We start from the raw sequence: 115,343 nt of genomic DNA, 5'->3' as shown, positions 1-115,343 counted from the left end.
ATGCCATCAATAGTGGAAATATTATCAACGATACCCTGTGCTCCTGAATCAATATCATAGCTCATCATATCGTCAAGTTTAAAATAAACTAAACGAACTTCTGATAACTGACATACTGGTTTGGCTTGATAAACTAACATCTGTGATGTGACATCTTGGACATGATCAGGTAATAATTGAAAATAGTGTTCTGTATCATCTCTATTTAATGAGAATGAAGTTGGATACGCGATATTAAACCCCGACATAGTACGTACAGGATAATTTATTATCTCTTCACTCTTATTGTGAGTTGATTCGTTATCACATGCTGTAAGTAATAAACTACCGATTAAAATAAAAACGCTTTTATAATTTAGAATGGTTGATGTCATTTTTTCTTACTATTAATAATAATGAAGATAATAATTATCATTAAAATTTAAACTTAAATAAAGATAATTTTTTCACATGACCTCATTTCAATAAATAAAAAACGCCTAAAGTGAAATAATAACCTTAGGCGTTTATTATTGATTAACGAATTAAACAATAACCGCAGTTGTTAAACGTGAAATACAGACTTTACGGTCAGCGTCATCAAAAATTTCTATTGACCATACTTGATGTGTACGACCTAAATGAATAGGTTTACAGACACCTTTTACAACCCCTTCTTTTACTGCTCGCATATGGTTGGCATTAATTTCTAAACCCACCACTTTTTGTTCACCTTCTGTGCATAAATAGCCAGCAATTGACCCTAAGGTTTCAGCTAATACCACAGAGGCGCCACCATGTAATAAACCAAAAGGCTGTTTAGTACGCTGATCTACTGGCATGGTGCCTTCAAGATAGTCCTCACCCAGTGCGGTGAGTTCTATACCAAGGTGCCCCACCATATTATTTGGGCTAATATGATTAAGTTGTCCTAATGTTGTTTTTCGTTTCCATATCATTGCATAATCTCCAAAAGCGCCTGTAGTGGATGTTTTAACTCAATATTATCAATACGTTTTACTTGGCTACGACAAGAATATCCGGTACACAAGCAACGTGCTGTAGGGAGTGTTTTCAATGCATTTCCCCATGACAGTTGATAAATTCCCAATGAATTTTTATAGTTATTCACTTCATGCCCATAAGTGCCCGCCATACCACAGCACCCCGTAGTTACCACTTCAAGTGGTTGACCATAACGTTGGAATATCGCTTGCCACTGTTGCATACTTTGCGGTAATGCCGTTGACTCAGTACAATGACTAAAAAGATACCATTTTTCAGCATCTTCGCAGATCTCAATCGGCTCACTGACTAACTGATTTAGCCACTCATGAACCAGTTGAACCTTAAAGTTACCGCGTTTATCCCCTAATATCTCCCGATATTCATCGCGGTAGCAAAGGACTAAAGCGGGGTCGACTCCTACCATTGGAATGGACAACTGTGCAACTCGATTAAGCATCGTTGCTGTTTTTTGTGCAGTTTTACTAAATTGCTGTAAAAATCCCTTAATATGCTGTGCTTTTCCGTTAGGTGAAAAAGGCAATAGCACAGGTTTAAAACCAATTTTTTCAATCAATTTAATAAAGTCAGCAACTACTTTAGCATCGTAATAACTGGTAAATGGATCTTGTACCACGATAACATAATGGCTTCGTTGCTTTTCTGATAACTGCTCTAACTCTTCCAAGGTCATCGTTAACGCGCTATGTCCAGCTAACTGCTGCTTTAATGTCGGAGATGACAATAGAGGCAGATCTACCATACCAATAGTACGTTTACTCAACGATTGCACCAATGGTTGCTTAATAAAGAAATTAAACAGACTTGGTACTTTTGCCATTAACGGTGTGGTGAGTTCGACATTTGCCACAATATGATCTTTTAACGGACGTAAATAGCGTTGATGATATAACTGAGTAAATTTGGCTCTAAATGATGGTACATCAATTTTAATCGGGCATTGTGTAGAGCACGCTTTACAAGCTAAACAACCATTCATTGCTATTTTTACCTCATGAGAGAAATCATATTCTCCACGTTTAGCTTTCCATGTATTGCGTGTTTTTTCAATCAGTCCCCGTAAGCTAGGTTTGTTATTTGTAAGACTTGTTTCTAACTGCTGAGGGCTTACTCCTTGCTCTGTAAGTAGACGTAACCACTCTCTGACTAATGTCGCTCTGCCTTTAGGTGAATGAATACGTTGTCCAGTTATTTTCATAGAAGGACACATTGGACTTTTAACATCAAAGTTAAAACATAATCCATTACCATTACACTCTAATGCACCGCGAAAATCTTCGCGAACCGATACAGGAATGGTGCGATCAAATGTGCCGCGTTTAATAGCATCGACCTGTTTCATTGGCGCCTCAACCTCGAGAGGAGGACATATTTTCCCTGGGTTAAGTCTATTTCGAGGATCGAACACCGTTTTTATTTGACGTAATTCGTGATAAAGGGTTTCGCCAAAGAATTCTGGACTATATTGCGCTCTAAAGCCTTTTCCATGCTCCCCCCATAGTAAGCCACCATATTTCGCCGTTAATGCAACAATTTCATCAGAAATGGTTTTCATGAGTTGTTCTTGTTGCGGATCACACATATCTAAAGCAGGTCTCACATGCAATACGCCAGCATCAACATGACCAAACATACCGTAATTGAGCTGATAACTATCAAGTAATGCCCTAAATTCAGTAATATAATCCGCTAAATGCTCTGGTGGCACACAAGTATCTTCAACAAAAGGAATGGGTTTAGCATGCCCTTTAGCATTACCTAATAGCCCTACTGCTTTTTTACGCATGGCATAAATACGGTTAATATCGGCGAGATTATCACATACCTGATAACCGATAACGCCCCCTTCGCCATTATTCATCAGCTTATCTAAGCGCTGACATAAATCCTCCACTTGTGAGGCAATCAGTGTTTTATCATCACCGGCAAACTCAACAATATTTAGCCCTTGCATATCTTTATCGGGCACATCCGTAATCAATGCATTAACGGAATGCCAGACAATATCTTCTCGAGCAAGGTTTAATACTTTGGAGTCAACAGTTTCAACAGAAAGCGCCTTTGCTTTTACTAAAAACGGCGCGTTACGCAATGCGGAATCAAATGAGTCATACTTCACATTCACTAAACTGCGCTGCTTTGGAATGGGGGTAATATCGAGTGTTGCCTCGGTAATAAAGGCCAAAGTCCCTTCTGAGCCGGTTAGAATACGCGTAAGATCAAAATGCTTCATGTCATCGCTAAACACATGGCGTAAATCATAGCCCGTTAAAAAGCGATTCAGTTTAGGGAATTTTTCGAGAATAAGCTGACGTTGTGCTTTGCAACGGGATAATACCGTTTGATATATCCGACCAACAGCAGAATCTTCTTTCGCAATAGTTTCAGCTAAAGCGCTGTCCATCGCGCGAGTTTCAAGCAATTCTCCGCCTAGCAAAACGGCTCTGACGCCTAATACATGATCGGAGGTTTTGCCATATACCATAGAGCCTTGCCCTGAAGCATCGGTATTGATCATTCCCCCTAATGTCGCACGATTACTGGTAGACAGTTCTGGCGCAAAAAAGAAACCATAGGGTTTTAAAAACAGATTAAGTTCATCTTTTATCACACCGGCTTCTACCTTTACCCATCGCTGTTCTGGGTTTATCTCAATAATACGTTTCATATAACGAGATAAATCCACCACGATACCCTCGGTTAACGCTTGACCATTAGTGCCGGTTCCGCCACCTCTTGGTGTAAGAGAGAGGGAATGAAAACGAGGTTCATCCACTAAACGTGCTACAATAGTCACATCCGCTGTAGAACGAGGAAAAATAACCGCCTGTGGTAGCAACTGATAAATACTGTTATCTGTTGCCATAGTGAGTCTATCGGCATAAGTGCTCGATATATCACCTGTAAAACCATTTTGTCGGAGTGTATTTAAAAATTCGGTTGTGAGTTCACTGACTTGCGGTGCTTGCGATATACGTGGGATCATTTGTTATAGCTCTTTAATCTAATTTATCCACATTGCTTTATTAAAACTATCTCAATGTATGCCAAGAGGTGCAATAATTTGAATTTGCACTTTCAGACCGATACCTGTTCACCTTATCATACAATTCTGGCAAATTGCGTAGTGACATAAACAACATGATATTTGCCATGTTTATTCATCTGCTTTTAGCATTTTATTCGTGTAGGGATTTAAAATCATGGAAAAACCGCAGATCCATACAGATATACCCAAAATTTTATTCACCGTTCTTTTTATTTCTTTTTTTATTATCGGTAGTTTTTGGATCCTGAATCCTTTTATCGTTGGTTTTATTTGGGCTGGCATGATAGTGGTTGCCACTTGGCCTTTACTCATTATTTTAGAAAAACGAGTAAAATATCGCTGGCTATCAACCATGATCATGATGATTTTAATATTACTGATTTTCGTCATTCCGATTATTTTGTTAATTAGTAGTGTTATTGACAACAGTGCTCCATTGATTGAACTAGCAAAATCACCTTCAGATATTCAACCACCACAACTGCTATGGTTGAAAGAGATCCCCATGGTTGGTAATACGCTCTATGAAACTTGGCACTCTATTCTCGTTTCTGGTGGTAATGCCTTAATGGCGAAGATCCAACCCTATATTGGACAAGCAGCAAATTGGTTCTTTGCACAAGCCTTAAATATTGGCCGTTTTGCGCTTCACTTAGTTGTCATGTTACTTTTTTCAGGATTACTCTTTTTACAAGGTGAAAATGTTGTTGCTTGGTTACGCCATTTTGCCGTGCGTCTTGCCGGACAACGGGGTGATGCAGCCATTTTATTAGCCTCCATGTCAATTCGCGCGGTGGCGCTGGGTGTGGTGTTAACTGCGCTGATCCAAGCCGTTATTGGTGGTATTGGCTTAGGTATTTCGGGTGTGCCTTATGCCACAGTATTAACGGTATTGATGTTTATTTGCTGCCTTGCGCAATTAGGACCTTTGTTCGTTCTGGTTCCTTCTATTCTATGGCTATTTTGGACCGGTGATACTACATGGGGTATCGTCATGATCATTTGGGGTGGGATTGTGGCGACGATGGATGGTGTACTACGTCCATTCCTCATCAAAATGGGAGCTGACCTACCTATGGTACTGATTTTGACCGGTGTTATCGGTGGTATTTTAACACTCGGTATGATTGGTCTGTTTATTGGCCCTGTTGTATTAGCCGTAGCACACAGTTTATTGAATGCGTGGATCAATGAAGTTCCTAAACCCGATCCAGATTTAACAGAAACTGTAGAATTTATGAATAAAAACTTTATAGAAAAAGAGTAAATAATATAAAAGCATGTAAGTATCAACACTTACATGCTTTATAAGTATTACTTAAAACTTTAATAAAGATTATCAATTTATGAGTATTTTATTATTTTTATATCTTGAAATTTACAATTTGAAACAATTCTTATTTTTTTAAACCTGTTTGCTACCAGCGAGTTATATTCACTTCTTAATATCCTAATATTTTTTTGATTGAGATAATTCTTAGAGAATAATTAACTCATTTCTCTTAATATAAATCTCATCGAAACGAATGTTTCATTTAATTAATGGTTTTGCCTATTTTATTAATAGATTAAAAGGCGAGACCAAAGTATATAAAATATTGCTGTGTGTAGTCTTTGCCTGTCAGCCCATGATAGGCTTTTTTTTTATCTATTATTTATAAATAGTATAAAAAAAGCTCACATTATTTTGTGAGCTTTTAATTATTCAATAATAATATAATTATTGTTGTGCTAATTTCACCCAGGTTTTAATAACGGTATCTGGGTTTAAAGATAAGCTATCAATACCCTCTTCCATTAACCATTGTGCAAAATCTTCATGGTCAGAAGGGCCCTGTCCGCAGATCCCGACATATTTACCTTGACGTTTCGCTGATTGAATTGCCATAGATAATAGCGCTTTTACCGCATCATTACGTTCATCAAACAGTGATGAGACGACACCAGAATCACGATCTAAGCCCAATGTTAACTGAGTCATATCATTAGAGCCGATAGAGAAACCATCAAAATGAGCCAAGAATTGATCGGCTAATAAAGCATTGGATGGAATTTCACACATCATAATCACTTTTAAGCCATTCTCACCACGTTTTAAACCATTACGTGCTAACTCATCTATCACTTCTTCTGCTTGGCGCACCGTACGTACAAATGGGATCATCACTTCCACGTTAGTTAATCCCATCTCATTACGCACACGTTTCACTGCTTCACACTCGAGTGCAAAACAACGACGGAAATCATCCGATACGTAACGACCCGCACCACGGAAACCTAACATAGGGTTTTCTTCATCAGGCTCATAGCGATCGCCACCGACTAAGTTTGCATACTCATTTGATTTAAAATCAGACAAGCGAACAATGACACGTTTTGGCCAGAATGCTGCAGCGAGTGTTGCGATACCTTCGGTTAATTTACCAATATAATATTCAACAGGTGATGCATAACCCGCCATCATTTCATCAATTTCAGCTTTTAGTGCATCTGTTTGATCTTCGTATTCGAGTAAAGCGCGAGGATGCACACCAATCATACGGTTGATAATAAACTCTAAACGCGCAAGGCCTACCCCATCATTTGGTAACCCAGCAAAGTCAAAGGCGCGATCAGGATTACCGACGTTCATCATGATTTTTAAGCCAAGTTCTGGCATGTTATCGATTGCGGAGCTTTGAATAGAAAAATCGAGTTTCCCATCATAAACAAATCCGGTATCCCCTTCAGCACAAGAGACGGTGACCACTTGCCCTTCGCTAATACACTCCGTCGCATCGCCACAACCTACCACTGCTGGAATACCTAATTCACGAGCAATAATTGCCGCATGACATGTTCTTCCACCACGATTAGTCACAATCGCAGAGGCTTTTTTCATGATAGGCTCCCAATCAGGATCTGTCATATCGGTGACCAACACATCACCCGCCTCTATTCTATCCATCTCACTTAAGTTATGGATAACCTTAACCGTACCACTACCAATACGATGACCAATTGCACGACCTTCTACAATCACAGTGCCTGTTTCATTTAACTGATAGCGTTCCATAACTTGTTGGTTAGAACGAACTGTTTCTGGACGCGCTTGAACAATATATAGACGACCATTATGACCATCTTTAGCCCACTCGATATCCATTGGACGTCCATAATGTTGTTCAATCAATACCGCTTGTTTTGCTAGCTCTTGCACTTCATCATCAGTTAAAGAGAAACGATTGCGCAATGCTTCTGGCGTATCTTCAATACGGACTTGTTTACCATGCTCAATGCTATCGGCATAAACCATTTGGATCTTTTTAGAGCCTAGGTTACGGCGCACAATTGCCGGTAAACCTTTCGCCAAAGTTGGTTTATGAACATAGAATTCATCTGGGTTAACCGCCCCCTGAACCACCATTTCCCCTAAACCATAAGCAGAGGTAATAAAGACTACTTGATCAAAGCCTGATTCAGTATCAATAGTAAACATCACCCCTGATGAAGCTAAATCAGAGCGAACCATACGTTGGACACCTGCAGATAAAGCAACACCGCGGTGATCATAGCCTTGGTGAACACGATAAGAGATTGCGCGATCATTAAACAGTGAAGCAAACACGTGTTTAATCGCAACTAAAATTGCATCGATACCTTGAACGTTTAAAAATGTCTCTTGTTGGCCGGCAAAAGAAGCATCAGGCATATCTTCAGCGGTTGCTGATGATCGTACTGCAAATGAGGCTTCAGATTCACCTTCACTTAAGGTCTGATAAGCATCACGAATATCTTTCTCAAACTGAGGGGTAAAAGGTGTATCAATCACCCATTGGCGAATTTGGTTACCCGCTTGTGCTAATTGATTAACATCATCAACATCAATACTATCGAGCAGCTCATAAATACGCTGATTAATACCACTTTGTTCCAGAAAATCATTAAACGCTTGCGCTGTGGTGGCAAATCCATTAGGAACAGACACACCCAGTTCCGCAAGATTAGTGATCATTTCACCGAGGGAAGCATTTTTCCCACCAACACGATCAACGTCATTCATACCCAATTGGTTATACCAAAGTACATTGCACGGGGTGAGGCTATTGCTGGACATTGAGAACAATCCTTTTTTAAACAAATGAGAGAGAGAAAAAAAAGAAAAACCCGCTGTCAAAACGACAACATAAATAAGCCTATCACAATGTTATGGAGAATATAGAAAGGTGAATCGATCAACCAGAAAACTTTATTTTTTTATCCTTTATAATCACTAAAAATACTATAGATAATATTGTCTGAATTGCTAATTCAGCTAAAAAAAAGGTGAGAGGAATGATATTAAGTTTGAATTCAATTAACTGTGATAATAATGAACTTGTTGATAGAACTGTTTTTTTTATCTCTGACGGCACCGCTATTACCGCAGAAGTCTTAGGCCATGCGGTACTCTCACAATTCCCATTAAAAATGAAAAGCTATACCTTACCTTTTGTATCTTCTGTAGAAAGAGCGGAAGAAATAAAAAATAAGATTAATGAAATTTATAAAAAAAGTGGCGCCAAGCCTCTGGTTTTCTACTCTATTATTAGTCCTGACGTAAAACGAATAATAAATAGTAGTGAAGGATTCTGTCAGGATATTGTGCAGTCATTAGTTCTCCCCTTAGAAAAAGAAATTGGCGTTCAAGCGCTACCTCAATTAAATAAAACGCACGGTTTAACAGAAAAAAATCTCAGCAAATATGATGCTCGAATTGCTGCTATTGAATACACTTTATCTCATGATGATGGGATCTCTTTACGCAATCTCGACCAAGCGCAAGTGATCTTAATCGGTGTCTCACGCTGCGGTAAAACCCCTACCAGTTTATATTTAGCGATGCAATTTGGCATTCAAGCGGCTAATTACCCTTTTACTGCTGATGATATGGATTTTTTAAAATTGCCTCCTGAATTAAAAGAGTATCAACATAAATTGTTTGGCTTAACCATTGCTCCAGAACGCCTTGCTGCTATCCGTAGCGAACGTCGTGAAAACAGTCGTTATGCATCTATTCGTCAATGTCGTATTGAATTAGCGGAAGTTGAAGCGCTATTTAGGAAAAATAACATTCCTTACCTAAATACGACAAACTACTCTGTTGAAGAAATTTCCACTAAGGTAATTGATTCTATGGGATTAGCCAGAAGAATGTTCTAGAGACAGTAAGTCATTTTTTATTTATTTTTCACCAATAACAGTGTTGAAATTAGCTGAATTTCGTTTATTGTGATCTTAATCACTGGGTAGACTTACCCTGTATTTTTATTGAGATAAATTATGTTAAAAACAGACGAATTACGGACAAAGGCTTTAGCCAGCCTAGTAACGCCGAAAACGTTAGCTAATGAGTTACCCATCTCACAAGAGATTATCAGTAATATCACTTCTGCCCGTCAACGCATTGAAGCTATTCTCACTGGTGAAGATAAACGACTATTAGTTATTATTGGCCCTTGCTCTATACATGATCCCAAGGCGGCTAAAGAGTACGCAACAAAACTAAATCAACAAAAAGCGCGTTTTCATGACCGTCTAGAAATCGTGATGAGAACCTATTTTGAAAAACCGCGTACCGTTATTGGTTGGAAAGGCCTTATTTCTGATCCTTTCCTTGATAACTCTTGTAATGTTAATGAAGGCATTCGTATTGCAAGGAAACTGCTAATTGAGATCAACGCATTAGGACTCCCCACAGCCACTGAATTTCTTGATATGGTCACGGGGCAATATATTGCAGATTTAATCAGTTGGGGGGCTATCGGGGCAAGAACAACAGAGAGTCAAGTTCACCGTGAAATGGCCTCCGCCCTCTCTTGCCCTGTAGGATTTAAAAATGGCACTGACGGTAATATACGCATTGCGATAGATGCCATTCGTGCCGCTCGTGCTAGTCACACCTTTTTATCACCTGATAAAACGGGACGTATGACAATTTACCAAACCAGCGGGAATCCCTACGGTCATATTATTATGCGTGGCGGTAAAAAGCCTAATTATCATGCCAGTGATGTAGCAGATGCTGTTGATGCACTGAAACAACTTGATTTACCTGAACACTTGGTCATCGATTTTAGCCATGGTAATTGTGAAAAAATTCATCGTCGCCAACTTGAAGTTGCACGCAATGTCGCTCAACAAATTACGGATGGTTCACAAGCTATTGTCGGTGTTATGGCAGAAAGCTTTTTACAAGAGGGATCACAGAAAGTCACAGCAGATAAGGGGCTGACCTATGGACAATCGATCACTGATCCTTGTCTCAGTTGGGAAGATACCGAACAATTACTGGAATTATTAGCTCAAGCGGTTGAAAGTCGATTTAAATAATATCGCCAAAAAGGAGAGTTTTACCTCTCCTTTTTAACTTACACAAAAAGTCGTTATCCATCTTCATTAAGATTAAGCTTTATCTTCTCCCACGCTAATCAACTGTATGATTTTTATTCTAACACCCTATTTTTGTTGTTCTTTTGTTACTAATCATCTTAAATTTAGACGTTTACGTTAAAAAAAGCTTGTCTAAAATATTCTGATAACGATAATGATTATCATAATCATAACCTCTATCAGTATTGCTATTGAAATGAATAAAAATGTTCATAATTTAAACGATTCATCGATAACACGTGAAACAAGCTCCCCAGTCATTCAATCTATAAATAGCATAGAATTACTGGGTAAATCGGGCGTGGTTTATATTCAACATAACGGAGAGTTGTATCAGTTACGCCAAACAAAAACAGGAAAACTTATCCTAACAAAATAATTATTTAATCCCTTTTCGCAAGCCACCTATTTTGCTAGGCAGCCAGCTAATTCACTCCATATACAAGGACTTTTATGGATATTAATGGTATGTCTATGCTGAAAAGAAATTTCAAATACTCCACATTAGCTACAGCAATTTGTCTGTTATACGCGCCGACTACTTTTGCTCATATTGAAAAAGTAGAGACAGATACATTGACTGTTATCGGGCAACAAGACAATCAAATAACGGATTTTCAATCTGTCGTCGATACCCGTTCAGCACAAGCTCAAACCGCATCTACCACGGGGCAATTGTTAAAACAAATCCCGGGGATCACCGTATCAGGAACGGGGATCGCCAATGGTGGCAATATTATGATGCGTGGTTACGATCAAAGAGGTGTCAAAATCTTTGTGGATGGTATTCATCAACCTATTGATAATACTATGAACAAGCTTGGTGGCCTTTTTATTGAACCCTCGCTTATTTCGCGCGTTAAAGTCAAACATGGTGGCTCTTCGGTTAAACATGGAAGTGGCGCGCTAGGTGGCGTTGTTTCGTTCTCAACTCTCCATCCAAATGAATTATTAGACGCCAATAAAAATCTTGGTGCTAAATTATTTAGCTCATTCTCTTCTGCGGATAAACATTTTTCTTATGGTGGTGTGATCGCAGGTAGACATCAGTTAGTGGAAGGGTTATTGGCTTATAGCCAAAGAGAGCGTGGCCCGATACGTATTGCTGATGACTCAATATTAAATAACCACGAACGTATCAAAAATTATTTTGCAAAAGCCTATGTTTACCCTACAGAGGAACAAACCGTTATTTTTTCTGCCCGTCAATATAATAATGCAGGAGAGCAAAGAGAAGTTTTAAATCGAATGGGAGGGTTTGGAAAAAGAGACAGTAATAATATGTATCGAGCCACCAAACAAAATGATATCTCACTCACCTATCATTTAAATCCAAATAATTATGATTGGCTCGATCTGAGCACTCAACTTTATTATTCTCAGTTTAAAATTGCGCATACGTTTCTGACGGATACACGCAAAGAAATATATCCAGACATAGAAAGTGTGCTAGGTAATTCTGAAAAACGTACCCAATATACCTATGGTATGAAAGTAGAAAACGCCTTTAATTTAAATTACTTTCAAGATAGGTTGACTCAATCTGTGATTATCGGCATTGATGCTGAAAAACAGAAGATGGTATCGAATAATAAGGCTAAAAATTTCCCTTTATCACATATGGATAATGCCTCAGGTTGGGTTCATAACACGTTCGATACACCTCTATTACCCATTACTTTAATTGCGGGTCTTCGTTACAACTATTATCAAAATGTCCCTGATAACAGTAAAACTTTAGATTACTACAAAGACTTAAATAAAAAAGGAGACATGACCTCCGCCGACAAATATCAAGAAACATATCAAAATATTTCTAAAAATATTGCGTTACGTCTCACACTGACCAAATGGTTACAGATCTATTCTTCTTATTCTGTTGCCTTTAGGGCGCCGACTTTAAGCGAAATGTATAATGACTCAGTACATTTCACTATAATTTCCCCTTTTAATAAGAAAAGCTATGATGCTCGTTGGGTTCCAAATTCCACATTAGAACCAGAGACGAATAGAACATGGGAACATGGTATCAATTTACAAAAAAATGCGTTGCTTTTTACCAATGACCAGCTAAACATTAAAGCTTCATATTACAGCACTGAATCGATTGACCACATTACTTATCAACAATGGTATCATAGTCGTAAGCCTATCCAATTAAAAAATAGTCATATTGCGTTATCTCCCATTAAAGATGCTCGTGAACCTTTATTATTTCAATCAGTTAACTTGCCTAAAGCGCTTATTCACGGCTTTGATTTAAGATTGCTATATTCTCATCCATACATCGCTATGGGGGTAAATTACAATCAAACTAAAACCTTGGAACTGTCGTCTCTAGAGACTATTTCAATGGTGCGTCCTGAAACATTAACCGCTTTTATAAATGTACCCATTATCAAAACACCATTTTCTGTTGCTTGGTCAGGAAAATTTGCCGGTCCAACGGCCAAAAAAGGCACACATAAATACCCTGGTTCAGAGGAAGTGACTACTCGATTAAAAGAAGATCTTCAGCAATACCCTGGCTATGGTGTGCATAGTTTTGCAGTCAACTATCAATCCAATAATAAAGATATACAAGCCTCATTGGTACTCGATAATGCATTCAACAAAGTGTATTACTCAACGGTAGGCGTACCTCAAGAAGCTAGAAATATCAAAATGTCTGTCAGTTATCGCTGGTAAACAATAAAAAGAGCAATGATTTTTATCATAACGGGCTGTTGAGTTTAGCAGCCCATTTTAATAACGGAGATCAACCTGTATGTCTCAATCATCGCGATGCATAAAGGTGAGTGTTTTAGTTGTTGCAACAGCGATTAGCAGTGCATTCGCTGAAAATAAAAATCAAATCTATGGAGAAAAAAATAGCGGGGAGAGAAACACACAAATAATAACGGTTTATGCAACAGGTAACGAGCGAGATAGCTTTACATTACCAATGATGTCGACCGTCATAAAAAATAACAGTGCTTTGACAGAAACGGCTGGAAGTGCCACGGAGTTGTTGCGTCATATACCGGGCATTTCAATATCAGGAGCTGGCCGCACAAACGGTGAAACTATTAGTATGCGTGGCTACAGTAGTAACGGTGTTTTGACACTAGTAGATGGCATACGCCAAGGTACTGATACAGGTCATATTGACAGTATTTTTGTCGATCCTCTACTCATTAAACAAGTTGAAGTGGTTCGTGGCCCTTCAGCACTTTTATATGGAAGCGGCGCCCTCGGTGGGGTTGTGGCATATGATACCGTTGATGCCAGCGACTTGCTTGCAAAAAATGAACATGGTGGTGTGCGTGTTACAGCCCTTGGTAATACGGCACAACAGAGCCAAGGATTTGGCATTACCGCTTTTGGTCAACAAGACAATTTCGATGGATTACTCGCCCTCTCCGCTCGTGATAAAGGTACAACTCGCTATGGAGGCGGTTATCGTGCGCAAAACGATGAAACAATCATTAACTTATTATCTAAAGGACGTTGGTTTATTGATGATAGCAATACGTTAAGTGGCCAATTACGCTATTATCATAACAACGCACAACAGCCTAAGGATCCACAACTCGCCAATAACCCAACACCGGCTAATGTAGCGACAAATCGTACTACAACACAAAAAGATGCACAGTTAACCTATCAATATCATCCTAGTGATATGTCATGGATTAACCTAAAAACACAAGCCTATTACAGCGAGGTAGATATTAATGCGAAAACACAACAAAAAGGATTTGAAGGTAGAGAGCAAAAAACCTATGGCATTAAACTTGAAAATCGCACTCAATTAGCCACCTACCCCTTTGCTGCTCACGCTTTAACTTATGGCGGTGAGATCTATAAGCAAAAGCAATCACCCAGTGCAAATGCCGAAAGCTTCCCTAAAGCAGATATTCGTTTTATGTCAGGCTGGTTACAAGATGAAATGACTTTACGTGATGTACCCATTTCATTCATCGTCGGTACAAGGTTTGATAAATATAGCAGTCAAAATGATCGTTATGATGACATCAGCGCTGATAAATGGTCATCAAAAGGAGCCGTTAGTATTACACCCACAGATTGGTTAATGCTTTATACCTCTTATGCTCAAGCTTTTAGAGCACCAACAATTGGCGAGATGTATAACGATGCTAAACATTTTGATGCCCCATTCCCCGGAGCACCAACCAATTACTGGCGCCCTAACCCTAATTTAAAGCCCGAAACCAATTCAACAACTGAATACGGGTTCGGTTTTCAATTCGACGACTTATTATCTAATAATGATAATCTGAAAATTAAAGCTGCCCATTTCAATACGCGTGCAAAAGATTATATTGATACAGATGTCGCTATTTTTCAGGGATATACACAATCGACGAATATTCCAAGAGCAACTATTTGGGGTTGGGATATCGAGATGAATTATCAATCGAAGTTCTTTAGTTGGGATTTGGCTTATAACCATACAAAAGGAAAAGATAATGCCAGTAATGCCTCTATTACCTCTATTGAGCCAGATACATTAACCAGTCGCCTCGATATTCCCGTACCCAATAGTGATTTTTCCGTAGGTTGGGTGGGACAATTTACTAAAAAAACAGATTTTACAAAACATGATCGCTTTAATCGCCCGACCAATCGCCAACAAGCGGGTTATGGTGTCAATGATTTCTACCTCCGTTATGAAGGTAGTGCTTCATTAACAGGGCTAACAACCTCACTGGTACTGGGTAATGCATTTGATAAAAAATACTACTCTTCTGCGGGTATTCCTCAAGAGGGGCGCAATGCAAAAGTACTGGTGAGTTATCAATGGTAATTAACAATAAAATAAACGAAACAATAGGAGTTTCCGTGACTAAACCTCTTTATGAGAGCTACCTGCAAGCAAAAAATGAAAAAAAAGCATCTTATGCGCGTGATTTAGCAACTTACCTTAATGTAAGTGAAGCTGAGCTTACTCACGCGCGTGTTGGGCACGATGCTAAACGCTTACATGGTGATGTTCGTGATATTTTAACCGCTCTCGCAACCGTAGGCGAAGTGAAAGCCATTACTCGTAATGAAATTGCGGTTCATGAACATCTTGGTGAATATACCAATGCTCGTTTTAACGATCATGCAGGATTGATCTTAAACCCTCGAGCCCTCGATTTACGCTTTTTCTTCTCTCATTGGGCAAGTATCTTTGCATTAACCGAAGAGACGGCTCGTGGTATTCGTCATAGTATTCAATTCTTTGATCTTCATGGTGATTCTCTCCATAAAGTGTATACCACTGATAATACTAATATGGATGCATGGAATACCTTAATCGATACTTATTTATCACCAGAAAATCCCGTATTAGAGATTACCCCCGCTAAACCTTTTACTGATGCACCGGTAACAACGGCATTAGCACAACAGTTAGAACAGCAATGGCGCTCGATGACTGACGTTCATCAATTCTTTAAAATCCTGCAAGAAAATAATCTCAGTCGCCAGCAAGCGTTCAAAGCGGTCAGTGATGATTTAGCTTATCAAGTAGATAATAGTGCCTTAAAAACATTATTAGCACTGGCGAAAGAAGTACAAAATGAAATTATGATTTTCGTGGGAAATCGAGGTTGTGTACAGATCTTTACCGGTAAAATTGATCGTTTAGTACCTCATCAATTTGAAAATAGTGAACAAGTATGGATTAACATTTTTAATCCTGCATTTACACTGCATTTAATTGAGAGCGAAATTGTGGAAAGCTGGATCACTCGTAAGCCAACCCAAGATGGTTTTGTCACAAGTCTTGAACTATTTGATAGCAAAGGTCAACAGATTGCTCAGCTCTATGGACAACGCACTGAGGGAACAAAAGAACAACAACAATGGCGTGAGCAACTCAACGCTCTTGCTAAAATAGCTTAATAGAAGGATAGCTCAATGAAAAAATGGCTTCTTTTGATCCTGTGTAGTTTGATGACATTCACCAGCCTCGCTAAACAACGTATTGTCACTATTGGTGGTGATATTACTGAAATTGTTTTTGCATTAGGTGCAGGCGATCAGGTCATTGCTAGAGATAGTACGAGTTTAGTACCAGAGCAAGTTAAATCATTACCCGATGTGGGTTATATGCGCATGCTCAATCCTGAAGGTATTCTTTCGGTTAAACCGACGCTGATTATTGCTAGCGAATTAGCTCGCCCTTCTTTTGCATTACGTCGTATCGAAAAAGCAGGTGTACCTGTTGAAACTATTACGGGTACACGTTCATTAGAAGCCATTAATGAAAAAATCGATGCCATTGCAACCCTCTTACAAAAAGAAACAGAGAGTCAGCAATTAAAAGAAAAGCTCACTCAATCTATTAATCAAATTGCCACGACGCCTATTGATAAAAAAATTATTTATATCATGAGCCATGGTGGTGTTGCCCCTATGGCTGCCGGTCAAAATACTGCTGCAGATACGATTATCACACTGGTAGGCGGAAAAAATGCTATGCAAGGTTTTAGTAGTTACCGCTTACTGTCACAAGAAGGGGTTATTGCCAGCCAGCCTGATATTTTGTTGGTCACTAAAGAGGGAATAAAAGGTATTGGAGGTATCGAAAAACTGTGGGACTTGCCCGGCATAAAGTACACCCCCGCAGGTAAAAATAAGCGCTATATCGTTGTTGATGATATGGGTTTATTAGGCTTTACCTTATCAACCCCCAAAGTTATGCAACAAATTCGTCAAGCATTGGAGCAATAATGTCTCGTTTTCGCTCACCGTGGATGAGTATTGCCATTTTACTCATCTTATTTACCATCATTACGCTTATTTCTGTTAATAGCGGCCCGCTAGCACTCTCATTTAGTACTTTATGGGATCGCTCTTTTGATGATATAGAGTGGCAAATTTGGCTTGATATTCGTTTACCTCGAGTACTATTAGCTATTCTCGTCGGTGGCGCTTTAGCCATATCAGGCACCATCATGCAAGGACTATTTAGAAACTCACTTGCCGATCCTGGATTACTAGGTATTAGCAGTGGTGCTGCGCTAATGGTCGCTATTGTGATTATTTTGCCCTTCTCTTTTTTATCCGTATTTTCTTTCTACAGTCATATTATTGCCGCCTTTATTGGCGGCTTAATAGTGGCAATGATTATTTTTTCATTGCATCAATTAAGTGATGGTAACTTGGCAAGATTGCTCCTAGCGGGAATTGCCATTAATGCACTTTGTATGTCTTTTATTGGTGTATTGAGCTATATCAGCACAGATCAGCAACTGCGCCAATTTTCACTATGGATGATGGGCTCTTTAAGTAAAATAGACTGGAACACCTTGGCGATTGCAACTCTCGTGATTATTCCCATTAGTGCATTAGCCTGTTGGCAAGGTCATAAACTTAACCTATTACAACTCGGTGATGAAGAAGCACATTATTTAGGGTTAAATGTAAGAAAAACAAAATTTATTTTACTACTACTCAGTGCCATTTTAATCGGTTGTGCCGTTGCATTAAGTGGTGTTATTGGGTTTGTTGGTCTTGTGGTGCCCCACCTTATTCGTATGCGATTAGGCAGTAACCATATTTGGTTATTACCGGCCACCCTATTAGGGGGAGCAATGCTCTTATTAGCCGCAGATACCCTGTCAAGAACCTTGGTATCCCCTGCGGAAATTCCTGTAGGACTTATTACCGGACTTCTTGGTGGACCTTATTTTCTTTGGCTTATTTTACGACAACCAGCAGGACGCATGTCATGATGGAAAATCAACACACTCCATTATTATATGGCAATAACTTGAGCTATAAAATCGGCAATAAAACTATTCTTGAGGATGTTTCTATTGCACTTAATACCGGTGAGCTTGTCACAATCATTGGTCCGAATGGTGCTGGGAAATCATCATTATTACGTTTATTGACCGGCTATACTCCCCCGACACAAGGAGAATGTTTTTTTAAAGGGAAAACTTACTCACAGTGGAATAGTCAATTATTAGCGCAAAACCGTGCTGTTATGCGACAAAACAGCCAGCTATCATTCTCTTTTTCTGTAGAAGAAGTCGTCGCTATGGGAAGAGCGCCACATGGGCAAAAACATAAACAAATCGCAATAGAAACCGCGCTATTACAAACCAATTGTTTAAAGCTTAAAACAAGAGATTACCGTCAATTATCAGGTGGAGAGCAACAAAGAGTGCAACTTGCTAGAGTGCTTGCTCAACTTTGGCAACCGACACCTGAGAATGTTGCGCTATTTCTTGATGAACCCACATCGGCACTTGACCTCTACCACCAGCAACAAAGTTTGCGTTTATTAAAGCAACTGGTCAAAACGCAAAATTTGATGGTGTGTTGTGTTCTGCACGATCTCAACCTCGCCTCCCTTTATGCTGATCGTATTTTATTACTGCATCAGGGAAAATTAGTTTGCGAAGGTACACCTCAAGATGTACTCACCGCTGAGAATATTGAAAAATGGTATGGCGCCGAGGTCAGTGTTAATACTCATCCTGAGTTATCTCAACCTCAAGTTTTTTTACGCCCATAAATAATAAAAGAAAAAGGACTGAGTCCTGTTGAATGCAGAGCTCAGTCCTTAAAAGACGCTTAATAACATAATTTCTATTGGATGATTATTACCTTCACCAAATAGAGTATTACTGCAATGGTAAAGCAAAACTCACTTTTACCGTCTCCATGGGTACTTCTGTTTTTATGCTTTGAATGCTAGGAATTTGTGTTAAATAATCAGCGTGAAAACGGCGATAAGTGGCGAGATCTTTTGTCACAATGCGAATAAGTGCATCACATTCTCCCGCCATTAGATGGCATTCAACCACTTCGGGTAATACTTTTATCGCCTTTACAAATTCTTCAATAGTTTCAGCATCTTGTGCTCTGAACCAAATTCGCGCAAATAAAGATAATCCTGCATCAACTTTACTACCATCTAATACGGCAACATAACGCGTGATCACACCTGACTCTTCAAGTAAACGTACACGACGTAAACAAGGAGATGGTGAGAGTCCCACTTCTTTTGCCAGTTCGATGTTTTGAATTTTGCCATCGCGCTGTAACACTTGCAAAATATGCTTGTCTATCTTATCCAATTTTATTGACATCAAAGATTAACCTTAGTTCTATTTGTGGAATTTTATTGCCAATTAATTATTTTTGTTAGCAACAAAGCAACCCGATTTTTACGAAAATATCATATAATTTTTCAGCTAAATTGCACAGCAAAAACGATATTTTCTTCAATTGCTCAATCAGGTGAAAAAGATGGAATTTAACACTTTGTTATTCTTTGCCCTTACAGTACTGCCTTTAATTTGCACACCTGGCCCCGATATTCTTTTTATCTCCTCACAAGGATTAGCGGGAGGAATAAAATCAGCGTGGTTTGCCAATATCGGTGTCATTTCAGGTTATATCACACATGCTATTCTTAGTGCTTTGGGTCTTGCAACGATAATGGCAACTTCTCCCATTTTCTTTTATCTACTAAAGTGGCTAGGTGTGATTTATATTACCTACTTAGCAATCAAAATGCTGATATCTGCATGCCAAAAAGGCCAACTCGCACTACATGCAGATAAAAAAACACATCTCTTTCGCAAGGGCTTTTTAACGAGTTTTCTTAATCCCAAAGGCTTACTCGTCTATCTGGCTATTTTACCAAATTTTATCAATAACCAGAATGATATCGCTATGCAATCTCTGCTTTTATCTGGGATATTTATCACTATTTGTCTATTTATCTATGGCTTTTTAGGTACGATTTTCGCTTATATTGGTTTAAAAGGCGGATTAAGTGATAAAGGACGCCGTTATAATGATGGCATTGCCGGCAGTTTACTTACCTTTGCAGCCGTTAATTTAGCCCTTAATTAGAGGGCTAGCATCACTTTATAGTGATATTTGCTCAATGCCGTGCAATATGACCATTTAACTGATGAATACGTACGCTAATGTGCTATTTACGACGTAATTTTCGACACCCTTCACCAATAATTTGCATTCCTTTTTCAGTCTGACTATTCCATTGAAAAGAAGAGTTTAAACGAAAAGCATGATTAAACTGTGAACTGGTCGAAAACATAGCACCTGGTGCAATACTCACCCCTCTTTCGAGAGCAAAATGGTACAATGTATTAGCATCAAAGCTTGGCTCGAATTCTAACCATAGGAAATAGCCTCCGACAGGAATATTCACTTTAACATCTTTAGGTAAATGCGTTTGTATGGCCTGTAACATACGATAACGTCTCTGCTCTAATAATAATCTTAAGCGACGTAGATGCCCGTCATAACCCCCTTGTGATAAATAGTCAGCAATAGCTTGTTGTGTTGGCATACTCGCTGATACAGTACTCATCATTTGTAACTGCTGTATTTTAGTCGCATGTTTTCCGGCTGCGACCCACCCGACTCGAAATCCTGGCGCTAAACATTTAGAAAAAGAAGCGCAGTGCAATACGCTATTGGATTTATCAAAGCCTTTCACAGGCATTGGCGCTTTTGGACTATTATACAGTTCACCATAGACATCATCTTCAATTAAGGTTATCTGTTTTGCCGCTAAAATTTCTACTAGTCTGATTTTATTTTCATCAGGCATAGTGCCACCTAATGGATTTTGGCAATGACTCATCAACCAACACGCTTTAATGTCGTATTGTTCTACCACCTTCTCTAACTCATCTAAACAAATGCCTGTCACCGGATCGGTTTTGATGGCAATCGCTTTTAATCGTAAACGCTCTATCGCCTGTAATGCGCCATAAAAAGCAGGAGATTCTATGACAACCCAATCTCCTGGCTCAGTAACAGCTTGTAAACTAAAACTTAATGATTCCATCGCACCTGCGGTGATCACAATATCGTCAGGCGATACATGAATACCTTGCAGTGCATAGCGTTGGGCTATATTACGACGTAGTTTTTCATTACCAGGAGGTAAATTAATCACTGAACTTTGAGGGGCTAAATGTCTAGCGGCAGAGGCTAATGCTCGGCTTAATTTAGGTTGAATGAATAAACTGGGATCTGGAAAGGCGGAACCGAACGGAATGATATTGGGATCTTTACAGGCTTGAAGAACATTGAATATAGAGGCGCTTATCTCAACATTTTCACTCATATGTAGCCCTTTGCTGGCAGTTACTTGAGCAAAACCTGTATTGCGATGTGCAACATAATAACCTGATTGCGGACGAGCGGTGATCCACCCTTGACTTTCTAACAGTTGATAAGATTGTAAAACGGTCATTAAACTTAAACCTGATTGTTTAACCGTATCCCGTAATGAGGGTAAACGATCGCCTGATTGCCAAATATTATCTTCAATTTGTTGGCGTATCTGTGCCGCAAGCTGTTCATATCGAGTCATATTTACCTATTCACCCTCAAACTGTTATAGTCATTTTTAAACTTATTGTCACTATTATAGTTTACTGTCATATGGTCTACTTATCCACACGATTTACCTGCTATTTACAGATCAGCGCGATTTGTATATCAAAATAATGAGGTTGTTTATGTTTGGGTTAAGTGCCTTTGATTTGGCGCGTATCCAATTTGCGTTTACCGTTTCTTTCCATATTATCTTCCCCGCAATTACTATAGGGCTAGCCAGCTTCTTAGCTGTCTTGGAAGGCTTATGGCTAAAAACTCGCAATAAGGATTATTTAGCGCTATTCCATTTTTGGTCAAAAATATTCGCTGTTAACTTTGCTATGGGCGTCGTCTCTGGTCTCGTTATGGCATATCAGTTCGGTACTAATTGGAGCTTTTTCTCCGATTTTGCCGGCTCTATCACCGGCCCTCTATTGACTTATGAAGTACTTACAGCATTCTTCTTAGAAGCTGGATTTCTAGGTGTGATGTTATTTGGCTGGAACAAAGTAGGTGAAAAATTACACTTTTTCGCCACTTGCATGGTGGCATTGGGTACATTAATGTCAACATTTTGGATTTTAGCCTCCAACAGTTGGATGCAAACACCACAGGGATTCGAAATCGTCAACAATCAAGTGGTTCCCGTTGATTGGCTAGCGGTTATTTTTAATCCTTCCTTCCCTTATCGTCTTGCTCATATGGGCGTTGCTGCATTTCTTGCTTCGGCATTCTTTATTGCCGCCTCGGCTTCATGGCATTTATTAAAAGGCAACAAAACCTCTGCAATGAAGAAGATGCTCTCGATGTCTATATGGATTATCTTAATCTTAGCGCCTATTCAAGCACTTATTGGTGATATGCATGGTTTAAATACGTTAAAACATCAACCCGCCAAAATTGCCGCGATTGAAGGGCATTGGCAAAATAATCCTGGTGAGGCTACACCGTTAATTCTATTTGGTATACCGGATATGGATGAAGAAAAAACCAAATATGCTCTTCAAATTCCTTATTTGGGTAGCCTGATATTAACTCATAGTTTAGATAAACAAGTACCAGCACTAAAAGAATTTCCTAAAGATGATAGGCCAAATTCACTGATTGTTTTTTGGTCATTTCGTATTATGGTCGGCCTTGGCATACTGATGATTTTAGTGGGTGTATGGGGCACATGGTTACGTTACAAGAAAAAATTATATCAATCTAACCTCTTCTTGCGATTCACTTTTCTAATGGCACCTTCAGGATTAATTGCCATTTTAGCGGGTTGGTTTACTACAGAAGTAGGTCGACAACCTTGGGTTGTGTATGGGATACAACGAACACGAGATGCGGTATCTGCTCATGGTGAAATGCATATGAGCATTAGCCTACTGATTTTCTTAATCGTTTATGGATCTGTATTCGGAATTGGATATGCCTATATGTTAAAACTTATCCGCAAAGGTGCGCCGGAGGTTCAAGATGGGAATTGATTTACCCGTTATTTGGTTCATCATCATCGTATTTAGCACATTAATGTATATTGTGATGGATGGCTTCGATCTCGGCATTGGCATGCTCTATCCTTTTATAAAAGAGAGAGAAGATCGCGATTTAATGATGAATACTGTCGCCCCGGTATGGGACGGCAATGAAACATGGCTAGTTTTAGGTGGTGCAGCGCTCTTTGGTGCGTTTCCTTTAGCGTATTCAGTGATCCTTGATGCTTTAGCCATGCCTTTAACTATCATGCTAGTTGCGCTTATTTTCAGGGGCGTTGCTTTTGAATTTCGCTTTAAAGCCGATGATACTCATAAAGTTTTTTGGGATAACGCCTTTATTGTCGGCTCTCTATTAACCACCTTTATGCAAGGTATAGTCGTCGGTAGTGTTGTTCAAGGTTTACCCATCATTGACCGCACTTTTGCAGGAAGCTATTTTGATTGGCTATCACCCTTTGCCCTGTTTTGTGGCTTTGGTCTAGTCATTGCCTACTCACTGTTAGGGTGTGGCTGGCTCATTATGAAAACTCAAGGCCATTTACAACAGAGTTTGTATAAAGTGATCTTGCCATTAACGTTCGTTATGCTAGCAGTGATAGCCGTAGTCAGTTTATGGACACCATTAGCACAACCGGCGATTGCTGAACGTTGGTTTTCACTACCCAATATTTTCTTTTTCTTACCTGTACCACTGCTAGTGTTATATAGCGCTTGGTTGATTATTCGCGCAGTAAAGAAAAAAGGTCATTACTTACCTTTCTTTGCTTCTCTAGCGATTATATTTCTTGGTTTTACTGGGCTAGGGATTAGTATCTGGCCAAATATTATACCGCCGGCAATTAGTTTTATCGATGCGTCAGCACCACCGGAAAGCCAAGGTTTTATGCTCGTTGGTGCGCTATTTATCATTCCCATTATTCTCGTTTATACATTCTGGAGTTATTACGTATTCAGAGGAAAAACCAATTATGAAGAAGGCTACCACTGATCCGACCCCTGAAACAAAACCCTCATTACTGAAGAAATGGGGTTGGTTAATTACCATTTGGTTTTGTAGTGTTTTAGCGCTATTTGCCGTTTCTTCGCTATTTCGTTTTTTAATGACGGCAGCGGGAATGAAAGTAAAGTAAAAAATCAATCAGGTAATACAAAAATAAAGCGGGATAAATTCCCGCTTTATATTAGTTAAAAAAATTCCTCTTTTTAACTCGCGTTACGGTTAGTGACTCTTCCCTCATAAAAATACAAGCGCTTTAATTTGTTGATTTTTAATTTCTTTATTTACATCTTATTTGAACTACATCACGCTTCGACAAGTCAATCTTATTCATGGCTTTACTAAATTAGAGTTAATAGTGATAATGACTATCATTATTGATTGTAAATGATAATATATAACAAGTAATAAATAGCTTAGATGGGTTGGATAAACGTGAGTAATCAAGACAGCACACAACAAAAGAATATTTATCGTCCTGCACCACCTCGTTTGGTGCAAGTAAAACGTATAGTAGATATCACGCCGGGCATGCGCTCTATTACCTTTACTAGCGATGACTTGGACAATTATCCAAGTCACACAGGGGGTGCCCATTTAAAAATATTTTTACCTGTAGAAGGTCAAACTAAACCAACAATTCCAACACTCACTGACAAAGGCCCTAGTTGGCCTGAAAACCAACCAAGAGCGATAGTGCGAACTTACAGTGTGCGAGCTATTCGTCCTGAATTAAAAGAGCTTGATATTGAATTTGCGGTTCATGAAGATGCAGGTCCAGCCATTAATTTTGCTTTAAATGCCAAGGTAGGTGATTATATTGGCATTACTAATCCCGGAGGGCCTGATCCCCTATTGGCTCCCGCTTCTCATTACTATATGGCAGCCGATCCCAGCTCATTACCCGCTTTAATGGCATTAATTGAAACAATGTCACCCGATGTACAGGGTAAAGCGGTGATCCGCATAGAAAATGAATCAGATCGCCAAATTATTGATGCTCCTCAGGGACTAGAAATTGTTTGGTTAGTCGGCTCTGTTGAAACACAAACTCAGCCTCTGATTGATGAATTTATCTCTTGGTCGTTACCAAAGGAAGATGTGGCATTTTGGATCGCCGGAGAAGATAAAATTATCCGTGCACTAAGACGTTATATTCGTCGTGATAAAGGCTATGAGCGCGGACAGATTTATGCTATCCCTTATTGGCGTTTTGGCTTTAATGAAGAAGGTTATCATGCAGAGCGTCATCATGTTATGGATAATGAAGATGTAAGCTAAGCGTATTTTAGATAAAACGAGTTGGCTGTACCGGCAGCATATTAAGACCCTCATTTAATATGCTGCCTTTTTATAGGAATGATAATAGCGAAGAAATCTTTAATATTTAACTTATATAAACAATAATTCACCTAATACAACTCCTGACAAAACAAACAAAAAAACTATCAACTCATCAAAATTAAATAAATAACAGAAATAAAACCCAATTTACACAGTCAATTCAAACAAAAAAATATAAACCATTAAGCCAATCAAAAGTTTTCACTAAAATAATATTTAATTATTATTGAAACAGAACAGTAATTTAATTATTATACCGCCGCTTGACGTTACTCTTTATTATCTAGAAATAACATATTAAACTTAATTTATTTGTCTTTTTAGAGTGAAGAATTCAAAAACCAATAGCGAATAATAGACTTGTTATTTTAAATTGCTTATTTTGATTATTAGAATTTGACTGAGCAAAAAAAATAATAAAGATTAACCTAAATCTATGTATTTCTACTATTGAATTAAGGATGAAAAATGAATTGGTACCTAGAGGTTATTAAAAATAATTACGCTAATTTTTCAGGCCGTGCGCGCCGAAAAGAATATTGGATGTTTATAGTGGTAAATACCATTATTTTAGCCGTGTTATATGGGATCATGTTTTCTTCTATCGACAGTTATACTGGTGAAATGAGTGGCACAGGCTTTGCTGCTTTGATTATTATCGGTATCTACTCTTTAGCAACTATTATTCCTAATATTGCAGTCACAGTGCGCCGTTTTCATGATCAAGATAGATCTGGTTGGATGGTTTTATTATCATTTATTCCTTTCGTTGGCGGACTGATCCTGTTTATTTTTATGTGTTTAGATGGTACTAGAGGTGAAAATAGATTTGGTCTTGATCCTAAAGCCTAATAGCTAATTAATTTCTATCTTAATACAGTGAGTAAACTATTTATATAATTTACTTACTGTGTTGATTCTCCTTTTTCTTACAGTCGCTTCTCTTACCCCCTATTAGCATAGGATTTTATACCTAATTATTTTAAGTAATATTATCCACATACTATTATGCTCATGTATGCCATATAGTAATTTAAATAACATGAATGTTTTTTATCGGCAGCATATTAATACTCTTATTTAATATGCTGCCTTTTTTATTGCTATGCTAAAGAAATATTTTAATCACTATATGCTGCTAATACATGCTGACATAGACTGGAACGCACACAATCTTCTTCATTAAATTTAATGACACCAACACGATCATTAGCTTGAAAACGACTTAGTGCATCAGCTAATCCTGAGTTTACATTGGCAGGTAAATCGCATTGCGTAATATCACCGTTAACAATCACTGTCACATTTTCTCCCATTCGCGTTAAAAATAATTTCATTTGATTAATGGTGACATTTTGCGCTTCATCCAATATGACAAATGCATTTTCAAAAGTACGTCCTCGCATATAGGCAAATGGGGCTATTTCAACTTTGCCGATTTCAGGCCGTAAACAATATTGTAAAAAAGAGGCACCTAAACGTTTAACTAATACATCATAGACAGGACGAAAATAAGGCGCGAATTTTTCTGCTATATCGCCAGGAAGAAAACCTAAATCTTCATCAGCTTGTAATACAGGCCGAGTAACAATAATTCGCTCTATCTCTTTATTAATAAGGGCATCAGCAGCCATTGCTGCACTTAAAAACGTTTTACCACACCCCGCTTCCCCTGTCGCAAAAACTAAATTTTGATGTTTAATAGCGTTCATATATTGGCGCTGTACTTCATTACGAGGAGAGAGTGTTCGTTGATCACGTTTCTCTCTCGCCATACCAATTGTTTCTAGATCCCCAAATCCTGGTAAAACCATAACATTATCTCGATGGGCGGCATTACGTTGCTCTTTACGTAATGTACGTTTATTTTCTCTACGTAAACGTGTTGCTGCTTTTTGTCTACTCATAATGGTATTTACCTTTGTTAGTCTCAAAAAGTCATCAGATCAATCATTGTTTGACTAGAAAATAAGGTGAGCCTCCCTCAGACTCTATTGCGCTGTAGAAAACAAAAAAGCTGGTCACAAACTTGAGCATTAAACATCAATGCACAGTTGCTACCAGCTTTGTCTTGGTGATTTAAAATTTTGATTGCTTCTGTCATTCATATTCCCCATCATGGAGTTAGAGTGAAAATTAACGAAGCTTTATGACAGTATAATGACAGAACAAAAATTTTTTCAATATTTAAGTCATTAATAACGCGATTAAGTTAACATTTTGCTAACAAAGAGCGCTATTGAGGGGAATAAAATGCGTTTTTTAAAATTACCTTTTATTTATTGGCTGCTACTCAATTGCATCCCATTTATTGGCTTTGAACTACACTCAGGCAATATAAAACCCGGTGTTTTTTTCTATTTAGGTGCCCTAACGATCATCACTTCAGGGATTTGGCTATTTTTCTGCCTTTACTTTTTTATCAAACATAATACATCTCCTAACCCTCACCAGACACCGCGCCAGTTAGTCACCACAGGTCCATATAAAATAAGTAGAAATCCTATGTACCTTGGCTTTCTCGATATTAGTATTGGGCTGTTTTTTATTTTTGGTAACTGGGGATTTTTAGGGGCTGCGCTTGCCTTCTACTTTATTACCGATCGCTATACTATTGTGCAAGAAGAGAAAATATTAAGTGAGCGGTTTCCACAAGCGTGGCGACAATATTGCCGCCACGTTCGACGCTGGATATAACAGATCTAGACTAAAGCGCTTTACAGTTATTCGCTAATCGGTAACCCGCTTTAGTTGCTTCATTTTCGGTTTTAAAATATACCGCATTTTTATCTGACATGGTTCTATAACCAGTACAGTGTGAAAAATGATAAATTTTACTATTTAGATTACCTTTGATCTGCTCATCTTGGGGGACTGTGGGCGCTTTAGGCATTTCTATTTTGTCAGTTGTAGGACGATATGTTGCAGTTAATCCTGCACCACTATTTTTATGTCCTAACTGCCACTTCATTTGTCCCGTAACAAAGGGATTATGATGCCCAACAATGTTAGCAATTCGATTATCTCGCTCTCTTTCCCACGGTGTTGGTGGGTAAGCTTTATCCCATGCCATAAAAAGCTGTTGTTGTTGACGTGACATTGAGAGGTTATAACGATCATGTAAGTAGAAATAGACACGTGCAACTTGACCTTTCACCTCATTACGAGGCTCAAAGGTGCGAGAAGCAAAATCGACCCGACTGCGACACTGGCCATATTGATAAGGCGCTTGAGATGATAATTGACCAAAGCTAAAATTACTGCGATCACCATTCACCTCTCCAATCGAAGGTGCTAGATTATGTAAATCAGCCTCAATTTTGCCAAAAATAGGATCGTTTTTAACACAGTTAGCTCGCCCACCATTTTGCCAGCATTGACGTTGATGACCAAAAACCCAAGCAGGGACGATATGTTCCCATTCAATACGTGAAGCTCGGGTGGCTTGTGCCCTCACTTGATAACCACAACTGGCTAAATTAACACGTCCCCCTGATTTTCCTACCCACTCCCAATGACAACCACAATACAGCGTACCTTGGTTGTTTTGATTTTGATCATAATAAATGCGTTCTCTGGCTAGCTGTTTTGCTTTAGTGAAATTTTCCGGTGCCTGTGCGGATACATTTAGCGTAATAATAAATAAACCTAACGCTAAAACAATATAGTGTAATATTTTTCTCAAAGTGCTATCTACCTTATACTCTCTTTTATTAAACCTAATAAGATTTATTATTAAATAACCAACTAATAATCTTATTTTTATTTGCGCTTACCATACCTTTTTTATTTATTTGAAGATATCTTTTTAATTCATTTTTTGATGGATTTACTAAAACAATACAAATGAAAAGTGCTAGAAAAAGGCGCTATTCATGTCATTGTGTAAAAACATCTTTGCTATGGTTTAAAGATTGGTATTTTAATGGAATAGATAAAATGAATGAGAATATGCTGAATTTAATGAATGAGCTCGTGGAAATAACCAAAAAGCATGCGAACAATGAAGATGTTAAAGCGCATGCTAATTTAGAGTCAGAAAATAAATTAAGAATTCAAATTATTATTTCTGGTAAAAACGAACTGGATATTACATTAAATTCGCTACAACATGCGGTATAAAGCATTTATACACTGGGACGTTTACGATATAACCACAATCCCGGTAAAGATAGCCCAATAGAAAGAGCACCCACAATAAATGAAGCTTTAAGAAAATTAGTCACTAAAGCTTCAAAAATTTCTTCGCTATAGCCTATTTGAGTTAACTTCACCACTGAGATCATCGCAACATAAGCATTGATCCCAGGAAACATAGGAATAATTGCTGCAACAGTGAAAACTTTTGGATGAGCTAGCCACCAGCGTGACCATTGAATACCTATACAACCGACTAGAATAGCGGCACAAAAGCTTGCCCACTCAATATTCATACCACTTATCATTAATACCGTACGAGAGCCATGCCCTATTGCACCTAACAACGCACAATATTTTAATGCACGTAACGGTACATTAAATACCATTGCAAACCCCACCGCAGGTATTGCCGCTAAAATCATATCTTCAATTAGCGTTAGAATAATGTTGATTATGCCCAATCTCTTAACTCCCATACTGCCATCGCTAAAATAACCCCTAAGCAGGTAGCAAGTGTCAACATCGTTGCCATCGCCCAGCGTGCGAGTCCTGTATTAACATGACCTTTAAACATATCAGCAACAGCATTAATTAAAGGAAATCCAGGAACTAATAATAGAACGCTCGCGGCCATTGATATAGTGGCAGTAACTTGAAAATAAGGGAGTTTTAGCAATAAACCTGAGACTGATGTCGCAACAAATGCCGTAATACAAAAGTTGATTAAAGGATTTACTTGACGATGAGTGAGGAGCTGACGAACCCACATTCCCATTCCTCCCCCCAAAGCAGAGACTAAAAAGCCATCCCAATCACCGCCATTCAATTTGGAAAAACATCCACAAGAAAGTGCAACCATAACAATAATTATCCAACGTGGATAACGTAGTGGTTTGATATGTTCAAAACGTTTCCTTGCTTCATCAATATCCGCGAGATGATGCTCAACTAAAATAACAATGTGCTGAACTTCGGTAACAACATGCATATTGATACCACGATCAACAATTTTTCGTGTTGAGGTTTGGCAATGACCATTAACTATTGTCGTTAATACCACCGCATTGGCTGAAATGGCCGTTTCAACTTGATGAACGCCTAAAGCCAGCCCAAGTCGCGTTGAGAGCTGTTCAACCAACATACTTTCAGCACCATGTTGTAACAACAATAGCGCCGTTTGAATACATAATTTCGTAATTTCACGCTGTTTATCTTGTGAAATGGCATATTCTTCAGCCATTATCTGATTATCCATACTACGCCTTAGTATTTATCAAAAAACGCGCCATAACCAATTGAAAGCTTATCAGTATAGTTCAATCATGACGCTATCGTCTTTCTATACTATTATGAATAATTAAAATATTTAAGGCTGAAAGTAGATCAAAGTTTTCTCTTACTATCATATGATTGTAATAAATATAAAATATAGTGATTATATTTCTCAAATAGTATTGATATTAGTCATCATATGTTGCCAAAGGAAATCAAGATCTTCCGGAATAGGTTGTGAATTAAATAACTGTTTTTTAAGTTCTTTTTCTTTTATATTACCAATATGAGAAATAAGCACAGGATAAACTACATTTTTAAAAAAATGTTTCCCGTGTATATATTGTTTTAATTGTTGATCTACTGTGCATGCATTTATTTCTTGCTTTTTATGCTTGAGTTTTTCTAATAATTGAGAAGGCTCAAGATATTGATGCCACTTTTGTAAAATTTGTTCAATTTTTACTGTATCATTGCTTGTATTAAGTTCTAATAACGATTCTTTAAATCCCAAACTTCTTAATCCTTCCCATAAAGGATTAATGATTGCCCATACCGCAGCATGATTTCGCCAATTTTCAAGCTGAGTCTCGATATCTTTCCTTAATGTTTCACATCCATTTTCTATGCTATTTTTCTTATTTTCAGGTAATGCAGACCAAATTTCATCAGGAAGAACAAGATAGTTCTCAATACAAAAACGAGGAAGAATGAATAAATTGGGTAATTGTTCTTGTTTTTCCTCAATTTTAGCATTATCCCATTCATCTCTATCGACAATACCAAGCCAATCTTGTTCTTGGGCTAAAATATCCAACACATTTTGTTTCTTGCCCGTGCTAGCAATAACCCAATACTGTTCCCAACTAGGAAACTTTTTTCTTAAAAAAGCGCCAAAAGCTAACTCATCATCACTGCCTTCAACTAATAATACTTTTTTAGTTGAGCTACCTACTTGTTGATCTTTTATTCGATTAATTGTTCCATCAATTTTCGACATTCACCGATCCTTTTAGCAAAGTAAGATCAATACGTGAACCAAAATTTTCATAGCGTTGCCAAACTTCTGTTGAGTGTGACGTTAAAATTAACTGCCCTTTCTTATTAGTCACAATATTTTCGATAGCCGCTAAGAGAGGTGCGATAACAGAAGGATGTAGATGTAGATCAGGTTCATCTATTAATACAATTCCTCCTGGTTTTAGCCAACGTTGGATTGTAAATAACATAATAAGTATTTGATGTTCGCCAGAACTTAACTCATCAAACGTATGTTGCCTTCCATTTGATAAAATAATCTGTTGACGTGTACCTGGAAGAATTTCACTATCAATTTTTTTATCTGAAAAAAAGTAATTTAAACTCTTTATCATGTTAGGGTATTCATTAGGCAGTGTCGCTTTTAAATTAAACAGTGAAGTTTCTATTTGCCCATTCCAATCATTAGTCACCGTATAAGTCGCGAGCCATGCTTGGTTAAGATCGTCTGGGTATAATGATTTTCTCGTTGCTGTTGGATTTACCCATTTACGCGCTTCTGCATCTAAATAGACAATATTAGGAATAGATAATTCTGGATCCAATTCATTATAAAGTGATTGAATACGTCTTTTCCCTAAATATTTATAGGTCTCAATCAGATTATCATTATGTTTATTTTCACTAGATGGAAAATATAATTTATTTTTCTTTTTATTATTTGAAATTTCACCTATCCACATTACATCTAAATAGTTTGTTACTACTTGGGTAAAAAAATCATCTGAACCATAAAAAAGTCCAATTTTAATCTTATCATCAGAAGAAAGATTAAAATCTTCAAAAATAATAGCGATCCCTCCCCAACGTTCTAACCATTTTCGTGTATTGCTCGCTGGAGCTAACGGTTGTTCAGTACTTAGCCAAATACCTAATGCTTCCCATAAAATAGCTATGCCCCGTAATAAAGTCGATTTACCACAACCATTATTACCGGTAAATAAAACTTGAGCTTCAATCTCATTAGACCAATCATCTTCTAACTTAATAACACCATCAGCTAATGGTCCTACAGATTGTGTATAAATTGAACTAATTCTCATTGGAATGCCCTGAAATGTTTACTTTAATAGCTAAAATACCATCTCTTTATTCTCGCGTCTTTACCTCTTTCACACAACGATAAAATATTCTCTTTCTGTTGTTAACTTACATCATCAATATGACTATTACGCTTTCAAATTAGTATAAAAGCACCCTAGGATGCTTTTATACCTAACTTAGATTATTCATAATCCTTTATTTATATTCATTGCCCAGCAGTTTATTAGCTTGAGCATAAGCCCCATCAAGGGTCTCTTCAACAAAGATAGGTACACCGTACACCGCAGAAACAACGGGAGATAACTGTATCAGTTGCTCTTTATCATTTGTTTGTTGATTGACGGTCATGATCATTCCAGCACAATATTGACTTAATGGCATTTTCCCTGTTTTCAGCCAGCGTCTAACGGCTTTCATGCCCTCCATATCCTCTTGTTCATTTTTCTTGTTGATAGGTGGGTAAACCAATACAAAGTTTTGTTTTTGAGCAAGCACTAAGTCCATTTCAGCAATCCAGTTATTAGCATGCTCTAACGTTTCTGGGAAAACCTGCATGGTAATAATGGGAAATTGATCAACAGACATTATTGTAAAATTGTTATTATTCAACATATTGTTATCTCTCAGTCATTATCTTTACTTTAGATTAGAATAATTATCATTTACATTCAATAAAAAGGCTCTTTATTAGTGCACTGATCGCATTAATAGACAATTTTTGTCAGCAATAAATTTCTATCGACTTATATTATATTTATTCTTTTAATATATAAAACACTATAATTATTTTATATATTCTTTATAATTATTTTATTTTTAATAAATAAGCCATTCATAAAATGACCACTTTATAAATTTGAAAATATATTTAAAGTCATTTAAAGATTATCATGACAGAATTCATTAATTTATAACTAAGAGAAAAATTAATATGGTAAGTTTCTTGAGAACAAAGTCCGCTGTCTTATTATCAATAGTTATTTTTCCTATTTTCTTTTTATTATCAGGCTGTTTTTCATTCGGGTTAATGTTATCAACTGAAAATGATAATGGTTATCATCGTTCTCATTGAAAAGGCGATTCAATTACCGCACTCTCTCTAGCAAAAGATAGTAACGGTACTAGCGGATGGGTATTTATTGGTGATCATTTTGATTATTTATTAATAAGAGGTGGAGATAACGCAGTAAATATTTTAAGAGATCCGCTTATCCACCATGATAAATTGAGCGTAGAAAATCCAGTTGAATTTATTATTGATAATGAAAAGAAGCAATTTAATGGGAAAATTAAAATAAATTATAACTGGGTAGCTCAAACCGATAAAGAAGCAGCACTAACTTACGGTTTTATATGTAAAAAAGATATAAACACCTGTTCACTAAAAATAGATAATTTACTTGGAACAGTTCATCAAAAAAATAAAGAACAAAAAAATGAGTATTTACTACCTTTTAACCATCCCTTTCATGTTGAATTCTACCAATACAAAGAAAATCTTATTGGTGCCAGCACACCAAGAATATTATTACCCGTTACTTTGGCGCTAGATATAGTTACATCTCCTTTACAATTGCTGATGATCCCAATACTAAGCAAGTAGTATCGATAAAATAATTGATTATCAAACACTAAATATTCTAGTTTGATTAATAAGGAGATAGTGTTACCTCTATCTCCTTTTATACCATATTATACTATGATGTTAGCCTATTTCATCGCTTATAGGATTAACGCACAACCAACACAGATTGTTTGGCGTAAGCCACAATTCCTGATGCATTAGAGCCTAATAAATGAGTTGAAATGCTAGGACGACGAGAGCCAACGACAATTAAATCCGCTTTAATTTTTTCTGCCAGCTCTAACACTTTATCTCTTGCTGAGCCAAATGCGGCAGAGAAATCAACTTGCTCTTTAGGTAAATCTACAGAATTAGCTAATTCTTGCAGTTGTTCTTGAACTCGTTCAATCGCTTTATTAGCAAAAGAGCTTAACATATCATAATGGTAGCTATAACTAATTGAAAAACGTGAAACATCAGGAATAGCATGAAACAAATGGATCTTAGCCCCTTCAAGCTTTGCAATATAAACAGCGTGTTGTAAAGCCTTTTCGGTTAATTCATCTTCTGAAATATCCACGGGCACTAGAATTGTCTTATACATAGCAACTCCTCATTATTAATTATCGTCTGTTTGTTATTTTGATTTTTTCAACCAACAGTATGATTGCTAATCCTTTTCAAGATGCCATTTATGTAATTGTCGATGAATAAAAGGGGTCACCACTAATCCAATCGATAAAATAAAAACACACTGAAGAAACAAACCATAAATCGCAATAAAAAAACGCCCTGTTGGTGTTGCAGGCGCAGGCTCTACCGGTTGACCACTTAACATTGATATTGCGTTTAATGAGGACTCCATAAAAGTATGTCCTTCAATAAAATAGAACCCTAGCACGCCCGGTAATAATCCTAAAAAAAAGAATACAGTACCTATTATATAGTAGCGTAGAATACGTAGAATAAAATGGTCGAGCCTTAAAAGTTCTTGTGTAAATTTTTCCATCCCATTGACTCTATTAATGCGCAACCCAATGAAAATAATTTAATAATGGTAAAATAGATAATTTAAAACAAAAAAATAGGTTATGAAACCTCATAACCTATTAGCATGTGTCAATTAACGAACCACTAACACAGAAATATCTGCATAACGAACAACGCCTGCGGCCGTAGAGCCTAATAAATGTGTGCTAATGTTGGGTCTGCGAGAGCCGATAACAATTAAATCTGCTTGAATATCTTTTGCTGTCGTTAAAATTTCATCACGGGGAGAACCAAAAGTGACAGTGTAAGCCACTTTTTCAGCAGGCAGATCCACCGAATCCACCAGCATTTGCATATCATTTTCGGCTTTTACTGTCGCTTTGTCTTTAATTTCGGGATAACCCAGTGAATAAGCATTAATAATGGCTGAAGAGATAGGAAGCACATGAATAAGATGTAAATTAGCTCCTGTTTCTTTGGCTAAATAAACAGCATGGCGTACTGCTTTACTGGTTAACTCTTCTTCTACAATATCGATAGGCACTAAAATTGTTTTATACATAATAACTCCTCTCAACTCTCCATTTGCCTTAATAGTATCGCAATAACCTCAAGATTACTGTGAGTCAATTAACTAAAACCAACCTAATATCAATTATCAATCGGCTTTAAGTATTAATGAGTTACTACAAAAAATAAACTACTCAGTTAAAATAAATCAGCGCTGTGCTGTTGGTGGGTTGCCCACATTTGGTTGCGAACCGCACGGATGGTATCAATAAGCTCTGATGCGGTTAATCCTATTGGCCCTATTCCTTGTTTTATTAATTGGTCTGCGGCTATACCATGTATCCATACGGCACTCGGCACAGCCTCTGCGATTGGCATACCTTGTGCTAAAAAACTTGCCATGACACCGGTTAATACATCACCGCTCCCTGCTGTCGATAATCCACTGTTCCCTGTTGTATTTACTGTGATATCTCCTTGAGGTGAAGCAATCACCGTTCCTTGTCCTTTCACTATGGCCCAGCAATGATATTGGCGTGTAATTTCTATTGCAGCTTGTTGACGGTTATTTTGAATATCAGCAACATCACAATGAAGTAAAGTTGCGGCCTCTTTCGGATGGGGCGTTAATACACAATTAGCGGTTAAATTCGTGTTAATATGCGATAAGTTTAATTGAGCCAATAACACCAGCGCATCGGCATCAAAAACATAAGGTATTTTCTCGTTACGTTGTGCTAGTACTGTAGTCAGCAATTGTTCCGAATCAGATGAGAGTCCTAAACCGCAGCCAATCGCCCATGCTGATATTTGTGGTTGCTCTAATAATGTTATGGCTGTTTGTAGCATCAGTTCGGGTGCACTATCAATAAAAGGCAGTGGCAATTGTGGTTGTGCAAAGCCCAAAAAGACTTTACCACACCCTGCTTTAAGCGCACTTTTTCCCGCCAAAACAATCGCACCACTCATGCCTTCTGAGCTGCCGATAATGGCTAATGTACCAAAAGTGCCTTTATGTGTATTTCCCATATTTCGCTGAGCGAGTGCAGGATAGTGAGATATTGCTTGTAATAGTTGCTCTCTGTTCATCTATTATTCCTCATATTCCTCACCTTTTATTGCTGAGTGTTTATTTTTATATCAAACCGCATTAAACGGTAATGGGTAATTTAAAGTATAGCGTGATATCGATGACATAATCATAATAAGAGTGTGCTAGCGGAAATGATTTCTTATCTACTATTTGTTTATTCGTTTTATTCATTTATTTCTTTTATGGGCGATAAGAAAAGCTATTCATACCAGATGAATACAATGTTATTCTGTTACTAGGCATTATTTTTAGGTTAATAAACAAACGATATAAAGGGAAATTCACCATGAATGAGAAGTTTAAAACACAAGCAGATGTTGAAACATTAGCGCAAGAAGTTGCATGCCTAAAAACGCTTGTGACTTATATGTTAAAAGCATTAGGTCAAGCAGATGCTGGACGCGTTATCTTAAATATTGAGCGAGCTATTTCCGAAGTTGCTGATGAACAACAAGCAGAAACCTTCCGCAACACATTAAGCCAAATTAAAACAGCTTATCGTCAATAATGATATTGACGTCATCAAAGTGCAATTGCGCATGATTTTAATTTATTGTCGCTTCTTTTTGTGCTGCACAAATAAGCAAAAAGTAAATCTGAAAAGTCTATATACTTAATTCCGAAATAAACCATTCTTTATTCATTTAACTGCCCCTCTATTGTTATAGAGGGGATTTTTTTATCTGTAATAAATAACTAATGTTAATCCTATTCTGATTTAACGCTATATGGGTTTATATGTTACACTTACAGTGTACGCACCAAAAATAAACCATGAGGCTTATAATGAAACCACTTCTGTTATCCCTGCTTTTACTTCCTGCTGTTGCATTTGCTAACCCAAGTAAAATGGCTGAAGATTATTGCAATACATTCAAAGATATCTCAGTAAAAGCTTATGATACTAATGAAGCGCCTGAGAAAATCGCCAAAGACGCATTAGCAACATTGAAATCTCAAAACTTTGATTTTGCAAAACTAGATGCAACGGAAGCTGATTTTTCTAATGGCACCGTTGAAGTTGTTAAATCTTTACGTGATGCAAAAGCAGAAATTGGTTCACGTGAAGAGTTCCAAGAAGGCTTAACGCAAATTGTTGCGGCATGTAAAATTCAAATGGATTCTGTTTTACAAGAGCAGAAAAAATAATCCATTGACTGCCTTAAATGATTAAGCGCAGAGTCCAAGGAGCAGAAATAATCCTGCTCTTTTTTTATTAAAACTCCCCTATTTCATTTCTTACGTTTAACCCTGCTAACTTTTCCCTGCCGCTATTTATTGTGCATGATAGTATCCATCTATTGCGATTAAGGTTTATAATACTTTAGTAAATAATCATTAGAACTGGCCATAACAAGGAGATATTGTGAGCAACGAACAATCCATCCAGCGATTAAGAAGACTACGCCAGTCAGAGAACCTGCGTGCGCTGTTTCAAGAAACGACACTCAGCAAAAATGATCTAGCCCTACCTATTTTCGTTGAAGAAGGCTTAGATGATTATCAGCCGATCAAAAGTATGCCAGGTGTGGTACGTATTCCTGAAAAACGCCTTGCTTATGAAATTGAGCGTATCGCTAAAGCGGGTATCAAAACGGTCATGACCTTTGGTGTCTCACACCATCTTGATGAAACAGGTAGCGACGCTTGGAAAAGCGACGGTCTAGTTTCTCGCATGTCTCGTATTTGTAAAGATGCTGTACCAGAAATGATTGTTATGTCAGATACTTGTTTCTGTGAATATACTTCACACGGACACTGTGGCGTTTTACATGGTGAACATGTCGATAATGATGAAACTATCCATAATTTAGGTCTACAGGCGGTTGCCGCCGCACAAGCTGGTGCTGATTTTATTGCTCCCTCTGCCGCAATGGATGGTCAAGTTGCCGCTATTCGTGCTGCATTAGATCAAGCAGGATTTACCGATACAGGTATTGTTTCCTACTCAACTAAATTTGCTTCTGCATTATATGGTCCATTCCGTGATGCTGCTGGCTCTCGCTTAATTGGTGATCGTAAAACATATCAAATGAATCCGATGAATCGTCGGGAAGCTATCCGCGAATCATTGATTGATGAGCAAGAAGGTGCGGATATGTTAATGGTTAAGCCTGCTGGTGCTTATTTAGATATTATTCGTGATGTTCGTGAACGTACACTATTACCGTTAGCTGCCTACCAAATTAGTGGGGAGTATGCGCAAATCAAATTTGCTGCATTAGCGGGTGCTATCGATGAAGATCGCGTGGTAATGGAAACACTAGGCTCCATTAAACGCGCAGGCGCTGATTTAATTCTCTCTTACTTTGCGCTTGATTTAGCAGAAAGAAATCTACTTTAATCACCCTTGTATCTAGATGACAAGTGAATAGATCACTAGGAATCTTCAGTATATGACTAACCCCACCACTAAAAACATGGCGGTTAGATACACTAAATACTTCAAGTTATAACGATAATTTGAAGTATTTTTCACCCTATATTATGAGGCGACTATGGATAACTGTATTTTCTGTCAAATTGTAGCGGGAAAAGCACCTTGCCATAAAATTTGGGAGGACGAACATCATCTTGCGTTTCTTTCAATCTTCCCTAATACCAAGGGTTTTACGGTTGTTATTCCGAAAAAACACTATCCAAGTTATGCTTTTGATTTAAGCGATGAAGCCTTAGCGTTATTGATCATCGCCACTAAAAAAGTGGCAAAAATCCTAGATAAAACATTCCCAGATGTGTCACGCACGGGGATGTTTTTTGAAGGTTTTGGCGTTGATCATGTTCATAGCAAACTCAGCCCAATGCACGGCACGGGTGATATGACAAAATGGGCGCCCATTGAAAACAAACAAAAGGTTTTCTTTGATAACTACCCCGGTTATCTTTCATCTCATGATTTTGAGCGCGCAAATGATGAGGAATTAGCGCAATTAGCTGCGCTTATTCGCCAAAATAGTCAGTAATTAATCCAGCCATAATAAACTAATAGCAATAACGGATAAGCATTTATTACTTATCCGTTATTAGTTAATATTGCACAATTATTCTTTATTTATACGTAATTGGTGTTGGCTTAGCTAACATAATTTCTGTCTTAGCCGGCTCGGTTTGTGCAATCACTTTACCGTGACGAATAGAGTAACGTACAGGGACTTGACGACGTAACGCATCAAAACCATTTTCAGCAGGAAGAATAATAAAGTTAGCACTATTACCGACTTCCACACCATAATCCGTTAATGCCAATGTTTTTGCACTATTATGACTGATAAGTTGTAATCCATTATCAATTTGCCCATAGCCCATTAACTGACAAACATGTAACCCCATATGCAGCACTTGTAGCATATTTGCTGTACCTAATGGATACCATGGATCAAAGACATCGTCATGACCAAAGCAAACATTAATACCACTCGCTAACATCTCTTTGACACGGGTGATCCCCCGACGTTTTGGATAACTATCAAAACGCCCTTGCAAATGGATATTCACTAATGGATTGGCTACAAAATTAATGCCTGACATTTTTAATAAACGAAATAAACGCGAAGTATAAGCGCCATTATAAGAGTGCATAGCGGTTGTATGACTTGCTGTCACCCGTGAGCCGATATTTTCTTTATGTGCTAATGCAGCAACGGTTTCAACAAAACGCGATTGTTCATCATCAATTTCATCACAATGCACATCAATAAGTCGATCGTATTTCAGCGCTAATGCGAAGGTTTTATGTAGTGACTCCACGCCATACTCACGGGTAAATTCAAAGTGCGGGATTGCCCCCACAACATCCGCACCTAATTTCAAGGCCTCTTCTAATAATGCTTCGCCATTAGGGTAAGATAATATCCCTTCTTGGGGAAATGCCACAATTTGTAAATCAACCCAAGGTTTGACTTCTTGTTTGACTTCTAACATGGCTTTTAAAGCCGTTAACGATGCATCAGAAACATCAACATGGGTTCTTACATGCTGAATACCATTGGCGATTTGCCATTGTAATGTTTGCCACGCCCGTTGTTTAACATCATCATGGGTGAGTAATGCTTTTCTTTCTGCCCAACGCTCAATACCTTCAAATAAGGTTCCTGATTGATTCCAGTTTGGCTGTCCTGCTGTCTGCGTGGTGTCTAAATGTATATGAGGTTCAACAAAAGGAGCGTGAACCAATCCACCTTGTGCATCTAACCCTTGGGGATGAAAATCGCTTTGTGGTTGTGGCTCAATGGCTGCAATCTGGTTATTTTTAACTGTAATGCGCCATAAACCTTCTTTTCCAGCTAAACGAGCATGATTAATTTGTTCTATATTTTTACCCAGCATGACTTATCTCCGCTTGTCGAGCTGTACGACGATTTAATATTGGATTTAATACCGCGAAACTGATTGCGCCACCTAATACGGCATTAACAGGTACGATCCCTGGTAACCAGTGACCGGCAGCAATACCGATAGCCACAGCAAGTAAGGCTACCCAGTTCACATTTTGCATCTTGTCAGCGTTGAATTGATTATACCGCGCTCTATTCATCAGATAATCTGCAATAATAACGCCACCTACAGGGGGGATCGCCGCGGATAGAAAGGTTAACCAACCAACAAAATTATTATAAAGCCATAGCGCACACAATGTGCCGATAATGCCATTAACCACAGATAATTTTTTACTGGATAACCCTGTGATATTGGCAAAACCTAACCCTGATGCATATAACGCATTATCATTGGTCGTCCAGATATTTAAACCTAATACAATGATCGCCGGCAGTAATAAACCTTGCGCTATCATCACATCGGAAATATCCGCCATGCCTAATGATGCCGCTCCCGCAGCACCAAATACAAACATCAAAGTATTTCCTAAGAAAAAAGCCACAATAGCGACAATCACGGCAATTTTAGGGTTACGTCCAAAACGAACAAAATCCGCCGTTAATGTACCGGCACTGATAAAAGAGCCTACCACCATGGCAAGGGCTAAATTAAAATCGAGTTGTTCGGCAGGCTTCACTGCCATTAGTGTATTAAGCCCACCCATATCATGTACCGCAAGATATACAGAGTAACTTCCTAGGATAGCAATAGCAGGAACCGCAATAATGGAGAGAATAGTTAATGCAGAGATACCAAAAAACACAGTGATAGTCATTAAAATTCCTGATATCGCAATCAGGAGATTAATATCAATCCCCGTGGCTTTACCAACGGGAATAGCAAACATCGCAACACCGACACCAAACCAACCGACTTGTGTACCACCGAGTAAAAATGAGGGAAGCCAAGAGCCTTTAATACCAAAAGAGTAACGAGCAAGAAGATGAGTGGTGAGACCTGTTTTAGAACCAATAAAACCAAGAAATGCGGTGTAAATACCAAGGAGAAGATTACCGATAAGAACTGCGAGGAAGAAATCATTAAAGGAGAGACCAGTACCAAGAGCGCCGCCAGTCCACATACTGGCTGAAAAAAACGTTAATCCCAACATCACAAAGGTTAACGCTAATCCACCCTTTCTTGCGGATATGGGCACCGGGCCCTGACTATAATTGTTGTCCTGAGACACTTTAACCCCCTATTCATTTCACCAGGCCAAAAAATCTGACGCATTCTATCGGCATAAAAATTTTATGCAAACGTTTTCGTACTCTGTTTATGATAATTAATGGGATCGGTGATAGAAAAAAAATTGATATATCTCACATCAATCCTGATGTTATGGTTGTTTTACTTGAGTCACTCGACTTATTTAAAATGATTGTAAAAAGGAGATTGCTTTAGAAATATTTATGATAACAATGGAAAGTTCATAATCATTTAATTATGAAAAGATACATAAATAATATTTAATAAAACTTAAAAAAATAAAATAATAACGAAAAAAGAAGCTTTACTTTCAGTCACAAAAAAGAGGAATTTTCATTCCTCTTGACTATTGTTTTGATAAGTTAATTAATTTCTTCTGGCAGGTGAATGACCAGCAACATAGTAATCTGCTTGGCTTGCTGGCAATGGTTTAATGCCTTTAATTTTGTCTGCCATTTTTTCAGCAATCATAATGGTTGTCGCATTTAAATTGCCAGTAATTATATTGGGCATAATGGAAGCATCAATAACTCTTAAGCTTTCTATACCATGAACGCGTCCGGCACCATCTACGACGGCCATTTCATCATTTCCCATTTTACAACTACCACAAGGGTGAAATGCTGTTTCTGCCCGTTCACGTACAAAAGCATCCAGCTGTTCATCCGTTTGAATATCTTTCCCCGGACTAATTTCTTCACCACGATAGGGATCTAATGCAGGTTGCGCCATAATTTCTCTCGTGATACGAATAGCAGCCCTAAACTCTTGCCAATCTTGCTCTGTTGACATGTAATTAAACAAGATGCTTGGATGCTGATGTGGATCTCGTGAGGTTATTTTTATACGTCCGCGACTGGGTGAACGCATCGACCCCACATGAGCTTGAAAACCATGCACTTCCACTGCATTACTGCCATTATAATTAATCGCCACTGGTAAAAAGTGAAACTGAATATTTGGCCAAGCAAACTTTTCACTTGAGCGAATAAAACCCCCTGCTTCAAATTGATTACTCGCCCCAATACCCGTTCCTTTAAATAACCACTCGGCACCAATTTTAGGTTGGTTATACCATTTTAACGCTGGATAAAGTGAAACGGGTTGTTTGCATTCATATTGCAGATACATCTCTAGATGATCTTGCAAATTCTGCCCCACGCCCGGTAAAACATGTACTGGCGAAATATCAAACTCGTTGAGAACATCTTCAGGGCCGACACCTGAGCGTTGTAAGATTTGTGGTGATGCAATCGCCCCGGCACAAAGCAGTATTTCTTTACGTGCTTTCACATGCTGTGGCGTGGTATTCGTTCCTTTAAAATAGCGCACACCACTTGCTTTTTTACCCTCAAATTCAATAATATCGGTTGTAGCATGTGTCTCAATAGTTAAGTTTTTGCGCGATTTAGCTTGGTCAAGATAACCCCGTGCCGTACTGGCTCGACGCCCATGGGGGGTTACCGTTCTATCCATAGGGCCAAATCCTTCTTGCTGATAACCATTGAGATCGTCAGTTCTAGGATATCCAGCTTGTACACCGGCTTCGACCATCGCATGGAATAAAACATTATTCCCCTTTTTCGGTGTAGTCACACTAACAGGCCCACTATCACCATGATAATCATTAGCCCCAATATCTCGGGTTTCTGCTTTACGAAAATAGGGTAAGCAATTTAAATAATTCCAATCTTCAAGACCGGGTAATTTGGCCCACTCATCAAAATCCATCGCGTTACCACGAATGTAACACATACCATTAATGAGTGATGATCCTCCTAATCCTTTACCTCGCCCGCACTCCATGCGGCGGTTATTCATATGTGGCTCAGGCTCTGTTTCATAAGCCCAATTATAGCGTCTACCCTGTAACGGATAAGCTAATGCTGCTGGCATTTGTGTGCGAAAATCGAACCTGTAGTCCGGTCCTCCAGCTTCAAGGAGCAGCACAGTAACATCAGGATCTTCTGTCAAGCGGGTAGCAAGAACGTTACCGGCTGAACCAGCACCGATAATAATGTAGTCATAGACCATTGTTATCTCCTCTGTTTCAGTCATTAAAATTAAAAATAGAATGGATTAAAAAACGGATGAAAACTCCCCAAGTTCAACTTGAATAGATTTGATTTGAGTGTAATTTTGTAGTGTGACAAGCCCATTTTCACGGCCAACACCGGAATGTTTATAACCACCAACAGGCATTTCTGCTGCAGATTCACCCCAAGTATTGATCCAGCAAATTCCGGCTTCTAATTGATGTATAACGCGATGTGCCGTTGTCAGATCTCGAGTCACCAAGCCTGCGGCTAATCCATAGACACTATTATTGGCGCGTAAAATAACTTCATCTTCTGTTTGATAACTTAAAATGCTCATTACAGGGCCGAAGATTTCGTCCTGCGTGATTTTCATATCATCAGTACAATCGGTAAATACCGTTGGCGCCACATAAGCCCCTTTCGCTAATGCACCAGCGAATAAACGTTCACCTCCACAAAGTAGTTTTGCACCCTGAGCTTTACCTAACTCGATATAGCTTAAAACTTTTTCAAGATGAGGGAAGCTGACTAATGGTCCAAAGTTGGTATCCATTTCCAGTGGTGAACCAACGCGAATACGAGAGACACGCTCAATGATTTTAGCTTCAAAAGCTTGTTTTAACTTTTCTGGCACAAATACGCGTGTTCCATTGGTACATACTTGTCCTGAACTATAGAAATTAGCCATCATGGCGATATCAGCTGCGGTATCAAGATCGGCATCATCAAAAATAATTAACGGTGACTTACCACCTAGCTCCATAGTGACATCTTTTAAGCTTGATGAAGAAGCGCTCGCCATCACTTTTTTCCCAGTATCGATCCCCCCCGTAAATGAGACTTTAGCGATATCAGGGTGCTGCGTTAGCCATTGCCCTACAGTGGCATCACCCGTTACCACATTAAATACCCCTTGAGGCAAGCCCGCTTCGGTATATATTTCAGCCAATTTTAATGCCGTTAATGATGTCATTTCACTCGGTTTAAAAATCATCGCATTACCTGCTGCTAATGCAGGTGCTGATTTCCATAACGCAATTTGAATTGGATAATTCCATGCACCAATGCCGGCAACAACACCTAATGGCTCACGACGGGTGTAAACAAAAGCGCTGTCACGTAGTGGGATCTGCTCCCCTTCTAGGGCAGGAATAAGACCCGCATAGTATTCCAATACATCAGCACCGGTGACAATATCGACATAACGTGTTTCAGACAGGGGTTTACCGGTGTCTAACGTTTCTAAATGTGCTAACTCATCATTACGTTCACGTAAAATATCCACGGCACGTCGAAGAATACGGGAGCGCGCCATCGCAGGCATGGCAGCCCATATTTTTTGTCCTTGCTTTGCACTTTCTACCGCCCAATTAATATCTTCTTCACAGGCTGATTGTAAATGTGCAATCACCTCACCTGTAGCAGGATTAATTGCGGCAAATTGTTCACATTCAGGTTGTGCGCAATCAACATATCCACCATGAATATAAAGCTTGTGTAACGGTGGGTTTTGCATATTTTCTCCTTTATAGTGAGTAAGTTAAGTCTGTTTATCCTGGCAAAGATTAAGTTGCATATCGATATACTCATCAGTAATTTTTTTTGCTTCTGCTAACGAAAATGGCTCCTCGCTAAGGGCACTACGTAGCCATAAACCATCGATTAAAGCGGCTAAGCCTTTGGCGGCTAAGCGTGCTTTATCTTTTGTTAACGCACGTCCAAATTCATAACAGAGATTAGAGTACAAACGTCTATCATTAACTTTTTGTAAACGATGCAAATTAGGCTGATGCATGCTACTTGCCCAAAAAGCCAGCCAAGTTTTCATTGCGGTTTCACTGGTTTGTGACGTATCAAAGTTACCATCGACAATGGCTTGAATACGCAATTTAGGCTCAGCATCGCTTAAAATACGTAATCGCATTGCGACGGCAAAACCTAACTGATATTGGATATGGCGCATTGCCGCTTCCAATAAACCATTTTTATCACGAAAGTAGTGGCTTATAATGCCATTAGATACCCCGGCCTTTCGTGCAATTAATGCAATGCTGGCATCTTGCATTCCGACCTCATTAATCACCGCTAATGTCGCCTGAATTAATTGCTGTTTACGTATCGACTGCATCCCTATCTTCGGCATGTTTTCAAGACCTAAAAAATACATTGAACACTTTTATTAAACGTTTTTTTAATTGAACATTCAATCAATATTAACTATTGTTTATCACAATTAATTCACAAATGACATAAGGAGCAGATCGTGAAAATTTGAATCTTTGCATATAAATCAATTGATTAGCAAAGAATGCAACTTTTAACTTTTAGATGAATAAATTTTTGGAATTTCTGATGACAACTCTTAATAGCTCAAAAAAACCACAGAAAGACAAGCTCAATTCTGTTGTTTTTTTCGCTTCCGCAACGCTGATTTTAGCGTTCTCTTTTTTCACTATTTTAATGACAGATACCGCCAATGCGTGGATCATTAAAACACTAGGTTGGGTATCAAAAACCTTTGGTTGGTACTATTTATTAGCGGCAACTTTGTACATTGTTTTCGTTATTTTCGTTGCCACATCTCGCTTTGGTAATATTAAATTAGGCCCAGAACAATCAAAGCCTGAATTTAGTGTATTAAGCTGGTCTGCTATGTTGTTTGCCGCGGGGATCGGGATTGACTTAATGTTTTTCTCAGTCGCTGAGCCTATTACCCAATATATGCTACCGCCTACTGGCGAAGGTGAAACAATAGAAGCAGCCCGTCAGTCGATGGTGTGGACATTATTCCACTATGGCCTGACGGGCTGGTCTATGTATGCACTGATTGGTATTGCACTCGGGTATTTTAGTTATCGTTATAATTTACCCTTGACCATCCGCTCTGCACTTTATCCTATCTTTGGCAATCGTATTTATGGCCCCATCGGTCATACTGTCGATATTGCTGCCGTATTGGGTACTATTTTTGGTATTGCCACTACCTTAGGTATTGGCGTAGTACAACTTAATTATGGGTTGAAAGTTCTCTTCGATTTACCGCAAGGGTTAGGTGTACAAGGTGGTTTAATTCTACTTTCCGTAATTATGGCGGTGATCTCAGCCACATCAGGTGTCAATAAAGGCATACGTATTCTTTCAGAATTAAATGTATTACTCGCTTTAGGGTTAATTTTATTTATCCTATTTGCTGGTGATACTGAATTTTTATTAAATGCGTTAGTACTTAATGTCGGTGATTATGTAAATCGATTCTTAGGAATGACACTAAATAGCTTTGCTTTTGATAGACCAACGGATTGGATGAATAGCTGGACACTTTTCTTCTGGGCTTGGTGGGTTGCTTGGTCACCTTTTGTGGGCTTATTTTTAGCACGTATCTCAAGGGGGAGAACTATCCGTCAATTCGTTATAGGCACCTTGATCATCCCTTTTGTATTCACGCTATTATGGTTGTCTATCTTTGGTAATAGTGCACTTTATGAAGTGATCCACGGTAATCAAACCTTTGCTGAAACAGTATTAGCCTCACCAGAAAAAGGCTTTTATTCTCTACTTGAACTCTATCCGGGATTTGGTTTAACCGCTTCCGTAGCGACTATTACAGGATTACTTTTCTATGTAACCTCGGCAGACTCCGGTTCATTAGTTTTAGGTAATTTCACTTCTCAACTGAGTGATATAAATAATGATGCCCCAAATTGGCTGCGCATATTCTGGTCTATCGCTATTGGTCTATTAACATTAGGTATGTTAATGGCAGACGGGGTTTCTGCTTTGCAAAATACCACGGTTATTATGGGATTACCTTTTAGCTTTGTTATTTTCTTTATTATGGCAGGACTATATAAGTCATTAAAAGTAGAAGATTTTAGACGCGTCAGTTCATTAAACACCAATGCGCCAGCACCTCTTTATGGTAACACCACCATGAACTGGAAACAGCGTCTAGGTCGAGTGATGAATTTCCCAGGTACTACCTATACCCAACGGATGTTAGATTTAGTTTGTACCCCAGCGATGCAAGATGTGGCTAATGAGCTGTCATTACGTGGTGCAAATGTCTCGTTTAATCTTTACCCGTTGGAAGAAGAGCCTCGTTTAAACCATTTAGAATTAGTGGTTGATTTAGGCCAAGAACAGCATTTTATTTATCAAATATGGCCACAAAAATATTCAGTACCTGCATTTACTTATCGTGCTCGTCGAGGAAAATCCCATTATTACCGGCTAGAAACCTATTTATGGGAAGGTTCACAGGGTAACGATTTAATGGACTACACCAAGGAGCAAGTGATCAGTGATATTCTCGACCAATATGAAAAACACTTAAACTTTATTCACTTAAGTCGTGAAGCGCCCGGTGCAACATTAACATTTCCAGAATCAAATTAATTAGCGACTGAGCTATCTTATCTCTCAAGGGAACCCGTTTTATCGGTTCCCTTTTTTATTAGCCTGCACCACACACCTTATGCAATACATCGCTATTTTCTGACTTTATTTCATGTTGACATGCTTAAGCTAATTCCTAAAAACTGGCTTAGTAGTGAATAAATAATCAAAATTAAAACATATTTATTTACTTATTGTGTTTTTTTAGTAATCTACATAAACAATAAAAATGTAGAATAATTTACTTGGGAAACATCACATGAATCGTCGTTCATTTTTAACATCATCAAGCTTAGTGATCGGGGGACTTTCATTAAGTTCGTTTGTTAGCGCTGCCTATGCCACAGAAACTTCAAACCCTAAGCAGCTATTTAATGCAGAAAATCCTTTACTGTTAAACTTTAATGAAAACTCGCTAGGCATGTCATCCAATGCCAAACAGGCGATTATTGATGCACTTCCCCATGCTTTTCGCTATCCAGATGATGCGCGAAGCGCACTTATCAGTGCATTAGGTGAAGAATTTAAGCTATCAGACAAACACATCACTCTAGGTAATGGCTCCTCTGAAACCATACAAGCAGCCGTACAATATGTGGCGAATAAAGCGCAAAAAGCAGGTAAAACAGTACAACTGATTGTGCCTGATCCAACGTTTAATTATGCCGAACTTTATGCTGAACCTTTAGGTGTTAATATCGTAAAAGTGCCGGTTGATAACACATTGGCTTTTGATTTAACCGCCATGCAGAAAAAAGCACAAGCATTTGATGGTATTAGCATGGTATATCTGTGCAATCCTAATAACCCAACCGCAATGCTGACACCAACAGCGGCATTAACAAATTGGATCACCTCAGCAAAAGAAAATGTCTTTTTTATTATTGATGAAGCTTACGCTGAATTTGTGACAACACCTGAATTTACCAGTGCGATAGCATTAGTTGCTCAAGGTTATAAAAACTTGATTGTTACCCGTACATTTTCAAAAATTTATGCATTAGCTGGATTAAGGGTAGGCTATGGTGTGGCAGTCCCTGAGGTAATTAGTGAAGTAGATAGTTTCGTTTCTATTGATAATACCAATACTGCCGGTGCTGTTAGCGCATTAGCCTCGTTAAAAGATCACGCTTTTGTGGCATATAGTCGCAAGTCAATTGATGTATCACGACAAATGGTGGTTGATACTTTAAACGCCTTAAATATCGAGTATGCACCTTCTCACGCCAACTTTATTTTTCATAAAGTCAAAGGTGATGTGAAAACTTATCAAGAGAGAATGAAAGCGGCAAATATTATGGTAGGACGTGAGTTTCCTCCCGCATTAGGTTGGAGCCGTTTGACCTTAGGAACCCCTGAGGAGATGAGTTATTTTGTCGCGACGTTAAAAGAGTTTAGAACTAAAGGATGGATATAATCCTCTACAGCCAATAGTTATAAATGTATTTAAAAGGGAACGACACAGTTCCCTTGTTATTTACAGATATTCTAAAGAAAATAATACTTCACCATTTGCACTTCCCCCAACTACGTCCTTATTAGTTGCGATATATTGCGCATAAAAATCGAGAGAAATATTATTAGTTGTCTCTACAGGGTAAATCATACTACTTTTTCCCGGTAATATTTTATTCTGATTTTTATCTAAAATAGCAATACCTATATTTTGAGCCGCATTTTTTTCTGCCAACTTAAACAAGGTACTATCCTTACTGTCAGTATCACCACTAAACATTACTTTTACACCGCTAGTAACAATACTGCAATCAGTTAAGTTAAGTGTAAACTTTACTGGCTCTGTTGTATTTTTTTGCTGAAAATCTTTTGTTCCCCAAACCCCTAAGTCAACAAATTTATTTAGCGAATCAGGGCTGACTCTACAAGTATTTGCCACAATGTTCGCTTTTATAACAATATTTGTATTAGCTAATTCTGCTGTTGCATCTTTAGTAAAAAATACTGTATATCCGCTAAAAAGTAGCATTCCCCATAATAGAAAGCGCATTATTTTTCTAGTATGTAATAACTCATTCATGATATTAGCCTATTAAAATTAAGGGAAATCAACTCTTAGAAAGCCACTTGATGTGACAGCGCCTTCAGTTGGTGTTTTTCCATCAATACTTACGGGATAAACATTAATCGTGACATTAGCATCAGCATTTTGGTTGAGTCTGAAAGGAATAAAACTTGATAAATCATTAGGTGTTAATTCAGATCCACTTGAATTAGCAACCACAAAGCCAACACTTTTATTATTAGAAACAATAGCATTACCTTGAACTGAATCTGCTTGTAATCGCATTGTTAAATCAGCACTGGCATCTATATTGTCACATTGAATACTTAAGTTTCTAGAAACCGTATTAACTCCTTCGGCTTTTTTCCCTGCTACTTTAAAACTTGATGCAGGAATATTGTCAAAATCAATATTCAACACTTGCCCTGAATTAATAACGCAAGATTGTGGAACTGTCATTGAAAGATTTAAAAATAGCTTTGTAATGATAGTTTGTTTAGTCGCACAATTCTGTGGTTGGCAAAAACCAAATTCGCCTACAAAAATATTTTTTACATAGGTACCAGAAATAATAGCCTTGTCAATTTTTATTCTGGTTTGATACTTTCTTACAGAAACGACGCTTTCTTCGTTTTCAGTATAAGTACGGGAACCACAAGTAGAGCTTAGCGTAGGTACATTATAAGGGACATAAATTGTTCTACAATTATTAGTCATTCTTAACGCAACAGAAATATAGTCATCTATCTTAGAATAAATCCAGTCATTATTGCTGGTATTTGCACTAGGAATATTACCATTGGAATATGTCGCCCATGTTTGCGCTTGTCCCGCATTCCATCTTAATGTAATTCGATTGGACAAAGTAATATCAGAAGCATCTTTAGTAACACCGACTTTATTTTCCGTCTTTGATAGTTGTCCACTAAGCGTGGAATATTCATTCGCATTACAACCACTGACACAGCTCACAGCGACTGCATTATTTGAAATAATGGCTATTATTGTAAACAATACTATTCTAATCATAATAAAATCCGTAAATATGCTTGTTTTTAATATTGGCATGTGGAAGAAATAAAATAGATACCTTTTTCTTTTGATGACTTCTCATTAATTTGGTAATCAAATATACATTGTTGATCAGCCATTTTTCCCCATTTTGCTTTTAGCCTACCAACAGGTGCTAAACCAGAGATAAAAACATTCCCATTATCGCCAACAATACCACTTACGGAACGCTCTTCATCAACAACCATCGCACCGAAAGGTATAATAGCGCCATCTTTTTTGCTTAATGTAACCATTGCTCGATAGCCAATATTCGTTTTAAAATTAGCTTCAACCAATGCCCCCTTAGTAGGAACTACATTAATAATCGTATTTTCTAATTCAATATTTTCTTCTAATGAATTAACATCTAATGAAACTCGATTATTTTTATATGTTGAAGCAAACGGTAAGACGGCATAACCTTTATTATCAGTTAATATACCATTTGCATTTTCTACTTTAATATTATTAGCATCATTTGCTTTAATAAGAATATTGGTATCCCCTAAAGGTTGAGTTAAAGTAATCCCACCTGCATGAGCAACAACACCACCATTTAAACTATAATTAAACTCATGCCAATCATTACTATAATTATATCCGCTACCTATATTAGCATATTTACCTTTATAATTAGCATAAACCATTCCTGAATAACCAGAACCATTATGCGTATATCCTTGTTGAATATTATAATTTAAATTATTGTCTTCAAGGAGAGTTCCTGTTAGTCCCACTTGATTGACCCAAACATTGTCATCGCTTCTATTCATTGAGTAAACAGCATACATACTATTTCTACTTGAATGTAAGTCACTTACAGTTTGTTGGTTAAATACATCATTAAGAGGAATTGATATATTAAAAGCTACATTTTTATTATCACCACGCATACCCGGTGATTTTAATTTCGATAAACTAAGACTATAATTTATCCTATCAATATTAGCATTATAACCCAGTTGCCATAACTGTTCAGTTTCAGTTGTGCGCCAATAGTTTTGGTAAGAGCCTAAAATATACAAAGAACTATTATTGGTAATTTGCTGATTTATATTAAGTTGAAACCTCCCTTTTTTAGAATAATTTAAATTATAGTAGTTAGATAAGTTATCCTCATCTCTTATTATTCCATTATCTGTTACTATTTCACGCCCTGCCATTTTTTTATAACTAACTTCATTTAGGGTATAATAGCCTTGCGTTGAATATCGATACCCCATTATTTGAAAGTTAGTGCCTGTGCTATTAATCGATTTAGCATAGAGTAATCGGAATGACTGCCCTTTTTTATGCTCATCGTTTGGCAATATACTATTCGCCTGTATTACATCTGCTGATATCGCCCCAAAGGTGCCTAGATTACCACCTAAACCAATCGCATAGGCTTGATAATTATTTGAAAATTGGCTTCCTCCATATAACGTCATATTATAAGGCAAGCCATATACTAAACTTAATTGACCAAAATTAGGTTTATCTTGATAATCTGCTCCGCTACGAAATTCCCCTCCAATCAATTCGTATTTTAAGCGTCCTTCACGTTGTAAAATAGGCACATTTGAATAAGGTACAACAAATTGTGTAATTTTACCGTTATTCTCTTTGATTGTGACATCTAAATTACCGCTACTTGATGTGGCATAGAGATCTTTTATTTCAAATGCACCTGGAGGTACAGAAATTTGATAAATAACAAAACCATTCTGCTTGACTGTAACAATAGCATTACTATTCGCAATACCCTTTATCGTAGGTGCAAATCCTCTCATGCTATCAGGCAACATATTATCATCAGATTCTAGCTTAATCCCTCTAAAACCAAGACTATCAAAAATGGTTCCATTAGAAAAAGAGTCACCAAGGGTTAATTCAGCACGTAATGGAATAATAGGTTTTTGTACATATGTTCTTATATTCCTCCATTTATTTTGCTTACTTTCACCACTGGCATAGTTCCATGAACTTTCATTTCTAAATCGCCATGAACCAAGATTAATACCAGGATTTAAGTTTAAAAAATAATTATTATTATCAACGTTATCCTTAAATTTCTTACTATTTCTTCCTGTGAAATTATAATTTAGTAAAAATGCATTAATTCCATTATCCCATTTTTCAGGTGGGATAAAGCCACGAACATTATTTTTAAACATTATTTGTGGAATACTTAAAAATAATTTTTGTCCTTCAAAATCGAATTTAACACTTGAGTTTTCTATTTTATCTAAAATATTCTCACAAGCACTATCTTTACTTTCTACCTCTTCTGATTTCTTTTTGCTATTTTCAGTTAAAGTTATTCCAAAATTTGTCAAATTTTTATTATCTATACAAGGTAATAAGCCTGTATCATCGGATGATGCATCGCTTTCATAAAATATTAAATTTTTTGTTTCAACATATTCATCGTTTACATAAATTTCTACTGAATACATTCCTTCAGGTTGGCCTTCACCTTTATCAAATCGAGATAAATCTGCTACTTCATTATCAATATTTGAAATTAAGTTAGGATTAAAAAAACTATCCGCATACACCACACCAGAAAAGCATGTACCTAAAAAGATATATAAATTAAAACATATAGTTTTAGATTTTAGCATAATAAAGCCTTATCATTAATGAATGTTATAGCATTACTTACCAATCTGTTTCGTTACTTTGGGTGTACTAGCACCATAATCATTAATAGTTTGATAAGATATTTGACTATAGTTAGGCTTGCTGACTTTAATCATTACTGTTCCCATAGGAGGAACCATAATACTATTTAGCTGTTCATTATCAGCTTCTAAATTAATTAATGTCGCATAATAAGGTGAAGGATTATTTACTATTATGTTTCCTTGTGATTTTTTAAACTCAAGACTATTAGGTACATCCTCTATGTTAAAATTTAATCCTTGAGGTCTAATAAAAATTTTTATTCTAGATAATACTGCTAGCTGTAATATATTTTTATCTTTTATTTCTTCTCGCTCAATTTCAGGGATTGCTTTTGTATTTAACCAGAACAAACTTTCTCTATCATTTGGTAATGCCTTACCAGCATAAATTATTCTTAGCTTGTTTTCACTTTCTGGTTTGCTGACAAACAGTGGTGGTGTAACAATAAATTCATTACTTTTTTGATCTTGGCTATCATCAATCCATGATTGCACTAAAAAGCGTAATCTTTTATCTGTATTATTAAGAGTAATTGACGTCTGTTTTGCATCCATAGGATAGACTATGCGTGTTGCAGCTAATGCAACACCTCCCGCATATGATAGCGATGAAAAACTGAAGAGAAAAAATAACGCAATAAAGTGTTTAGATATTAAATGCATATTAACCTCAAATGATAGGTTTATTTATTGATAATTGAAAACAAACCAAACTACGCTGTCAGCTTTTCCACCGATAACGTTTTCTTTCGTTGCCAGATAACTTGCTTTAAATTTTAGTTTTAATTCATTCTCTTCAATAAATTTATACTTATTGAATTTATTAGGAATAATTATTTCACCTTCATCATTAAATAATGCAACACCTAATCCTGAAGCTGAATTTTGTTGATCGGTGATGCTAAATAATCGTTTATCATTATTGTTTACATCACCTATAATAATTATACTGACTTTATCCGTAATACTTTTATTACATCCCATTAATTTAATAAAAAATGGAATTTTTATAGAGTGACTTCCTACTCCATGAAATTGGTTACTACTAATAACACCAAGATCAACAATTTGATATTCACTTTCAGAAGATACTGTACAAGCAGGCTCTACAATTCCCCCTTTAAAAGTCACAATACCATCGTCTAAAGAGATATTTTCCCTGTCATTAGAATAGGCTGTAAATGAAAGAGTAAAAAATAGGACAATAGAATATATTAAACTATATTTCATATTTCCCTCGATATAAAAGTATGACCTTTATCAGGTCATACTTTAAGTTAATCCAATTTATTTATTCATATTGCATTTTGAAAGTTACATCAGCATCAGCATGACCAGGGGTAACGGTATCTAATGTAGATTTATAACGTGCAACAAAGTTAAGTGTATTTGATCCATCAATTAACTGTTTTGCTGTAGAAAAAACAGAGCCGTCTGGTGGTAACACTTTTCCTGTATGGTCTGTAATTTCAATACCAACGCCCGTCGCAGCACCCGCACCACCTGTTGTAATATTGCTTACAGCTAATACTGTTTTATCATTTGAATCACTTACACCTGAAAATGAAACTGAGGCATTCTGTGCGACAGTCGTATCACAAGCTTCTAAATTGATATAAAAATCAGTATTACCAACTGTTTTCCCTACACTATCAAATTGTGCGGTACGATATTGTCCAATATTAACAGTTTGATCTATTGATTTTGTACTAACAACACATGCAGCATTAACAATTTCTCCAGTAAAATTAATTTTACCACCATTAACAATAGTCGCTGCAGAAGCAACACCGCTCAGTGATAAAACAGATACTGTAAATAGAGCTTTAACTAACATCTTTTTTTTAAGCATTGACTTTTCCTTTTACATTACAGGTAAATATACACAACAACTTCACTTATAAATTAAAATAGTAAATCTATATTAGATAACAATATTTGAATCCATATACTAATTATATGATAAAGCGTTAACTGCCTTAATAAGGGTAATTTAATAAACATTAAATAAATAGGGTTTTAATTTTAAATAAAATCCCTATTAATTCATTGATATACTTAATATACTTGCCACCAATAATATTATTTATCTTACATTTAAATAATATTCTCAAAGAATGGAATATTATTATCAGAATCATATTTTATTTTATATTTTAATGTGATAACTCTTTTGGAAACCTTTTCAAAGAAATCACTTATTGAAATATCAAATATATTTAGTATGTGAAAAAGTATATCAATAGGTATTTTATTTATTCCTCGTTCATAACGAGAAATTTGTTGTTGAGAAATATTCAATAATTTTCCTAACTCAGCCCCCGTCATAGAATTACGTTGCCTTAAAAGAAAAAGTTCATATCCAATCGAATGACAAAATATTTTTCTTTCTGAAATATATTCAAAATTCAATGAGAAATTATTTATTTCCAAAATTCACTTCCTCAACTGTATTTGCATTTAATTTACTTTATGAGATTAATAAAATCAATTATTCAAAAATTTCTAACGAATTAAAAACCTCATAATAAAACACTAAATAAGAGTAGGTAAATATACTCATTTTATTTGTATCAGGGAGTTAATTGATTATCTGATTTTAATAGTCGTTTTAAGACAGTGATTAATTCTAAAATTACGAGAAAATAGACACAAATAAGACATAATAATCTATTAATGAAAACATATTAAATTTTTATTAATTTTTAATAGAAATATTTTTTATTGTTTTTGCTTACTGTAAAACCAAGGGTTAGTACAAAACTTATACTTTTTGTTTCAAATGTTATTTTAACAAAGTTACAATAATAAACTTTATTAATGATTATACCTTTATATCTCATCCTAAAAATTTTTACTTGATATAAATTAATATTTATTTATTTTTTTTGGTACTGATATTTGTAATTAGATAAGTTTTTTTAACCATTATTTTATCTTATTAAAAAATAATATTTTTATAACTATAAAAACTTTTGATATTAAAATCATAAACTGATAAAAACAACATAATTCATTGATAATAAATGATTTTCATCATTATCAACACTTTTCATATTTAAAAAAATGATAATATCAAATAGAAAATAAATTTTTAGAAAAAATCTATTACAAATAAGTTTATTTGAATATTAAATTTTTGAGCCATATGCTTTATATATAAAGAAAAAGGGCCTGAATAAATTCAGGCCCTTTTTCCTATTAATATAATTTTATTATTTATTAAAGCGGATCGACTTTTAAACAAGATACCGCATGACGGAAACTTCCCTCTAATAAAGGGCGCGTTTTAGCACATTCTTCATCAGCCATCGGACAACGTGTACGGAAAATACAGCCTGATGGTGGATTAATTGGTGAAGGAAGCTCTCCTTCTAACAAATCAATATGCTTGTTACGCTCTTTATCCGGATCAGGAATAGGCACCGCTGACATCAATGCTTTGGTATAAGGGTGTAATGGGTGATGATAAACTTCATCATAAGTCCCCAATTCCACCGCATGACCTAAATACATCACTAAGACACGATCTGAGATGTGTTTCACTACCGCAAGATCATGCGCAATAAAGATGAGCGATAATCCCATCTCTTTTTGGATATCTTTCAGTAGATTGACTACCTGAGCTTGAATAGAAACATCCAGTGCCGATACAGGTTCGTCACAGATAACCAGTTTTGGCTCTAAGATCAGTGCGCGAGCAATACCAATCCGTTGACACTGTCCACCAGAAAACTCATGAGGATAGCGGTTAATTAAGTTTGGTAATAACCCGACTCGCATCATCATCGCTTTGACTTTTTCAACCACTTCAGCCTGTTTCATTTTCGGATGATAGGTTTTTAGTGGTTCGGCAATAATATCGCCAATCGTCATTCTTGGGTTTAAGGAGGCAAGTGGATCTTGGAATATCATCTGAATATCTTGACGAACATCGCGCCACTGTTTATTGCCCATGCCTAATAAGTCATGGCCTAACCAAGTGACTGTACCACCCGATGCTTTAACTAAGCCGATAATGGCACGCGCAAAAGTTGATTTGCCACAACCTGATTCCCCTACTACACCTAAGGTTTCACCTTCGTATAAACGTAAGGTAACACCATCAACGGCTTTGAGGCTTTTTTTAGGTTGCCAGAACCACTGCTTATTATCTTGTACATCGAAATAAACTTTTAGATCGTTGACTTCGAGGATCACTTTTCTATCTTGTAAGGTGGCTTGGCTCATACTAACTCCTCCGCCGCTTTAAAACAGGCTCGTAATCTTCCCTGAGCAAATTGTGTTAATTGAGGTTCACTATTCAAACACTGCTCTGTTGCATATTGGCAACGAGGCTGGAATGGGCAACCTTTAGGTAAACGCAATAAGTTAGGAGGATTACCCGGAATGGTCGCCAAACGTTCATCTTCACCATCTAAACGAGGTACTGCTTGCAGCAACCCAATAGAATATGGGTGTGATGGTTGGTAGAAAATATCTCGCGCATTACCATATTCCATGGTTCGCCCAGCATACATTACCAGTACTTTGTCGCAAATACCCGCAACCACACCGAGGTCATGGGTGATCATGATAATGGCTGTATTAAGCTCTTTTTTTAGCTCGTTTAGCAGTGTCATGATTTGTGCCTGAACAGTCACATCCAGTGCCGTTGTTGGCTCATCAGCAATTAATAGTTTTGGCTTACATAATAGTGCCATCGCTATCATTACCCGTTGGCGCATCCCACCAGAGAACTCATGGGGATACATGCCCATACGTTTATGGGCTTCGGGCATTTTTACTGCATCAAGCATGCGAACTGATTCCGCATATGCATCATTTTTACTCATGCCCTTATGAAGCATAAGCACTTCAATTAACTGAGTGCCGACTTTCATATAGGGGTTAAGTGAGGTCATCGGATCTTGAAATATCATGGATATTTCTTCAGCACGCATTTTGTTTAATTGACTTTGGCGTAAGTTTAAAATTTCACGACCATTAAAATGAGCACTTCCAGCAGTACGACCGTTTTTAGCTAATAATCCCATTAAGGCGAACGCAGTTTGCGATTTCCCAGAGCCTGATTCACCGACAATTCCTAAGGTTTCCCCTGCAGATAGCTCAAAGTTGAGCTTATTTACTGCGGTTACATCCCCATCTGGAGTACCAAAGGTGACACAGAGATCTTTTACACTTAACAATGGCTTATTTGTTGAATTTGTCATCATGTTCTCCTTAACGATCTTTCGGATCTAACGCGTCACGTAAACCATCACCGATAAAGTTAAAGCAAAACAAGGTGACAACTAAAAATGCAGCTGGGAAAAGTAATAACCAAGGAGAAACTTCCATTGAATTTGCACCATCACTCAGTAGTGCTCCCCAACTACTTAATGGCTCTTGTGTGCCTAATCCTAAGAAACTTAAAAATGATTCAAATAAGATCATGCTAGGAACCAGTAATGAAGCGTATACCACAACAACACCTAATACATTCGGCACGATGTGTTTAAGGACGATATTACGTGATGACACACCACAGACTAACGCCGCTTCAATAAACTCTTTACGTTTTAAACTAAGTGTTTGTCCCCGTACGATACGAGCCATATCGAGCCAAGATACCATGCCGATGGCAACAAAGATCAGTAAGATATTTTGCCCAAAAAAGGTCACCAGTAAGATAACAAAGAACATAAATGGGAAGGAGTTTAATATCTCCAGTAAACGCATCATCACTGAGTCAACGCGCCCACCGATATAACCTGCCATCGCGCCATAGAGGGTGCCAACAATCACCGCGACAAATGCCGCTGCAATACCTACCATCAGTGAAATACGTCCACCAATTGCTACACGAACTAATAAGTCACGTCCTGATGAGTCGGTGCCAAAATAGTGCGCTGAGGCAAAATCAGGTGGCATTGACATCATTTCCCAATCCGTATCGTCATAAACAAAAGGCGATAACATGGGGGCGAAAATGACAAAAAGTAAAATACAAAATAGTAGTACTAGGCTGGTGATCGCCGCTTTATTGTGCATAAAACGACGACGGGCATCTTGCCATAAACTACGACCTTCAACATCTAGTTGCTCCGAGAAATTCCCCAGAGCTTCGCTATTTTCTTTCATCGATAACATAACGTGCTCCAGTCTCTATTAATAACGAATTTTCGGATCGATTACGGCGTATAAAATATCAACAATGGCATTAAATAAAATGGTTAAACCACCCACAATAATGGTTAAACTCAATACCAATGAGTAGTCTCGATTTAATGCACCATTAACGAAAAGTTGACCAATACCCGGTAATCCAAAAATGGTTTCAATGACCATAGAGCCTGTAATAATCCCCACAAATGCCGGCCCCATATAAGAGATCACTGGCAGTAATGCTGGTTTTAACGCATGACGTAGCACTATGCGTTTCATTGGTAAGCCTTTAGCTTTGGCCGTTCTGATAAAGTTTGAGTGTAAAACTTCAATCATAGAACTACGTGTGATACGCGAAATACTTGCAATGTAGGAGAGCGATAATGCAACCATCGGCAGTAACATGTACTGAATTTGCCCACCATTCCAACCTCCCGCCGGTAACCAACGTAAGGTAATCGCAAAGATAAGCACTAATAGTGGCGCCACCACAAAGCTCGGTATCACAACCCCCGTCATGGCAAATGTCATGACGGTATAATCCCATTTGGTATTTTGATTCAGTGCGGCTATCACGCCTGCCCCCACACCAAAAATAACCGCTAATACAAAGGCCGATAGCCCTAATTTTGCAGAAACAGGGAATGCTTTACCGACTAAAGTGTTAACACTGTAGTCTTTATATTTAAAAGAAGGCCCTAAATCCCCTTTCGATAATTGAATTAAATAATCGAAGTATTGTTTGTAAATGGGATCGTTTAAATGATATTTCGCTTCGATGTTGGCCATAACTTCAGGGGGTAATTTCCTTTCCCCAGTAAAAGGGCTACCCGGCGCTAAGCGCATCATAAAGAACGAAATCGTTATTAGAATAAAAAGTGTCGGGATCGCTTCCAAAAAGCGACGAAAAATAAATTTGAGCATTGCCCGTTCCTATAACACAAACCTATTCAGGCGTGGTGATAAAAAGACCTCGCTTAACTTAAGCAAGGTCTCGCCCGATTATTTAGCAATAATATACAAGTCTTTAGTATGTAAATTATCCAGTGGATCTTTACCAGAATAACCACCGACATAAGGTTTAACCAAACGGGTGTTTACGTAGTAGTAAAGTGGAACAATGGCAGAATCTTTATCTAATACACCTTCTGCTTTTTGATAAATTTCTGCACGTTCATCATCCGATTTCACGCGTAAAGATTCTTTCATATACGCATCAAATTGTTTGTTTTTATAGTGAACGGTATTATTACTGCTGTAAGACAGCATCATGTTAAGGAATGAAGAAGGTTCGTTATAATCTGCACACCATCCTGCACGTGCAACATCATAATTACCTTGGTGACGTGTATCTAAGAACGTTTTCCACTCTTGGTTTTCAAGAGAAACCTCAGCACCTAAGTTTTTCTTCCAAATAGAAGAGGCCGCAATCGCGACTTTTTTATGTAGATCAGAGGTGTTATACAGTAACTTGAATTTTAATGGATTGGCTTTGTTATAACCCGCCTCTTCTAATAATTGGCGCGCCTTTTCATTACGTTGCTCTTGGGTCCAAGAAGCGAACCACTCTGGTTTACTCTCTTTAATGCCATCGGTGAAAGGCGGTGTAAATCCGTAAGCAGGGATATCACCTTGGTTTTTCACTTTATAGGTGATGATATCTCTATCCATAGATAGTTTTAGTGCTTCACGTACTCGTGGATCGTCAAAGGGAGCTTTCTCATTATTAATTTCATAATAATAAGTACATAAGTATGGACTGATACGTAATTCATCTGGGATCTCTTTTTTCAATTTTTGGAAAAATTCAATCGGCAGATTGCTATAAGTCATATCGATTTCACCCGCACGATAGCGGTTTACATCGGTGACTTCTGATGAGATAGGTAAAAAAGTAACTTTATTGATAACCGTATTTTTATTGTCCCAATAGGTTGGACTACGCTCTAATTCAATACGTTCGTTTACCGTCCAATTTTTCAGTACATAAGCACCATTGCCGACAAAGTTCGCAGGTTGCGTCCACTTTTCACCAAATTTTTCAATCACTTTTTGATTCACTGGCGACATCGAGGAGTGAGCTAGCAATTTAGGTAAATAAGGTACGGCCTCTGATAATGTGATTTCTAAGGTATTATTATCAAGCGCTTTAACACCTAGTTCCGTCGGTTTTTTCTTACCGGCGATAATATCGTCAATATTAACAATATGGGCATATTGTAGATAACTTTCATAAGGTGATGCTGTATTCGGATCTGCTAAACGTTGCCAGCTATAAACAAAGTCTTGCGCTGTTACAGGGTCACCATTTGACCATTTCGCGTCTTCACGAATTTTGAACGTCCAAACGGTAAAATCTTTATTTTCCCAGCTAGTCGCAGAGCCCGGTAGAATTTCACCATCAGGCCCTACAATCGTGATCCCTTCAAATAGATCTCGTGCTAATGCTGATTCAGGTACACCCTCAATTTTATGAGGATCAAGTGATTGTGGCTCAGAGCCATTATTACGCACTAACTCTTGTTTATCAGCCAGTTTTACCCCATCAGGCACAACAGCCGCAGTAGCATTGAGCGCCGTAAAACCAAAGATAGTACCAATGGCGATCGCTAGCGCACTTTTTTTAGTTACATTTATCATCTTATCAAATACTCCCAGTTAGTGAGTCGGCCATTGTTCGGCCTTCCTGTGATGCTTCGCTGTGTTTTTGGAACGTTTTACACAACTTATTGTTTTACAAAAAAATAAAATATTGTTGCAGATTGACTATCTATGCTTAACTGCATGATGTCTTTATCATTTTTGTGCCGTTATATTTTGTGTAGTACTTTTTATGCTATACTTTTTTAAATTGCTTTTGCTAATTAAAATCAGATATAGCTATAGATGCGTTATAACTTACCAGTTTTATTTATCTGCCTTTATAAAATAGCGCTTTAAGTCCGTATAATCAAAGGGGTCTTTACCGGTAAATCCGCCCACTTTAGGACTGACCATTCTGACACTCACACGATAATAGACTGGTACAATAGCGGAGTCCTTGTCTAACAAGGCTTCAGCACGTTGATACAGTTGGTGACGCGCTTCATTATCAGTGGCCAGTAACGCATTCTTTAATGCAGCATCATAATCACTATTTTCATATAAAATAGTATTTAGACTGCTAGTGGAGAGGAAAGAGTTTAAAAATGATGTTGGTTCATTGTAATCGGCACACCATGTTGCCCTTGCTACTTGGTAATTACCTTGGTTACGATTTTCTAACGTCGTTTTCCACTCTTGATTTTGTAAAGTGACATTAGCACCAATATTCTTTTTCCACATAGAAGCGGCAGCAATAGCTTGTTGCTTATTCTGATCGGATGTGTTGTACAGCAATGTAAAAGATAATGGGTTTTGGCTGTCATAACCGGCTTCTTTTAATAACTCACGCGCTCTTTCATGACGCTGTTGTTGCGTCCAACCTGCCCATTTAGGGGGTTTAAACTTGCCATTATTAATAAAAGGTGGAGTAAAAGAATAAGCCGGTATTTGCCCTTGCCCCATGATCTTTTCCGCGATAATTTCTCTATCTAAACTTAATTTTACCGCTTCACGCACACGGGGATCATCAAAAGGTGGACGTTTATTATTAAGCTCATAAAAGAAAGTACATAGGTAAGGCGTAATATGTAGAGCCTCCGGTTGCTCTTGTTTCATCTTTCGATAAAGCGTAGGAGGAATAGCGCTATTGGTGATTTGAACTTCACCGCTACGGTAGCGATTAATATCACTGGTTTCTGAACTAATAGGTAAAAAAGTCGCTCGTTCAATAATGGTGTTTTTGTTATCCCAATAAAGCGGATTACGTTTTAAAGTGATTTTTTCATTAACCACCCAATTATCAATTAAATACGCCCCATTACCGACAAAGTTTTCCGGGCGAGTCCAATTGACACCATATTTTTCAACAATCTCTTTTTTAACTGGTTTTAATGAGGTGTGGTTTAGCATATCCACCAGATAGGGAACCGGTTGTGTGAGCGTAACTTGCAAAGTATGTGGATCAATTGCTTTTACCCCTAGACTCTCTGGGGATTTCTTACCTGTCAGAATATCTGCAACATTTTCCACATAGGCATATTCAAGATAACTGGCATAAGGCGAGCCAGTTTGGGGATCTGTTAATCGACGCCAACTATAAACAAAATCATCTGCAGTAACCGGTGTACCATCACTCCATTTCGCATCATCGCGTAAATAGAAAGTCCATGTTTTATTGTCTTCTGAGCTCTCCCATTTAGCGGCAACCCCCGGCATACTTTCACCATTAGGCCCCATATAAGTGAGCCCTTCTAATAAATTTAAAATAATATTACTTTCTGGTACCCCTTCCACTTTATGTGGATCAAGGGAGGAAACTTCAGTGCCATTATTAATAACAATATCTTGTTGTTTCGCAAGAAGAGTACCTTCTGGAGGTATTACCGCATGAGAAAGAAAAGAGGTCAGCGCAAGTGATATAATGCTGACAGGAAACATCATTTTTAACATAACTTTCTTTTTCATGGGTACCTCTCCTAATAAATAATCATCTATAGCGGGGTTACTCAATTTACATATAAATTATTTTTAAATAATATTCAGATATTTCATGCTATTTAATATGTTGAGATAATTGTTAGATAAAATTAATAACAATATTCTTCTTTTTTACACTTATAGTGAATTTTGTCAATTAGTGCGGTGTTATTATCACTTAAACTTTACTAAGCCCAGTAGACTTCTATCTTATGAAAAAAGAAAATTCTCATCACGCTATCTACAACAACAAATAAACATTTAATTAACACCGCGCAACTTTTATAGATAGAAAACCTACATAGCTCACAAAATTAATATAATCAGATGGGTTTTTAGCGAGGATACAGAACTTTATGATGTGTTCGGTGTAAGTTTTTTTCACACAACTTGATTATAAACAATAACAAATCTGTCTTTAAATGACAGAAACTGGCTAATCTAAAAATAACGGTAGATTAATAAAAAAACATTTTTATTATTTGTTTTTAAAAATTAATATATTTTTTGAAATGCAATTAAAATCAGTACTATTTTCATTTATATCCCGATGAATTAGCAAAAAAATATCCTTTATCGTTGTTATGAACCATAAAGGATATTCTGAGCGTTAGCCTACTTCTTCAAAATTTTTGCTTTAATTGGCTAAAGTCGTACCAAACCATTGTAGCTTTTGATTTAAACTGACGACTTCACCAACAATAATTAATGCAGGACTTTGCATTGAGTTTGCCATTTCAGCCAGTTGCTGTAATTGGCCAACAACCACTTTTTGTGTCGCCAGTGTACCTTTTTCTACTATTGCCACTGGCATAGTGGCACGCATATGCTGATTAAGTAACATTTGCTGAATGTAATCGGCTTTACTTAGCCCCATATAAAAAACCAAAGTTTGGTTATCTTGTGCGATACATTGCCATTGTGCGTCGTTCAGCCCTTTTCCATGCCCAGTAATAAAACGCACACTTTGTGCATAATCCCGATGTGTTAACGGAATACCGGCATAAGTGGTACAGCCTGATGCCGCAGTAATGCCGGGCACCACAGAAAAAGGTATTTGATGCTCAATTAAAGCTTCTAACTCTTCACTTCCTCGACCAAATATAAAAGGATCACCCCCTTTTAACCTCACTACCCTTTTCCCTGCCTTAGCGTGATTAATAAGAATTTGGTTAATCTCCTCTTGAGGAACACAATGAAAACCAGCTCGTTTACCAACATAAATACGCTCCGCATCTCTGCGCACTAAATGCATAACCTCATCAGAGACTAATCTATCATAAACCACAACATCGGCTTGCTGACATTGTTGCAGCCCTTTAATAGTCATTAATCCTGCATCTCCAGGGCCTGCCCCCACCAACACCACACTCCCTTGGGGCTGGTTATTTTCCGCTAGCAATGTGCTGATACGTTGTTGAATGCCGTTATCTCTACCTGCATCAATTTCTGCTTGTAGCGCTTTATCTGCAAAAAAACGCTCCCAAAAATAGCGTCTAGCACTCATGGTGGCAAAACGTTGTTTAACTTGTTCACGTAATTTCCCTGCTAACTGCGCTAAAGCGCCTAGTGAGTTAGGCAACCACTGTTCCATTTTTTCACGTAAGATACGTGCAAGTACTGGGGCTTTTCCTCCCGAAGAAATTGCAACCATAATAGGGGAACGGTCAATCACTGAGGGCATAATAAAGCTAGCTTGCTTGGGCGAGTCAACCACGTTACAAAAAATGCGTTGTTCTGTGGCCTGCTGATAGACGAGTTGATTCACTTGCTCATTATCTGTGGCCGCAATGACTAGCCATTTGTCAGCTAAATCAGCAACACTAAATTCAGCCGTGAAACACTGTAATCGTTGCTCGTTTTGCCACTGCATAAATTGTGGTGTGAATGTCGGTGCAACAACGGATATAACCGCCCCCGCGTCCATCAGTAAACGTGCCTTACGCTCTGCTACTTCACCGCCACCTACTAATAAACAAGGTTTATTGTTGAGCTGACAGAATATTGGAAAATAATCCATCTGGGTTCCCCTATTTATTGGTTTTATCAATGACGCGAACGCACACTGACGGTATTGCCTTCGACTTTGACTTCATAATGAGTAATTGAATAGTGCTCATCTTCAAGGCAATAACCATCTGTTAAGCGAAAATGCTGCTTTTTCAGTGGACTGACGATATATAACTCATTGTCATGCTCTGCAATTAATCCCCTTGATAAAACACTCGCTTGCGCGAAGGGATCAATATTACTTAATGCGTAGAGCCGTTCATCTTGGTATGGACGGAAAATAGCCACCTGATCTTGCTCCACCAGCGCACAAACGCCAGTTCCCACAGTGATGTCATCTAATTGGCAAACCGCTATCCATTGACTCATGATTGCGTCTCCTCTGTTACCATTTTGATATCAATACGTTCATGCACGCGGGCAGGACGATGCTGAGCACGCTCTTTTACCATCTGTATATTAGGATCGGGCATCGGATTGTTAATAAAGTGCGCAAAACGTTTCAATGCTTGTGGTGAATCAAGGGTTTCTTGCCACTCACAGGCTACGCGCTCTTGTAAAACTTTAAGCTCTTTTTCTAACTGTGCATTTAAGCCTAACTTGTCGTGAATAATGACTTCACGTAAATATTCAACGCCCCCTTCTAAGCTTTCTAACCAAACGGAGGTTCGTTGTAATTTGTCTGCAGTACGGATATAGAACATCATAAAGCGGTCAATATAATGGATCAGCGTTTCTTCATCTAAATCCGCCGCGAATAGATCGCCATGACGCGGTTTCATGCCTCCATTACCACCAAAATAGAGATTCCAGCCTTTTTCTGTGGCAATAATCCCTACATCTTTCCCCTGAGCTTCAGAGCATTCACGAGTACAACCAGATACCCCAAATTTCATTTTATGCGGCGTGCGGATCCCTTTATAACGATGTTCTAAAAAGACACCTAATCCAACACTATCGCCAACCCCAAAACGACACCAACTGTTTCCTACACAAGTTTTTACCATACGGATCGCTTTGGCATAGGCATGGCCTGTTTCAAAACCCGCGGCAATTAATTTCTGCCAAATCGCCGGTAAATCTTGCTTCTGTGCACCAAACATCGCCATACGTTGAGAGCCTGTGATTTTGGTGTATAAATTGTATTCTTGCGCAATTTGTCCAATCGCAATAATACCCGCTGGCGTAATTTCACCGCCGGGGGAGCGTGGAATAATAGAGTAAGAGCCATCTTTTTGCAGATTGGCGAGGAAGTTATCATTCGTATCTTGTAGCGCAACTAAGTCATCACGCAAGATATAGTCGTTCCAACACGAAGCCAGCAGAGAGCCGACGGTTGGTTTACAAATTTCACAACCATAGCCTTGACCATGTTTTTTCAATAGTTCATCAAAGCTTTTCAGCCCTTCAACACGAATAAGATGATAAAGCTCTTGGCGAGAATAGTGAAAGTGTTCACAAAGGTGATGGTTAACTTCAATGCCTTGTTTTGTGAGTTCCGCATTTAATACTTGAGTGATAAGCGGAATACATCCCCCACACCCCGTTCCCGCTTTTGTTTCTGCTTTAATCGCCGCAACCGTATGACAACCTCGTTCAATAGCTTGAATAATGTCGCCTTTGCTTACATCAAAACAGGAGCAAATTTGTGCTGTTTCAGGTAATGAATCAACCCCGATTGCCGGTTTACTTCCAGCATGAGCAGGTAAGATTAATGTGTCAGGATGTTCTGGTAATTCAATTGTATTTAATGCTAACTGTAACAGATTGCCATAATCTTCCGTATCCCCAACCAATACCGCACCTAATAGGTATTTATTGTCTTCACTCACTATCAGACGTTTATAAATCTCTTTACCTTCATCAAGATAAATATAGCTACGACAACCTGCTTGGCGACCATGAGCATCACCAATACCCCCTACATCAACCCCGAGTAGTTTTAATTTTGCACTTAAATCCGCCCCTTGGAATGCTGTCTGTTGACCTAATAGATGATCAACGGCTACCTGAGCCATTTTATAACCCGGGGCAACTAACCCAAATGTTTGGTTATGCCAAGAAGCACACTCCCCAATGGCATAAATATCTGCATCTGAGGTTTGGCAATAGTCATTAATCACAATCCCCCCTCGTGGTGCTATATCGAGAGAACATTGGCGTGCTAATTTATCTTTCGGACGTATACCAGTTGAAAATACGACAAAATCAACCTCAAGTGAGGAGCCATCGGCAAACTGTAATGTTTTACGCGCATTTTCCCCTGTCGATAAGATCGCTTGGGTGTTTTTCGCTGTGTGTACTTTAACCCCCATGCGCTCTATTTTACGTTTGAGTTGCTCTCCTCCCATGCTATCAAGCTGTTCTGCCATTAGCGTTGGCGCAAATTCAATCACATGGGTTTCAATACCTAAACTTTTTAGCGCACCAGCAGCTTCTAAACCTAATAGTCCGCCACCAATAACCGCCCCTTTACGGCTTAAACGAGCACAAGCTTCAATCGCATTTAAATCTTCGATAGTTCGGTAAACAAAACAATCTGGTGAGTTGTTTCCATTAATAGGAGGAACCCATGGGTAGGAGCCTGTTGCCATGATCAATTTGTCGTAGCTAACACAACGCCCGGTATTGGTGTGCACCACTTTTTCTTCACGATTAATGGTGATCACACGCTCACCCACTAATACTTCAATATGATGTTTCTCGTAATAACCGGGTTTAACTAACGAGAGCTCTTCAGCGGTGTGATGAGAAAAATAGGAAGAGAGATGGACTCTATCATATGCAATACGAGGTTCTTCACAAAAGACGATAATATTGAACGTTTCATTGCCGCCCTTATCAATCAATTCTTCTATATAACGGTGTCCAACCATGCCGTTACCGATGATTGCGAGTGTTTTCTTGCTCATTTTTGCCTCAGATCTAAAGGTATCTAAGGTTAAAATACGAGGCTACTCATAAGAGATATTGATGAATATCAAATACAGCTTAATCAATTCAGCCAATACAACTTAATAGTCAACATATTACTACCAAAGTAGTATTTTATTCGTCGTTTGTTGCGATTAATTATTCCTCAACCATAATTAATTCAAAAGGCTTATAACGAGGTGTTATATATAAGTGTAATAAAAACTTTGCGAAATGCGCTTATTTTGCCTAAGTTAATTTCCAAAAGTAATAACTAATAAGTTATTGACATAATAACGAAAGCGAGACTATTTCAGGGAGCGTCCAATGAAAGTGAAAACCAAATTATTATCATTACTTGTGATGGGTGCTCTCAGTGCCCCTGTATTGGCAGCAACACCCGCCAATACATTGATTGTAGTACAAGGCCTTGATGATATTGTTAGCCTTGATCCTGCCGAAAGTAACGAATTATCAAGTATTCAGACCGTACCAAGTTTATATCAACGTATTGTTCAGCCTAACCGTGACAATCCAGAAATTAACGAGCCAATTTTAGTCGAGAGTTGGCAGGCTCACCCTGAACAAAAATCTATCGTCTTTAAAATTAAACAGGATGCAAAATTTGCCTCCGGTAATAGCGTACGCCCAGAAGATATTATCTTCTCTTACCAGCGTGCAGTGACGATGAATAAATCCCCTGCTTTTATTTTAAATGTGCTAGGTTGGAAAGCAGATAATATTAATACCCTCTTGAAAAAAGTCAGTGATAAAGAGATTGAAGTACGTTGGACAGCAGATGTTAGCCCTGATGTGGTACTTAACATCCTTTCTACACCAATCGCTTCTATTGTTGATGAGAAATTGATTGCCGCACATATTAAAAATAATGACTTTGGTAATAATTGGCTAAAAATGAATTCGGCTGGTAGTGGTGCTTATAAAATGCGTGCCTACAAACCTCGCCAAGCCATTGTGTTAGAAGCTAACCCTCTTTCACCGACCGGTGCGCCTAAGATAGCCAATATTATTATCAAAAATGTGCCCGATCCCGCTTCACGTCGTCTGTTAATTGAAAAAGGCGATGCGGATATTGCCCGTGACTTAGGTACAGACCAAACTGCAGCATTAGCAGGTAAACCGGGCATTCAAATTTTAAATATCCCTTCTGCTGAGCAAGTCTATATGGCGTTTAATACCGGTAGCGGAAATCCGCTTCTTAGCAATCCGGCATTTTGGCAAGCAGCGCGCTATTTGGTCGATTATAAAGGGATCACCAATGACTTAATGCGTGGGCAATATTTTATTCACCAAAGTTTCTTACCGGTGGGATTACCGGGGGCATTAGAAGATAATCCATTTAGTTTTGATCCGCAAAAAGCGAAAGATATCTTAGCAAAAGCAGGAATTACTCATGCACGTTTTACTCTCGATGTAGAAAACAAAGTTCCTTACATCACCGTTGCACAATCTATTCAAGCAAGCTTTGCACAAGCGGGTGTACAGGTTGATCTGTTACCTGCTGCCGGTAGTCAAGTTTATAGCCGAGTGAGAGCAAGGCAGCACCAAGCGGCGATCCGTTTTTGGATCCCCGACTATTTTGATGCTCACTCCAATGCTAGCGCTTTTGCCTATAATGACGGGCAATCGAATACCGTGGCTTGGTTAAATAATTGGAATATTCCTGAGTTAAGTAAACAAACACTCGTCGCCCTGAATGAAGCGGATAAGGCTAAACGTCAGTCCCTTTATACTGAAATGCAAAAAGAGCTACAACGCAGTTCACCTTACGTGTTTATCGACCAAGGCAAAAATCAGATTGTATTACGGGATAACGTGAAAGGTTATGCTCAAGGTCTAAATGCCGATATGGTCTATTACGACAAAGTCACTAAGTGATCATTTTCCTGCCACCACTCACAATCATGCTATTGTGAGTGGTCTATTTTTTGCGATTTCAAGGCTGTTGCCGTATGAATACACTCACGATATCCACTCGCCTAAAAAGCCAGTTGTTTACCTTGGTTCAAGGTATATTGACATTGGCGCTAACACTTTTAGGGTTACTGGTTATTACTTTTACGCTTTCTGCGTTTTCCCCTGTTGATCCTGTTTTACAAATTGTTGGTGATCACGCCAGTATTGAAACTTATAATCAAGTAAAACATGAGTTAGGGTTAGATTTACCCATCTACATGCAATTTTTCCACTATGTAGAAGCACTATTGCAAGGAAATTTAGGTACGGCGACGTCAACGGGTCAACCGGTATTTGATGATTTAATCGCCACCTTTCCAGCCACTTTAGAATTAGCCACTGTCGCCTTAGTCATTGGCGCTAGTTTGGGGGTTTTATTTGGTGTGTTATGTGCGCGTTTTGTTGGCACCCCCTTTGATTTTATCTTACGCTTTTTAACGCTATTAGGTAGCTCAGTCCCTATTTTCTGGTTAGGTTTGATATTACTCCTTATTTTTTATGCCACATTGCAATGGACAGCAGGCCCAGGACGTTTGGATGATATCTATCAATTTACCATTGAGCCAGTAACCGGCTTTGCCTTGATTGACACCCTACTGGCAGGTGATAAAGATGCCTTTCTAAACGCCCTATCACATCTCATATTACCGGTTTCTCTGCTAGCCTATTTTGCACTGGCATCTATTACCCGTTTAACACGCTCTGCCTGTTTAAATGAGATGAATAAAGAGTACGTCACTCTCGCCAGAGCAAAAGGGATTGGCGAATTACGTCTCTTATTTACCCATGTATTACCTAATATTCGCGGTGTGTTGATGACCATTATCGCCTTGTCTTATACAGGGATGTTAGAAGGTGCCGTATTAACAGAAACAGTATTTTCTTGGCCGGGGATTGGTCGTTATCTCACAACGGCTCTCTTTGCGGGTGATACCACCGCAATTATGGGGGGCACACTTGTTATTGGTCTATGTTTTGTGCTTATTAATACTATGACAGATATCGTTATTCGTCTGACTGATCCGAGGTTACGCTAATGTCACTCTCCTTTTTAACAAAAATAGCGCGTTCACCTTCAGCGTTTATCGGTCTGTCATTGCTGCTCCTTCTGCTACTAATTGCCATTTTTGCCCCTTGGTTAGCGCCTTATGATCCGAATTGGCAACACGCTGCACAACGCTTATTAGCCCCTAATGCCGCACACTGGTTAGGTACTGATAGTTATGGTCGCGATATTCTTTCACGCTTAATTTATGGTACACGCCCAATGTTAGGTTTGGTGGGCCTTGTTGCCTTGATAACACTACCATTAGGGCTATTTATTGGCATTTTATCCGGTTATTACGGCGGTTGGACAGAGCGGATTTTAATGCGTTTTACCGACATCATTATGTCTATGCCCTCCTTAATTTTAGCCTTTGCCTTTGTCGCCATGTTAGGGCCGGGATTACTTAACGGTGCATTAGCCCTTGCACTTACAGCATGGCCGGCTTATGCCCGCCAAGCCCGTAGTGAAATTCAACACTTACGCAATAGTGATTACCTTGCAGCCGCTGAAATGATGGGAATTAAAGGTATTAGACTATTATGGGGGCATATTCTTCCTTTATGTTTACCTTCTGCCATTGTACGTTTAGCCCTTAATTTAGCGGTGATCATTCTTGCTGCAGCAGGTTTAGGTTTCCTTGGGCTAGGTGCTCGCCCTCCCATGGCGGAATGGGGAGCAATGATTGCCGAAGGGATGCCCGTTATTTTTGATCAGTGGTGGGTGGCCGCTATTCCGGGTACAGCTATTTTAATCAGTAGCCTTGCTTTTAACTTATTGGGCGATGGATTACGCGATGTATTAGGAGAAAGCCATGAATAAAGCCCCTTTAATCGAAGTCGATAATCTGTGTATTGATTTTCCACGTGCTAGAGTGGTGAATAATGTCTCCTTTCAGTTAGGACAAGAGCGGTTAGCGCTGGTGGGTGAATCTGGTTCAGGAAAATCGATGACGGCACGCTCATTAATGGGCTTAGTGCGTAAGCCGGGTCAGGTTTCTGCCGATAAATTGCATTTTATGGGGGACGATCTCCTCGCTTATTCTCCTAAGCAATGGAACCAGTTACGAGGAAAAACAATATCAATGGTATTACAAGATCCTCGTTATGCATTAAACCCAGTGAAAACCATTTATCAGCAAGTAGAAGAAACGGTAAAACTCCATCAAAAATTATCCCATAAAGAGCGACATGCATTAATTACTGAAACTTTGCTTTCCGTGGGATTACCGGAACAGAGTATTTCTCGCTACCCCGGTGAATTATCGGGCGGTATGGGACAACGCGCGATGATCGCTATAGCGCTGATTAATAACCCAGCGGTACTGATTGCGGATGAGCCAACTTCCGCACTAGATGCACAGCTACGACATCAAATATTAGAACTTATCATTACCCAATGCGCACAACGAGATATGGCTTTGTTGTTAATTAGCCATGATCTACCTTTAGTGGCTGAATATTGTGATCGTGTTATGGTCATGTATCAAGGGGAGCAAGTGGATGAACTTGAGGCAAAAGCATTACCTCAAGCCACACATCCATACACCCGCACCTTATGGACCTGTCGCCCTAATGCGAGTACCTATGGTACACAATTACCGGTATTAGATAGAACACTGAATTTTAAAGGTACACCTTATGCTAATTGATATTCATCATTTACGCGTTCAATTTGAACAAAATAGACAGATTAAGCAGGTGGTAAAAGGTGTCAATCTACAAGTTAAACAAGGCGAAACCTTTAGTTTAATTGGTCGTTCTGGTTGCGGTAAATCAACTGTATTACGGGTTATAGCCGGATTATTACATCATTGGCAAGGGGATATTAAGTTGTTAGGGCAAGCAATTAAGCCACAGCAACGCTTTCAAGGTAAGTTACGCCGTAACATACAGATGGTGTTTCAAGATCCCTATGCTTCATTACACCCTCAACATCGGATAGAACGAGCATTTATTGAGCCGTTAAAAATTCATCATATTGCTTATGATAAAACAACAATAACCTCAGCGTTAGAGCAAGTCGGTTTAGAAGGCGATATTGCTTATCGTTATCCACATCAACTATCAGGTGGACAACGTCAACGTGTGGCTATAGCCAGAGCATTACTGTTGCAACCACAGTTGTTATTGTTAGATGAGCCAACCTCTGCACTGGATATGTCGGTACAAGCAGAAATTTTAAATCTACTTAATACCTTAAAAAAACAGCATAACATGACTTACCTTTTGGTCAGCCATGATGCAGATGTTATTGCACATATGTCGGATAGCGCAGCGCTAATGGAAGAGGGTCAATTGACTTGCCATTATGATAGAAAAGCGCTTTCTCAAGGGCTTCATCGTCTTGATTAATTAAAAAATAGCCACAAAAAAGACAACAAAGAAAGAAATGATAAGAGCAGTATTAAATATCAATACTGCTCTATTGGTAATATTACACTGTGCTTATACTAATAATCCCGGAAAAATAGAACGTAACCCGGTGACAATAAATTCAATACCTAACGACATCAACAATAACCCCATAATACGCGTGACAACGTTGATACCGGTTTGACCTAAGTATTTAACTAATAAAGTGGCACTACGAAACAGTAACCAACAACAAAAAGCAAAAAAGATACTGGTCGCAGCAAGACCTAAGAAATTAGTCACCCCTTCCCAGCGTGAACTCCAAACAATACAGGAGCTAATTGCACCAGGACCTGCCATCAACGGTAATGCTAAAGGCACCACCGCAACACTGCTACGTACTGCTGATTCATTTTTTTCTTGGTTATTTTGTTTATCTTCTCCTAAGCGCCCATTTATCATGGTCATTGCGATTGTCACTATCAGCATCCCCCCAGCGATACGAAATGAATCAATAGAGATGCCAAAAATACTCAGTATCGAATCACCTATTAATAGGGAAATAACCAAAATAATCGCAACGGAGCCATTGGCAATTAAGTTTGTTTTATTACGTCCTGCATCCGTTTGATAACTCGTCATACTGATAAATACAGGCAAGATCCCTATCGGGTTTACAATAGCAAAAAGACCGACAAAAAATTTAATATAACCGGATAAATCCAGCAGTGCCCCCATGAAAAGCCCCTTCTTGGCTAATAAACATGCGAATTATGCTCTAAAAGATAGAGTAACTCCAAAAAATGCGCGTTACTTTAAATCAATAAACCAGTTAATTCTATTACTTAACATTATTTTGGCTAAATTTTTCGCTAGTAAACAACCATAACTCTAGTGATTTAATTTTATATCCTAGAGAGTCTTACAACAAAAAAATAGTCCATTTATTTTTGTAATTAATTATCATTACTATTTAAACACTTGCTGAAAGGTGTCAGCTTACTATTATTGTGATGTAGATCACTTTAATTAATTAGAAAGATGATAAGCTGTCATCATTCAGAAAAAGGAGATCTTTTTAAAATATATTTGTATTTGTTATTGTTTTTTCTTAGCTTTTTAAGCAAATTAGAGCTTCTAATAATAATGACTTAAATAAGTATAGAAATTTTGATTTGAGCTATTCTTATTTAGTGATGATTTTACCGGCTAATTTGCTTAAAAAGTTTAACATTTTATCAGGAGTCTCTTTATGTCTGTAACTAACGTTACTGAACTCAATGATCTGGTTGCTCGTGTAAAAAAAGCTCAGCTTGAATTTGCTAACTTTTCTCAAGAAAAAGTTGATGCAATTTTTCGTGCTGCTGCATTAGCTGCCGCTGACGCCCGTATTCCTCTTGCAAAATTAGCTGTTGAAGAGTCTGGCATGGGTATCGTTGAAGATAAAGTGATCAAAAACCACTTTGCTTCAGAATATATCTACAATGCGTATAAGGACGAAAAAACCTGCGGTATTTTGTCTGAAGATTTAACCTACGGTACTATCACTATTGCTGAACCTATCGGTATTATCTGTGGTATCGTGCCAACCACTAACCCTACTTCTACCGCTATTTTTAAAGCATTAATCAGCTTAAAAACACGCAACGGTATTATTTTCTCTCCTCATCCACGGGCGAAATTAGCCACAAACCGTGCGGCTGAAATTGTGTTAAACGCTGCAATCGCCGCGGGTGCACCAAAAGATATTATCGGCTGGATCGATGAACCTTCAGTGGCATTATCCAATGCATTAATGCACCATGATGATATTAACCTGATCTTAGCAACAGGTGGCCCAGGAATGGTAAAAGCCGCTTACAGTTCAGGTAAACCTGCTATCGGTGTTGGTGCGGGTAATACTCCTGTTGTTATTGATGACTCAGCAGACATTAAACGTGCAGTTGCTTCTATTTTGATGTCAAAAACCTTTGATAATGGGGTTATTTGTGCTTCAGAGCAATCTGTTATCGTCGTAGACAGTATCTATAAACAAGTTCGTGAACGTTTCGCCACTCACGGCGGCTACATGTTAACCGGTAAAGAGTTAAAAGCTGTTCAAGATATTATCTTAAAAGATGGTAACTTGAATGCAGCTATCGTTGGTCAACCGGCAGTGAAAATCGCAGAAATGGCCGGTATTGAAGTGCCTGTTAACACTAAGATTTTAATTGGTGAAGTTAAAGAAACTACTGATGCAGAACCTTTTGCTCACGAAAAACTATCGCCTCTGTTAGCAATGTACCATGCACAAAACTTTGAAGATGCGGTACATAAAGCAGAAAAATTAGTTGAAATGGGCGGTATTGGTCATACTTCTTGTTTATATACCGATCAAGACAACTGTCCTGAACATGTTGCCTACTTTGGCGACAAAATGAAAACTTCCCGTATTTTAATCAATACACCGGCATCACAAGGGGGTATTGGTGACTTATACAACTTTAAACTCGCTCCTTCTCTCACTTTAGGCTGTGGCTCATGGGGTGGTAACTCCATTTCTGAGAACGTAGGGCCAAAACACCTTATCAACACTAAAACCGTGGCGAAAAGAGCAGAAAATATGTTGTGGCACAAACTTCCTAAATCAATTTATTTCCGCCGTGGTTGCTTACCTATTGCACTGGAAGAGATTGCAACTGATGGTAAAAAACGCGCATTTATCGTTACAGACAGTTTCTTATTCAACAACGGTTACGTTGATGAAGTGACCAATGTACTGAAAAAATTTGGTGTTGAAACGGAAGTTTTCTTTGAAGTTGAAGCAGATCCCACATTAAGTGTCGTACGCAAAGGTGCAGAGCAGATGAACAGCTTTAAACCTGATGTGATCATCGCATTAGGTGGCGGTTCACCAATGGATGCGGCTAAGATTATGTGGGTAATGTATGAACACCCAGAAACACACTTCGAAGAATTAGCATTACGCTTTATGGATATTCGTAAACGTATTTATAAATTCCCGAAAATGGGTGTGAAGGCTCAAATGGTAGCAATTACCACAACATCAGGTACAGGTTCTGAAGTTACACCATTTGCTGTTGTGACTGATGATGAAACAGGCCAAAAATATCCATTAGCAGACTACGCATTAACGCCAGATATGGCGATTGTAGATGCCAATCTGGTGATGAATATGCCAAAATCACTCTGTGCTTTTGGTGGTTTAGATGCGGTGACTCACGCATTAGAAGCTTATGTTTCTGTATTAGCCAATGAGTATTCTGATGGTCAGGCACTGCAAGCTCTGAAATTGCTGAAAGAATATCTGCCAGCAAGCTATCATGAAGGTGCTAAAAATCCGGTTGCTCGTGAGCGTGTCCACAATGCAGCCACCATCGCAGGTATTGCATTTGCTAACGCCTTCTTAGGGGTTTGTCACTCAATGGCGCATAAATTAGGCTCTGAATTCCATATTCCTCATGGTCTTGCCAATGCGTTATTAATTTCTAACGTTATTCGTTATAACGCGAATGATAACCCAACAAAACAGACTGCATTTAGCCAATATGACCGTCCACAAGCACGTCGTCGTTATGCTGAAATTGCTGATCACTTAGAACTGTCTGCTCCTGGTGATCGCACTGCAGCTAAGATTGAAAAACTGTTAGCTTGGTTAGAAGAGATGAAATCTTCATTAGGTATCCCTGCTTCTATCCGTGAGGCGGGCGTACAAGAAAGTGATTTCTTAGCGAAAGTGGATAAATTATCAGAAGATGCGTTTGATGATCAGTGTACTGGTGCTAACCCGCGTTATCCGCTGATCTCTGAGTTAAAACAACTGTTATTAGATTCTTACTACGGCCGCGAATTTAACGAGCACCCTGTTGCTGAGGTAAAAGAAGCGAAGCCTGCGAAAAAAAGCAGTAAGAAATAATAGCGCTATCTCTGTATTAACAGATTAGCCTTCAATCTTCGATGATTGCTTTACTATAAAACCAGCCACAAGGCTGGTTTTATTTTGTCTATCAATGGATAACAATAATGTTCTAATCCCCTTATCTCTCAATTTATTTTTCTTCCTTATATTTAATATGATATCCAGCAAGATAGATGAGAGAGCCGCCTTGTGATCATCACTTTTAGGTATACGTTGCTAAAACAGCACCAATCGCCCTCTCCCTCATTTTTATCAACATCCATCTCTTTATTCAGCTTAACCGTGATTAAGCGCTTAACGTGCTTTACAGCGCTTTGATATCTGATTACCTAGAAATGAAAACGCTAAAATTTCTCATTGAGTTAAACCGCACTACTCAATTACTCCTATGATAAGGCTTATCACACAAAAATGAGAGTTGAGCAAAAGTAGGCACTATTAATGTAATAAAATGAGGTGCTTATTTTTTAATAAGCACTTTTTACCGCAGCACCATAAAAAAGAGAAATATCAAAAGATTTTGATCTATCGAAGAAAGGAATAAACTTATAAAAATAAAATTTCAATAAAATATTATCGAACTCACTTTTGCTTATTAAGCGGTATATAACATTAAAAGTAGGGGCTATTTGTGTATTTTTTATCTAATTAATACTACTTTAGTGGTAATTCACATGTTTAAATTTGGCCTATTAAGCACAGTTTCCTCTTTTTTACTCATAACCAATATGAATATTTAGATATAAACATTTCACCTGAGCCATTAAATGGTTGAAATGTTTTTTCACTCACAAGCATTTTTTCTCTTCTTTATTCAGTTTTATTAAACTATAAATAATGGCGAAGTATCAAATGTCATCATCTTAGAACATTTGTAAAAATCAATATCTACATCACAAAACAAAGAACCTACGTATATCTGATTACCTTTTTATTGATTAAAGATAATGAAACGGAGAAAACGAATAAATATTTCTAGAAAAAAACTAACATTTTTTTACATTATTGATGCTATTTTCAGTTATGAATTATAAAACACAGTAAATATAAAACGTAACTTCTAAAAATAGATAACCTTTTTTTAGTATAACAAGAGATAACATTTATTTAGACGATTATATTTCCCCCCCTCTATTCCCGCACCAATTAACAATAGAGAAGAGGAATTTTGCATTATAACTGTTCAATTCGTCCTTTTAACGTAGCCTCTGTATAATGTTTGCGGCACACTGAAACATATTTTTCATTACCACCTATTTCCACTTGTGCGCCGTCTGAAAGTACTTTCCCATTTGCCGCTAAGCGTAATACTTTATTTGCTTTACGCCCGCAGTAACAAACTGTTTTAAGCTCAACGAGCTTGTCAGCCCATGCAAGCAAATAAGCACTACCGGTAAATAATTCACCTCTAAAATCCGTTCTTAAGCCATAGGTTAAAACGGGTATATCATAACTATCGGTAATTTCACAAAGTTGCTCTACATGTGCTTTAGTCAAAAATTGGCATTCATCAATCAAAACACAATGAATAGGCTCTTTATTATTTTCAGCTAAAATAGCATCACGAATATTCATATCATCACTGAAAAGCAATGCATCAGCACTTAACCCTATCCTTGAGGTTACTTTTCCCTTGGCAAAACGCGTGTCTATCGCTGCCGTAAAAATCAAAGTTCGCATTCCTCGCTCATTATAGTTATAAGAAGACTGCAATAAAGATGTTGATTTTCCGGCATTCATAGCTGAATAATAAAAGTAAAGCTGAGCCATCAGCTCTCTCCTTAAATAGTGTGTATTATCGCGGGAAGCAGTTTAACATAAACAAACGAGAAGTTATCAACGACAACTATTTATAGCCTTTATTTCTATAAAAGATATAGCGAAAAAAGCGCAGGATCACTGATGAGGCAATTTTTTTGTTTAAAAAATAAATAGCCTTAATAGGTACTTAACATATTAACCCCGCCTTTGATATACAGTTATTAAACTATGAAAGTTACTCTAAGCGCATTTTTAGAAAAAAATCCGTTATTATAAAAAAGTAGACAACGTTTTCTATTCTTTTACATTAGCGCTATCACCAGTTAAAAGATGTATATCATTACTAATATTTCCTTTATTGGCGAAAGATGCCCCAACTTTTAATATTTTTTTGTAAAGATATTCGTTTTAAAAAAAGAAAATTTACGTTTGGTTTGTATTTAGCTATTGCAGAATTTTAAATAGCAATCTATTATTAGTATTACATCAGCCAACAACATTTATTTGAGACCAGGAAAATGAGCGAATCTTTAAAAATATTAAATAACATCCGTACTCTTCGTGCACAGGCAAGAGAAACTTCTTTAGAAACTTTAGAAGAAATGCTTGAGAAACTTGAAGTCGTTGTTAATGAACGCCGCGAAGAAGAACAAGCAATGCAAGCTGAAATTGAAGAACGTCAGCAAAAATTACAAAAATACCGTGAGCTATTAATTGCCGATGGTATTGATCCAACTGACCTGCTTGAAGCTGCTGGCGCAAGCAAAACTGGTCGTGCTAAACGTGCAGCACGTCCTGCTAAATATTCATACGTTGATGATAATGGTGAAACTAAAACTTGGACAGGCCAAGGCCGTACACCAGCTGTAATCAAACGTGCAATTGAAGAAGAAGGCAAATCTTTAGAAGATTTCCTCATCTAATTTAATGCATACTCTATTTAAAATACCCTTTTAAAAATTAAAAGGGTATTTTTCTTGTTTAGTCATTTTTATTAAACGAGCGTTTAACTTTAATAGGCTGATGAAGCTTTTAAATAAAAAGGGCTTTACAAATATAGTGAATGTATTGATAAAATTAATTAGTTAATTTTATAATAAAAAAGGAGCTTTAAGGCTCCTTTTTGTCTTGTGCATTATATCTATGCTCTGATTATTGCTGGTAATAATCTACATACCAATCCACAAACTGCTTCACACCATACTCTACTGCAGTGTTGGGTGAAAAACCTGTTGTCTGAGCTAAATCGCTACAATCAGCACAGGTTGAAAGTACATCACCATCTTGCATTGGCATTAAGTTCAATTTAGCTTTAATATTGAGTGATTTTTCTATTGCTGTAATAAAATCCATTAACTTTGTAGGTTGCCCATTACCCACATTATATATTTTATAAGGTGCAGAACTTGATGAAGTTTCCCCCTGCTCTACGGTCCAATTTGGGTTGGGTTCAGGAATAATATTAATTAAACGTACCACAGAACTGACAATATCATCGACATAAGTGAAATCACGGGTCATATTTCCGCCATTATAAACATCGATAGGCTCACCCGCTAACATAGCTTTAGTAAATTTAAATAGAGCCATATCAGGACGCCCCCAAGGACCATATACGGTAAAAAATCGCAGTCCTGTTGTGGGTAGCTGATATAAATGAGAATAGCTATGAGACATTAATTCGTTGGCTTTTTTCGTCGCAGCATAAAGTGACACCGGATGATCAACACTATCTTCTGTAGAGAAAGGTTGCTTTTGATTTAAACCATATACCGAGCTTGATGACGAATAAATCAAATGCCCAACGTTATGATGGCGACAACCTTCTAATATATTAATATGGCCTACAATATTAGCATCGATATATGCCATTGGGTTTTCAATTGAATAACGAACGCCAGGCTGAGCCGCCAAGTGAATAACTCGATCAAAACGGTGATCAGCAAATAATTGCGCAATACTCACTGAATCTGTAATATCAATTTTCTCAAATTGGAAGTTATCCAACTGATTAAGTTTAGCTAATCGTGCTTCTTTTAAGCGCACATCATAATAATCATTGAGATTATCTATCCCGATAACATGATAACCCATTTCTATCAAACGCTGGCTTAAATGGTAGCCAATAAATCCTGCTGCACCTGTTACTAATATTTTCATATTATACTCAAATAACCCAATTAATTGATTTCTGCGCTAAACGCTATCATGCTTAATATCACCTCAATTAACATCATAACGCTTAACCTAGTCAATGCCGATATATATATCAATATTAGCACTGTAATTTATCATCTTTTATAGCGGTACTTTTAAGCTTTAAGCCATAAATAAATGCCGCACCACATTATAAAATTAAAATGACAGTGCGACACTATTAACAAGATAAATCGTTAAATTTTGTTACTCAACACATTAAGCTTGCAGTGATTTTATCCATTTCGTGAACTCTTCGCCAAACTCTTCGTGCTGTAAACCATATTCAACAAAAGCTTTCATATAACCTAATTTATTACCACAATCGTGGCTTTTCCCTTGTAGGTGATAAGCTTCTACAGGCTCTTTTTCAATTAACATTGCAATCGCGTCAGTTAATTGAATTTCATCCCCTGCTCCTGGTGCCGTTTTGGCTAATAAAGGCCAAATGTTTTCAGACAACACATAACGACCAACAATAGATAAATTTGAAGGTGCTTCTTCTTTCTTCGGTTTTTCTACCACACGAGTAATGGGTTTACTGTCGCCAGGCTGTAAATGTTCTCCCATGCAGTCAACAATCCCGTAGTTAGATACTTCCTCTTCAGGAACAGGCTCTACTAAAATTTGACTTGCGCCAGATTGTTCAAAATGAGAAAGCATCTCTTTTAAATTAACCTTAGTCAGATCAGCACTATATCGGTCTAAAATAACGTCCGGCAAGATAACAGCGAAAGGCTCATCACCCACCAAAGGTTTTGCACATAAAATGGCATGGCCTAATCCTTTTGCTATTCCTTGGCGAGTTTGCATAATAGTAACGTGACTTGGACAAATACCTTGTACTTCTTCCAACAACTGACGCTTAACTCGTTTTTCTAAAATAGCTTCTAATTCAAAACTGGTATCAAAATGGTTTTCAATAGAATTTTTTGAAGAGTGTGTAACTAGCACAATTTCATTGATGCCAGCTGCTATACATTCATTAACAACATATTGAATTAAAGGTTTATCAACAACAGGTAGCATCTCTTTTGGGATAGCCTTGGTGGCAGGCAACATTCTTGTTCCTAGCCCTGCAACAGGGATCACCGCTTTTCTTACTTTACGCACCACTGATGACATTACTCTTCTCCTACAAATTAAGTACCATGATATTCCTATGATGTTATGGTACATATAAAAAAATAATCGCCAGAGTATACCAGCTAATATCTACGGATAAACAGAGCATCATCGCTTAATTGAGATTGTTCTTCATTTATGTTTAATATATGTGCAATAACAGATTTTATTTAATCTAAATTTAACGTTTATGTATAGGTGAGAACATTAAATTAATTTTATGGTGCTGATTCCAAATTTTACATTGCCAATCTATTCCCACACACTTTATTTGGTTAATATATAAAGAGTGTAGTGTTCCTAAAGGTATACCACTATTTAAAACATATTTTTTATTCTCTGTTTTTATTTCAGCTCGTAGTCCTGCTGACGCTAATAATATATTTTTTTCCTTGGTGTGGTAATAACCTAAAATTAGCGGGAATGATCCTCTCACCCCCATATCCTCAAGCATTTTATTGATTTTATTCAATATGTTATACATACTAGGTAAGAAGCGTCTTTTCTCAGTAGCTTTTAGGAAACGATTAAAAACCACCCTTAAAAGCAGCGCAACGAGTAACCCATTTTCTTCATCATTAGAGACGTCAACACAGTAAAAAATGATTTGATCTTTTGATAAAGTCGCTATATCAAATAACAACCCCATTTGGGATGCATCATTTAATTGACGATAATTAACATTATATCCTGCGACAATTTGTTTAACTTGCGGTTGCATCTGTTTAACAAAGGATTGAATATAATGAGGCTGTTCTCGTAAGTTATTCCAAAGAGGTCCAAGTTGTCCTCTTGCAATTAATTCAGACTCAAAAAAACCTGGACATAATACTTCAATGACCTTCTGTTTTAACTTAGCTAAATTAGTTACGGGCTTAAGAAAAACGTCCTGAGCGCCAAAGCGCAACATATCATCAATTTCAGCCATGTTGTCAGTACATGAAATAGCAATAACAGGAAAAGACCAGTGACGCTGCTCTAGATGACATAAAAAAGTCGGCCCATTCATAACAGGCATTCTGATATCACATAAAATAAGATCAGGTCTTAGTCCCTCTTCAAGTAACAACAATGCTTGGCTACCATTGTCAGTCGCATAAACGCAAGCCTTTTCGTGTGAAAAATACTCAGTGAGCATGGTGCGAAATACAACCTCATCATCAATAATGAGAATTTTTTTACCGACTAAGGCTTTATTCATTAGTAATACCCATAACTATCATTTCACTTGCAGTTTATTTAGCGTTACATTATTAGTTTAGTTCAACATTGACGTTTATTATTCCTAATCGCTATTTTTCTGATGGGGATCGTCGTATAAAAATGGATCAGGACATTACCTTGTCAAATTTATGCCCCTGCAATAGCCAATTGCCTTATAGTGAGTGCTGTGAGCCTTACTTATTAGGGACAAAAAATGCCCCTACAGCTCAAGCGTTAATGCGCTCTCGCTATAGTGCTTTTGTGACTCATAATGCAGATCACCTAATCAAAACATGGCACCCTTCGTGTCGTACACCTTCTTTACGGGATGAGTTAATCGCCACGTTTCCCAATACACAATGGCTAGGGTTACATATTATATCGGCACAAGAAAACCCTCGTGATAACGAAGCCTTTGTTGAATTCTCAGCTTGCTTTATTGAAATAAATGCTGATGATAAGCAGTATCTACATGAACGCTCTCGTTTTCTAAAAATAGACGACTGCTGGTTTTATATTGATGGTGTACAGCCTAAAGTAGGACGAAACGATCCCTGTCCTTGTGGCTCAGGCCGTAAATACAAAAAATGTTGTGAACACAACAGAAAATAATTGCAAACACAGAAGTAAATTAAAGGATTTATCCATACATGCAACACCAAAATACTCAAAAGAAAATACTACGTACTATTTGTCCAGATGCGAAAGGGCTTATCGCAAAAATTACTAATATTTGTTATAAACATCAGCTCAATATTGTTCAAAATAATGAGTTTGTTGATCATCGCACTGGCCGCTTTTTTATGCGCACTGAGCTAGAAGGCATTTTTAATGATGAAACCTTTTTAGCCGATTTAGATGATGCACTTCCACAAGGCTCACAGCGAGAGCTTAATACTGCCGGTCGCCGCCGTATCGTCATTATGGTCACTAAAGAAGCCCATTGTATTGGTGACCTCTTAATGAAAAGCGCTTTTGGTGATCTGGATGTTGAAATTGCAGCAGTTATTGGTAATCACGACACGCTAAAACACCTTGTTGAGCAATTTGGGATCCCTTTCCATCTCATTAGTCATGAAGGGTTAACCCGTGATCAGCATGATGAAAAACTGATAGCACAAATTGACCAATACAAACCTGATTATGTGGTATTAGCTAAATATATGCGTGTATTAACCCCCGCATTTGTACAACATTACCCAAATCAAATTATTAATATTCATCACTCTTTCTTACCGGCATTTATTGGCGCCCGCCCATATCATCAAGCCTATGAACGTGGTGTAAAAATTATTGGCGCCACAGCTCACTATGTAAATGATAATTTAGATGAAGGCCCTATTATTACTCAAAATGTAATAAACGTAGACCACACTTTTTCAGCAGAAGATATGATGCGCGCAGGACGGGATGTAGAAAAAAACGTACTAAGCCACGCCCTCTATTGGGTGCTCTCGCAACGTGTTTTTGTCTATGGCAACAGAACAATTATTTTGTAGGCTTACCCGTTTTAAATTAGTGTAACTACGACACAAGCCTAAAGTAACAAGAGCCTGGGATAGTTATTTTATCACAGGCTCTTTTTATTTTTTGTTACACATCCAAGTCAATCACTATAGCTTTCTATCTAAAATCAATACGATATAGCACAACAGTTAAGCAAAGCGGATATTTTTAAAGCAGTTGATCGCTTTTTCTTAAAATAGCACTTTACACATCTCAGGTATTTGGTATTATTGCGCCCGCTGTCACGGACAGCAAGACAATTTAATGTTGGTGGGATACCCAAGCGGCCAAAGGGAGCAGACTGTAAATCTGCCGTCACAGACTTCGAAGGTTCGAATCCTTCTCCCACCACCATCTTCAATACTCTTCACTATTTTTTCATTCCAATTCTTTTATTAAATCAACAAACCTGTTCAATATACTCGAGTGATATTTAGATTTATAGATATAACAATTATAAATCAGCTCCGTTTGTGTTAAAGGTATAAAGCACAGTTGCTTTTCATCCTCACTTTTAATCGGGTTTTCATCAGTAAATAATAGCGAATGGTGAGTTTGAATAAAGTTTAAACAACAATTTAAATCATCCATCAATCTAATACTGACAGGTTTACCCTGATCCGCTATTTCATTTTCTAATTTCTTTATTTTTGCTGTTTTATATAAAGCGGGATCACATAACCAAATATTTTCTTTTAGCAATGTATTGATATTCTCTTGTGCTTTTTGTGCTAAGATTTGTTGGCAACATATTCCTAGATATTTATTTTTAACTTGATGTATTAAGCTAAACTTTTCACTAATAATTTTATCTGAGCTTAAGATTAACGTGTTTCCATCATAATCTGGTATCTCTTCAAAATTATCCTTCGAAAATCTCATCATATTTATATGTGAACAATTCTTATTGGCTGCTTGATAGAGTGCTGTTAAATATTGACTTTTACCCCAATCATAATAAACATGAATGCTATTATTAATAATGCCCGATGTGTGTTTTTTTGTTATCTCTTTTTCTTGCAGATAAAGTGATTTTAAATCATTATAGAGTTCTAACCCTTCTTGCGTTAAACTCATACCAAACTTTTCCCGCTTAAACAAGCGCTTCCCTAGCACGGCTTCAAAATCTTTGATTGATTTCGCTACAGGTGGTGTCGTTCGGTTCATCACACGAGCAGCTTTACTTAAGGATCCATTTTCAACGACGGCCATAAAGGCCTCTAATTTACGAGAAAAAAACATAATCCACCATTCCTTTGCTGTGTTAAACAAAACAATTAAATTAATTTTATTAATATAAATAAAACACATATTAACTGAAAGAAATCCATGCGAAATAAATATTATTTTTAATTATCTTCACCTCCTATAAATATAATTTATAATTCAATTGATATTTTTATTCTGTCATTTTGCTTTACATATAAAAAATGATAATACTTATATTCTTCTATCAAAGAATAGTTTATGTTTCTACTTTATTTAATTAATATTTTTTGTTAGGCATAAACTTATTAATATTATTAGTTGCCATACATTTTGCTATTTGGCTACGATTTATCTATATCACGCGATTATATCTCGATGACAGGTATTAACATTGGCATGTAACCGACTTACATTTATTTCATTATCCTGTTAGTATAAGTTATCCTATTATTCAATCTATAAATGGTTATAGTCACATGAAATTTGTCTCATTCAATATTAATGGATTACGTGCTCGCCCTCATCAGCTCGAAGCCATTGTAGAAAAACACCAACCCGATGTTATTGGACTGCAAGAAACAAAAGTTCATGATGATATGTTTCCATTAGAAACTGTCAGTGCCTTGGGCTACCACGTTTTTTATCATGGACAGAAAGGCCATTATGGTGTGGCTTTGTTAACTAAGGCGAAACCTGTCGCGGTACGTAAAGGATTCCCTGGTGATGGTGAAGAAGCTCAGCGTCGTATGATCATGGCGGACATTGAAACCCCCGCTGGATTATTAACGGTAATGAATGGTTATTTCCCTCAAGGTGAAAGTCGTGATCATGAGACAAAATTCCCTGCTAAAGCAAAATTCTATGCTGATCTACAGCAGTATCTGACCACCAGCTTAACGCCTTCCTCTCCCGTACTGATTATGGGGGATTTAAATATTAGCCCAACCGATAAAGATATCGGTATCGGCGAAAATAATATGAAACGTTGGCTAAAAATGGGTAAATGTTCATTTTTACCGGAAGAGCGAGAGTGGTTAGCAACGCTTATGGGTTGGGGATTAACCGATACTTACCGCGCCCAACATCCTGAAGTCGAAGACCAATTTTCTTGGTTTGATTATCGCTCAAAAGGCTTTGATGATAACCGAGGCTTACGTATCGATTTACTGCTAGCAAGTCGTTGCTTAGCAGATAATTGTATTTCAACCGGCATTGACTACGATATTCGTGCGATGGAAAAACCTTCCGATCACGCACCTGTTTGGGCCGAGTTTAAGCTTTAATTCCCTCTCTTCCCCCCTTATTGATAAACCCCACTTTAAATAGATTAAAAGTGGGGTTTATTTATATATTAGTTAGCGTCTTACACAATCAACTAAGCATCACTCTTTATATTGCGATTCGTAGATTGAGACTGCGCTGAACGACTTTTCCTTTGTGCACTTTTTTTCGTCGCACCTTTACGTTTTTTATTCTGCGAAGGCGCAGGCAGGTTTCTAAACGCTTGAATATTAGGACGACGTTTAGCTTGAGTAATTAATTCAAATAGTGTGTTACTTAATGGCATCATAAAATCTTGATACTTAAATTGCTTCTCACTAATTTGCGTTAATATTGATTCCCAATGAGCGGTCATATCGGGTAATGTCGCCATATCTGGCAAAACATGAATTAACGCTCTTCCTGCTGGTGTCGAGTTGATAGCTCGTCCTTTCTTTTGCAGAAAGCCGCGTTTAAACAGTAATTCAATAATACCAGCCCTAGTCGCTTCAGTACCTAGCCCATCCGTCGCTCTTAGGATCTTCTTTAGCTCTTTGTCTTGCACAAAACGTGCAATACCGGTCATAGCCGAAAGTAGCGTAGCATCTGTAAAAGGTCTTGGTGGTTGGGTCTGCTTGGCAACAATTTCGCCTTTTTCACAAAGTAACTCATCACCTTTAGCCACAATAGGTAAGGCGCTACCATCATTTTCCGCATCTTGCTCTTTACTACCTAATAAGGTACGCCAGCCGGCTTGTGCTAAAAATCGTGCCTTAGCAATAAACTTTCCATTCTCAATATCGAGTTCAATCACACATTTGCGGTATACCGCATCTGGCATAAATTGCATTAGATATTGTCGGGCAATCAAATAGTAAATATTCTTTTCATTTTCACTTAATGAAATATTACCTGTTTTCGCAGTAGGAATAATGGCATGGTGCGCATCTACTTTCTTGTCATCCCAGCAACGGTTCTTTTTATCAATATCTAATGTTTCTTGTGGTAAAAGACTATTATCATGCACACTAATGGCATTCATCACCGCATGACGCCCAGCAAAGTGTTCATCAGGCAGATAGCGACTATCGGAGCGTGGATAAGTAATAAGTTTATGCGTTTCATATAAGCGTTGACATGTGTCTAACACTTGTTGAGCGCTTAAACCAAAGCGTTTCGCCGCTTCAATTTGTAAAGCAGATAATGAAAAAGGCAAAGGTGCGATTTCAGACTCTTGTTTATCTTGATAATCGGTAACATTAGCAGGCTTGCCAGCTATTCTATCAACAACATGCTCTGCTAATTTGCGATGTAATAAACGCCCTTCTTCATCTTGCCAAGGCTCGCAGTGTTCACTCGGCTGCCAAATAGCGGTAAATCGCTCATCTGCAGGAGTAACGATATGCGCTTTGACTTCAAAAAAATCTTTCGGTACAAAGTTTTCAATTTCTTCATCACGGCGTACGACTAAACCCAGCACCGGGGTTTGTACTCGCCCAACAGAAAGTACGCCTTGGTAACCATTGCGCTGTCCTAATAACGTGTAAGCGCGTGTCATGTTAATGCCATATAGCCAATCCGCCCTCGCTCTTGCTAAGGCAGAAACACATAATGGAATAAATTCATGATTGTAGCGGAGCTTATCAATTGCTCGAGATACCGCGGCGGGGTTTAAATCGTTAATCAGGCAGCGGCGTGCCTGTTTTCTTTGAGCATCACTAATATTAAGGTAATTAAGTACTTCATCTACTAACAGTTGCCCTTCGCGATCGGGGTCTCCTGCGTGGATCACTTCATCGGCTTGTTTTAGTAATGTGTTGATCGTATCTAGCTGTTTTTTCACATCAGCGCGCGGTTTGAGTTGCCATTTATTCGGAATAATGGGCAAATCATCTAACGACCAACGCGCATAGCGCGGATCATATGCATCCGGCTCAGCCTGCTCAAGTAAATGACCAACACACCACGTCACATACTGGTTATCACCACAAACAATAAAACCATCACCACGTTTATGCGGTTTTGGTAATACATCAGCAATAGCTCGAGCAAGGCTGGGTTTTTCTGCAATAAATAATCTCATTACGTTAGTTTGTCACTTCAATTAACGCTCTTCCTGCTTTCGGCTCTGTTAATTCACCGATCGAGGTCAAATCAATATTAAAGCGTTTAGCAACTTCTTTTACTTGCTCAACGGCTTCTGGCTGTACTGCCAGTAATAAGCCACCTGAAGTTTGCGGATCACATAATAATTTACGTTGCATTTCGCTGATATTACCAATCAAATGGCCATAACTTTCAAAATTACGTCCAGTACCGCCCGGTACACATCCTTGCTCTATATACGCTTCTACTTCAGGTAATCGTGGTACTTGTGAAAAGTGAATAGTGGCTTGTAATCCAGAGCCTTCACAAATCTCGCTAAGGTGACCTAATAGACCAAACCCCGTCACATCGGTCATTGCCGTGACCCCTTCAATATCAGAAAAATCAGTACCCGCTTTATTCATACGGCACATAATTTCAGTAGCTAGGCCCTGATGCTCAGGTTTTAATAAGCCTTTTTTCTCTGCGGTAGTTAATACCCCAATACCTAAAGGTTTAGTTAAAAAAAGTTGGCATCCTGCTTTAGCAGCACTGTTTTTCTTAATTTTACTCACCGGTACAACGCCCGTTACCGCTAAACCAAAAATAGGTTCAGGAGCATCAATCGAATGCCCACCAGCAAGGGAAATCCCTGCTTCTTGACAGGCAGCTCGTCCACCTTCGATAACTTCACGAGCAATTTCAGGCGCAAGTTTATCAATTGGCCAACCTAAAATTGCTATTGCCATAATAGGTTTACCCCCCATAGCGAAAATATCACTAATCGCATTAGTCGCCGCAATACGCCCAAAGTCATAGGGGTTATCAACAATTGGCATAAAAAAATCAGTGGTACTGATAATTCCAGTGCCATTACCTAAATCATAAACAGCGGCATCATCTTTCGTTTCATTACCAACCAATAAATGGGGATCGTGAAACTTAGCCTGTTCACTATGTAAAATCGTTTCCAAAACTTTTGGTGAAATTTTGCAGCCACATCCGGCACCATGACTGTATTGTGTTAAACGAATTGCTTCAGACATAACATGTCATCCTTTTAAAAATAAGTCACAAAATCAGTTAAATCAGCAGGAGAAACCGTTGTAGGTGCTTTCAATGCGGGAGTACCAAGATATAAGAAACCAACAATATGGTCGTGCTCTCCACAACCTAATCCCGCTCTTACCACTGGATCATGAGTCCAAGAGCCTGAACGCCAAATACCACTATAACCTTGTGCCACTGCAGCCATTTGCATCGCCTGAACACAACAGCCTGCCGCAACAATTTGCTCCCATTCAGGAACTTTAGGATGCGCTTTAACTTTGGCAATCACGGTAATAATTAAAGGTGCACGAAAAGGTGCGTTTTTTGCTTTTTCTTCTACCTCAGCACCTAGTTGACTCACCACCGCCGCTTTATGTAATAATTGACTAAAACGCTCAATACCATCCTCTTTCATCACGACAAAGTGCCAAGGTTTAAGGGCGCCATGATCGGGGGCTCTCATACCAGCTTGTAAAATAGCTTCAAGCTGTTGGTTATTTGGGGCTGGAGTAGTCAGTCGAGACGCTGAACGTCGATTTAAAAGCAGTGTTAATGCATCCATTTTTGTATTCTCCTGTCAGTATTATTGTAGCAAAATCCCTTAAGATCAGGGATAGACAGTTGTTATCAATTCGCAGTATAACAAAATGTTATATTACCACCACCGAGAAATTTAAGCGGATATTTTTAGCTAAAATAGGATTGTACCTAAGCCAATATTGAGCGTTTGTTCAAAATATGAATGTTTTAGCTTTTAGGTGTAATACACTGCCCAAGCGCAATAAAATACGTGACAGACTTTCGCTAGTCGCTATATTAGAATGGTGTTTAAATATTTGCAGTCTAAGTAGTCAATCGAGTTTTGTTATTAAAGGATCGAAGTGAGATGTAGGGAATATTAGCGTTTTTTATTCTAAAAATAGCCGTGACCTCTGCTGTCTATTGTTCACCTGCAAGGCATACTCTCATGTAAATAAGGTATGTTGTGGCTATACAGCTAATTTCTTGAGTCGCTCAATATTGAAATAAATACTTTAATAATAGAAACTTAAACCTTTACCATCAATTCTAGCATAACTGTTTAGGATTAATTTTTAGCTTTACATGATGTGGAGATAATATGAGTAAAATTATGGAGTTAATCGGCACTATTTTTCGATTTAGTTGGCAGGCGATTAACTTTATCAGGAAACTAATCTTAAACGTTATTTTCTTCTTTCTACTTTTTATGGGTGTAGGACTCTATTTCATCGTCCAAGAAACGCAAAAACCTACCGATTATCAAGGTGCATTACTGGTTGATTTAAAAGGCGTTATTGTTGACCAAACAGCTAACCAAAATCCTTTAGGGCAAATGAGCCGAGAGCTTTTGGGTGTTTCGGGTAGCCAGTTACAAGAAAATTCGTTATTCGAAGTCGTTGATACCTTACGCAAAGCAGCGACTGATCCCAAAATTAAAGGAATGGTACTAAAACTTGACGAATTTGCTGGGGCAGACCAACCTTCACTCAATTATGTTGGTAAAGCGCTGACTGAATTTAAAAAAACAGGTAAACCTATCTATGCGATTAGTGGTTATTATAGCCAACCGCAATATTACTTAGCCTCTTATGCAGATAAAATTTATTTAGCATCACAAGGTGCTGTGGGTATTTATGGTTTAGGTTTTAGTAATCTCTATTACAAATCGCTATTAGAAAAACTTAAAGTTAATACCCATATATTCCGTGTGGGAACCTATAAATCAGCTGTTGAACCGCTGATGCGCGATAATATGTCTGATGAAGCCCGAGCCGCATCTAGTCGATTAGTTTCCGTACTCTGGTCTAATTATTTAACGCAAGTTGCAGAAAATCGTAGTATTACCAAGGAAGATGTTTTCCCTGGTGCAAAAGAGATGATAGTTGAGTTGCGTAAAGCCGATGGCGATAATGCTACTTATGCACTTAATCGCAAATTGGTCGATACTGTTAGCTCTTATGCCCAATTTGAAGCGGATATGAAAGAGACCTTTCAATGGGATCATGAAGCTAAGCAGTTTAACAATATTAGTATTTATGATTATGCTGATAACCTCACCGCATTCGCCCCAGAAAACGAAGACGGCAATATTGCGGTTGTGGTCGTTCAAGGCGCAATTATTGATGGTGAAAGCATTCCTGGCTCTGCAGGTGGTTCAACCATTGCTAATCAAATCCGTCAAGCGCGTTTAAATCCTAATATTAGAGCATTAGTATTACGAGTTAATAGCCCCGGTGGTAGTGTATCTGCATCTGAGCAGATCCGCAGTGAAATAGCCGCCTTTAAACAAGAGAAAAAACATGTCGTGGTTTCAATGGGCGGAATGGCTGCATCAGGGGGATATTGGATCTCTACACCTGCGAGTAAAATTATCGCTAGCCCTTCAACATTAACAGGCTCTATTGGTATATTTGGTGTCATCAATACCTTTGAAAATAGCTTAGAATCAATAGGTGTGCATAGTGATGGCGTGAGTACATCGCCTCTTGCAGGACTTTCGGTAACCAATAAATTACCAGAAGATTTTTCAGAGCTATTCCAACTTAATATTGAAAGTGGCTATAAAACATTCCTGAAATTAGTAGCTGAATCACGTAATAAAACACCGGCACAAGTTGATCGTATTGCGCAAGGTCGTGTTTGGGTTGGTGTTGATGCTAAACAAGTAGGATTAGTTGATGAATTTGGTGATTTCGATGATGCTATTAATGCAGCAGCAACCATGGCAAAAATCAAACAACCAGTCATTGATTGGATGAAACCGGAATTAAGCTTATCAGAGCAAATATTAATGAGCTTATCGGCCAATGCAAAAGCCATTATTCCTGATCCATTACAAGCCTATTTACCTGCACCGGTATTTAAAGAAGTTAAAACACAAACTGAGTTTTATCGTAATATGAACGATCCGCAAAACCGCTATGCGTATTGTTTATCTTGTGGTGATATTCAATAAATAAGTGTGCTCCCGCTCAATATGAGCGGGATTATCTTAGCCTTTGATTATTTTTTAGTTATTTTGCTAAATGGTGTAAATAATGATTTAAAACATCAATTGCTGTATTTCAATTGTGCTTTTTGTCTCCCCTTTCTTTTTTTATTCTGCAAACCCCCTATAATCAACTCTTTCTTATCGCTTAATTCATAAGAGTGTTAGGTCTGATGCAAAAAAAATCCATTTACGTTGTGTATACTGGTGGAACTATCGGTATGCAACATTCTGATCACGGCTATATACCTGTATCAGGACATTTACAACGCCAATTAGCTAAGATGCCCGAATTCCATCGTGAAGAGATGCCCAATTTCACAATCAAAGAGCACCTTCCTTTAATTGATTCATCAAATATTACCCCCGAAGATTGGCAATCTATCGCTGATGATATTAGCGATAATTATTGCCACTATGATGGTTTTGTCATCTTGCATGGTACCGATACCATGGCATTTACCGCTTCTGCACTTTCCTTTATGTTTGAGGGGCTGGCAAAACCAGTTATCGTCACCGGCTCTCAAATTCCATTAGAAGCTTTACGCTCAGATGGACAAACTAACCTATTAAATGCTCTCTATATTGCTGCACATCATCCGATTAATGAAGTTGCACTGTTTTTCAACAATACTCTGTATCGTGGTAATCGTGCGATAAAAGCACATGCAGATGGCTTCAATGCTTTTGCTTCTCCTAATAGTGCGCCTTTATTAGAAGCAGGCATTAATATTAAAACGTTTAAAATAAACCCATTACCTAAGCCAAAAGGTGAGTTTATTGCTCATCATATTACCCCTCAACCAATTGGTGTGGTGACAATATATCCGGGACTTTCTGATGAGGTGGTGAAAAATATCTTAATGCAACCCGTTAAGGCACTTATTTTGCGCTCTTATGGTGTGGGTAATGCCCCTTCTCATCCCGCCTTGTTATCAACGCTACGCGAAGCAACTGAGCGCGGTATTGTCGTCGTTAACCTAACACAATGTATTTCTGGTCGTGTCAATATGGGGGGCTATGCAACAGGACAAGCACTCGCCGATGTTGGGGTGATCAGTGGTTATGATATGACTTTTGAAGCAGCGTTAACTAAACTCCACTATCTACTTAGTCAACAATATAGCTATACTGAGATCTGCCGTTTAATGCAACAAAATCTCCGTGGTGAAATGACATTAAACGATGACGACTAGGTCTAATCAAAGGTAACTCCTGTGAAAAATTCAGCGTTATTATTAGTTGATCTACAAAATGATTTCTGTACCGGTGGCGCATTGGCTGTTAAGGAAAGTGATACCGTCATAGATACGGCAAATCGGCTTATTGATTATTTTCAACGCCATCAGCGTCCTATTATTGCGAGTAAAGATTGGCATCCCGCAGATCATCTCAGCTTTGCAAAAAATTCAGGTACTGTTGTTGGCGAAGTTGGCCAATTAAATGGCCGTCCACAAGTTTGGTGGCCAGTGCATTGTGTACAAAATAGCCATGGCGCTGATTTTCATCCCTTATTAACAGATGATTTAATTAGTCATATTATTTATAAAGGCCAAAATCGACTTATCGATAGTTATAGTGCTTTTTTTGATAATGACCATGAATATCAAACAGGATTGCATACTCTTTTACAAAGCATGCAGATCGAGCATCTCACCATTTTAGGGATAGCAACTGATTATTGCGTTAAATTTACCGTGTTAGATGCATTACAATTGGGTTATCAAGTATCAGTGGTTATGGATGGTTGTCGAGGTGTCAATATTCAACCAGATGATAGCCAGCTCGCATTTAATCAAATGCAACAACATGGGGCAGTTTTAGTTGATTCAGTAACAGTGCTTAAAAGTGACAAATAATATAAACAACATGATTAGCAATTATCATTCTCTACTTGTATGAATAGTAGAACTAAAAAGTGGTGATTTATCAAAATAAATCACCACCGTTACGCTAACTTTCATTATTTAAATTTAAAAACGTCTTAATCATCATCCATTGGTGTTAATGTGGCTAAACGTTCAGCTTGAAATTGCGCTTTTAGCTCTTGTTTGCTTTTCATCGTAATTTGTCCGTTTGTGCCAACCGTCATATGTTCCGGATTATGGTTATTCTGTGCTTGCCATAAGAGAACAATTTGCATGCAATGCTCTTTTTGCTCTGCAGTGAGTGCAACGCCGTCTGGCCATTTACCTAGCTCAACTGCGGTAGAAAGACGTTGATAAATCTCAGGTGTGACCATTGAAATTAAATCATTAACTTCCATTGATTGCTCCATATATCAAATTACCACGCAAAAGCTGAATCGTTTTTTTATTTGTTAATTTATTGTTAATAGTGACTGTTTAGCCCTTTTGCACTTCACCTGTTTCTGTATTGCTAAATGCCAAAGAGGCAGAATTAACACAATAACGTTGTCCTGTCGGTGCTGGGCCATCATTAAATACATGCCCTAAATGCGCTCCACATTGACGACAGCGGATCTCTGTTCTTTTCATATTATGCGAAAAATCATCAAGATAAAGAATTGCATCATCACTTACAGGTTGATAAAAACTTGGCCAGCCACATCCTGCATCAAATTTAGTTTCCGAATAAAACAAAGGCGCAGAACAACATAAGCAATGATAAATACCTGTTTCTCTATTATGTAATAATTTACCACTAAACGGCGGTTCAGTACCCCGCTGTTGCGTCACATAATGCTGCATTTCATTGAGGTTTGATAAATCAATGTGATTGTTATCACTTGAAATATGCACTTTTTTTTCATTATTGCTCATAAACACCTCACACTGACAAAAATGTTTTTTAAAACAACAGCAAATAATAACAAAGATTTAACAACAAATCTGGAAAATATAGTCTAAAATCAATGAGAGTAATCTTTAGTTTTTGAAATGTGATACATTTCACATAACGGAGCAAAGGTAACTTCATTTATCGGCAATGATCCCGATAATACACAGCGTAATATTTATCTAAAACGACCAATCCTTAAGCAAAAAGTGTTTTTTTAATTGATTTTTTGCAATTATTGACACGATTCCGCTTGACGACTGGCGCGGTTTTGGTAACTTTAGAAGCAACTTTTTAATTCACTAATAAAGCTGGTGGAATACATATGACTATCAAAGTAGGTATTAATGGTTTTGGTCGTATCGGCCGCATCGTTTTCCGTGCTGCACAAGAACGTTCAGATATCGAAATCGTAGGTATTAACGATCTGTTAGACGCAGAATACATGGCATACATGCTGAAATACGATTCAACTCATGGTCGTTTCAACGGTACTGTTGAAGTAAAAGATGGCCACCTCGTTGTTAATGGTAAAACCATCCGCGTAACATCAGAAAGAGATCCAGCAAACCTGAAATGGAACGAAATTGGTGTTGATGTTGTTGCTGAAGCAACTGGTCTGTTCTTAACTGACGAAACTGCACGTAAACACATCCAAGCTGGTGCGAAAAAAGTTGTTCTGACTGGTCCTTCAAAAGACAGCACACCTATGTTCGTTATGGGTGTAAACCACAAATCATATGCAGGTCAAGATATCGTTTCTAACGCATCTTGTACAACTAACTGCTTAGCGCCTTTAGCAAAAGTTATCAACGACAAATTCGGTATCGTTGAAGGTCTGATGACAACTGTTCACGCAACAACTGCAACTCAACGTACTGTTGATGGTCCTTCAATGAAAGACTGGCGTGGTGGTCGTGGTGCTTCTCAAAACATCATCCCTTCATCAACTGGTGCTGCTAAAGCAGTAGGTAAAGTTATTCCTGAACTGAACGGCAAACTGACTGGTATGTCTTTCCGTGTTCCTACTCCTAACGTTTCTGTTGTTGACTTAACTGCACGTCTGGAAAAACCAGCAACTTATGCTCAAATCTGTGAAGCAATCAAAGAAGCTGCCGAAGGCGAACTGAAAGGCGTTCTGGGTTACACTGAAGATGCAGTTGTTTCAACTGACTTCAACGGTGAAGTATTAACTTCAGTATTCGATGCTAAAGCAGGTATCGCGCTGAATGACAACTTTGTTAAATTAGTTTCTTGGTACGATAACGAAGTTGGTTATTCAAACAAAGTTCTAGATCTGATTTCTCATATCTCTAAATAATTAGAGTTTAGAAAGCCAAGATTGATTTTAGAGCCACCCTTTCGGTGGCTCTTTTATTTTTTTACTCGGCAGTTTATTGTATTCAAATAGTCCGCGACATAAGGTTATAAAATAATGAATGAGAAAATTTTTTCTTTGCCGGTTATTGAACAAATATCACCTTACTTAAGTCGACGCCAATTAGGTGAACTCCCTATTCTGGTGATCTCTCACCCCAAAGTACGTGCGGCTATTAGTCTTCAAGGTGCCCATCTTATCGCATGGCAACCCGCACAAACGCATCCCGTTTTGTGGCTCAGTGAAGATGCCTTATTTACTCCCGGTGTTGCTATTCGTGGTGGTATCCCTATTTGTTGGCCTTGGTTTGCCTCAGCGGGAACCCCAAGCCATGGATTTGCACGTATCTTACCTTGGGAATTTAGTGCTCATTCTGAACAAGAAGACGGAGTGCTTATCACCATGACACTCAAAGAAAGTGCACAAACTCAAAAGTATTGGCCTCATGAATTTACTGTTATTGCTCGATTTAAATTAGGTGATACCTGTGAAATTGAATTAGAGTCATACGGTGACTATGAAGCCACTGCGGCGCTACACTCCTATTTTAATGTCAGTGATATCGATAAAGTTTCCATTACAGGCCTTGGTGGTCACTATATTGACACAGTGGCGGATAAAGAAGTTTATACCGACGAAACAGCCCTACGCTTTAACGGCCGTACTGACAGACTTTATACTGAACCTGAAGATTTTAATCTTATTCATGATGATGGTTGGGATCGTACTATTGAGGTTCACCATTATCATCACAGTGATGTCGTTTGTTGGAATCCGGGTGCAGAACTCGCCAGTTCAATGAAAGATATGAGCTCAGGTGGTTACCGTAAAATGGCATGTGTTGAAACAGCTCGTATTCATCGTCCACTTAAGCCGGATAATGTTCATCCTGGGCGTTTATCTGCTGTGATACGTGTACGCAAAAATATTGCTGAAAAATAGTTTGCCACTCTACTTTGTCGAACGAAAAAAGCTTCGAACAAATTCGAAGCTTTTAGTTATCGAAAGCAACTTAACTTACCGTTTTACCGTTTTACCGTTTTACCGTTTTACCGTTTTACCGTTTTACCGTTTTACCGTTTTACCGTTTTACCGTTAGAAAGTATAAGTGACACCTGTCCATAAAATAGCCGTTACCGATTTATTTACCATCGGGCTATCTTTAACTTCGCTGGGTAAGCGATCCACTCGTCCCATCGCGAAGAAATCCCAGTTTTCAGCAAACTTATAGTTAGCTGAGATTTCAACATAAGGTCTCCAGCTATCATTTGGTCGATATTCAGCTAAACCACTACGCTGAGATTCTCCCTGACTAATCCCATATGCGTAACGATTCTGCTTTTTATTTTCCCAAACAGCACCAATTCCCGGTTGAAGTGACCAATTTCCTAGTTCAAAAGGATAAAGGTAAGCAGCATCAGCAATAATGCCATTACTTTTACCTAAAAGATCACCAGAAATAATCCCTCGTAAACTTCCCCATGACTCATGATGTTTATAGGTAAATCCACCCATGACGGTATCACGGCGACGATTAAGTTTTTTCATCTGCTCATCATCAGAGTCACTTGGTTTAAATGCTTGTGGGTAATAGTGAACATCGACAGACAGCTGATCTTTCGGTGAATTCCATAAATAATATCCTGCGGCTAATGTCGCAAAATAGAAATTTTCAGATTGATAATTAACCAAAGGTACAGGTAATAAATAGTCTTTAGATTTAGCACCCTTATAAGGTGTTACTTGTGATAATACAGAACCCCCTATTGACCATTCTCCCGCGAAGGCTGTCGGTGTACTCAATCCAGCGATTATGGCTAAAGAAATAACAATTTTCTTTTTACTCACGATGATTTTCCATATTGTCTTTGATAAAACAGTGACCAAAAAACGACTGTTGTTATGGTGCACTAAAAGTTAGCTAATAGATTACAATCATTTTATTTTTTACATAAAATGACTGGCAATAAGTGCTTGTCCTAATGCAATTCCACCATCACCAGATGGCAATATCATAGGGGTTAATACCTTTTTATTGTTTAATTTTTGCTTAAACAGATCCTTAAGTAAGATATTATTGAATACCCCTCCTGTTAAAACAATAGTATCAATCTGATGTTCTTGCGCAGCTTGCAGAGCAATATCACCCAAACTTTCGGCTAATAAATAGTGAAATAACCAAGCCTTCTCACTGGTATTCAATGTGATGCTTTCCCATTGTGACCAGAAAATGGACAAATCAACATGCTTATCTTTTACAGGCATTAAATGTCCATATTGCTTGATGATATCAGTATACCGATCTACGTGACACTGTAACGCAGCGCTTTGTAAGTAGCATGCCGCTTCGCCTTCCCAGCTTATTTGTTTAGGTGATAATCCCAAAGAGCAAGCAACTGCGTCAAATAATCGTCCACAAGATGATGCTAGCGGTGAATTTAAACCACGAGCCACTGCCTTACTCAAAATCTGTAACTCAGTGAGCGGAATTGCTTGGGTGATAACACTACCTTGCCAATCTTTTGTAAAAGTAGCTAAATGTGCGAACCAATTTCGCCAAGGCTGTATTGAAGCTAAATTTCCTCCCGGCATAGCAACCGCAGGTAGCCCGCCAATACGTTGGGATTTTTTATAATCCACCAGCAAACACTCGCCTCCCCATAAAGAGCCATCTTGTCCATACCCTAAACCATCAAGGGCTATACCAATTACTGCGCCTTGTTGCTGTGTATGTCCATGCTCTGCTAAACAAGAGACAATATGTGCATGGTGATGGGGAACTTCTATAACAGGAATATGTTGCTGTTCAGCTAGCTGTTTACCTATTTGATGGCTGATATAATTAGGATGAGCATCAATGGCAATCGCTTTGGGCGTAAAACGATAGATCTGTTGAAACAGCGTGAGCGATTTCAGTAATTGTTGCCTCACACTTAAATCATCTAAATCACCTAAATGCGGCCCCATAATAGCTTGGTGCTCTTTTAAGAGACAAAACACATTTTTCAGATCCCCTCCTAAAGCCAAAATTGCAGGTTGTGCATCAAAAGTGGTTGGCAATGCGATAGCATCTGGTACATAACCCCGTGAACGGCGGATCATCACACACTGATCATCTTCAATACGCACTAATGAATCGTCCGCTCTTTGTATAATCTCCCTATTATGCATTAGAAATAATTCTGCAATATCACCAAGCTGATTTAACGCCTCTTCATTGGTTAATGCAGGAGTGTGTCCCGTGGCATTACCAGAGGTCATGACTAATGGAATTTGTGTTTCATGTGCGAGAAGATGTTGCAAAGGATTAGCTGGTAACATAACACCTACTTCTGTTAATCCAGGTGCAATCAGTTCACTTAATGAAATAGGGGCGATTTCTTTAGGAATAAGTACGATAGGTGCTGCGGTACTGGTTAATGTTTCTATCACTTTTGAGTAAAACTCGGCATTATCGTCCGGTTTTTGGAGCTGCTCAATCCCGGTTAACATCACCGCAAGTGGTTTGGCTGGACGATGTTTACGCGCTCTTAAACGCGCAACACTTTCACTATTGCGTGCGTCACAGACTAAATGAAAGCCACCAATGCCTTTTACAGCAACAATTTTTCCCGCTAATAACGCCTGACAAGCTTGCGTTAATGCCCGCTCTTTTATTGCAAGTTGTTGCCCTTGATGATCTGCCAACCAAATATGAGGTCCACAGACAGGACAGGCATTAGGTTGTGCATGAAAACGTCTATCTGCGGGATCTTGATATTCATGTTGGCAAGTCGGACAAAATGGAAATGCAGACATAGAGGTAAAAGGCCTGTCGTAAGGCATTTTTTTTATAATAGTAAAACGGGGACCGCAATGGGTGCAGTTTATAAAAGGATAGTGATAACGACGATTTTGTGGATCAAACAACTCATCAATACAAGCCTGACAAGTCGCTGCATCAGGTACAACTTGTGTATCCATTTCTCCACCACCACTTTTTACAATAGTAAAGTCCGTGGGGAGTTGCTCCCATTGATAAGGTGTTTGTTCAATACGTTCAATGCGTGCAAGAGGAGGACATTGAGCCGTTAATGCATTAATAAAGTGTTGATTTTGCGGTGATAATGTTAAGTGTATCAATACTCCTAAGCTATCATTACTCACCTGCCCTAATAAACCAAAATGATGTGCTAATTGCCAAACAAAGGGGCGAAAGCCAACACCTTGAACCTTTCCTTTCACACGCAATGTAATGCCGTTACTCATAGGATCACCAAATCAAAATAAGTTTAAGCTTATTCTAGTTTAGTGATTATTAACAACTTTCATTTAGATCAGAAAAAGTAGAGTTTGCTACATTTATCGTCACCTCAACCGCCACTCGCGGTGCAATAGCGCACAGTAATTCATAACCAATAGTGCCACAAGCCAGTGCAACTTCATCAACCGGTAATTGATTTCCCCATAGCTCAACAGGGCTTCCATGTTCAACATCCGGCAAATCGGTTACATCAATAGTAAGCATATCCATCGAAATACGCCCAACTAATTGTGTTTTATGTCCTTTAACGATAACAGGTGTACCATCTGGGGCATGCCTTGGATAACCATCAGCATAACCACAAGCGACAACAGCAATTCTCATATCACGTTGTGCGGTATATCGGCTACCATAACCAATTTGTTCACCTTTTTTTACTGACTGAATAGCTAATACTTCACTGTTAAAGGTCATCACAGGTTGCAAATCAAAATCAGCAATATCTTGCCACACCCCAGAGGGGGATACACCATATAAAATAATACCGGGACGAACCCATGAATGATGGGTTTGTGGTTCAAATAAAATAGCCGCAGAATTGGCTAAACAGCGCGGTAAATCATTTACCATTGAGCTATCAATAATCTGTTTTTGTGTCGCCATATTCAGCCCTGTATCAGCATTGGCAAAATGGGACATTTGTACAATAGAGCCAATATTAGTTATGCGTTTTGCTCTTTGTATAGCTTGCTGATAGTTTTCTGGTCGGTAACCTAACCGATTCATGCCACTATTGAGTTTCAGATAAATATTGATAGGCCGCTCTAATTGCGCTTGCTCAATGGCTTCAAATTGCCAATCAGCATGCACAACCGTTGTTAATGAATAACGCTCTAATAAATACACATCATCTGGTTTGAAAAAACCTTCAAGCAAAAGAATGGGGCCTACCCATCCTTGCTCTCTTAGCATAATTGCTTTATCTAATTCAATTAAGGCAAAACCATCGGTATGACTTAATGCAGGCCAAACACAAGAAAGACCATGTCCATAAGCATCAGCTTTAACCACTGACCATACTTTACTTCCCTGCGCTTTCGATTTGATCACCGAAAGATTATGACTCAGCGCATCTAAATTTATGCTAATTTTGGCAGGTCTGGACATCGTCTCTCCTTAATTAATAAACAGCGTCAAGTTTTTGCCCTGGACGGAGCAATTTAGTATTAAATCCATCGATATAACGGAACACGGAGAGATCATCTGCAGCAATTGCCGTTTTATTACCTGATATTAAATCAGCTAACAGCTGTCCTGAGCCACATGCCATCGTCCATCCTAATGTACCATGCCCCGTATTTAGGGATAAATTACGATATGCGGTTGGCCCAACTATCGGTGTACCATCTGGCGTCATTGGCCTTAAGCCTGTCCAGAATGTGGCTTTACCGATATCACCACCACCCTCATAGAGATCTTGAACAACCATTTTGAGCGTTTCACAACGTGATTTTAAAATATTCAAATTAAAACCTACCACTTCCGCCATACCGCCCACACGAATGCGATTATCAAAGCGAGTCACCGCAATCTTATATGTTTCATCTAAAATAGTGGATGTTGGTGCTCTGCTTGCATCAATAATAGGCATGGTTAATGAATAGCCTTTTAAAGGATAAACCGGAATTGTGATTTTGTTTTTCAAAAATTCAGTCGAGTACGATCCCATGGCGACAACATAGTGATCTGCGGTTAATAAACCATCATGGCATTGTACACCGGTGACTTTATCACCATCAAAAAGTAGGTGTTTTATTTCTTTATTAAATAAGAAGGTAACCCCGGCCTCTTCAGCCATTTTAGCCAGTTTCTTAGTAAAGATTTGGCAATCACCCGTTTCATCATTAGGAAGACGTAATCCCCCGGTAAGTTTATGACTCACATGCTCTAAAGCGGGTTCTGCTGATTTTAGTTGCTCGGCTGTTAGCAGTTCATAAGCCACACCTTCTTGCTTTAATACAGCGATATCATTAGCGGCATTATCAAATTGTTTTTGATCACGAAATAGCTGTAACGTTCCCCCTTGGCGTCCTTCGTATTCAATACCGGTATCTTGGCGTAATTGACGGATACAATCACGACTATACTCAGCAATACGCACCATACGACTCTTATTCATCGCATAATGAGAAGCATCACAATTACGTAGCATTTGCCACATCCAGCGTAATTGGAACAGTGAGCCATCAGGTCGGATCGCTAAAGGTGCATGTTTTTGAAACATCCATTTTACTGCTTTTAATGGAATACCCGGGGCACCCCAAGGTGTTGCATAACCCGGAGATATTTGCCCTGCATTACCTGCACTCGTCTCTTCTGCCGCACTACTTTGCCTATCGACAACAATGACTTCATGCCCTTGTTGTACTAAGTACCACGCACTTGTTACACCAATAACGCCGCCACCTAAGATGATCACTTTCATGGCTAGACTCCAAATAATTTACATTGATATAACATAAGAATAATATTCCATACACAAAAAGTCAGCACAGAATAATCATCTAGCACCACAAAAAAGCAAATTTTAGAGTCAAATCACATTTAATTAGTAATAACAGTGTTAGTTTTGCAGAGCAATTATTAATTCTATTTAAAAATCAATTTGATAGAGTATTTGGCGCTTTTTATAAAAATAATACATAAATATATTATTCAAATATAAATTAAATAAGCCAATAAAAACCCATCATGCTATTTTTATGAAAAACCAAAAAAATCATTATTATCAGAATATAATATCAAGATGAGATATGTTTCAAATTTTTTTTACTAAAAATAGCCAAATTAAAGTATCACCTAAAAATGACTGGTTAAACTAGGCTTGCTGTTTTTAATCTACTACTTTAATAGCAAATAGCAGCAATCATACTTTTGTTACCATCATTTTCTAGATAGCAAATATAAAATCTGAATGATCAGAGTGCTTAGGAGTTTCAATAAAATATTCTAAATTATTACATTGTAATTTTTCGTTACCTACACAGTTACTTAAAGCTATTTTATTTTAAAGAAAATGGATATTATAAAATATCATTTTATGAATATTATTAATATAATAATTCAATTCTATTTTTAATTGTGCTACCATTAAAAATAGAAAAATGAATTTAGAGATAAAGATAGAATGAAAAAATTCGATATAGATAACATATTGAAAAACTTATCTACCGAAGATGTAGAGAGAATAAATAAAACTTATAATGACCAAACTAATAAAGAAGAAAGTTTCAATGAATGGTTTTTTAATACATTTATATTTGATCGCTTCCTGTTTGAAGGATTGTTTATTTCAAGTGTTATAATTTTCATTCTTATAATTATGTCCGAATCCACACCCCACCTATTTTATTCATTCTTAATGTTAGTTTTTTTTTACATTACCATGAGTTTTGTCATCACTGTTTATGATTGTGTTACGAATAAAATATCACTTATTTTATTTTTTAGAGTAAAAAGAATTGCTGTAATGACCTACTTAATGGAAAAATGATCTATTTATAATTGCGAAAATCGAAAAAAAATAAGCTAAATTATTGAGTATTCTCACTAGATGACTCATCGTTCTTATATTTTTTTAATATTAGAATAAGTTTCCCTGCATTGTAGCTGAGCGTAGTAAGTAATAGAGGTTTACTTTGAATGCTAAATTTCCGCTTAAAATCTAATGTACTCCAACGAAACAAACGAACACCTTTACTGGTAAACAAACGATCAAAATATGTCGCTCTATAAGTTCTCCCCGCCATGGTAACAGGTAAATGAATAATACGATTAGGAGAATCATATTTAGCAAAAGCAGCAAATCCATTATATAAACTGACAGTCATATCAATAATATCATAACCTATTTCTCCATGACTCTCGTTCATACCTAAAAATCTTAGTCCCTTTTCAATATTCTCTTTTACTGGGTCTCCACCAAAATTAACCCCACCCTCAGTAAATTCATACACTATATCTGATATACCTTCAATAAACTTACCGCCACCTAGTGTTATACCAATAATTCCAGCTCCTTGCATTTCTTTACTTCTAATTTTACGACCAATCTTAAATGTTAAATATCCAAAAGTACTTTGTATTCCTCCTCCTATAATAGTTTGACTGCTTTTTAAGTAAAAATAGTATCCCGTTCCAGAAAAAGTTTTAGTCAGCTCATAGGTTTCTTTACTCCTCTTCCTTAATTGTGAATAAGCAGACATTTCAGTTTCATACTCAACTTCTATTTCATTAAGATATTGCATTATATCTGGCAGGAAACCTACTCCAAATGCTTCTCTTACTGTATCTCTCAGATTCTGCGTTCTATTATATCTTTCTCTGTGGTTATATATGGCCCGATAGAAATCAGCTCGAATTAGCCTCACTACTTCTGCTATTTCACTCCTATAGCCTTGTTTACAATAATCATCTTTAAGAAGATATTTAGCTGATATTTCTGATAATTTCTTTATATCACTGGCATATCTTTCAAATTTTTCTTCAAAAGTAAAAAACATTAAATTATCCTTTCATCCCAAATACTATAAGAACTGGTTCCTGCAGTTACATGTTCCCATGTTATTGACTTGAAACGTATTGATAATGACTCTTCAGGTTGAACCTCATTATGTGTTATAGAATTAGGATAAAAACAGCTAATATTTACGATTGATGCATCTGTTAGTTTTATTTTATAGTATAATTCTATCCCACCTTTATCTGATGTTCTATAAAAAGAAAATTCACATGTTAATAACTCATTAGAAACTAATGATTGAGATAATAATGGAGAAGCCTTATCTATCGTCTTACGTATATCTACGGGTTGAAAACTTACATTTTGATGCATCGATAAATTCGATGAAAACTCATAAACTAGAATTTCATCCTCATGCCCTGATTGATACTTATTACCAATAGAATCAAATGAAGAACATCCTTTTGAGATCAAACCTTGATTATTTCCCTTTATATTTAAGTAAATAATATTTGCCAATTTTATATCTCCACTTGTAGAAATACGATAATAAGTTACTTAAAAAGATTCAACTAAGTAAATTGAATCTTTTTAAGATGAAAAACTAATAAAATATTATATTCTATACTATAAAAGATGTAAATTATATTTAACTATTTTAGTGCGTTGTGAATTATATAAATATTTGCATTATGCTCAAACAGAACTATTCCTATAAATAATCTATTTATATTGCGTAATTATCATATTTATCAAAATATCATTAGCAAATTGTTACTTTTTAAATATCCCAATAAAACTTCAAACACCTATCCTCAGTAGAGTAATTGCTGATGCATGAATAAAAAATCAGCACTGGATCAATAAGATCCAATGCTGATGTTAAGACGGGATAAACGCGATGAATTAACGTTTTACTTCTTCTAAGTCACTAGGTAGTGGCGATTGGAGCTCATGCCAAATAATGCCACTCTCTTTTCCGTATTGGCGAACGCAATCCATAACGTGCTCAGTATCTTTTTGTTCACATAGCAACGCCAATTTTTTATAAAATGATAGCGCCAACTCTTTCGCCTGAATATTAGAGAAATAATAACGCCCTACACGGGTATATAATCCCTTAAGTCCGTTTAAGATCAATCCATAAATAGGATTACCGCTGGCAAATGCCAAACCACGGAAAATGTTATAGTCCAACTCACTAAACTCATCAGCACTATTTTCAGTCGTTAGTTGATGAGTCAGCACTTCTAGGGATTTTTCTGGATTATTTTTAAATGCCGTGCGAATAAAAATTGCTGAGATATTCGTTCTTACGGCTAATAAATTATCGATTAATTGTGGCACGCGATCATGATCAAGACGCGCGACAGTTTCAAGAATATTAAGACCTGACGTTTCCCAAAAGTTATTCACTTTGGTTGGTTTTCCATGCTGGATAGTTAACCAACCATCACGAGCTAAACGTTGTAAAACCTCTCTCAATGTCGTTCTTGTCACACCAATTAATTCGGAAAGCTCACGTTCTGCGGGCAGAATAGAACCTGGTGGAAAACGGTTGTTCCAAATACTTTCAACAATGTACTCTTCCGCAAAACCTGCGGGGCTTTGAGCCTTAATAACCATATTTTTATTTCTTCCGAAGCGTTTTTTCTGCTAATAATAGAAAAGATAATATCAGAATGCTTAATTTTGATATAGCTCAACCATCGCTAAATAGTGAATGGCATCATAAAACATGACACTATTTTATCAATTTATTATTTACGAATACGCTTAATTTCACAGCGATTAGAGCGTATTATGACTAGATTGCGCATTTTAGGCGCCTAAAATCTCTATTCGGAGGATAAAAAACATAATGGATATGAGTATAAGACAAGCATTACTGAAAAATTTCATGGGGAACTCCCCTGATTGGTATAAGCTTGCTATTATTACTTTTTTAATCATCAACCCACTGATTTTTTTCTTTGTTGACCCTTTCATTGCTGGCTGGCTACTCGTTGTTGAGTTTATCTTCACTTTAGCCATGGCATTAAAATGTTATCCGCTACAACCAGGGGGATTACTTGCTATTGAGGCCGTCATTATTGGTATGACAACGCCGAAGCAAATAGGTCATGAAATAGCCAACAACCTTGAAGTCATTTTATTGCTGGTCTTTATGGTTGCGGGTATTTATTTTATGAAGCAATTACTTCTATTTGCTTTTACAAAATTACTCCTCTCTATTCGATCTAAACGCTTATTATCATTAGCATTCTGTTTTGCTAGTGCCTTTTTATCTGCTTTTTTAGATGCTTTAACCGTGATTGCCGTGGTGATCAGTGTTTCTTTAGGCTTCTATTCCATCTACCATAACTTTGCTTCTAACCAAGCTGATGCAGAGTTAAGCAATGATGGCTTTATTGATAGCACAGAGAAAAAACAGACCTTAGAACAATTCCGTGCTTTCTTACGTAGCTTAATGATGCATGCCGGTGTTGGTACAGCATTAGGTGGTGTGATGACGATGGTTGGTGAGCCACAAAACTTGATCATTGCAAAACACTTAGAATGGGATTTTGTCACCTTCTTTATCAGGATGTCACCCGTTACTATTCCCGTTTTCTTTGCTGGACTTGCAGTATGTTATTTGGTTGAGCGCTTTAAGCTGTTTGGTTATGGTGCCGAGCTACCTGAATTAGTGCGTAAAGTTCTCACTGACTACGATAAAAAGAACAGTGAAAAACGAACTCAACAAGAAAAAGCCCAGTTATTAATCCAAGCATTAATTGGTATTTGGTTAATTGTTGCACTGGCCTTACACCTTGCTGAGGTTGGTATTATTGGTCTTTCTGTTATTATCTTAGCCACCACTTTCTGTGGTATCACTGAAGAGCACGCTTTAGGTAAAGCTTTTGAAGAAGCACTGCCTTTCACCGCATTACTTACGGTATTCTTCTCCGTTGTTGCCGTGATTATTGATCAACAGCTATTTGGTCCTATTATTCAATTTGTTCTACAGGCATCAGAATCTTCACAACTGTCACTCTTTTATCTCTTTAATGGCCTACTTTCTGCCATTTCAGATAATGTATTTGTGGGTACGGTCTATATCAGTGAAGCATTAAGCGCATTGCAAGAAGGATTAATTAGCCAATCTCAATATGAACATATTGGTGTCGCAATTAATACTGGGACTAACTTACCGTCAGTGGCAACGCCAAACGGACAAGCGGCTTTCTTATTCTTATTAACTTCTGCATTATCCCCGCTGATCCGCTTATCTTATGGACGTATGGTGATGATGGCACTTCCTTATACCATCGTTATGACACTGTTAGGATTACTGGCTGTAGAATTCTGGCTCGTGCCTATGACACATTGGTTATATGAAATTGGCTTAATCGCTATTCCATAAAAAACCATCATGAAATGAGTATTTTTTAGGGCTTTTAATGTTTAAAAGCCCTATTTTTTCATAAAAACACCTATTAATGTAAATATTTGTGAAATAAGAGATTTTACCTTTTTTTTAGTCTAGTTTTTAGGCAGAATAACAACTTATTTCAATATTATCATGGACATTGTTATGTTGAGTGCTCTTCGTCACTGGTCACAAAGTCGTTTTTCATGGTTACTGCTGGCATTAACGGCAATTGGTCTTGAAGGTGCGGCATTGTATTTTCAGTACGGAATGGAATTAATGCCTTGTGTGATGTGTGTTTATCAGCGCATTGCTGTATTAGGGATCTTAGTTGCCGCATTAATTGGTTTTTCTTCGCCAAAACTGACACTAATGCGCATGGCGGGTAGTTTTTTATGGCTTTATGCCTCATACCGCGGTATTGAGCTAGCTTGGGAACATACGCAACTTATTCTTAATCCATCACCTTTTGCAACTTGTGATTTCTTTGTTACCTTGCCTTCTTGGTTTGCATTGCAAGATTGGTTCCCTGCCGTATTCCAAGCATCAGGGGATTGTTCTGTTAGCCAATGGCGGTTCTTGTCATTAGAAATGCCACAATGGATGTTAATTATCTTTTCTGCTTATTTTATTGTTGGTTTATTAGTATTAATCAGCCAAGTCACCTCTTCTTTTTCCAAAAAAGACTAACATACGCTACTGTTAGCTATAGAAAGATAGAGCGCAGATAAATTATTATCATCACAAAAATAGGCGCTTAATCAGACATTAAGCGCCTATTTTTCTAATTATCATTTATTTATGCATATCCCCAAGCGTATTAACCTGGAATACAGGCACCATCAATCAACGCTTGTTCACTACAACGTTTACCATTAGCAAATTGACAAACGGGTGTTTGACCGCCGTGTAATTCATAAGTTAACGCAGGCACTCCACCAGAAAATATACAGGTCTCTTTTGCTGGTTCCTCTAAAGGAATAGAAGGTGTGGTCGCTATCGTTTTATTGCTATTAATCACTTGAGCGGTGGTATTTTGTGCTTGTTTAGATTGACTACAACCAGTAAGCAACGCAAAGCTGGTCAACATCAACAAAAAATACGTTGCTTTCATTTTTCTTTGCATTATAAAAACACCTAAATTATCTCTGTTATCTCTGATTAGTGTGAGGTGCTATTGGAAAGTAAGTTAATCACTAAGACGCCGGCAATAATTAATGTCATACCGACGATGGCGGGTAAATCGAGTTTTTGTTGATAGACAAAAACAGCCGCAACAGAAACTAAAACAATACCTAATCCGCTCCAAATTGCATATGCAATACCCAGTGGCATGACTTTCACAACCTGAGATAGCGCCCAAAAAGAAAAACAATACCCCACCACGACGACAATAGATGGATATAATCGACTAAAGCCATCGGATGCTTTTAACACCGTTGTTGCAATAACTTCAGATATAATGGCTAATATTAGGTAAGTTAATCCATTCATTTCTTCGCCCTACTAAGATCCAAATTCAATTTTGTGAATTCTATCACAAGATATTTCTGTGATATCTATTTTAGAACAACAAAAAAGGCATCTATTCAGCGCAATAGATGCCTTAAAATGCTATTTATAGATTTTGTTTAATGGAGCCGGTTTTTTTCGCGAGGTTTGCCTCCCATCGCAACACGATAACGGGTAAAAATAAAGCCACACCACGCTAGTGCAATAATACTTAAGGCTGTTCCTGCATAGCCGATATTTGGCATTCCCGCGTGCAATATTACTTGATTACCTAACAAAGCCCCTGCCCCAATACCGATATTAAAGATACCTGAGTAGATCGACATGGCGATATCTGTTGCATCAGGTGCTAAGTCAATCACTTTAACCTGCAATCCTAACGCAATACACATAAAGCCTATCCCCCAAAAGATGATTAAGGCAATAAATGTGAGTGTATGTTGGCTACTCATCATCAGCGTACTTAAGCATACGGTTAAGAGAATAAGTGCAAAGAATAAGAATGAGGTTGGCATTTTGGTACTATAGCGACTAAATAACACACTCCCCAAAATTCCTGCACCGCCAAAAATCAGTAATACAATAGTGGCAAAATTTTCATCTAATTTTGCAATATCAATAACAAAAGGCTCAATATAACTATAAGCAGTAAAATGAGCGGTTACTGCGATCACCGTTAGTAAGAAAATACCCACTAATGGTGCTCGTTTTAGCAATATTGGAACACTTTTTAACGAGCCGGAATGTTCACTAGGTAATAAAGGTAAATAGCGCATTAAAGCAAGCATGGTTATCAGCGCCAGTACACCTATACCCAAAAAGGTAGCTCGCCATCCTAACCATTGTCCAACCACCCTTCCCAGAGGTAAACCCAGCACGGTAGCTAGTGCAACACCGGTTGCTAATAAACTTAATGCTTGTGCTTTTTTACCATGGGGTGCCATTCTTATTGCTAATGAGGCAGTAATCGACCAAAAAACAGCATGAGCAAAAGCGACTCCAACCCGACCTACAATTAGCGAATTAAAATCCCATGCCACGCCAGATAAGACATGGCTTAGAATAAAT

The 115,343-nt window shown here is 37.8% G+C and carries 101 protein-coding genes and 1 tRNA gene (2 of these 102 cut by a window edge); 43 read left to right on the top strand and 59 right to left on the bottom strand.

The window, feature by feature from the left end; all coding sequences use genetic code 11:
• The 3 genes from AACV00_RS15660 to ydiJ form a co-directional block, all read right to left on the bottom strand.
• Window positions 1-374, bottom strand: the 5' portion of a protein-coding gene (locus AACV00_RS15660; RefSeq protein WP_004243168.1) for a hypothetical protein. The gene continues 238 nt to the left of window position 1, outside the view; 374 of the gene's 612 nt are visible here — the first part of the coding sequence; the start codon lies at window positions 372-374; its stop codon lies beyond the left edge, outside the window.
• A 150-nt stretch (window positions 375-524) separates the two neighbouring features.
• Window positions 525-938, bottom strand: coding sequence for a hotdog fold thioesterase (locus tag AACV00_RS15655; protein WP_004243169.1), 414 nt, complete (start codon window positions 936-938; stop codon window positions 525-527).
• A complete protein-coding gene (gene ydiJ / locus AACV00_RS15650) occupies window positions 935-3,991 on the bottom strand; it encodes a D-2-hydroxyglutarate dehydrogenase YdiJ (RefSeq protein WP_060555511.1) in 3,057 nt (1,018 codons plus the stop codon). The genes AACV00_RS15655 and ydiJ overlap by 4 nt, the downstream gene beginning before the upstream one ends.
• A gap of 217 nt (window positions 3,992-4,208) precedes the next feature.
• On the opposite strand from ydiJ, the gene ydiK reads away from it, so the two are divergent.
• On the top strand, window positions 4,209-5,321 hold the full coding sequence (gene ydiK, locus AACV00_RS15645) for an AI-2E family transporter YdiK (RefSeq protein ID WP_004243171.1): 1,113 nt from the start codon (window positions 4,209-4,211) through the stop codon (window positions 5,319-5,321).
• A 453-nt stretch (window positions 5,322-5,774) separates the two neighbouring features.
• Here the strand turns inward: ydiK and ppsA are convergent, their stop codons facing one another.
• Complete coding sequence (gene ppsA / locus AACV00_RS15640; protein ID WP_004243172.1) at window positions 5,775-8,150, bottom strand: phosphoenolpyruvate synthase; 2,376 nt, start codon at window positions 8,148-8,150, stop codon at window positions 5,775-5,777.
• A gap of 218 nt (window positions 8,151-8,368) precedes the next feature.
• On the opposite strand from ppsA, the gene ppsR reads away from it, so the two are divergent.
• The 9 genes from ppsR to AACV00_RS15595 all read left to right on the top strand — a co-directional run bounded on the left by ppsR (window position 8,369) and on the right by AACV00_RS15595 (window position 18,986).
• Complete coding sequence (gene ppsR, locus AACV00_RS15635; RefSeq protein WP_004243173.1) at window positions 8,369-9,235, top strand: posphoenolpyruvate synthetase regulatory kinase/phosphorylase PpsR; 867 nt, start codon at window positions 8,369-8,371, stop codon at window positions 9,233-9,235.
• Between the two features lie 120 nt (window positions 9,236-9,355).
• On the top strand, window positions 9,356-10,405 hold the full coding sequence (locus AACV00_RS15630; protein WP_161680331.1) for a 3-deoxy-7-phosphoheptulonate synthase: 1,050 nt from the start codon (window positions 9,356-9,358) through the stop codon (window positions 10,403-10,405).
• Between the two features lie 214 nt (window positions 10,406-10,619).
• The gene (gene hemP, locus AACV00_RS15625) at window positions 10,620-10,844 is read left to right on the top strand and encodes a hemin uptake protein HemP (protein WP_004243175.1); all 225 of its coding nucleotides are present in this window, start codon (window positions 10,620-10,622) and stop codon (window positions 10,842-10,844) included.
• Between the two features lie 89 nt (window positions 10,845-10,933).
• Window positions 10,934-13,153 (top strand): TonB-dependent receptor domain-containing protein, encoded by a 2,220-nt coding sequence (locus AACV00_RS15620; RefSeq protein WP_223805439.1) that lies wholly within the window; start codon window positions 10,934-10,936, stop codon window positions 13,151-13,153.
• A gap of 79 nt (window positions 13,154-13,232) precedes the next feature.
• Entirely contained in the window at window positions 13,233-15,275 is a 2,043-nt protein-coding gene (locus tag AACV00_RS15615; protein ID WP_004248181.1) for a TonB-dependent hemoglobin/transferrin/lactoferrin family receptor, read from the top strand.
• A gap of 35 nt (window positions 15,276-15,310) precedes the next feature.
• Complete coding sequence (locus AACV00_RS15610; RefSeq protein ID WP_026090428.1) at window positions 15,311-16,360, top strand: hemin-degrading factor; 1,050 nt, start codon at window positions 15,311-15,313, stop codon at window positions 16,358-16,360.
• A 15-nt stretch (window positions 16,361-16,375) separates the two neighbouring features.
• The gene (locus AACV00_RS15605; RefSeq protein ID WP_004243179.1) at window positions 16,376-17,191 is read left to right on the top strand and encodes a heme/hemin ABC transporter substrate-binding protein; all 816 of its coding nucleotides are present in this window, start codon (window positions 16,376-16,378) and stop codon (window positions 17,189-17,191) included.
• On the top strand, window positions 17,191-18,195 hold the full coding sequence (locus AACV00_RS15600) for a FecCD family ABC transporter permease (RefSeq protein ID WP_060555515.1): 1,005 nt from the start codon (window positions 17,191-17,193) through the stop codon (window positions 18,193-18,195). The genes AACV00_RS15605 and AACV00_RS15600 overlap by 1 nt, the downstream gene beginning before the upstream one ends.
• On the top strand, window positions 18,192-18,986 hold the full coding sequence (locus AACV00_RS15595; RefSeq protein WP_004243181.1) for a heme ABC transporter ATP-binding protein: 795 nt from the start codon (window positions 18,192-18,194) through the stop codon (window positions 18,984-18,986). The genes AACV00_RS15600 and AACV00_RS15595 overlap by 4 nt, the downstream gene beginning before the upstream one ends.
• A gap of 109 nt (window positions 18,987-19,095) precedes the next feature.
• Here the strand turns inward: AACV00_RS15595 and AACV00_RS15590 are convergent, their stop codons facing one another.
• Window positions 19,096-19,563, bottom strand: a complete 468-nt coding sequence (locus AACV00_RS15590; RefSeq protein WP_004243182.1) for an Lrp/AsnC family transcriptional regulator — start codon at window positions 19,561-19,563, stop codon at window positions 19,096-19,098.
• 160 nt (window positions 19,564-19,723) lie between these two features.
• On the opposite strand from AACV00_RS15590, the gene AACV00_RS15585 reads away from it, so the two are divergent.
• Complete coding sequence (locus AACV00_RS15585; protein WP_017628074.1) at window positions 19,724-20,335, top strand: LysE family translocator; 612 nt, start codon at window positions 19,724-19,726, stop codon at window positions 20,333-20,335.
• A gap of 82 nt (window positions 20,336-20,417) precedes the next feature.
• Here AACV00_RS15585 and AACV00_RS15580 read toward each other — a convergent pair whose 3' ends face one another.
• A complete protein-coding gene (locus AACV00_RS15580) occupies window positions 20,418-21,833 on the bottom strand; it encodes an aminotransferase-like domain-containing protein (protein WP_017628073.1) in 1,416 nt (471 codons plus the stop codon).
• A 148-nt stretch (window positions 21,834-21,981) separates the two neighbouring features.
• On the opposite strand from AACV00_RS15580, the gene AACV00_RS15575 reads away from it, so the two are divergent.
• From AACV00_RS15575 to AACV00_RS15555, 5 genes are all read left to right on the top strand, one after another.
• A complete protein-coding gene (locus AACV00_RS15575) occupies window positions 21,982-23,316 on the top strand; it encodes a cytochrome ubiquinol oxidase subunit I (RefSeq protein WP_049197383.1) in 1,335 nt (444 codons plus the stop codon).
• Window positions 23,306-24,313 (top strand): cytochrome d ubiquinol oxidase subunit II, encoded by a 1,008-nt coding sequence (cydB, locus tag AACV00_RS15570; RefSeq protein WP_049197384.1) that lies wholly within the window; start codon window positions 23,306-23,308, stop codon window positions 24,311-24,313. Before AACV00_RS15575 ends, cydB begins: the two co-directional genes overlap by 11 nt.
• A complete protein-coding gene (locus tag AACV00_RS15565; RefSeq protein WP_074154145.1) occupies window positions 24,294-24,455 on the top strand; it encodes a DUF2474 domain-containing protein in 162 nt (53 codons plus the stop codon). The genes cydB and AACV00_RS15565 overlap by 20 nt, the downstream gene beginning before the upstream one ends.
• 287 nt (window positions 24,456-24,742) lie before the next feature.
• Window positions 24,743-25,603 carry a siderophore-interacting protein gene (locus tag AACV00_RS15560; RefSeq protein ID WP_004243188.1) on the top strand — a complete coding sequence of 287 codons (861 nt, stop codon included), beginning with the start codon at window positions 24,743-24,745 and terminating at the stop codon, window positions 25,601-25,603.
• 531 nt (window positions 25,604-26,134) lie between these two features.
• Entirely contained in the window at window positions 26,135-26,518 is a 384-nt protein-coding gene (locus tag AACV00_RS15555; RefSeq protein WP_004243189.1) for a DUF805 domain-containing protein, read from the top strand.
• A gap of 269 nt (window positions 26,519-26,787) precedes the next feature.
• Here AACV00_RS15555 and phoH read toward each other — a convergent pair whose 3' ends face one another.
• Window positions 26,788-27,573, bottom strand: coding sequence for a phosphate starvation-inducible protein PhoH (phoH, locus tag AACV00_RS15550; protein WP_020945737.1), 786 nt, complete (start codon window positions 27,571-27,573; stop codon window positions 26,788-26,790).
• 346 nt (window positions 27,574-27,919) lie between these two features.
• On the opposite strand from phoH, the gene AACV00_RS15545 reads away from it, so the two are divergent.
• Window positions 27,920-28,363 carry a methyltransferase family protein gene (locus AACV00_RS15545; RefSeq protein ID WP_004248191.1) on the top strand — a complete coding sequence of 148 codons (444 nt, stop codon included), beginning with the start codon at window positions 27,920-27,922 and terminating at the stop codon, window positions 28,361-28,363.
• Window positions 28,364-28,373: 10 nt separating this feature from the next.
• Here the strand turns inward: AACV00_RS15545 and AACV00_RS15540 are convergent, their stop codons facing one another.
• On the bottom strand, window positions 28,374-29,351 hold the full coding sequence (locus AACV00_RS15540) for an endonuclease (protein WP_060554692.1): 978 nt from the start codon (window positions 29,349-29,351) through the stop codon (window positions 28,374-28,376).
• A 254-nt stretch (window positions 29,352-29,605) separates the two neighbouring features.
• Between AACV00_RS15540 and AACV00_RS15535 the strand changes: the two genes are divergently transcribed.
• Window positions 29,606-29,788, top strand: a complete 183-nt coding sequence (locus tag AACV00_RS15535; RefSeq protein WP_004248195.1) for a hypothetical protein — start codon at window positions 29,606-29,608, stop codon at window positions 29,786-29,788.
• A 5-nt stretch (window positions 29,789-29,793) separates the two neighbouring features.
• On the opposite strand, the gene AACV00_RS15530 is transcribed toward AACV00_RS15535, so the two are convergent.
• The 5 genes from AACV00_RS15530 to AACV00_RS15510 form a co-directional block, all read right to left on the bottom strand.
• Complete coding sequence (locus AACV00_RS15530; protein WP_004243197.1) at window positions 29,794-30,282, bottom strand: threonine/serine exporter; 489 nt, start codon at window positions 30,280-30,282, stop codon at window positions 29,794-29,796.
• Window positions 30,258-31,061: a threonine/serine exporter family protein gene (locus AACV00_RS15525; protein WP_004243198.1), complete on the bottom strand. Its 804-nt coding sequence runs from the start codon at window positions 31,059-31,061 to the stop codon at window positions 30,258-30,260. The genes AACV00_RS15530 and AACV00_RS15525 overlap by 25 nt, the downstream gene beginning before the upstream one ends.
• Before the next feature lie 189 nt (window positions 31,062-31,250).
• Window positions 31,251-32,078, bottom strand: coding sequence for a DUF4435 domain-containing protein (locus tag AACV00_RS15520; RefSeq protein ID WP_049202927.1), 828 nt, complete (start codon window positions 32,076-32,078; stop codon window positions 31,251-31,253).
• Window positions 32,065-33,159: an AAA family ATPase gene (locus AACV00_RS15515; RefSeq protein WP_161680333.1), complete on the bottom strand. Its 1,095-nt coding sequence runs from the start codon at window positions 33,157-33,159 to the stop codon at window positions 32,065-32,067. Before AACV00_RS15515 ends, AACV00_RS15520 begins: the two co-directional genes overlap by 14 nt.
• Before the next feature lie 196 nt (window positions 33,160-33,355).
• Window positions 33,356-33,772, bottom strand: a complete 417-nt coding sequence (locus tag AACV00_RS15510) for a hypothetical protein (protein ID WP_161680335.1) — start codon at window positions 33,770-33,772, stop codon at window positions 33,356-33,358.
• A 472-nt stretch (window positions 33,773-34,244) separates the two neighbouring features.
• On the opposite strand from AACV00_RS15510, the gene AACV00_RS15505 reads away from it, so the two are divergent.
• Entirely contained in the window at window positions 34,245-34,763 is a 519-nt protein-coding gene (locus AACV00_RS15505) for a YidX family protein (RefSeq protein ID WP_337247496.1), read from the top strand.
• A gap of 127 nt (window positions 34,764-34,890) precedes the next feature.
• Here AACV00_RS15505 and AACV00_RS15500 read toward each other — a convergent pair whose 3' ends face one another.
• The 4 genes from AACV00_RS15500 to AACV00_RS15485 all read right to left on the bottom strand — a co-directional run bounded on the left by AACV00_RS15500 (window position 34,891) and on the right by AACV00_RS15485 (window position 37,313).
• Window positions 34,891-35,328, bottom strand: a complete 438-nt coding sequence (locus tag AACV00_RS15500; RefSeq protein ID WP_004243203.1) for a universal stress protein — start codon at window positions 35,326-35,328, stop codon at window positions 34,891-34,893.
• Between the two features lie 66 nt (window positions 35,329-35,394).
• Window positions 35,395-35,733: a hypothetical protein gene (locus AACV00_RS15495; protein ID WP_161680337.1), complete on the bottom strand. Its 339-nt coding sequence runs from the start codon at window positions 35,731-35,733 to the stop codon at window positions 35,395-35,397.
• Between the two features lie 114 nt (window positions 35,734-35,847).
• Entirely contained in the window at window positions 35,848-36,276 is a 429-nt protein-coding gene (locus AACV00_RS15490; protein WP_004243205.1) for a universal stress protein, read from the bottom strand.
• Between the two features lie 146 nt (window positions 36,277-36,422).
• Window positions 36,423-37,313 (bottom strand): NAD(P)H-hydrate dehydratase, encoded by an 891-nt coding sequence (locus AACV00_RS15485; RefSeq protein WP_020945745.1) that lies wholly within the window; start codon window positions 37,311-37,313, stop codon window positions 36,423-36,425.
• A 290-nt stretch (window positions 37,314-37,603) separates the two neighbouring features.
• Between AACV00_RS15485 and AACV00_RS15480 the strand changes: the two genes are divergently transcribed.
• From AACV00_RS15480 to AACV00_RS15465, 4 genes are all read left to right on the top strand, one after another.
• Window positions 37,604-37,825, top strand: coding sequence for a DUF2594 family protein (locus tag AACV00_RS15480; RefSeq protein WP_036905633.1), 222 nt, complete (start codon window positions 37,604-37,606; stop codon window positions 37,823-37,825).
• Window positions 37,826-38,103: 278 nt separating this feature from the next.
• Window positions 38,104-38,466 carry a hypothetical protein gene (locus AACV00_RS15475; protein WP_004248202.1) on the top strand — a complete coding sequence of 121 codons (363 nt, stop codon included), beginning with the start codon at window positions 38,104-38,106 and terminating at the stop codon, window positions 38,464-38,466.
• Between the two features lie 217 nt (window positions 38,467-38,683).
• Entirely contained in the window at window positions 38,684-39,661 is a 978-nt protein-coding gene (gene hemB / locus AACV00_RS15470; RefSeq protein WP_161680339.1) for a porphobilinogen synthase, read from the top strand.
• A gap of 154 nt (window positions 39,662-39,815) precedes the next feature.
• Window positions 39,816-40,280 carry an HIT family protein gene (locus AACV00_RS15465; protein WP_004243211.1) on the top strand — a complete coding sequence of 155 codons (465 nt, stop codon included), beginning with the start codon at window positions 39,816-39,818 and terminating at the stop codon, window positions 40,278-40,280.
• 85 nt (window positions 40,281-40,365) lie between these two features.
• Here AACV00_RS15465 and AACV00_RS15460 read toward each other — a convergent pair whose 3' ends face one another.
• The 5 genes from AACV00_RS15460 to betI form a co-directional block, all read right to left on the bottom strand.
• A complete protein-coding gene (locus tag AACV00_RS15460; protein ID WP_004243212.1) occupies window positions 40,366-41,643 on the bottom strand; it encodes a cytosine deaminase in 1,278 nt (425 codons plus the stop codon).
• Complete coding sequence (gene codB, locus AACV00_RS15455) at window positions 41,633-42,883, bottom strand: cytosine permease (RefSeq protein ID WP_004250947.1); 1,251 nt, start codon at window positions 42,881-42,883, stop codon at window positions 41,633-41,635. The genes AACV00_RS15460 and codB overlap by 11 nt, the downstream gene beginning before the upstream one ends.
• A 386-nt stretch (window positions 42,884-43,269) precedes the next feature.
• Complete coding sequence (gene betA, locus AACV00_RS15450; protein ID WP_004250946.1) at window positions 43,270-44,937, bottom strand: choline dehydrogenase; 1,668 nt, start codon at window positions 44,935-44,937, stop codon at window positions 43,270-43,272.
• Between the two features lie 45 nt (window positions 44,938-44,982).
• Window positions 44,983-46,458, bottom strand: coding sequence for a betaine-aldehyde dehydrogenase (gene betB, locus AACV00_RS15445; RefSeq protein ID WP_004243216.1), 1,476 nt, complete (start codon window positions 46,456-46,458; stop codon window positions 44,983-44,985).
• A gap of 24 nt (window positions 46,459-46,482) precedes the next feature.
• Window positions 46,483-47,085 carry a transcriptional regulator BetI gene (gene betI, locus AACV00_RS15440; protein WP_004248206.1) on the bottom strand — a complete coding sequence of 201 codons (603 nt, stop codon included), beginning with the start codon at window positions 47,083-47,085 and terminating at the stop codon, window positions 46,483-46,485.
• Between the two features lie 209 nt (window positions 47,086-47,294).
• Between betI and AACV00_RS15435 the strand changes: the two genes are divergently transcribed.
• Window positions 47,295-49,337, top strand: a complete 2,043-nt coding sequence (locus AACV00_RS15435; RefSeq protein ID WP_004248207.1) for a choline transporter — start codon at window positions 47,295-47,297, stop codon at window positions 49,335-49,337.
• Between the two features lie 259 nt (window positions 49,338-49,596).
• Window positions 49,597-50,754 (top strand): pyridoxal phosphate-dependent aminotransferase, encoded by a 1,158-nt coding sequence (locus AACV00_RS15430; RefSeq protein WP_060555520.1) that lies wholly within the window; start codon window positions 49,597-49,599, stop codon window positions 50,752-50,754.
• 60 nt (window positions 50,755-50,814) lie between these two features.
• On the opposite strand, the gene AACV00_RS15425 is transcribed toward AACV00_RS15430, so the two are convergent.
• The 16 genes from AACV00_RS15425 to nirB form a co-directional block, all read right to left on the bottom strand.
• Window positions 50,815-51,372: a fimbrial protein gene (locus AACV00_RS15425; RefSeq protein WP_004248209.1), complete on the bottom strand. Its 558-nt coding sequence runs from the start codon at window positions 51,370-51,372 to the stop codon at window positions 50,815-50,817.
• Between the two features lie 18 nt (window positions 51,373-51,390).
• The gene (locus tag AACV00_RS15420; protein ID WP_004250941.1) at window positions 51,391-52,386 is read right to left on the bottom strand and encodes a fimbrial protein; all 996 of its coding nucleotides are present in this window, start codon (window positions 52,384-52,386) and stop codon (window positions 51,391-51,393) included.
• A gap of 26 nt (window positions 52,387-52,412) precedes the next feature.
• Complete coding sequence (locus AACV00_RS15415) at window positions 52,413-55,016, bottom strand: fimbria/pilus outer membrane usher protein (RefSeq protein ID WP_060555521.1); 2,604 nt, start codon at window positions 55,014-55,016, stop codon at window positions 52,413-52,415.
• A gap of 33 nt (window positions 55,017-55,049) precedes the next feature.
• Window positions 55,050-55,742: a fimbria/pilus periplasmic chaperone gene (locus tag AACV00_RS15410; RefSeq protein ID WP_004243223.1), complete on the bottom strand. Its 693-nt coding sequence runs from the start codon at window positions 55,740-55,742 to the stop codon at window positions 55,050-55,052.
• A gap of 24 nt (window positions 55,743-55,766) precedes the next feature.
• Complete coding sequence (locus AACV00_RS15405) at window positions 55,767-56,309, bottom strand: fimbrial protein (RefSeq protein ID WP_004243224.1); 543 nt, start codon at window positions 56,307-56,309, stop codon at window positions 55,767-55,769.
• Between the two features lie 61 nt (window positions 56,310-56,370).
• Window positions 56,371-56,931 (bottom strand): type 1 fimbrial major subunit FimA, encoded by a 561-nt coding sequence (fimA, locus tag AACV00_RS15400; RefSeq protein WP_004243225.1) that lies wholly within the window; start codon window positions 56,929-56,931, stop codon window positions 56,371-56,373.
• Window positions 56,932-57,176: 245 nt separating this feature from the next.
• Entirely contained in the window at window positions 57,177-57,512 is a 336-nt protein-coding gene (locus AACV00_RS15395; RefSeq protein WP_012368005.1) for a helix-turn-helix domain-containing protein, read from the bottom strand.
• A 789-nt stretch (window positions 57,513-58,301) separates the two neighbouring features.
• A complete protein-coding gene (gene oppF, locus AACV00_RS15390) occupies window positions 58,302-59,309 on the bottom strand; it encodes a murein tripeptide/oligopeptide ABC transporter ATP binding protein OppF (RefSeq protein ID WP_012368006.1) in 1,008 nt (335 codons plus the stop codon).
• Window positions 59,306-60,295, bottom strand: a complete 990-nt coding sequence (locus AACV00_RS15385; RefSeq protein WP_004243228.1) for an ABC transporter ATP-binding protein — start codon at window positions 60,293-60,295, stop codon at window positions 59,306-59,308. The genes oppF and AACV00_RS15385 overlap by 4 nt, the downstream gene beginning before the upstream one ends.
• Before the next feature lie 7 nt (window positions 60,296-60,302).
• Window positions 60,303-61,211, bottom strand: a complete 909-nt coding sequence (gene oppC / locus AACV00_RS15380; RefSeq protein ID WP_004243229.1) for an oligopeptide ABC transporter permease OppC — start codon at window positions 61,209-61,211, stop codon at window positions 60,303-60,305.
• An 18-nt stretch (window positions 61,212-61,229) separates the two neighbouring features.
• Complete coding sequence (oppB, locus tag AACV00_RS15375) at window positions 61,230-62,150, bottom strand: oligopeptide ABC transporter permease OppB (RefSeq protein ID WP_004243230.1); 921 nt, start codon at window positions 62,148-62,150, stop codon at window positions 61,230-61,232.
• A 78-nt stretch (window positions 62,151-62,228) separates the two neighbouring features.
• Complete coding sequence (oppA, locus tag AACV00_RS15370) at window positions 62,229-63,866, bottom strand: oligopeptide ABC transporter substrate-binding protein OppA (RefSeq protein ID WP_004248215.1); 1,638 nt, start codon at window positions 63,864-63,866, stop codon at window positions 62,229-62,231.
• A 267-nt stretch (window positions 63,867-64,133) separates the two neighbouring features.
• Complete coding sequence (locus AACV00_RS15365) at window positions 64,134-65,774, bottom strand: ABC transporter substrate-binding protein (RefSeq protein ID WP_004243232.1); 1,641 nt, start codon at window positions 65,772-65,774, stop codon at window positions 64,134-64,136.
• A 649-nt stretch (window positions 65,775-66,423) separates the two neighbouring features.
• Window positions 66,424-67,806, bottom strand: a complete 1,383-nt coding sequence (gene cysG, locus AACV00_RS15360) for a siroheme synthase CysG (RefSeq protein ID WP_004243233.1) — start codon at window positions 67,804-67,806, stop codon at window positions 66,424-66,426.
• 26 nt (window positions 67,807-67,832) lie between these two features.
• Complete coding sequence (gene nirD, locus AACV00_RS15355; protein WP_004243234.1) at window positions 67,833-68,165, bottom strand: nitrite reductase small subunit NirD; 333 nt, start codon at window positions 68,163-68,165, stop codon at window positions 67,833-67,835.
• Entirely contained in the window at window positions 68,162-70,708 is a 2,547-nt protein-coding gene (nirB, locus tag AACV00_RS15350; protein ID WP_036895112.1) for a nitrite reductase large subunit NirB, read from the bottom strand. Before nirB ends, nirD begins: the two co-directional genes overlap by 4 nt.
• A gap of 334 nt (window positions 70,709-71,042) precedes the next feature.
• Here nirB and AACV00_RS15345 point away from each other — a divergent pair, with 334 nt between their 5' ends.
• The 5 genes from AACV00_RS15345 (at window position 71,043) to AACV00_RS15325 (ending at window position 76,085) form a co-directional block, all read left to right on the top strand.
• Window positions 71,043-72,608: an ABC transporter substrate-binding protein gene (locus tag AACV00_RS15345; protein ID WP_170827679.1), complete on the top strand. Its 1,566-nt coding sequence runs from the start codon at window positions 71,043-71,045 to the stop codon at window positions 72,606-72,608.
• Window positions 72,609-72,682: 74 nt separating this feature from the next.
• Entirely contained in the window at window positions 72,683-73,723 is a 1,041-nt protein-coding gene (locus AACV00_RS15340) for an ABC transporter permease (RefSeq protein WP_161680341.1), read from the top strand.
• Window positions 73,723-74,553, top strand: coding sequence for an ABC transporter permease (locus tag AACV00_RS15335; RefSeq protein WP_020945758.1), 831 nt, complete (start codon window positions 73,723-73,725; stop codon window positions 74,551-74,553). The genes AACV00_RS15340 and AACV00_RS15335 overlap by 1 nt, the downstream gene beginning before the upstream one ends.
• Window positions 74,546-75,382 (top strand): ABC transporter ATP-binding protein, encoded by an 837-nt coding sequence (locus AACV00_RS15330; RefSeq protein WP_049199047.1) that lies wholly within the window; start codon window positions 74,546-74,548, stop codon window positions 75,380-75,382. Before AACV00_RS15335 ends, AACV00_RS15330 begins: the two co-directional genes overlap by 8 nt.
• Window positions 75,372-76,085 carry an ABC transporter ATP-binding protein gene (locus AACV00_RS15325; RefSeq protein WP_161680343.1) on the top strand — a complete coding sequence of 238 codons (714 nt, stop codon included), beginning with the start codon at window positions 75,372-75,374 and terminating at the stop codon, window positions 76,083-76,085. The genes AACV00_RS15330 and AACV00_RS15325 overlap by 11 nt, the downstream gene beginning before the upstream one ends.
• Before the next feature lie 93 nt (window positions 76,086-76,178).
• On the opposite strand, the gene AACV00_RS15320 is transcribed toward AACV00_RS15325, so the two are convergent.
• The gene (locus AACV00_RS15320) at window positions 76,179-76,823 is read right to left on the bottom strand and encodes a YchE family NAAT transporter (RefSeq protein WP_004243244.1); all 645 of its coding nucleotides are present in this window, start codon (window positions 76,821-76,823) and stop codon (window positions 76,179-76,181) included.
• A gap of 514 nt (window positions 76,824-77,337) precedes the next feature.
• On the opposite strand from AACV00_RS15320, the gene adhE reads away from it, so the two are divergent.
• Complete coding sequence (adhE, locus tag AACV00_RS15315; RefSeq protein ID WP_004243246.1) at window positions 77,338-80,001, top strand: bifunctional acetaldehyde-CoA/alcohol dehydrogenase; 2,664 nt, start codon at window positions 77,338-77,340, stop codon at window positions 79,999-80,001.
• Between the two features lie 1,176 nt (window positions 80,002-81,177).
• Here the strand turns inward: adhE and AACV00_RS15310 are convergent.
• On the bottom strand, window positions 81,178-81,774 hold the full coding sequence (locus AACV00_RS15310; RefSeq protein WP_004243248.1) for a thymidine kinase: 597 nt from the start codon (window positions 81,772-81,774) through the stop codon (window positions 81,178-81,180).
• Between the two features lie 509 nt (window positions 81,775-82,283).
• On the opposite strand from AACV00_RS15310, the gene hns reads away from it, so the two are divergent.
• Window positions 82,284-82,688 (top strand): histone-like nucleoid-structuring protein H-NS, encoded by a 405-nt coding sequence (hns, locus tag AACV00_RS15305; RefSeq protein ID WP_004243249.1) that lies wholly within the window; start codon window positions 82,284-82,286, stop codon window positions 82,686-82,688.
• 229 nt (window positions 82,689-82,917) lie between these two features.
• Here hns and AACV00_RS15300 read toward each other — a convergent pair whose 3' ends face one another.
• From AACV00_RS15300 to rssB, 3 genes are all read right to left on the bottom strand, one after another.
• Window positions 82,918-83,925, bottom strand: coding sequence for an NAD-dependent epimerase (locus AACV00_RS15300; protein WP_036971759.1), 1,008 nt, complete (start codon window positions 83,923-83,925; stop codon window positions 82,918-82,920).
• A gap of 255 nt (window positions 83,926-84,180) precedes the next feature.
• Window positions 84,181-85,086 carry a UTP--glucose-1-phosphate uridylyltransferase GalU gene (galU, locus tag AACV00_RS15295; RefSeq protein ID WP_004243251.1) on the bottom strand — a complete coding sequence of 302 codons (906 nt, stop codon included), beginning with the start codon at window positions 85,084-85,086 and terminating at the stop codon, window positions 84,181-84,183.
• A gap of 181 nt (window positions 85,087-85,267) precedes the next feature.
• On the bottom strand, window positions 85,268-86,287 hold the full coding sequence (gene rssB / locus AACV00_RS15290; RefSeq protein ID WP_012368013.1) for a two-component system response regulator RssB: 1,020 nt from the start codon (window positions 86,285-86,287) through the stop codon (window positions 85,268-85,270).
• 122 nt (window positions 86,288-86,409) lie between these two features.
• On the opposite strand from rssB, the gene AACV00_RS15285 reads away from it, so the two are divergent.
• From AACV00_RS15285 to AACV00_RS15275, 3 genes are all read left to right on the top strand, one after another.
• Window positions 86,410-86,901, top strand: a complete 492-nt coding sequence (locus AACV00_RS15285; RefSeq protein WP_004243253.1) for a YchJ family protein — start codon at window positions 86,410-86,412, stop codon at window positions 86,899-86,901.
• Between the two features lie 38 nt (window positions 86,902-86,939).
• Window positions 86,940-87,788, top strand: a complete 849-nt coding sequence (gene purU, locus AACV00_RS15280) for a formyltetrahydrofolate deformylase (protein WP_004243254.1) — start codon at window positions 86,940-86,942, stop codon at window positions 87,786-87,788.
• A 276-nt stretch (window positions 87,789-88,064) separates the two neighbouring features.
• A tRNA-Tyr gene (locus tag AACV00_RS15275) sits at window positions 88,065-88,149 on the top strand.
• Between the two features lie 24 nt (window positions 88,150-88,173).
• On the opposite strand, the gene AACV00_RS15270 is transcribed toward AACV00_RS15275, so the two are convergent.
• Complete coding sequence (locus tag AACV00_RS15270) at window positions 88,174-89,037, bottom strand: helix-turn-helix domain-containing protein (protein WP_012368015.1); 864 nt, start codon at window positions 89,035-89,037, stop codon at window positions 88,174-88,176.
• A 443-nt stretch (window positions 89,038-89,480) separates the two neighbouring features.
• Between AACV00_RS15270 and xthA the strand changes: the two genes are divergently transcribed.
• The gene (gene xthA / locus AACV00_RS15265; protein WP_004248228.1) at window positions 89,481-90,287 is read left to right on the top strand and encodes an exodeoxyribonuclease III; all 807 of its coding nucleotides are present in this window, start codon (window positions 89,481-89,483) and stop codon (window positions 90,285-90,287) included.
• 92 nt (window positions 90,288-90,379) lie between these two features.
• Here xthA and AACV00_RS15260 read toward each other — a convergent pair whose 3' ends face one another.
• From AACV00_RS15260 to AACV00_RS15250, 3 genes are read right to left on the bottom strand one after another with little or no spacing between them, the layout of a single operon-like run.
• Entirely contained in the window at window positions 90,380-92,347 is a 1,968-nt protein-coding gene (locus AACV00_RS15260; RefSeq protein WP_161680345.1) for a DNA topoisomerase III, read from the bottom strand.
• Window positions 92,348-92,351: 4 nt separating this feature from the next.
• On the bottom strand, window positions 92,352-93,395 hold the full coding sequence (gene selD / locus AACV00_RS15255; RefSeq protein ID WP_004243259.1) for a selenide, water dikinase SelD: 1,044 nt from the start codon (window positions 93,393-93,395) through the stop codon (window positions 92,352-92,354).
• A gap of 14 nt (window positions 93,396-93,409) precedes the next feature.
• The gene (locus AACV00_RS15250) at window positions 93,410-93,961 is read right to left on the bottom strand and encodes an NAD(P)H nitroreductase (RefSeq protein WP_004243260.1); all 552 of its coding nucleotides are present in this window, start codon (window positions 93,959-93,961) and stop codon (window positions 93,410-93,412) included.
• Window positions 93,962-94,519: 558 nt separating this feature from the next.
• Here AACV00_RS15250 and sppA point away from each other — a divergent pair.
• The 3 genes from sppA (at window position 94,520) to pncA (ending at window position 98,268) form a co-directional block, all read left to right on the top strand.
• Window positions 94,520-96,376: a signal peptide peptidase SppA gene (gene sppA, locus AACV00_RS15245; protein WP_004248232.1), complete on the top strand. Its 1,857-nt coding sequence runs from the start codon at window positions 94,520-94,522 to the stop codon at window positions 96,374-96,376.
• A gap of 206 nt (window positions 96,377-96,582) precedes the next feature.
• Window positions 96,583-97,605, top strand: a complete 1,023-nt coding sequence (gene ansA, locus AACV00_RS15240) for an asparaginase (protein ID WP_161680347.1) — start codon at window positions 96,583-96,585, stop codon at window positions 97,603-97,605.
• Window positions 97,606-97,626: 21 nt separating this feature from the next.
• Entirely contained in the window at window positions 97,627-98,268 is a 642-nt protein-coding gene (gene pncA / locus AACV00_RS15235; RefSeq protein WP_063108370.1) for a bifunctional nicotinamidase/pyrazinamidase, read from the top strand.
• A gap of 125 nt (window positions 98,269-98,393) precedes the next feature.
• On the opposite strand, the gene AACV00_RS15230 is transcribed toward pncA, so the two are convergent.
• Both AACV00_RS15230 and msrB read right to left on the bottom strand, forming a co-directional pair.
• Window positions 98,394-98,675: a YeaC family protein gene (locus tag AACV00_RS15230; protein WP_004248238.1), complete on the bottom strand. Its 282-nt coding sequence runs from the start codon at window positions 98,673-98,675 to the stop codon at window positions 98,394-98,396.
• 79 nt (window positions 98,676-98,754) lie between these two features.
• On the bottom strand, window positions 98,755-99,192 hold the full coding sequence (gene msrB / locus AACV00_RS15225) for a peptide-methionine (R)-S-oxide reductase MsrB (protein ID WP_049217324.1): 438 nt from the start codon (window positions 99,190-99,192) through the stop codon (window positions 98,755-98,757).
• 341 nt (window positions 99,193-99,533) lie between these two features.
• On the opposite strand from msrB, the gene gapA reads away from it, so the two are divergent.
• Both gapA and AACV00_RS15215 read left to right on the top strand, forming a co-directional pair.
• Window positions 99,534-100,529, top strand: coding sequence for a glyceraldehyde-3-phosphate dehydrogenase (gapA, locus tag AACV00_RS15220; protein WP_004243268.1), 996 nt, complete (start codon window positions 99,534-99,536; stop codon window positions 100,527-100,529).
• 114 nt (window positions 100,530-100,643) lie between these two features.
• Window positions 100,644-101,528 (top strand): D-hexose-6-phosphate mutarotase, encoded by an 885-nt coding sequence (locus AACV00_RS15215; RefSeq protein WP_004243269.1) that lies wholly within the window; start codon window positions 100,644-100,646, stop codon window positions 101,526-101,528.
• 153 nt (window positions 101,529-101,681) lie between these two features.
• On the opposite strand, the gene AACV00_RS15210 is transcribed toward AACV00_RS15215, so the two are convergent.
• From AACV00_RS15210 to fadR, 7 genes are all read right to left on the bottom strand, one after another.
• Complete coding sequence (locus AACV00_RS15210; protein ID WP_004243270.1) at window positions 101,682-102,434, bottom strand: MipA/OmpV family protein; 753 nt, start codon at window positions 102,432-102,434, stop codon at window positions 101,682-101,684.
• A gap of 99 nt (window positions 102,435-102,533) precedes the next feature.
• The gene (gene hypF / locus AACV00_RS15205; protein WP_161680349.1) at window positions 102,534-104,834 is read right to left on the bottom strand and encodes a carbamoyltransferase HypF; all 2,301 of its coding nucleotides are present in this window, start codon (window positions 104,832-104,834) and stop codon (window positions 102,534-102,536) included.
• Between the two features lie 49 nt (window positions 104,835-104,883).
• The gene (alr, locus tag AACV00_RS15200) at window positions 104,884-105,996 is read right to left on the bottom strand and encodes an alanine racemase (protein ID WP_071425673.1); all 1,113 of its coding nucleotides are present in this window, start codon (window positions 105,994-105,996) and stop codon (window positions 104,884-104,886) included.
• A 13-nt stretch (window positions 105,997-106,009) separates the two neighbouring features.
• Entirely contained in the window at window positions 106,010-107,314 is a 1,305-nt protein-coding gene (locus AACV00_RS15195; protein WP_020945774.1) for a D-amino acid dehydrogenase, read from the bottom strand.
• 1,108 nt (window positions 107,315-108,422) lie between these two features.
• Entirely contained in the window at window positions 108,423-109,391 is a 969-nt protein-coding gene (locus AACV00_RS15190) for a DUF4225 domain-containing protein (protein ID WP_036895131.1), read from the bottom strand.
• Window positions 109,391-109,870 carry an Hcp family type VI secretion system effector gene (locus AACV00_RS15185; protein WP_036895132.1) on the bottom strand — a complete coding sequence of 160 codons (480 nt, stop codon included), beginning with the start codon at window positions 109,868-109,870 and terminating at the stop codon, window positions 109,391-109,393. Before AACV00_RS15185 ends, AACV00_RS15190 begins: the two co-directional genes overlap by 1 nt.
• A gap of 387 nt (window positions 109,871-110,257) precedes the next feature.
• A complete protein-coding gene (gene fadR, locus AACV00_RS15180; RefSeq protein WP_046334962.1) occupies window positions 110,258-110,977 on the bottom strand; it encodes a fatty acid metabolism transcriptional regulator FadR in 720 nt (239 codons plus the stop codon).
• Window positions 110,978-111,212: 235 nt separating this feature from the next.
• Between fadR and nhaB the strand changes: the two genes are divergently transcribed.
• Complete coding sequence (gene nhaB / locus AACV00_RS15175) at window positions 111,213-112,757, top strand: sodium/proton antiporter NhaB (RefSeq protein WP_004243275.1); 1,545 nt, start codon at window positions 111,213-111,215, stop codon at window positions 112,755-112,757.
• A gap of 171 nt (window positions 112,758-112,928) precedes the next feature.
• On the top strand, window positions 112,929-113,453 hold the full coding sequence (gene dsbB, locus AACV00_RS15170) for a disulfide bond formation protein DsbB (RefSeq protein WP_004248244.1): 525 nt from the start codon (window positions 112,929-112,931) through the stop codon (window positions 113,451-113,453).
• Window positions 113,454-113,583: 130 nt separating this feature from the next.
• Here dsbB and AACV00_RS15165 read toward each other — a convergent pair whose 3' ends face one another.
• The 3 genes from AACV00_RS15165 to AACV00_RS15155 all read right to left on the bottom strand — a co-directional run.
• Window positions 113,584-113,889 carry a putative hemolysin gene (locus AACV00_RS15165; RefSeq protein ID WP_004248246.1) on the bottom strand — a complete coding sequence of 102 codons (306 nt, stop codon included), beginning with the start codon at window positions 113,887-113,889 and terminating at the stop codon, window positions 113,584-113,586.
• Between the two features lie 35 nt (window positions 113,890-113,924).
• The gene (locus AACV00_RS15160) at window positions 113,925-114,257 is read right to left on the bottom strand and encodes an SMR family transporter (RefSeq protein WP_004243278.1); all 333 of its coding nucleotides are present in this window, start codon (window positions 114,255-114,257) and stop codon (window positions 113,925-113,927) included.
• A 137-nt stretch (window positions 114,258-114,394) separates the two neighbouring features.
• Window positions 114,395-115,343, bottom strand: the 3' portion of a protein-coding gene (locus tag AACV00_RS15155) for a sugar transporter (protein ID WP_004248248.1). Its footprint extends 278 nt past the window's final position; only the last 949 of its 1,227 coding nucleotides appear in the window; the start codon falls outside the window, past its right edge — the gene reads right to left on this strand; its stop codon occupies window positions 114,395-114,397.

The sequence above is a fragment of the Proteus sp. G3927 genome (assembly GCF_963894685.1).
In the GTDB taxonomy this organism is placed as follows: Bacteria; Pseudomonadota; Gammaproteobacteria; order Enterobacterales; family Enterobacteriaceae; genus Proteus; species Proteus mirabilis.
Note: the sequence above shows the minus strand (reverse complement) of the source record. Positions and strands in the feature narration are given on the sequence as shown.

Coding starts and splice junctions, on each gene's coding strand:
- AACV00_RS15655 (WP_004243169.1), bottom strand. CDS start 938: ATGATATGGAAACGAAAAACAACATTAGGACAACTTAATCATATTAGC.
- ydiJ (WP_060555511.1), bottom strand. CDS start 3,991: ATGATCCCACGTATATCGCAAGCACCGCAAGTCAGTGAACTCACAACC.
- ydiK (WP_004243171.1), top strand. CDS start 4,209: ATGGAAAAACCGCAGATCCATACAGATATACCCAAAATTTTATTCACC.
- ppsA (WP_004243172.1), bottom strand. CDS start 8,150: ATGTCCAGCAATAGCCTCACCCCGTGCAATGTACTTTGGTATAACCAA.
- ppsR (WP_004243173.1), top strand. CDS start 8,369: ATGATATTAAGTTTGAATTCAATTAACTGTGATAATAATGAACTTGTT.
- AACV00_RS15630 (WP_161680331.1), top strand. CDS start 9,356: ATGTTAAAAACAGACGAATTACGGACAAAGGCTTTAGCCAGCCTAGTA.
- hemP (WP_004243175.1), top strand. CDS start 10,620: ATGATTATCATAATCATAACCTCTATCAGTATTGCTATTGAAATGAAT.
- AACV00_RS15620 (WP_223805439.1), top strand. CDS start 10,934: ATGTCTATGCTGAAAAGAAATTTCAAATACTCCACATTAGCTACAGCA.
- AACV00_RS15615 (WP_004248181.1), top strand. CDS start 13,233: ATGTCTCAATCATCGCGATGCATAAAGGTGAGTGTTTTAGTTGTTGCA.
- AACV00_RS15605 (WP_004243179.1), top strand. CDS start 16,376: ATGAAAAAATGGCTTCTTTTGATCCTGTGTAGTTTGATGACATTCACC.
- AACV00_RS15600 (WP_060555515.1), top strand. CDS start 17,191: ATGTCTCGTTTTCGCTCACCGTGGATGAGTATTGCCATTTTACTCATC.
- AACV00_RS15595 (WP_004243181.1), top strand. CDS start 18,192: ATGATGGAAAATCAACACACTCCATTATTATATGGCAATAACTTGAGC.
- AACV00_RS15590 (WP_004243182.1), bottom strand. CDS start 19,563: ATGTCAATAAAATTGGATAAGATAGACAAGCATATTTTGCAAGTGTTA.
- AACV00_RS15585 (WP_017628074.1), top strand. CDS start 19,724: ATGGAATTTAACACTTTGTTATTCTTTGCCCTTACAGTACTGCCTTTA.
- AACV00_RS15580 (WP_017628073.1), bottom strand. CDS start 21,833: ATGACTCGATATGAACAGCTTGCGGCACAGATACGCCAACAAATTGAA.
- AACV00_RS15575 (WP_049197383.1), top strand. CDS start 21,982: ATGTTTGGGTTAAGTGCCTTTGATTTGGCGCGTATCCAATTTGCGTTT.
- cydB (WP_049197384.1), top strand. CDS start 23,306: ATGGGAATTGATTTACCCGTTATTTGGTTCATCATCATCGTATTTAGC.
- AACV00_RS15565 (WP_074154145.1), top strand. CDS start 24,294: ATGAAGAAGGCTACCACTGATCCGACCCCTGAAACAAAACCCTCATTA.
- AACV00_RS15560 (WP_004243188.1), top strand. CDS start 24,743: ATGGGTTGGATAAACGTGAGTAATCAAGACAGCACACAACAAAAGAAT.
- AACV00_RS15555 (WP_004243189.1), top strand. CDS start 26,135: ATGAATTGGTACCTAGAGGTTATTAAAAATAATTACGCTAATTTTTCA.
- phoH (WP_020945737.1), bottom strand. CDS start 27,573: ATGAGTAGACAAAAAGCAGCAACACGTTTACGTAGAGAAAATAAACGT.
- AACV00_RS15545 (WP_004248191.1), top strand. CDS start 27,920: ATGCGTTTTTTAAAATTACCTTTTATTTATTGGCTGCTACTCAATTGC.
- AACV00_RS15535 (WP_004248195.1), top strand. CDS start 29,606: ATGAATGAGAATATGCTGAATTTAATGAATGAGCTCGTGGAAATAACC.
- AACV00_RS15530 (WP_004243197.1), bottom strand. CDS start 30,282: ATGGGAGTTAAGAGATTGGGCATAATCAACATTATTCTAACGCTAATT.
- AACV00_RS15525 (WP_004243198.1), bottom strand. CDS start 31,061: ATGGATAATCAGATAATGGCTGAAGAATATGCCATTTCACAAGATAAA.
- AACV00_RS15520 (WP_049202927.1), bottom strand. CDS start 32,078: ATGTCGAAAATTGATGGAACAATTAATCGAATAAAAGATCAACAAGTA.
- AACV00_RS15515 (WP_161680333.1), bottom strand. CDS start 33,159: ATGAGAATTAGTTCAATTTATACACAATCTGTAGGACCATTAGCTGAT.
- AACV00_RS15510 (WP_161680335.1), bottom strand. CDS start 33,772: ATGTTGAATAATAACAATTTTACAATAATGTCTGTTGATCAATTTCCC.
- AACV00_RS15500 (WP_004243203.1), bottom strand. CDS start 35,328: ATGTATAAGACAATTCTAGTGCCCGTGGATATTTCAGAAGATGAATTA.
- AACV00_RS15495 (WP_161680337.1), bottom strand. CDS start 35,733: ATGGAAAAATTTACACAAGAACTTTTAAGGCTCGACCATTTTATTCTA.
- AACV00_RS15490 (WP_004243205.1), bottom strand. CDS start 36,276: ATGTATAAAACAATTTTAGTGCCTATCGATATTGTAGAAGAAGAGTTA.
- AACV00_RS15485 (WP_020945745.1), bottom strand. CDS start 37,313: ATGAACAGAGAGCAACTATTACAAGCAATATCTCACTATCCTGCACTC.
- AACV00_RS15480 (WP_036905633.1), top strand. CDS start 37,604: ATGAATGAGAAGTTTAAAACACAAGCAGATGTTGAAACATTAGCGCAA.
- AACV00_RS15475 (WP_004248202.1), top strand. CDS start 38,104: ATGAAACCACTTCTGTTATCCCTGCTTTTACTTCCTGCTGTTGCATTT.
- AACV00_RS15465 (WP_004243211.1), top strand. CDS start 39,816: ATGGATAACTGTATTTTCTGTCAAATTGTAGCGGGAAAAGCACCTTGC.
- AACV00_RS15460 (WP_004243212.1), bottom strand. CDS start 41,643: ATGCTGGGTAAAAATATAGAACAAATTAATCATGCTCGTTTAGCTGGA.
- betA (WP_004250946.1), bottom strand. CDS start 44,937: ATGGTCTATGACTACATTATTATCGGTGCTGGTTCAGCCGGTAACGTT.
- betB (WP_004243216.1), bottom strand. CDS start 46,458: ATGCAAAACCCACCGTTACACAAGCTTTATATTCATGGTGGATATGTT.
- betI (WP_004248206.1), bottom strand. CDS start 47,085: ATGCCGAAGATAGGGATGCAGTCGATACGTAAACAGCAATTAATTCAG.
- AACV00_RS15435 (WP_004248207.1), top strand. CDS start 47,295: ATGACAACTCTTAATAGCTCAAAAAAACCACAGAAAGACAAGCTCAAT.
- AACV00_RS15430 (WP_060555520.1), top strand. CDS start 49,597: ATGAATCGTCGTTCATTTTTAACATCATCAAGCTTAGTGATCGGGGGA.
- AACV00_RS15425 (WP_004248209.1), bottom strand. CDS start 51,372: ATGAATGAGTTATTACATACTAGAAAAATAATGCGCTTTCTATTATGG.
- AACV00_RS15420 (WP_004250941.1), bottom strand. CDS start 52,386: ATGATTAGAATAGTATTGTTTACAATAATAGCCATTATTTCAAATAAT.
- AACV00_RS15415 (WP_060555521.1), bottom strand. CDS start 55,016: ATGCTAAAATCTAAAACTATATGTTTTAATTTATATATCTTTTTAGGT.
- AACV00_RS15410 (WP_004243223.1), bottom strand. CDS start 55,742: ATGCATTTAATATCTAAACACTTTATTGCGTTATTTTTTCTCTTCAGT.
- AACV00_RS15405 (WP_004243224.1), bottom strand. CDS start 56,309: ATGAAATATAGTTTAATATATTCTATTGTCCTATTTTTTACTCTTTCA.
- fimA (WP_004243225.1), bottom strand. CDS start 56,931: ATGCTTAAAAAAAAGATGTTAGTTAAAGCTCTATTTACAGTATCTGTT.
- oppF (WP_012368006.1), bottom strand. CDS start 59,309: ATGAGCCAAGCCACCTTACAAGATAGAAAAGTGATCCTCGAAGTCAAC.
- AACV00_RS15385 (WP_004243228.1), bottom strand. CDS start 60,295: ATGATGACAAATTCAACAAATAAGCCATTGTTAAGTGTAAAAGATCTC.
- oppC (WP_004243229.1), bottom strand. CDS start 61,211: ATGTTATCGATGAAAGAAAATAGCGAAGCTCTGGGGAATTTCTCGGAG.
- oppB (WP_004243230.1), bottom strand. CDS start 62,150: ATGCTCAAATTTATTTTTCGTCGCTTTTTGGAAGCGATCCCGACACTT.
- oppA (WP_004248215.1), bottom strand. CDS start 63,866: ATGATAAATGTAACTAAAAAAAGTGCGCTAGCGATCGCCATTGGTACT.
- AACV00_RS15365 (WP_004243232.1), bottom strand. CDS start 65,774: ATGAAAAAGAAAGTTATGTTAAAAATGATGTTTCCTGTCAGCATTATA.
- cysG (WP_004243233.1), bottom strand. CDS start 67,806: ATGGATTATTTTCCAATATTCTGTCAGCTCAACAATAAACCTTGTTTA.
- nirD (WP_004243234.1), bottom strand. CDS start 68,165: ATGAGTCAATGGATAGCGGTTTGCCAATTAGATGACATCACTGTGGGA.
- nirB (WP_036895112.1), bottom strand. CDS start 70,708: ATGAGCAAGAAAACACTCGCAATCATCGGTAACGGCATGGTTGGACAC.
- AACV00_RS15340 (WP_161680341.1), top strand. CDS start 72,683: ATGAATACACTCACGATATCCACTCGCCTAAAAAGCCAGTTGTTTACC.
- AACV00_RS15335 (WP_020945758.1), top strand. CDS start 73,723: ATGTCACTCTCCTTTTTAACAAAAATAGCGCGTTCACCTTCAGCGTTT.
- AACV00_RS15330 (WP_049199047.1), top strand. CDS start 74,546: ATGAATAAAGCCCCTTTAATCGAAGTCGATAATCTGTGTATTGATTTT.
- AACV00_RS15325 (WP_161680343.1), top strand. CDS start 75,372: ATGCTAATTGATATTCATCATTTACGCGTTCAATTTGAACAAAATAGA.
- AACV00_RS15320 (WP_004243244.1), bottom strand. CDS start 76,823: ATGGGGGCACTGCTGGATTTATCCGGTTATATTAAATTTTTTGTCGGT.
- adhE (WP_004243246.1), top strand. CDS start 77,338: ATGTCTGTAACTAACGTTACTGAACTCAATGATCTGGTTGCTCGTGTA.
- AACV00_RS15310 (WP_004243248.1), bottom strand. CDS start 81,774: ATGGCTCAGCTTTACTTTTATTATTCAGCTATGAATGCCGGAAAATCA.
- hns (WP_004243249.1), top strand. CDS start 82,284: ATGAGCGAATCTTTAAAAATATTAAATAACATCCGTACTCTTCGTGCA.
- AACV00_RS15300 (WP_036971759.1), bottom strand. CDS start 83,925: ATGAAAATATTAGTAACAGGTGCAGCAGGATTTATTGGCTACCATTTA.
- galU (WP_004243251.1), bottom strand. CDS start 85,086: ATGTCATCAGTGGTGCGTAAAGTAAGAAAAGCGGTGATCCCTGTTGCA.
- rssB (WP_012368013.1), bottom strand. CDS start 86,287: ATGAATAAAGCCTTAGTCGGTAAAAAAATTCTCATTATTGATGATGAG.
- AACV00_RS15285 (WP_004243253.1), top strand. CDS start 86,410: ATGGATCAGGACATTACCTTGTCAAATTTATGCCCCTGCAATAGCCAA.
- purU (WP_004243254.1), top strand. CDS start 86,940: ATGCAACACCAAAATACTCAAAAGAAAATACTACGTACTATTTGTCCA.
- AACV00_RS15270 (WP_012368015.1), bottom strand. CDS start 89,037: ATGTTTTTTTCTCGTAAATTAGAGGCCTTTATGGCCGTCGTTGAAAAT.
- xthA (WP_004248228.1), top strand. CDS start 89,481: ATGAAATTTGTCTCATTCAATATTAATGGATTACGTGCTCGCCCTCAT.
- AACV00_RS15260 (WP_161680345.1), bottom strand. CDS start 92,347: ATGAGATTATTTATTGCAGAAAAACCCAGCCTTGCTCGAGCTATTGCT.
- selD (WP_004243259.1), bottom strand. CDS start 93,395: ATGTCTGAAGCAATTCGTTTAACACAATACAGTCATGGTGCCGGATGT.
- AACV00_RS15250 (WP_004243260.1), bottom strand. CDS start 93,961: ATGGATGCATTAACACTGCTTTTAAATCGACGTTCAGCGTCTCGACTG.
- sppA (WP_004248232.1), top strand. CDS start 94,520: ATGAGTAAAATTATGGAGTTAATCGGCACTATTTTTCGATTTAGTTGG.
- ansA (WP_161680347.1), top strand. CDS start 96,583: ATGCAAAAAAAATCCATTTACGTTGTGTATACTGGTGGAACTATCGGT.
- AACV00_RS15230 (WP_004248238.1), bottom strand. CDS start 98,675: ATGGAAGTTAATGATTTAATTTCAATGGTCACACCTGAGATTTATCAA.
- msrB (WP_049217324.1), bottom strand. CDS start 99,192: ATGAGCAATAATGAAAAAAAAGTGCATATTTCAAGTGATAACAATCAC.
- gapA (WP_004243268.1), top strand. CDS start 99,534: ATGACTATCAAAGTAGGTATTAATGGTTTTGGTCGTATCGGCCGCATC.
- AACV00_RS15215 (WP_004243269.1), top strand. CDS start 100,644: ATGAATGAGAAAATTTTTTCTTTGCCGGTTATTGAACAAATATCACCT.
- hypF (WP_161680349.1), bottom strand. CDS start 104,834: ATGAGTAACGGCATTACATTGCGTGTGAAAGGAAAGGTTCAAGGTGTT.
- alr (WP_071425673.1), bottom strand. CDS start 105,996: ATGTCCAGACCTGCCAAAATTAGCATAAATTTAGATGCGCTGAGTCAT.
- AACV00_RS15195 (WP_020945774.1), bottom strand. CDS start 107,314: ATGAAAGTGATCATCTTAGGTGGCGGCGTTATTGGTGTAACAAGTGCG.
- AACV00_RS15190 (WP_036895131.1), bottom strand. CDS start 109,391: ATGTTTTTTACTTTTGAAGAAAAATTTGAAAGATATGCCAGTGATATA.
- fadR (WP_046334962.1), bottom strand. CDS start 110,977: ATGGTTATTAAGGCTCAAAGCCCCGCAGGTTTTGCGGAAGAGTACATT.
- nhaB (WP_004243275.1), top strand. CDS start 111,213: ATGGATATGAGTATAAGACAAGCATTACTGAAAAATTTCATGGGGAAC.
- dsbB (WP_004248244.1), top strand. CDS start 112,929: ATGTTGAGTGCTCTTCGTCACTGGTCACAAAGTCGTTTTTCATGGTTA.
- AACV00_RS15165 (WP_004248246.1), bottom strand. CDS start 113,889: ATGCAAAGAAAAATGAAAGCAACGTATTTTTTGTTGATGTTGACCAGC.
- AACV00_RS15160 (WP_004243278.1), bottom strand. CDS start 114,257: ATGAATGGATTAACTTACCTAATATTAGCCATTATATCTGAAGTTATT.